The sequence below is a fragment of the Mesorhizobium sp. WSM4829 genome, from assembly GCF_055811475.1.
On the sequence record NZ_JBVVQJ010000012.1, the window covers coordinates 1 to 113,559 of the forward strand.

The following is a 113,559-nucleotide window of genomic DNA, read 5'->3' on the forward strand; positions in this document are numbered from 1 at the left end:
GCGCAAAACTGTTCGCGATGTCCTCGCACACCTGTTCGCGATGTCTCCGGTCCAAACACCCTTGTGGGAGAAGGTGGCCGAGCGAAGCTCGGTCGGATGAGGGGTGTTCCAGCTTGGCACCAACAGCACTCCGGCCAACACCCCTCAACCGTCTCGGCGCTGCGCGCCGATCCACCTTCTCCCACAAGAAGGGGAGAAGGAAGAAGAGGCGCATTGCCGCCAACCACCCGCCGCGTTATCTCAGGCGACCCTGTCTGCCCAGGCGACTTTGTCTGCCTCGGGCGACCTTGTCTGCCTCAACTGACCTTTTGCCGGAGCCTGCCAATGCCCGAAATCGTCACCGCCGCCATGCTCGTCATCGGCGACGAGATTCTGTCCGGTCGCACCAAGGACAAGAATATCGGCCACCTCGCCGATATCATGACGGCGATCGGCATCGACCTGAAGGAGGTGCGCATCGTTGCCGACGAGGAAGACGAGATCGTCGCCGCGGTGAACGCCCTGCGTGCTCGCTATACCTATGTCTTCACCACCGGCGGCATCGGCCCGACGCATGACGACATCACCGCGGATGCCATTGCCAACGCCTTCGGCGTGCCCTGCGACTACGACGCCAAAGCCTATGCCATGCTGGAAGCGAGCTACGCGGCGCGCGGCATCGAATACACCGAGGCGCGCAAGCGCATGGCGCGGATGCCGCGCGGTGCCGACCATATCGACAATCCGGTGTCGATCGCGCCGGGCTTTCGCATCGGCAACGTCCATGTCATGGCCGGCGTGCCGGCGATATTCCAGGCGATGCTCGACAATGTCGTGCCGACGCTAAAGGGCGGCACCAAAATGCTGTCGGCCACGGTGCACTGTCCGTTCGGCGAAGGCCTAGTCGGCGGACCGCTGGGCGACATCCAGAAGGCGCACCCGGACACGATCATCGGCTCCTACCCGAAATATGGCGACGGCAAGTTCTGGACCGAGCTGGTCGTCCGTGCCCGCAGCCAGCAAGCGCTGGACGCCGCCCGCGCCGATGTCGAAGCGATGGTCGCAGGCCTCAGCAGCGCGGCCAGCTGATCTAAAGCGCGTCGCGTCTGAGACGATCCATGCGACGCGCTTTAACTTTCTTGTCTGTATGGCGCGATCCCAAATCCGCTGCGCACCCTCGTGCCCAAAGTATACTTTTGGGGACATGCATTAGCCCGTATCCGGGTTAGCCGGAACCAAGCATAGTGCAGTGACGTTTCATGCGGGCGAGTTTCGATCGCCCGTGAATTGAGGGGTTACCATGCGATTCAAGACCATCGTCGCCATACTGCAGAACGAACAGGACGCGGAGCGCGTGCTCGAATGCGCCATTCCGCTTGCCGACAAGTTCGAGAGCCATCTCATCGGCATCCATGCCGAAGCGCTTCCCGTCCCCTACACTTCGGCCACAGGCTTTCCCGACACCGAGTTCCTGCAGGTTTCGGCCGACATGAACAAGGAACGCGCGGAAAAATTGCGGGCGGTTTTCCTCAGCCATGTCGAAGAGTCCGGCCTGTCCTTCGAGTGGCGCAGCCTTGAGAGCTTTTCCGGAGACAGCGCGCTGACGGGCATCCCGACCGTTCGCACCGCGGACCTGATCATCGCCGCGCAGCGCGAGTCGGGCGGCGATCAAAACGCCGATGTCGACACACTGGTCTATGACGCCGGCCGGCCGGTGCTGGTCGTGCCGCACTCAGGCCCGCTCATCGCCAGCTTCAAGCATGTGCTGCTCGCCTGGAACGGCAGCAAGGAGGCGGCGCGCGCCGCCGTCGACGCCCTGCCCTTCATCATCGAGGCCGAAAAAACCGATATTGTCGTCATCGACCCGCCGGATACGCTCGACGAGGCGCCGGAGGCGGCCGGCGCCGAAATCGCCGCCGCCCTGTCCAGGCATGGCGCCACGGTCAGCGTCTCGGTGCTGCAATCGGCCGGCCACTCGGTCGACGAGGTGATCCAGACCAGGGTTGCCGAAACCGGCGCCGACCTGCTCGTGCTCGGCGCCTACAGCCATTCCTGGCTGCGCCAGCTGCTGTTCGGCGGCGTCACCCGCACGGTGCTGCGCACCCTGCCGGTGGCAGCTTTCCTGTCGCGGTAAATCAAGCGGCAAGTCCACACGCGGCAAGTCCATAGGGATCGCTTGCCGCCGCCCTTGCCAACGCCTAGGCTTTCCAGTTAATTCCGCGCGCATTCCCTCAAATGTCTGCGCGCGGTTTTTCGTGCGCTGCGGAGTGCGCGAAAAATGTCCCTTCCCGAAAAGGCCTTTCCCGTCTCGTGGGATCAGTTCCACCGCGACGCGCGCGCGCTCGCCTGGCGGCTTGCCGGCGCCAACAAAGGCCAATGGAAGGCGATCGTCTGCATCACCCGCGGCGGCCTGGTTCCGGCCGCCATCATCTCGCGTGAACTCGGCATCCGGGTGATCGAGACGGTTTGCGTCGCCTCCTATCACGACTATGCCAGCCAGGGGCAGTTGCAGGTGCTGAAGGAGGTGACGCCGGCACTGCTCGCCGACGACGGCGCCGGCGTATTGATCATCGACGACCTCACCGACACCGGCAAGACCGCGGGCATCGTCCGCGCCATGATGCCGAAGGCGCATTTCGCCACCGTCTACGCCAAGCCGAAAGGCAGGCCGCTGGTCGACACCTTCGTCACCGAGGTCAGCCAGGACACCTGGATCTATTTTCCGTGGGACATGGGCTTCACCTACCAGAAGCCGATCGCCGACGACCACGCCGGCTGATTCGCGGCATCTGCTTTTTCTTCCGGAACGTGCCGGCGGGCACTGCTTGCCGGCGAGCACACCTCTTGCCGGCAAGGCACTTCTTGAAAGAGTGCCGCGGCGCACGATATTCCTGAATCGACGTCTCGTGTGTGGTTAACTCGTGCGTATGAGGTTTTTTACTTTTATTGCTTATGATTAGCCGTAAGATTCACGAGACGACAAGTGATTCTGGAGGCTGGGGCAAGCTTCTCCGATGTTGACGAGGCCAGTAACGCACAACCATTTGGCCGAAAGGGTCCAGCGGCTCTTCGGCGCAGCGCCGTGCCGCCTGCAGGTTGCAGCGTTGCCCTGGCGCGATACCGGCCATGGCGTCGAGATCATGCTGATCACCAGCCGCGATACCGGTCGCTGGGTGCTTCCCAAGGGCTGGCCCGAGGCCAAGGAACTGCTTTGCGAAGCGGCGGCGCGCGAGGCCGGCGAGGAAGCCGGACTGCGCGGCACGGTCTCCCACCACGAAGCCGGCCGCTACTTCTATGCCAAGGCATTGGCTTCCGGCGAGGAAGTGCCTTGCGAAGTCCTGGTGTTTCCGCTGCGGGTCGACAAGATCGCCGACCGGTGGAAGGAAAAGCGGTCGCGCACCCGCAAATGGGTCAGCCCCGCCGAGGCCGTGCGCATGGTCAACGAGCCGGACCTTGGCCAGATCATCGCCTATTTCTGCGCCGACCCGCACCAGTTCTCCTGAGCAAGCATAGACTCACCGGCCAAAGCCGCATCACCGGCGATGTTCTTTGGCAAAGGGAATCGATTTGGCCACTCCAGCTTTGGCATGCGTTGTCCGGCTGATGGCCTGCACGTGGGTAAAATCGAAAATCCTGCGGGCCACTTCTATCCCCGTTATCCACATATGTGACACACAAGATGTTGGGGTCACAAAAGCTACGCAAACGAATCCTTGACGGCGCAAAACGAGTCGCCTTTTATAGGCCATGCGCTCCTGTTGAGAGTGCGACCGGAAAGTTTTGAGCCCGGTCTTTTTTCCCGGATTATGTGCGTTTGGCCGCATTTCCGCCTGGCTAGGGGCCGGCGGAGGCGTCGGGATTGTGGGGTCTTTGGGGGACGAAAAGGGAAAAATGTCGGACTGGAATAAATTGTCTGTTAATACTATATTTAGTGTTTGCAGGTAGGTTCGACGCTAGATAGTGTGAAGTTCCCTCGATTGAGGGAGTCGCAAAAAAGTTTCAGTCTTGAGGGACCCGCAGGGTCCGTCGGCGCGTTGGACGACTACTTCGCAAGGAGTTCGACCAGCAGGGCGGGCGGAGCCTCGTGAAAGGGAGCCGGCCGTTTTGGAACGCCGGCAGACGGCGGACATGCGCGTTTCGCAATGGGGCAGAAATCCCCTGGGAAAGGCGCTATATCTAGACACAAAGGGATAGGACCAATGCGCATCGAGCGTCGTTTCACCAAGCAAGGGCAGTCTGCTTATTCGGAGATCGAATTCCGCAAGGCGCTTTCGGAGATCAAGAATCCGGATGGCTCGGTGGTGTTCCGCTTGGACAATATCGATGTGCCGGCGCAGTTCAGCCAGGTTGCCGCCGACATCCTGGCGCAGAAATATTTCCGCAAGGCCGGCGTGCCGGCACGGCTGAAGAAGGTCGAGGAGAACGACGTTCCCTCCTTCCTGTGGCGCTCCGTCGCCGACGAGGCCGAGCTGGCAAAGCTGCCGGAGGCCGAGCGCTACGGCTCCGAGATCGACGCCCGCCAGGTTTTCGACCGTCTTGCCGGCACCTGGACCTATTGGGGCTGGAAGGGCGGCTACTTCAAGTCGGAGGAAGACGCGCGCGCCTTCCGCGACGAGCTCGCCTATATGCTGGCCACCCAGCGCGTTGCGCCGAACTCGCCGCAATGGTTCAACACCGGCCTGCACTGGGCCTACGGCATCGACGGCCCGAGCCAGGGCCACTTCTATGTCGACCCGTTCAACGGCAAGCTGACCAAGTCGAAGTCTTCCTACGAGCATCCGCAGCCGCATGCCTGCTTCATCCAGGGCGTGCAGGACGATCTCGTCAACGAAGGCGGCATCATGGATTTGTGGGTGCGTGAAGCGCGTCTGTTCAAATACGGCTCCGGCACCGGCTCCAACTTCTCGTTCCTGCGCGGCGAAGGCGAAAAACTGTCCGGCGGCGGCCGCTCGTCCGGCCTGATGAGCTTCCTCAAGATCGGCGACCGCGCGGCGGGCGCCATCAAGTCGGGCGGCACGACGCGCCGCGCTGCAAAGATGGTCATCGTCGACGTCGACCATCCCGATATCGAGGAATTCATCGACTGGAAGGTCAATGAGGAGCAGAAGGTCGCCTCGCTGGTCACCGGCTCGAAGATCGTCAAGAAGCACCTCGAAGCGATCATGAAGGCCTGCATCAACTGCGAAGGCCAGGACGACGATTGCTTCGACCCGGCGATCAACACCGCGCTGAAGCGTGAGATCAAGCTGGCCAAGAAGGACGGGGTGCCGGAGAATTATATCTACCGCGTCATCCAGTTCGCCAGGCAGGGCTACACCTCGATGTCGTTCAAGACCTACGACACCGACTGGGATTCGGACGCCTACCTCACCGTTTCGGGCCAGAACTCCAACAATTCGGTCTCGCTGAAGGACGATTTCCTGCGCGCCGTAGAGCAGGACGGCGACTGGCACCTCACCGCCCGCAAGGACGGCAAGGTGATGAAGACGCTGAAGGCCAGGGATCTGTGGGAGAAGATCGGCTATGCCGCCTGGGCGTCGGCCGATCCGGGCCTGCACTTCAACACGACGATGAACGACTGGCACACCTGCGCCGCGGCCGGTGCGATCCGGGCGTCCAACCCGTGCTCGGAATACATGTTCCTCGACGACACCGCCTGCAACCTGGCCTCGATCAACCTGCTGCCCTATCGCAACGCCGACGGCACCATCGACATCGCTGCCTACGAGCACACGGTTCGGCTGTGGACCATGGTGCTGGAAATTTCCGTGATGATGGCGCAGTTCCCGTCGAAGGAGATCGCCAAGCTCTCCTACGAATACCGCACGCTCGGCCTCGGCTACGCCAATATTGGCGGCCTGCTGATGACCTCGGGCATTCCCTATGATTCCGACGAAGGCCGCGCCATCTGCGCAGCGCTCACCGCAATCATGACCGGCACGGCCTATGCCACCTCGGCCGAAATGGCCGCCGAGCTCGGCGCCTTCCCCGATTACGACCGCAATGCCCAGAACATGCTGCGTGTCATGCGCAACCATCGCCGTGCCGCCTATGGCGACAAGGACGGCTACGAGAAACTCGCCGTCAACCCGGTGCCGCTGGTCGCCTCCGACCTGAAGCAGCCGGAGCTTGCCGCCCATGCCAAGGCTGCCTGGGACCGCGCCATCGAGCTCGGCGAGGAGCATGGCTACCGCAATGCGCAGGCGACCGTGATCGCGCCGACCGGCACGATCGGCCTGGTCATGGATTGCGACACCACCGGCATCGAGCCCGATTTCGCACTGGTGAAATTCAAGAAGCTGGCCGGCGGCGGCTATTTCAAGATCATCAACCGCGCCGTCCCTGAAGCGCTGCGCACGCTCGGCTATTCGGAAAGCCAGATCGCCGAGATCGAGGCCTATGCCGTCGGCCACGGCAACCTCAACCAGGCGCCTGCCATCAACCCCGGCTCGCTCAGGGCAAAGGGTTTTACCGACGACAAGATCGCGGCGCTCAATGCAGCGTTGAAGTCGGCCTTCGACATCAAGTTCGTCTTCAACCAGTGGACGCTGGGTGCCGACTGGGTGAAGGAGACGTTTGGCTTCACCGACGAGCAGCTCAACGATTTCTCGTTCGAGATGCTGCCGGCGCTCGGCTTCTCGAAGAAGGACATCGAGGCCGCCAACATCCATGTCTGCGGTGCGATGACCCTCGAGGGAGCACCATTTCTGAAAGACCAACATCTGCCGGTGTTCGACTGCGCCAGCCCGTGCGGCAAGATCGGCAAGCGTTCACTGTCCATCAACAGCCACATCCAGATGATGGCGGCAGCGCAGCCCTTCATCTCCGGCGCCATTTCCAAGACCATCAACATGCCGAACGACGCGACGGTGGAAGACGCCAAGGGCGCCTACATGCTGTCGTGGAAGCTGGCGCTGAAGGCCAACGCGCTCTATCGCGACGGCTCGAAACTCTCGCAGCCGCTCAACGCCTCGCTGCTTGCCGACGTCGAAGACGACGAGGACGATGCCGTCGAGCAGCTGATCGCAGCACCGGCTTCACAGCGCGCCGTGCAGGTGACCGAAAAGATCGTTGAACGCGTCGTCGAACGCCTCTATCGCGACCGCGAAAAGCTGCCGAACCGCCGCAAGGGCTATACCCAGAAAGCGGTCGTCGGCGGCCACAAGGTCTATCTGCGCACCGGCGAATTCGACGACGGTCGCCTCGGCGAGATCTTCATCGACATGCACAAGGAAGGTGCGGCCTTCCGGGCGATGATGAACAATTTCGCCATCGCCATCTCGCTCGGCCTGCAATATGGCGTGCCGCTCGAGGAATATGTCGAAGCCTTCACCTTCACCAAATTCGAGCCGGCCGGTATGGTGCAGGGCAACGACGCGATCAAGAACGCCACGTCGATCCTCGACTACGTGTTCCGCGAGCTTGCCGTGTCCTATCTTGCCCGCCACGACCTCGCCCATGTCGACCAGTCGGATTTCGACAAGACCGCACTCGGCCGCGGCATCAACGAAGGCAAGGCGACGCCGTTCTCGAAGGGGCTGACCCGCGGCGTCTCGCCGGTCAAGCTGGTGTCGGGCATGGGTGCCGACCCCAAGGGCTTTGGCGGTTCAAGTCCCTCTCCCGCCCCCACTCGCTCGGTGCCGACGGCGTTCTCAGGCTCCAACGTGCTGACGCTGAAGCCGGCCAGCGACGAAGCCATCGCCTATAAGCGAGACTACGAGGAGCGGGCGAAGGAACTGGTCGAGGACATTGCCTACGAGGAGGCAACCGACCCGACTGGGCTGTTCACCGACGAGGCCGCGAAAGAAGCGGCCGAGGCCAAGGCGCTTGCCGCTACAAGGCGTCAGCAATCCCTGATGCAGGGCTACACCGGCAACGAATGCTCCGAATGCCACAATTTCACGATGGTGCGGAACGGCACGTGCGAGAAGTGCGACACCTGCGGCTCGACGAGCGGATGTAGCTGAGGACCGATGCCGCCTCGGCTTACGGTCCGCGAAGTCATTCGCCTGCTGGAAACCGACGGCTGGTATCTGGTTGCAACTAAAGGCAGTCATCGCCAATATAAGCATGAAATCAAAGCCGGCCGCGTCACGGTGGCCGGCAAGCCGTCTGACGAGGTTGCACCGGGAACACTGAATAGCATCCTCAAGCAGTCCGGTTTAAAGGAGTGATGACATGCGTTACGCGGTGGTGATCGAAAAAGCCGGAAACAATTTTTCCGCTTACGTGCCGGACCTGCCTGGCTGCATCGCGACCGGTGCAACGGTACCTGAGGTGGAAACCGAAATTCGCGACGCTATACGCTTTCATATCGAAGGCTTGCGTGCCGATGGGCTGGATGTGCCCAAAGGTGTGAGCCTGGCGGAATATGTAGAGGCGTAACAACCGGGCACTTCCCTTCTCCCCTTGTGGGCCCACGAGGGGAGAAGGGAGAACTGCTCCACCCTCAGTTCACGGCGCTGATGTTGCCCAGGCGTAAAAACAGGGTTTCGCCGGAAGAATCATCGACGCCGTCATTGTCGGTGGCGATGAAGATGTCGCCGTTCTTGTCGATGGTGAACCCTTCGACCTTGTCGATGACATAGCCGTTGGTGGCTGATTTCAGGTCGCCGACGATGTCGCGCACCAGCGTCTTTTCGACCAACGGCAGGTCGCCACCGAGCTTGGCCGGTTTGAAGGCGTCGAGCGCCACCGAATAGATGCGCTTCACCTTGGCCAGGTCGCCGATCTGGTTGTCGCGTTCGAGGATGTAGAGCTTGCCGTCATGCGTGGTGATCTCCGACAGGCCCATCCAGCCAGCTTCGGTCGCTTCGAGCGGGTAGCGCACCGCCGACCATTCCTTGGCCTTGGGCTTGTAGGCCAAGAGCTTGACCTGGCCCTTCGGATCGTCGGCCCATTCGCGCTGGACAGCCATCACCAGCGTCAGGTCGTCGCCTTCGCCGATCGCGGTGATGCCTTCGAGACCGAAGCGGCTCTGGTGGGCGAGCAGCTCCATCGGGAAGCCGATTTCCTGCTTGATGACGCCCTTGTCGTCGACGCGCAGGATGGCGTGCGGGACGAGCTTTGCCGGATCGCCTTCATTGGCCAGCCAGAAGCCGCCTTCACCGTCGGCGACAAGACCCTCGATGTCGAGCTTCTGTGCAGGATGGCCATCACGCGTGACGATGGTCTTGCCGCTGATCAGCGCCGGCGTCTGGGTGGCATCGATCTCGAAGATCGAGGGCGCGTTGGCGTAGAACGAGTCCGAGGCAGCGAACAGCTTGCCGGCAGTGTCGCCGGCCGCGAGCGCCGAAAGCGCGCCCCAGCCGAGCGGCGTGCCGTCTGCCGTGGGCTTTGCCGTGATCATCGGGTAAGTGGCGGGACCCTCGGAGCGCTCGTAGATCATCACGTGCGAGCGGGCGAGCCCGTCCTCGACCAGGTCGGCCTCGTTGGCGGTGACCAGGAGATTGCGCGACGGGATCGCGACCAGGCCTTCCGGGCCGATGCCGGACGGCAGGATCTGGACAAACCGAGGCTCCGCACCCGTGTCCTTGTAGACGCCGACAACGGAGCCACGCTCCGAAGCGACGAACAGCAGACTGTCCTCGCCGAACGTGCCGGTCTCAAGACCTTCCGGCTCGACGCCCTTCTTGTTGCGGTCGTCGGGATAATGGCCGGCATTGGCGACCTGGTACTCGAACGACGAACCGGATTCGTAGAGCACTTCGCCCTTCTTGCTGAAGATCGTGAAACCGCGCGAGCCGCCCTTGTAGTCGCCTTCGTTGGCGACGGCGAGGCGGTCATTGTCGAACCATTTCACGGCGTCGGGCTCGCGCGCGACATTTTCGATCTTGCCATCGAAGGACAAGGCGCCGTTCTTCCTGGTGTCGATCTTGTCCAGAGTGGCCGAACCTGCGGAGAAGTGCGTGACGATCGCGGCGGTTTCGGCGTTGACGATGGCGATGTGGTTATTTTCCTGCAGCGTGACCGCTATCTCGCCGGCCTCGTTGAAGGCGACGAATTCCGGCTCGGGATCTTCCCCAGCGACTTCGGCAATGCCCGCCAGGTTGACGGTCTTCATCGTCGCGCAATCAGGCTGGCCTTCGGCAAGCGTGAAAATCCTGAGGTCGCCGGCCGGCATCTGCGGAATTTCTCCGTCGTTCAGATCCTCGTCGCGCTCGTTCTCGATGGCGATGGCCAAAAACTTGCCGTCCTCGCTGAACGCCAGCGAGTCCGGCTGGCCGCCGAGGTCGCAGGTGCTTTCGATCGCCTTGGAGGCAAGATCGATAACGGTGAGGTTGCCCGAAGGCCTGGCTTTGCTTTCCGACGTGTTGACGCCGGCCAGCACCTTGCCGCCGATGACCACAACCGAGGTCGGCTCGCCTGATATCTTGACGATGCCGCCGGCCTTGGGCGCCTTGGGATCGGCGATGTCGATGAAGCCGACCGCACCGAGCGGGCTATCGGAATAAACCAGCGTCATGCCGTCTTCGCTCGCCGTGATGATCTCGGACGAAGTCGGCGTGGTCTTCTCGACATCCGCCGGGAGGTTTCCGGCCACCGCGAAGCTAGCGACCCGGTTGAACATCATGTCGGCATGGGCCGGCAGCGAAACCGAGGCAGCAAGCGCTGCCGTCAGGACGAAAAGCGCGGAATGGCGGGGCACGGGTGGCGTCTCCTGTTCTAATGGAAGCCACCTGATTTGCGGGAACGACATTTCAAAGCGATGACGAATCGATGACACTTCCGCGACAGGCGGCCAGGTCCGTCAATATTCACCTCATGCTGGCCTGCGAATGGGCGCTTTCCTCGGCCGCCTACTCCGCCTCGGCCACCATCTGCCGCCCGCCAGCCCAGTTCCGCCAGGCTCTCTCGTCGCCGTGGAAGACGTTGAGGTCGATGCGGCCCCTCACCCCATGCGACAGGCCGGAGCCGGAATACTGCCAGAACACCCATTTGCGGCCGGGATAGACCTTTGACGGGTGCTGTGCCACCGCGCGCAGCCAGAATGGATAGTCCAGAAATGCGCCTCTGAGATTGTCGCGGTAGAAATCAGGCGCGGTGTAGATGATGGGCCGCTGGCCGTAGTGGCGCTCGAGCTTGTCCATGAACACCTGCATCTTCTCCAGCACCTTTTGCCGCGACGGCCGCCGCTTGCAGCTGGATTCGCCGTTCCACTCGACATCGATCACCGGCGGCAAGGCGCCCTCGACCCTCGGCACGTTGCGGATGAACCAGTCAGCCTGCTCACTAGCGGTGCGGCACCAGTAGAAGAAGTGATAGGCGCCGCGCTTGAGGCCGGCGGCGTCGGCATTGCGCCAGTTCTTCCTGAACATCGGGTCGAGGTGATCGCCGCCGTCGGTCGCCTTGATGTAGGCGAAGTTCGCGCCCTGCGCGCGCAGCTTCGCCCAGTTCACGTTGCCTTGCCAGCGCGAGACGTCGACGCCGTGAACGGCGAGGTGTCTGGGCGATGCCCTGCCGAAATTGATCGGCTTGGCGTCACGGAAACGATAGCGCTGGACCGGTTCGGCAAGGATCGGTGCTGCCCGTGCCAGCCGCTTCGGCGCCACCAAGGCAATCGGCTCGACGGGTGGCTCGATGCTTTCGGCAGGCTCCGGAGTGGCCATCGCCACAGTCTGCTCCGTCGCCTCCTCCGGCCCGAAGTCGGGTTCGACATCGGCAGCGCCGACCGACGCCACCGGCGCGGGCGGCCGCACAACCGAACTGGTCGTCTCGCTGGACGGCACTTGCAGCGCGTCGACGCCGGACGTGGACGTGCAGCCGGCAAGGCAAAGTGACGCGATCGAGAAGATGACGACGCCTGATAACCGCATCTGGACCTGTACGCAGAACACAACAGACCGAGGGCAAGACAACGCCGCCGGACAAACCAGTCCGGATTACTAACAAGAAATTACCAACAAAGTTTGAATCAAATTGTTAGGGCAGAGGGGCTGGGCAAGGCGCTCGCTCTATCACCGTAGCGGTGAGAGCCTGGAAACGCTGCAGGACCGAGAGGGCGCGAAGGATCGCGACGCCAGCAGGTCGCTGCCTAGCCGCACAACCATAGATTGTGGCAGCTCTCGGCTACCATATGAGCGGGCGGGACGGAGCGGTCGGTGCCAAGGCGATCAGAGTTGGGGCGATCGGTGACGGGATTGACCGGCGCATCATCATCCCGGCGAACCTTTTCTTCGAGCAGCGAGCGAAGCTCGGCCGGCTGCACGCGGTCACGCTCCATCACCAGCTTGACCATCGGATCGCTCAAAAGCTCATCCAGGGTGTTAATTCTGTCGTTCATCCGTCGCCTCCTTCGACTGCCGACCCGCAGGCAATAGATAGGCGGCAATGATGGCTCGCCAATGACGCTTTGCCGACTATCTCGTGTCCCGGACGAAAAAATTTGGGCACGCCTTGTGCTTGATTTCGCCTGCGCTTCGGTTCGCCTGTGCTTCAGTTCGCATGTACTTCAATTCGCCTGTGCTTCAATTCGGCGGTGGGGCGCCTTCATATTGCGGCAGTCCGTCGTCGAGCTGTACCCAGGGCTGCTTCGAGGCAGTCCAGATATGCATCTGCGGCTTGAACATGGAAGGATCGTCGAGCGAGCCGGAGGTGATGCCGATGATGCCGGCGGAGTCGCGCCGGGAAAATATCGTCGTGCCGCAGCCCGGGCAGAAGCCGCGCTTGAGATCGGGCGAGGAATTCACAGTCGCCACCGGCCCGTCAATGGTCACATCGTCGATGCGGAACAGCACGCGGGCGTTGAAGGCCGCGCCCAGCGCCTTCTGGCAAAGCCGGCAATGGCAGACGCGCTCGTTGATCGGCGCGGCCTCGGTGCGGTAGCGCACTGCCCCGCACAGGCAGCCACCCTGATGTTTCGCCATTGCCTTAGCCCTCTTTCTGAAGATTGGCAGGAAGGTAGCTGCCGGGATAGGAGCGTCAATTGAAAAGCATTGATGGCGCCATCTGTTGGCGTGATGCGGCAGGCCGAACGTGCGATCAGGCGCGATGCGCAACGAGCGTCGCCGGCCATCTCGCGGGATATGGGCCGGACAGGCCGTTGTCAGGTGGTTATTCCGTTTCTCTGACGATCTCGTCCCAGGACTTGACCTTGGTCTCGTCATTGAGGAAGGGCAGCGCCGCGGCCACCAGTTCCGGTGCGAAAAACACGTCGTAGTGGGTGCGGTTCGGCAGGATGGCCAGGCGGTTCTGCGACAGGTTCTCGCGCATCCAGCCGGCGTCCTTCAACCCGCCGCCGAGCATCTGGTAGAACTTGATCTCGTGCTCGGGACGATACATGTCGCTGTCGCCGAACACCAGCATGACCGGCATCTTCAGCTTCGCCACGTCGGCGGAGTAGTCGTAGTCCTTGCGCATATGGGTGCCGAGCTGGTCGAGCAGTTTTGGAAAATCCTGCGGGTGCGGCGCGACCGCCACGTAGGATTTGTACATCGGCGTGTCCTTCATCATGTCGGCCATCGCGGCGCCGACCTGCGCCTGTTGAGTACGCCGGCATAGAAGCCGTCCGAGGCATAGCCGGTCGAGACCAGCACCAGCCGGCGCACTGTCTCGGGATGCTGGACGGCCATGCGGAAGGCAACGCCGCCGCCCAGCGAATAACCCATGACGTCGACTTTGTCGTAGCCGAGCGCCTTGACGATCGCCGCCATGTCGTCGCCCATCGCCTCAAGGCTCAACGGCCGATCGCCGAGCGCGGTGCGCCGTGACCATGCAGGTCGACGCCGATGACGGTGCGGCTTTCGGCAAGCTTCGGCAGGATCGGCGCGAACATGTCTGTGGTGCCGAGACCACCATGCAGCAGAAGCAGCGGCTCGCCCCGGCCATAGACGGCATAATAATAATTCAGGCCGTTGATCGGCAGCAGGCCGGATTTCGCCGGCTTGGGCATGGCTTTCGTTTCGCTGGTCATGGACGGCTTTACGTCCTCGGCATTGCTGGCGCCCGGCGCGGCGAAGAGCGCCGCGGCCGAGGCGAAAATGGCGAAAAACATCGATCTGGACATGTCGGTCTCCTTGCGTCCCGCCGATATCAAAGCCGCCTGGCGACTTCTTCGAGCTGGTCGGCGCACTGGCCCCAGCCCTCGTGAAAGCCCATCTTCTCGTGCTCTTCGCGGTCAGTGACCGACCAATGCGCAACCCGGGCGATGTAGCGGGTCTTGCCCTCGCCCTCATCCTCAAAGGTCAGCACGACCGTCATGAACGGCTTTTCGGACGGCGCCCAGGCCTTTGTGTAGGCGTCGGTGAGAACGATCTTTTTGCCCGGCACGACTTCGAGGAAGACCCCGGGGTTCGGGAATTCGTTGCCGTCGGGACCGGCCATCACAACCAGGCTGGAGCCGCCGGTGCGCACGTCCATTTCGGCGCGCGGCGTCGTCCACGGCTTTGGCGCGAACCATTGCGTCACGAGCTTCGGCTCGGTCCAGCAGCGATAGACGTTCTCGCGCGGCGCATCGATGATGCGGGCGAGAACCAGTTCACGGTCGGAGCTGGGGGCGATGTCGAGCTTGGTCGTCATGATGGTCTCCTCACTTGCTTGCTAAAGAGTTGGCTTGAATGCCGGTTTCCGTCTCAAGGACGAGTGGGCAACGCGCAGCCCGACACGGTTTCGCGAAAAACTTCGCCAGGCCGATTCCGGCGGACGCGTAAACCTAGTGGCGCTTGGCTTGCACCAGATAGGCCTCGATCTCGGTCTCGCCGAGCCACTTTGCCGCTTCCAGCCGGTGCAGGCCTTCAACCAGGATATGGCGCTTGCCGTCGTGGCGCACCTGGATCGGCGTCTTCATGCCGTTTTCCAGAATGTCCTCGGCCAGATGCCGAACGGTCTCGGGATGCAGCGTCTTCCTGCGCGCGGTCGGCACGTAGATGTCGTCCACCCTGACCTTTTGCACTCTCAGCATGTCGGCTCCCGCGGCGGAAAAGGCCGCCTTTTGAGAGATAGTCGGTTTGACAGGCAAGGCCAAGGCCGGCTGTCAGCTATCGCTGGCCCGATCGTTTCCGATTGACGCTTGCCGAGCAGATGGCCGAAATGGCGATCTTCGATCATGCCGGTAGCCATGACTGACTTGCCGACCGAGTTCCCCGATTTCGGACTGACGCCCCACCAGCGCCGGCAAGCGGTGCGCGGCCACTACTGGGAGTGGCCGGGCATGGACGGCGAACATGGCGAGATCTGGTGCTACAGCGACCGTTTCTCATACCGCCGGGGCGAGACGGTGGTGCTGCATGTAAGCTCTACAGCCTCCAGCTTCAGCATGGCGATCGTCCGCGACGGCGGCACCGAAACGAAAATGTTCGAGACGTCTGGGATCGCGGCGCGCTGGCAGGATACGCCCGACCAATGTTCGGTCGTGGGCTGCGGCTGGGACGCTTCGTTTGAATTTCGCGTCGGCGACGACTGGCCGTCCGGGGCCTATCGCGTCGCGCTGACGGCGGATGGCCGCGACGGCAAGCCGATCCGCTGCCTCCATCTTTTCATCGTTACCCCGCAGCCCGGCAAGAAACGGGGTGGTGTGCTGCAGGTCGCAGCCACCGGCACCTGGCTTGCCTACAACACCTGGGGCGGCTCCAATCATTACGAAGGCATCACCGGCCCGAACCGCGACCAGTATGCCCCAATCGTGTCGACGCAGCGGCCATGGTGCCGCGGCTTTGTTATCCTGCCGAAGGAGGCGCCGCGCGTGCCGCTCGAAGTCGCCGTGCCGCCCAAAACCGTGCCGCGCTATCCGCATATGGAATGGGCCTTCGCCACCGGCCAGTCGAAGAAATACGCCTCGTCCGGCTGGGCAAGCTATGACAGCCACTTCTTTCGTTTTGCCGAACGCGCCGGCTATGCGGTCGACCTTGCCAGCCAGCACGAATTGCATTTCTCGCCCGAAATCCTCGACGGCTATGACTGCGTCATCTTCGTCGGCCATGACGAATACTGGACCTGGGAGATGCGCGACGCTGTCGACGCCTATGTCGAGCGCGGCGGCCATGCGGCGCGCTTCGCCGGCAATTTCATGTGGCAGACCAGACTGGAGGATGAGGGGCGCCGTCAGGTCTGCTACAAATACCGCGCCCGCGCCGAGGATCCGGTCTATCGCGGCGGCGACGTGACCCGCGCCACCAACTCCTGGGAAGCACCGGAAATCGGCCGGCCGGGTGCGACGACCTTCGGGCTCAATGCGACCAGGGGCATCTACGCCGGCTGGGGCGGTTGCGCACCGCGCGGCGTGCGCGGCTTTCCGGTCTACCGGCCTGAGCATTGGGCATTCGCCGGCACAGGCATCTATTACGGCGACCTGCTCGGCGCCGACAGCCATGTCTATGGCTACGAGGTCGACGGGCTCGACCACGAGATCCACGGCGGCCTGCCCTACCCGACGCCCGACAGCGGCGCGCCGGATGGGCTGGAAATCCTTGCGGTCGGCATGGCTGCGCAAGTCGAGGAGAGCGCCGACATCCCGTTCGAGCACCAGTTTCTCGGCGACGAGGATGGACGCTTCACCGCCGAAGCGCTGTTCGGCGAGGCGAGCGACGCCAATCTCGAAAAGGTCAAGCGCGGCAACGGCATGATCGTCAATTTCCGGCGCGGCAACGGCGAGGTGTTCCACGCCGGAAGCTGCGAATGGGTCGCCGGCCTGCTAAGGCAGGACGCGATGGTCGAGCGTGTCACCAGGAATGTACTCGACCGCTATCTCGGAAAATCCTGACATGCTGAAGTCCCAGACCCCTGCCCCGGATACCGAGACGCGCCTGCCGTCGCATCTGTTCTATCTGTCCAGCCTGCGCCGGCCGCTGGTCGACCGCGCCGAAGGCATCTACATCTGGACGCAGGACGGCCGCCGCTTCATCGACGGGTCGAGCGGACCGATGGTCGCCAATATCGGTCATTCCAACCGCAACGTACTCGATGCGATGAAGCGGCAGATGGATCGCGCCACCTTCGCCTACCGGCTGCATTTCGAGAACGAGCCGGCCGAGGACCTGGCACGGGAGTTGGCCGGAAAGCTGCCCGAAGGCCTGGACCGGATCTTCTTTGTCTCGGGCGGTTCGGAAGCGACGGAATCCTGCGTCAAGCTGGCGCGGCAATGGGCTGTCGCCACCGGACGGGCCAGCCGCTGGAAGGTGATCACGCGCTTTCCATCCTATCATGGCGGCACGCTCGGGGCGCTCGCCGTCACCGGCGACGATGCGCTGGCCGAAACCTTTGCGCCGATGATGCAGGTCATGCCGACCGTGCCGGCGCCGGCCGCCTGGCGCGACCGCGACAATCTCTCGATGGAACAGCGCGGCGTCCGCTACGCCGACATGCTGGAGGAGAAGATCCTCGCCGAGGGGCCGCAAAGCGTGCTCGCCTTCATCATGGAGCCGATCGGCGGCGCTGCCACCGCGGCGCTGGTGGCGCCGGACAGCTATTATCCGCGCATCCGCGAAATCTGCGACCGCTACGGCATCCTGCTCATCCATGACGAAGTGATGAGCGGTGCCGGCCGCACCGGCAAATTCCTCGGCGGCGACCATTTTGACTGCAAGCCCGACATCGTCGCGCTGTCGAAGGGGCTGGGCTCGGGCTATGCGCCGCTCGGCGCGCTGGCGGCATCCATGCGGCTGGTGCAGCCGCTGCTCGCCTCCGGCGGCTTCCAGCATGGCCATACCTATGCCGGCAATCCGCTCGCCTGCGCCGCCGGGCTCGCCGTGCTTGGCGAAATGGACCGTCTCGACCTGATCGCCAATGCGGCTGGCATGGGCGATCTTTTGATGGCTGAGTTGAAGGGCCTGGCCAAGCGGTTTCCGTTCGTCGCCGACGTGCGCGGCAAGGGACTGCTCCTAGGCGCCGAGATGGTCGCCGACCCCGATACGCTGCGGCCGATCGCACCGGCGAAGAAGGCCACCCAGCGCCTGCTCGACCTCGCCTATGAGCGCGGCCTGATCATCTATGGGCGAAAGGTCAAGGGCGGCGTTGATGGCGACAATTTCATGGTGGCGCCGCCGATGATCGTCACGGCCGAGCAGATCGGCGAGATCGTCGCCATCATCGGTGACTCGCTGCAGGTGCTGGCCGGCGAACTCGACCTGCCGGTCGAAGGCTGAGCCATGGCGCCGCGAAAAGTCATCATCACCTGCGCCGTCACCGGGTCGGTGCACACGCCGTCGATGTCGCCGCATCTGCCGGTGACGCCGGACCAGATCGCCGCAGAGGCGATCGCGGCTGCCGAAGCCGGCGCCTCGATCCTGCATCTTCACGCCCGTGACCCGAAGGACGGGCGGCCGACCGCCGATCCTGATGTGTTCATGCAGTTCCTGCCGCGCATCAAGCAGGCGACATCAGCGGTGATCAACATCACCACCGGCGGCTCCTCGCTGATGACGCTCGACCAGCGGCTGGCCGCACCACTCAGGGCCGAGCCCGAAATGTGCTCGCTCAACATGGGCTCGATGAATTTCGCGCTGTTCCCGATGCTCGACCGGTCAAGGGAGTGGCAGCACGAGTGGGAGCCGAAACTGCTGGAAGCGACCCGCGACACGATCTTCAAAAACACCTTTGCCGATATCGAGACCGTGCTCGAAAGACTTGGAAAGGGCTGCGGCACACGCTTCGAATTTGAATGCTACGATGTCGGCCACCTCTATTCACTGGCGCATTTTCGCGATCGAGGTCTGGTGTCGGGACCTCTGTTCATCCAGTTCGTGTTCGGCATTCTCGGCGGTATCGGCGCCGATCCCGACAATCTGGTCCATATGAAGCGCATCGCCGACAAACTGTTCGGCGACAGCTACCAGTTTTCGGTGCTGGCCGCCGGGCGCCACCAGATGCCGATGATTGCGATTGCGGCGGCGATGAGCGGCAATGTCCGCGTCGGGCTGGAGGACAGCCTTTACGACGGCCGCCAGCTGGCAAAGTCTAATGCCGACCAGGTGCGCCGCATCCGCAGCGTGCTCGACGGGCTGTCGCTGGACGTCGCCACGCCCACTGAGGCGCGCGAGATGCTGGCGCTCAAGGGCGGTGACCGGGTGGCTTTTTGAGACGATCTGAGATGTTTGCGTGTCGCACCCCCCTCTGTCCTGCCGGACATCTCCCCCTCAAGGGGGGAGATTGGCAGCGTCAATCTACACGCGCATCCTGCAACGCTCGCGATTGGCGAAAGCGGCAGGGACATCCGATCTCCCCCCTTGAGGGGGAGATGTCCGGCAGGACAGAGGGGGGTGCCTGGGCGCCCTGCCTGTCGTGACTACGCCATCAACAAACGTCCTCATCCGCCCCGGCCGCATCGAGGACGTCGAAACCATCCATGCCGCGATCCTGCGGCTTGGCGCGCATACCGGCGCGCATCAGGAAATCACTTCTACGCCCGAAGACCTTCGCACCCATGGCTTTGGCGAAAAACCTGCCTTCTCGACTCTGATTGCCGAAGTCGGCGGCGAGTTTGCCGGCCTGTGCCTGCATTTCCCGATCTTCTCGACCTGGATGGGGCGGCCCGGCGTCTATGTGCAGGATCTCTATGTCGAAGATCGGTTTCGCGGCCGCAGGATCGGCGAACGCCTGCTGCGGCGTGTCGCCCGGGAATGCCGGAAGGACGGCGGCGCCTATCTCAGACTGTCCGTCGACAGCGACAATGAAACCGCCAAGGCCTTTTATGAAAGGCTGGGGATTGCCTGGTCGAGCTACGAACAGGTGCAAAAAATCGTCGGCGACGCGTTCTTTGCCTTCGCCGATGCACCAGAGGAATGAGGAGCCAAGATGAAAGCCTTTTATGCCGAAGAGCAGAAGCGCCACGATCCCAAGGCGTTCCTCTCCAGCGGCGCCCAAAAGCCCAATCCGGAAAAGCCGGAGCGCGTCGAACGGCTGCTCGCCGGCGCCGAGGCTGCCGGCTGCACGATCGAACGGCCGAGAGATCACGGGCTTGGTCCGGTTGCCGCTGTGCATACGCCCGAATATCTCGATTTTCTCGAGCACATCTTCGCGCGCTGGCAGCGAATCGAAGGCGCGTCGGCCGAAGTCATCCCCAACATTCATCCGATCGCGCGGGGCGGCTCCTATCCGGCCTCGGCGGTCGGCCAGGCCGGCTACCACATGGCCGATACCGCTTGCCCGATCTCCGGCGAGACCTGGCGGAGCGCGCTGTGGAGCGCCTGGAGCGCGGTCGAGGCCGCCGACGCGGTAATGGCGGGCGCGCCGGCTGCCTATGCGCTGTGCCGTCCGCCCGGCCATCACGCCTTCGCCGACGTCGCCGGCGGCTTCTGCTTCATCAACAATTCGGCGGTCGCGACGCAGGTGCTGCGCAGGCAAGCTGCGCGGGTGGCGATCCTCGACGTCGACCTGCATCACGGCAACGGCACGCAAGGCATTTTCTATGCCCGGCCGGACGTGCTCACCGTCTCGCTGCATGCCAATCCGGTGCGCTTCTATCCGTTCTTCTGGGGTCATGCCGACGAACGCGGCGAAGGGCCTGGTCTCGGCTACAATCTTAACCTGCCGCTGGCGCGCAAATCCGGCGATGCCGCGTTCCTGGAAGCACTCGACATGGCGTTCCAGCGCATCCGCGCCTTTGCGCCGGAAGCGCTTGTCGTGGCGCTCGGTCTCGACGCCTTCGAGGGCGATCCGTTCGGCGGACTGACGGTAACGACGCCAGGCTTCTCGCGCATCGGCGAAGCCATCGCCGGTTGTGGCCTGCCGACGGTCATCGTCCAGGAAGGCGGCTATCTCAGCGACGAACTCGGCGACAATCTTACTGCCTTCCTCACCGGGTTCAGCGGCGGCAAGAAACGCTAATATCAGCCGGATGCCGTGTCAGGATCGCTCCTGTCGCAGCATCGCGATAACGCGGTGCACGCTCTCCAGCGTCTCATCGATTTCGGCCGCCGTATTGTAGTGGGCGATGCCGATGCGCACGACCCCCTGCTCGGCCGGAATGCCAAGCTGGTGGACGATCTCCCAGGCGTAGTTGTGGCCGGACCACAGGAAGATGTTTTCCGCATTCATCTGCCGCACGATCGTCTCCGGCACGATGCCGTTGACAGTGAACGAGACCGTCGGCACGCGCTCGCCGACACGCGCCGACTCGGTGATGCCGTGGATGGTCAGGCCTGAAATGGCCGACAGGCCATCGATCAACTTTTGCGTCAGCCTGTTCTCGTAAGCAATTGAAATTTCAAACGCGTTGACTATCCTAGCACGTCGCGAACCATCCTTACCGGCGGCGGCGCCCAGTTCCGCAAAATAATCGACCGCGGCTGCCAGTCCGGCCATCAGCTCGATCTGCGGCGTGCCGAGCTCGAACCGCTCCGGCAGAGCATTGGACGAACAGCGGCATTTGTAGGGTTTCAGCGCGTCGATGACATCCAGCCGGCCCCACACTATGCCCATGTGCGGCCCGAAGAATTTATAGGCCGAGCAGGCCAGGAAATCGCAGCCGAGATCCCTGACGTCGATCAGACCGTGCGGCGCGAACTGCACGGCGTCGACATAGACCAGCGCGCCCGCCTGCCTGGCGATGCGGGTCAGCGCCTTCACCCGGTTGATCGAGCCGGTCAGATTGCTGGCGTAGTTCAAGGCGACAAGCCGCGTCCTGCCGGTGAGCAGCGCAGCAAGCGCCGCCTCCTCGATCTGCCAGCTCTGCTCATTGAAAGCCAGCCAGCGCACGACAAGGCCAAGATCTTCGGCGAGCTGCAGCCACGGCGAAACGTTGCCCTCGTGGTCCATACGGGTGAGGATGATCTCGTCACCGGGTTTCATCGTGCGGCCGAGGGTGCGCGACATGTGGTAGGTCAGCGTCGTCATGTTGGCGCCGATGATGATTTCCTGCGGGCTTGCAGCACCGAGGAAATCGGCCATCGCCGCATGGGCGTCATCGACGATCTGTTGCGCCGCGATCGTGGTTTCGAAGAAGCCGCCGAGATTGGCGTTTGTTGTCAGCAGGCAGCGTGACACCGCGTCTGCGACCGCCTGCGGCACCTGCGTGCCGGCAGGGTTGTCGAGATAGATGCGGCGACGGCCCTTGTCGGTCAGCGACAGTGCCGGAAATTTCTCGCGCACGACCTCAATCGGAAAATTCACTTTTTCCCCCTCCCTACTGAAATCGTTTGGCAATCACACCTAACAGAGCCGGAAAGCAGCTCACGGACACGGGTTGCCGACACGCTGGTGGATTGCATCGACCGCCTTCTGCATGTCCTCGGTCCAGACGACATCGGCGGAAGACAGCGCCATTTCGAGCTGCGGAAGGGTCGTCGCGCCGATGATGCTCGAAGTGACGAAGGGCCGGCTCGTGACATAAGCGTTGGCAAACAATGCCGGCTCCATGCCGAAAGTGCGCGCCAGTTCGTTATACTGGAGCTGCGCCTCCGCGGCATTGGGCGTCTCGTAGCGCTGGCCGCGGTTGAAACGCTGAGAACGCGAGCCTTGCGGCCGCGCGCCATGGTCGTATTTGCCGGTTAGGTAGCCTTGCGCCAGCGGTGAATAGGCGAGCAGGGAAACCTGTTCGCGCTCGCAGACCTCCGCAAGGTTCACCTCGAAGCCGCGGTTGACGAAATTATAGGCGTTCTGCAGCGTCGCCAGGCGCGGGCCGACGCCTTTGTCGGCTTCGCCGACGAACCGCATGACGCCCCACGAACTCTCGTTCGACAGGCCGAAATGGCGGATTTTTCCGGCCTTCACCAATTCGTCGAAGACGGCGAGCGTCTCGGGAATCGGCGTCTCGCCGCCCGGTGCACCGGCGGAGTCGGCCCGCAGCGGCACGGCGCCGACGCGGTTCGGATTGGCGCCCCATGGCACCTCCCGTTCCGGCCAATGGATCTGATAAAGGTCGAGATAATCGGTGTTGAGCCTGGTCAGCGACTTTTCGACGGCATCGAAGATGTCGGCGCGCACCAGCTTCGACGGGCGATCGCCGCGAAACCATGTGTTGGCGGTGCGGCCAACCACTTTTGAGGCGAGGATCACCTGGTCGCGGTTGCCCTTTGCCCTCATCCAGCTGCCGATGATCTTTTCGGTCCAGCCTTGCGTCTCCGCCTTGGGCGGGATCGGGTAGAGCTCGGCAGTATCGATGAAGTTGACGCCGCGCGAAAATGCCAAATCCATCTGGGCGTGGCCATCCGCCTGGGTGTTCTGCTGGCCCCAGGTCATCGATCCCAGGCAAATCTGGGAAACAAGAAGGTCGGTCCGACCAAGGCGGCGTTTTTGCATGGTAGTTTCTCCGGCGGGAACTCTTTTGCGCGGCTGCGCGGGAAGGAAGCCGCAGCATACAGGAATGCGCGGGCTGTCTCCAACCCTGCCGCCAGTGGCCAGCGGCTTTTCCGAGAGGCCGAAGCGGGGCGCTCGGCGACGTCAAAAAATCAGGGCGGCATGGCTGCCATGCTAATGCTGCACTGCACAATTGTCATTGTTTGCCTATATATTGGGGCTTGGGAGGACCAACCAGGGGCTTGAATCATGGGTTTCCTCACTGAAATGTTCGCCCGTCCGCGTCCGCAGGAACGTCTGCGCTACCGCGCGGCTCTGGCGCTGCTTCATTCGATGAGCAATGCCGACCGGGCCGACATCGGCATCAAACCAGCCGATTTTCCGCGTGTCGCCCGCGAAATGTCCTCACGTTAGTCACGGATATCCCGGCTCGACCGGGATATCTCCCTCGCCCGTTCTTCAACGCGATCCCATGAAAATCGCCTTGCTCAGCGGCACGCCATTGTGGCGCAGGATGTCGTAGGCCGTGGTCACGTGGAAATAGAAATTGGGCATGGCGACATGCAGCAGATACTGCATGCCGGCCATCGAGAATTCGCGCTGGCCAAGCTTCAGCTCGATCATTCTGTCATCGGAGCCGTCCATATCGGCAGCCGAGAATGTCGCCAGAAGGTCGACGGTCTTGGCGACGCGCGCCTGGAGATCGGCAAAGCTCGCCTCATTGTCTTCATACTTCGGCACCTCGCGACCGGCAAGCCGCGACGGCGCGCCCTTGGCGTGGTCGGTGGCGATCTGCACCTGCCTGGTCAACGCATACATGTCCGGCGCCAGCCTCGACGCCAAAAACACCTGCGGATCGATCTTGCGTTCGAGCGCATTCTGCTCGGCGATGTTCAGCACGTTGGATAGCGCCTTCAACCTGGCCGAAAACACCGGCACGGACGCTTCGTACATCGATATGGTCACGAGACTCTCCTATCCCGGCGGGAACGCCGACGGCGGCAGCTAGCGCCTCCGCCAGCGATTCTTCAAGCGTCACCGCGTCGCCGCAATCGCTATGATAGGATTTCCCATCCGGTGGAGATTCCCGATGAGAAGCGCCCTTTTTGCAGCGACCGCTTTTTTCTCCCTTGCCGTGACAGGCCAACCGGTGCTCGCCGCCGAAGCGCCTTATGTCGACGACAGGTCGGACGCCGAAGCGGTCATCCGCTCGTTCTACAGCGCCATCAACCGGCAAGAATTCGCGCGCGCCTGGGACTATTTCGGCGATACCAAGCCGGTCCAGGATTTCGACGCCTTCGTCAAGGGCTATGACGGCACCGAAAGGGTCGAGGTCAAAACCGGTGGCGTGTCCGAAGACGGTGCGGCCGGCAGCATCTATTACAATGTTCCGGTCGCCATCCGGGCGACAGCCAAGGACGGCAGCGAAAATGTATTTGCCGGCTGCTACACCCTGCGCCAGGTCAACGCCTCGATCCAGGAACCACCATTCCGCCCGATCTTCATCGACAAGGGCGCGCTGAAACCGTCCAAGGCCGAATTCGAGGACGCCGTGCCGGCAAGCTGCGGCGACGCACCGCCGCCGCCGAAGAAGGATGCGGCGCTGGAGCAGGCCAAGAAGGCGTTTGCGGCCACTTATGGCGACCAGTGCGACAAGGAAATGCCTGGCGGCGAGCCCTTGGCAGAGCCGGACGCCTACTCCCTGCGCTACAAGGACGCCGGCGCCGAGGCCGATCAGCCCGAACGCGAGACGCGGCTGTTTCGTTTCTTCTGCTCGATGGCTGCCTACAATGAGAGTGCCGTCTACTATGTCTACGACGATGTGTCAGGCGTCCGGCAGCTGCAGTTCGCCTCGCCGGAACTCGATATCCACTATGAGAACAACGATAGCGAAGGCAAGGTCGAGGCGATCAACGTCACCGGCTTCCAGACCGACGACCAGCTGGTCAATTCCGAATATGACGACGCCACCAAGACGATCTCGTCGCTCAACAAGTGGCGCGGTGTCGGCGATGCCGCGTCGGCCGGCACGTATCTGTTTCGCAACGGCAATTTCTCGCTGGTGCAGTACGATGTCGACGCCTCCTATGACGGCGAGATCAACCCGCAGACGGTCGTGGACTACAACACACCGCCTTAAGGGGCCTTCGACAGCATCCAGTTGAGCGTGCCGCGCCAGTCGGTCATGCGGATCGGCGTACCGTGCGTGCCGGTCTCGAAGCGGACAAAGTGAGCCGGATAGGTCTTCGATTTGGCCAGGATCGCACGGAAGAAGGCCTCCTGTTTCTCGACTGGAAACACCGGGTCCTTGCTGCCCTGGCCAAAGAAGACCGGAACACGGCGCTTGAAGGCCGGGCTCGAGAAGAAACTTTCATCCCACAGCGAACCGAGCAGCAGCAGCCCGCCGATGCGGCCGCCAGTATCCTTGCGGACGGCCAGCTTCCAGCACAGTGCGCCGCCCATCGAGCCGCAGGCGACGAAGATCTTCGCGCCCGGCGACCGTTCGGCATAGTGGCCGATCAGCGCGGCGATCTGGGCCGCACCTGTGTCGCCGAAATCGGAGAAGTCCGGCGACAGATAGAGGCCACCATTGCCGGCCATCAGGTTCTTGATGCGGTTGAAATTGCCGCCGAAGGTGAAATCGTCGACGCCCTGCTTGCGGCTGCCGCCCTGCCCGTGGAGATAGAGCACGATGACGCCGGCGCCTTGTGTGCGACCGACGGCGACGTGGCGGATATTGCCGGCGTCGGTCTTCAGCAGCAGATCCTGCTGCACCTTGCGCACACCGGTGTCGACATACTGCGCCTGCGCGCGGCGCTCCGGCACTTTGTCGCGGGCGTTGATATCGCGCAGCTCGCGATAGTCGACGACTGTATAGGCACCGTCGGACGAGAGGATGGCCGGATAGGCGAACAGATCGTCTTTGAAGGGCTTGAGAACGTCAGCGTAAGCAGCGCAAGAAAACAGGAAAAATATTGAAGTCAGTAGAGCGCATAGGACAGTTCGAATAGCCATCCCTCAGGCATGCGTTTTTCGGCCCCGGTTTGTCAATCCTGCAGCACGCCGCCGGCGCCTTCCAGCGTCTCGGGGGTGTCGACATCGATGGACGCTGCCCTGCCGATCTCGACATCGATGACATCGAGCCCCTCGCCCTCGACCAGATGGCGCGCGCCGGTATCGCCTTCGAGATGAGCGATCGCCGCAAACAGCGAACGCGGCAGCAACACAGGGTTGCCTCGCTTTCCCTCATGCGAGGCGCGCACGACCGATCGGCCCTCGAATTTGCGGAATGCATCGATCAGCCTGTCGAGGTCGGCTGACGCGATGCCAGGCATGTCGCCAAGCACGATCATGGCGCCGGCAGCATCGCCGCTGACCCGCGCGATACCGGCCTTCAGCGATGACGACAGGCCCTCGGCGAAATCCGGATTATCAGCGAAAGTCACATCCAGTCCCGACAACGCGGCGCGTACACGCTCGCGCTGATGGCCGGTGACGACGACGGTGCCCGAAGCTTTGGAGCCGAGCGCGCGCTCGGCGCTGCGGCGCACCAGCGGCTGGCCGTCGAACAGTGCCAGCAGCTTGTTCGGGCCGCCCATGCGGCTGGAGCGGCCGGCGGCCAGCAGCACGATATCGACCTTCAACTCGGCACTCTCAGACTTTGGCGCCGGCAGCGGCTCGCGCGGCTGTGGCCTAGTCGGGATTTCCATCAACAGACCGCCGACACCCATGCCGGCAATATCCTTGGCCGTCACGTCGAGACCGGCGATCAACCTGTCGAGAACCCAGTCGAAGCCGTTCTCCTTGGGGCTGCGGGCGCAGCCCGGCGCGCCGATGACGCGCTTGCCGGCAAGCGCGCCGAGCACCAGGAGATTTCCGGGATCGACCGGCATGCCGGCGCGAGTGACGGTGCCGCCGGCCTTCTCGATCGCTGCCGGGATGACGTCGCCAAAATCGCTCATCGCCGATGCGCCGAAGATCACCACAATATCGTTGTCACGCGCCAGCGAGCCCGCAGCCTCCGCAACGGCGCCAGCGTCGTGTGGCGTGCGGCGCTCGGTCGTCAGCCGGCCACCCGAGCGCGCCAGACGGGCTTCGGTGACCCGCAACGTCTTGTCGAGCACACTCGGCTTGATGCCGGGCAGAACCGTCTGGATGACGCCGACACGCACCGGCTGATAGGCATTGACGGCAAAGATCTCGCCGCTGGCGCAGATCCTTGCCACCGCATCGACCAGGGCGGAAGCAACGGCGAAGGGAATGATCTTCACGGTTGCGACCATCTGGCCATTTTCGACCGGTGCGTGCTCCGCCAGCGTGGCGATGGTGATGGTCGGATCGACGGCGTTGATGGCGTTGATCATCGCGGCATCGACCGTGAAGATACCGGCCGCCCGGGCGTGCAGATTAACCCGGCCGGTCGCGGCGGGCTTCGCCTCGACATTGCGATGGATCATGCTTTCGGCGATCTTTTCGGCGGCAGCGTCCTCGCTCAAATCATCGGGAGCAAGAACAGCCGCGACAACCTCCGAAATCCCTGCGGCCCTGAGCACCGACACGTCGTCGGCGCTCAGCCTGTGTGCCTTGCGCAAGCGCCGTTCTCCGGCCGTGGTGGCATGCGCCAGCACTGCGCCTTCGGCCGTATCTACGGGGATTGGCCCAAACTTCACGCCACCGCGTCCTTGGATTCGAGGCCACGCGAACGAAACGCCTGGATCGCTTGCGCCAACACCGCCACAGCTATTTCGGCCGGGCTCGCCGCACCGATGTCGAGACCGATCGGCGCGTGGATGCGCGCGATCTGGTCGGCGGTCGCGCCCAATGCCAGCAGGCGTTCGACCCGCTTCGCATGGGTCTTGCGGCTGCCGAGCGCCCCGACATAGAAGCAGTTGGCGTCGAGCGCCGCCTTCAGCGCGAAATCGTCGATCTTCGGATCATGGGTGACGGCGGCCAGCGCCGTAAAGCTGTCGAGCGGCTGGCGCTTCAGGATATCCACCGGCCATTCGGCATGCAGCGCGACATCGGGAAAGCGGTCTGCGGTGGCAAAGGCCGTGCGCGGATCGACGATCTCCACGGGGTAGCCGGCGATCCTGGCCATCGGCGCCAGTGCCTGGCTGATATGGACTGCGCCGATCACCACCAGGCGCGGCTGCGGCAGATGGGCGTTGAGGAAGAAGGTTCGCCCTTCCGCCTCGACCGACCCGGAATTGCCTGATCGAAACGCCTTGGCGATCGCAGCGCCCAATTCACCGGCGACCTGATCGCCCTCCCGCACGATGCGATCGCGGCCATCGCCGAGATCGGTGACCAGGATTACCGCGCGTCGGGCTCGGCGTTCGGCGTTGAGTGTTTTCAGCGCATACGGATCCATAGTGCTGGCCTAACCCAATCGCTCGACATAGACCTTGATGCGACCACCGCAGGATAGGCCGACCTGCCAGGCGGTTTCGTCGGCGACGCCGAACTCCAGCATCTTGGCCTTGCCGCTGTCGATGACGTCGACCGCCTCGGTGACCACCGCGCCTTCGACGCAGCCACCAGAGACGGAGCCGTGGAAATTGCCGTCCGCGTCGATGACAAGGTGGCTGCCGACCGGGCGCGGCGCCGAGCCCCAGGTCTCGACCACGGTGGCAATGGCGACATCCTTGCCGTCTTTCATCCAGCCTTCCGCGATGATCAGCGGATCGCGGGCCTCATCGAGATAAATGCTGTTTTCCATCACCGTTTCTCCCGGAGAAAACATATGACTATGCGGCGTCTCTCGCGCCACCCTCAATCCATCTGCGTGGGTCGACGGAGCGCGCCGAAGTCTTGTCCAGCGACGCGCACAGGTCGGCGAGCGCATCGAGATTGTGCACCGAGCGGAATTCGTCGACATGCGGCAGCATCGCCTTGACGCCGCGGGCGCGCGCTTCGAAGCCGTCGAAGCGCAGCAGCGGGTTCAGCCAGATCAGCCGCCGGCAGGATTTGCGCAGGCGCTCCATTTCCTCCGACAGGCCGGCAACGTCGTCGCGCTCCAGCCCGTCGGTGATCAGGAGAACCACCGCACCCTGCCCCAGCACACGCCGCGACCACAGCCGGTTGAATTCGCCCATCGTATCGCCGATGCGGGTGCCGCCCGACCAGTCCATCACCGCCGCCGAACAGTCGGCGAGTGCTGCGTCTGGATCGCGATGGCGCATCTGCCGCGTCAGATTTGTCAGCCTGGTGCCGAAAACGAAGGCGTGCACGCGCCGGCGCTTTTCGGTCAGCGCATGCAGAAAATGCAGGAAGATGCGCGTGTACTGGCTCATCGAACCGGAAATATCGGCAAGCACGACCAGCGGCGGGTGAACCTCGCGGGCTGAACGGAATTTCGGCAGGATCAATTCGCCGCCGGTGCGCGCAGCGGAACGCATCATGGCGCGCGGATCAATACGGCGACCATGCGCATTAGACTTGAAGCGGCGTGTCCTGACCATGTCGAAGGGCAGCCGCAACTCGGCGATCGCCTTCTTGGCGTCGATCATCTCGGCGGCGTTCATCTGGGCAAAATCCTTGCCCCTCAGCACCTCGTTGCCGGAAAATGTGAAGCGGGCGTCGACCTCGATCTCGGGGATTTCCTGCGCCGGCTGGTTCTTCAGGTGGCCCTCGAACATCGCCTGGCTGACGCGGTTTTCCGCAGCCCGCGGCTTTTGCTTCTCTCTGATATCAGGCGCCACCGGCGAAAACATCGCCAGCATCTTTTCGATCAGCTCGTGCGATTTCCAGAACAGCCGGAAGGTTTCGTCAAAGGTGGGGTGATCTTCGTGCCGCGATACCAGCACGGCATGCAGCGTCCAGTAGAAATCGTCGCGGGAACCGATGCCGGCGGCCAGCACCGCCTCGATGGCATCCTTGACCGAGGCCGGGCCGACCCGCATGCCGGCCTTGCGCAAGGTGCGGGCGAAATAGACGATGTTATCGGCGATCCGCCCGTCCGGCGTGGCCTCTTTCGGTTCGGGACGCAGCGTTGCCATCGCCCTACTCCGCCGCCGAAAGCTCGGCCTTCACCTCGTTGAGGATGCGCCGGCTTTCGCCCTGCTCGATACGGGCAATGTCGTCCTGGTATTTCAGCAGCACGCCGATCGTGTCGGAAACGGTTTCCGGATCGAGCGCCACCTTGTCGAGTTCGGTCAGCGCGCCGGCCCAGTCGATGGTCTCGGCCACACCCGGCACCTTGAACAGTTCGATCTGGCGCAGCTTCTGGATGAACGAAACCACCTCGGCCGACAGCCGGCTGTTGGCCTGCGGCACTTTCCGGCGCACGATTTCCAGCTCGCGCTCGGCATTCGGGTAATCGACCCAGTGATAGAGGCAGCGCCGCTTCAGCGCGTCGTGGATCTCTCTGGTGCGGTTGGTGGTGATGATGACGATCGGCGGCTCCTCCGCCTTGATCGTGCCGAGCTCGGGCACCGTGACCTGGAAGTCGGAGAGGATTTCGAGCAGGAACGCCTCGAAGGCCTCATCGGTGCGGTCGAGCTCGTCGATCAGGAAGACCGGGGCGGCGCCGGCCTTGCCGGTCAGCGCCTCGAGCACCGGGCGGCGGATCAGGTATTTTTCGGAAAAGACGTTGCGCTCCATGTCGGAGCGGTCAACCTTGCCGGCCGCCTCCTCCATGCGGATCTCGATCATCTGCGCGGCGTAATTCCACTCGTAGACGGCCGAAGAGACATCAAGGCCTTCATAGCATTGCAGGCGGATCAGCCTGCGGCCGAGCGCTTGCGCCAGCACCTTGGCGATCTCGGTCTTGCCGACGCCGGCCTCGCCCTCGAGGAACAGCGGCCGTTTCATGCGCAGCGACAAGAACAGCACAGTCGCCAGCGACCGGTCCGCCACATAGTCCGCACCGGTCAGGAGATCGAGCGTCTCATCGATCGTCCGCGGCGTAGGGCGTGGGTTCAACCCGGTCATTCTCTCTCCGTGCGTGCGGCCCATCCAGAGCCTCTACAGAGCGTGATAGCCGCGGTCGTGATAGATCAGCGGCCGCAAATTATCGCCGATACGCAGGCCTGTCACCTTGCCAAAAAGCACACGGTGGGTGGCCAGATCCTTGGTATCGATCAGTTCGCAGTCGAACACGGCAAGCGCGCCCTTCAGTGTCGGCGCACCGGTCGAGATCATATCCCACTCGCCGAGCGCGAAGCGTTCCTCGACAGGCAGGCCGGTGAGGCCGGAAAAGCCGACCGACAGCGCCTCCTGGTCCGAAGCCAGCGCGTTCAAGGCGAACCTGCCATTCTTCACGAACGGCTCGTTCTTGGGATTTTCGCGATTGAGGCAGACCAGAATGGTCGGCGGCGAGTCCGACACCGAACAGGCTGCAATGACAGTCGCACCCCGCCTGCCGGCGGTACCATCGGTGGTGACCACATGGACGTGGCCGGCAAAATGGGCCATCGCGTCGCGATAGGCCTGCGGCCCTATGTCGTTCTTCTTCAGCACCGGCGATTTCCATTGGTTTGAAGCGAGATGAACCCAACCGTTATATATGGCGGCATATTGCATGCCACAAGCGAAGTGGTTGACATGCATCCTGAATTTCGCGTGTTGCGTGAAAGCTGACCAGCCTTTAGGTCTTGGCAGGAAGTGGCGCCGGCAAACACGCGACCGGCGCGGAGGAATTCTTCGCTCGCATGAGACCCCGGACAATAGGCACGACAACGACAATAGCGGTGCTGGCCTGGCTGTCTCTCGCCGGTGATGCGAACGCTGAGACGCTGCTGGTCGGTGTCGCGGCACCACTGTCCGGGCCGTCGGCGACCCTCGGCAAGCAGATCGAGGCGGGCGCCGGCCTGGCAGCAGCGGCGAACAGCGCTCAACTCAAGGTTGTCGACGACGCCTGTACGGCCGATGGCGGGGCTGCCGCAGCGAGGGAATTCGTTGCGGCGAAGGTCGGCGTGGTCGTCGGCTTCCTCTGCACCGAGGCGATCGAGGCGGCACTGCCGATCCTGAAGGACGCCAACATACCGGTCATCACCGTCGGCGTGCGCACCGAAAGCCTGACCGACCGGCGCGCCAAGACCGGCTGGCCGATCTTTCGGCTCGGGCCGCGCGGCGATGACGAGCGGAACGCCGTCGCCTTCAATCTCACCCGTCAATGGCAGAACGAGCTGTTCGCCATCATCGACGACGGCACGATTTACGGCCGCGAAATCGCCGAGACGCTTCGGGCGGCAGCCGAGCAGGCGGCGCTGAAACCGGTGTTCGTCGACACATTCAGGCCGCAGCTCGACAACCAGATCGGGCTGATCGGGCGGCTAAGGAAGGCCGGCGCAACGCATGTCTTTGCCGGCGGCGACGGCGAAGACATCGCCATCATGGGCCGCGACGCCGGCCAGCTCGACGTCGGCATCATTTTTGCCGGCGGCGAAGCGCTGCGCACAGCGCCCGGCGACGTGCCTTATGCCCCGGGCACGCTGATGTTTGCGCCGCCCGAATGGGCCGATGTCGCCGACTCCGAGGTGCTCGAAAGCTTTGCCGCACAAAAGATCGTGCCGGAGGGCTACACGCTGCCGGCCTATGCGGCGGTCGAGATCGCCAAGGCGGCGACGGCCGAAACCTCCGGCAGGCCACTGGCCGATGCGCTCGCCGCGCATGACTTCAGTACCGCGATCGGGCCGATCCGCTTTGACGGCAAGGGCGACTTGACCGAAAACCTTTATCGGGTCTTCCGTTTCAACGGCGCAAATTTCGTGCCGGCGGAGGCCAAATGATGTTTCGCACCGGGCCGCGCAATCTCATCACCGATGTCGCCGGCCTGCGTGTCGGCAACGCTTCCGATGCGAGGCTGAAGTCCGGGGTGACCACCATCGTCTGCGACGAGCCGGCAGTGGCCGGTGTGCAGATCCTGGGCGGTGCGCCGGGCACCCGCGAGACCGACCTGCTCGAGCCGCACAATTCGATCGAGGCGATCCATGCCGTGGTGCTTTCGGGTGGCTCGGCTTACGGCCTCGATGCCGCCTCCGGCGTGCAGGCGGCACTGCGCGAAAACGGCATCGGCGTGGAGGTCGGCGGCTTTCGCGTGCCGATCGTGCCGGCGGCGATCCTGTTCGACCTGCGCAACGGCGGCGACAAGGACTGGGGCCGCTATCCGCCCTACCGTGATCTCGGCTATGAGGCGGCACAGGCAGTCGGCATCGATTTTCCGCTCGGCACGGTCGGCGCGGGCACCGGTGCCCTGAGTTCCGGCCTCAAGGGCGGCCTCGGATCGGCCTCGACGATGCTCGACAGCGGCGTCACCATCGGCGCACTCGTCGCCGTCAATCCGACCGGCTCGGTGACGATCGCCCGAAGCAGGCACTTCTGGGCAGCGCCCTTCGAGATCGGCGACGAGTTCGGCGGGCTTGGTTATCCCGCGCCGATGCCGAAGGACGCGAAAAGGATCCTGCTGAAATTTCGCGACAAGCACGTCGGAGGCAACACGACCATCGCCGTCATCGCCACGGACGCCCTTCTCACCAAGGCCGCCGCAAAACGCCTGGCGATATCAGCGCATGACGGCTTCGTGCGCGCCATTTGGCCGACACATACGCCGGCCGACGGCGATCTGGTTTTCGCGCTGGCGACCGGCAAGAGCGGCATCGAGCTCGCGCCCAACGACGCCATCGAGCTTTACGCCGCGGCCGGCGCCACCATGGCGCGCGCCATCAGCCGCGGCGTCTTTGCCGCGACGCCCGCCGATGGCGACCTGTTTCCGGTCTGGTCGTCGCGTTGAATGCGGGCTGCCGTGGCCCGTCATCAGGTGGGATCGGATTTTTCCTCCTCGAACGTGACCGCGACATCCGAATTTGCCGACAGCCGGACTTTCTGGCCCTCGACTTCGGCTACGAGGCTGAGCGGAATGAAGTGGTGATGCCCTCTGTGGGCGCCCTCGCCGCTGTCGCGCTTGGTCAGCTTGATTCGGTGTCCCTCAACCTTGTCGACAGTGCCGACATGGACGCCGTCGGCGCCGATCACTTCCATATGTTCGCGAATGCTGGCTGCATCGGTCATTGTGGGTTGTTCTCCATTTCAAGCTGCCAACATAAACAAATGACGGCACGATTGGATGCATCGGGTTGCGTCTCAGAGGACACGACGTTTTGACGATGTCGTGATAGTGATCGAAACAACGCTGGCTGCTCAAACGGAAGTCCGATGCGAATTCTCGTCCTGTTTGCTGTGTCCCTCCTTGCCCAGTTTGCAACTTCGCTCGCCGCCGATGCCGGCGATGTTGCCGAGCTTGAAATCCTCGGCTTCACCGGGGATGGCGGCGCCTTCGCCTTCGAGGAGTACGGTGTCCAGGACGGGTCGGGGTTTCCCTATGCCAATCGCTATTACATCAACACCGCCGACGACAGTTTTCTCAAGGGTACGCCGATCAGGGTGCGGCTTGACGACGAGAACGCAACGCTCGACGCGGCGCGCCTTGCAGCCCGGCAGAAAGGTGAAGCTATCATCAAACAGGCGGAATTGACGGCGAATCGCGGCATTACCGCCGGCTCCAACCCGGTAACCGAGCTTTCGGCCGATCCGTTCCGCATGGTGGTCAACCCGCGGCCGATCTTTTCGCCGGTCGATGATCCGCTCGAGTTCCGACTCGACGAGATCGGCATGAACGATACCGAAACCTGCCAAAACCTTGGCGAGATCAACGGCTTTCGGCTTTTGCGCATCGAAGCGAAAGGCGGCGGCAAGACTGAACTCCTGCACGAGGACAAGTCGATCCCCAAAAGCAGAGGCTGCCCGAACGGCTATCGAATCGGCGCGGTGCAGACATTTTCCATGCAGGGCCTCAGCGCCTATGCCGTGCTGATCGCGGTGCGCCAGTACGGCTTCGAAGGGCCTGACTATCGCTGGATCGCGGTGACCGGCCGGCTGTGACGTCGCTCCCCGCCCTACGCAACGGCGTCCTGGATCGCATCCGCAAGGCCTTGCCGTCGCCGTCCGCCGCAGTTTGCGGCGCCCTGCTGTGGGCCGCCGCGATGGGCGCCAGCGCACTTGTCAATCTGCTGCTGGACGACTGGGTGACCCCGGCAAATATCCGCTTCGTCTCGTTGCTCTATGCGGCGGGCGGTGCGCTCGCATTTCCGGTTGGCCTGTTCCTGGCGCGGCTCGTCTCGCTCGGGCGGCATTGGCAAGTAGCCTTGGCGGCCGCGTTTGTCTGCCTTCTTGCCACCACGATCGGCTTCACCGGTGGGCTCTTTGCGCTGCAATACCGTTCCTACTATGCCCAGTGGCATGAACCTGCACTGACCATTGGCTGGTCCATCCAGTTCGTGCACACCATGGCAACGGCGTTCTATCAATTCATCGTGCTGGGCATCCGGCTTTATTTTCCGCTCGGTTTCATCGCGCTTGCTCTCGCCAGCATCTGGTTTGCGCGGCAGCAGCGTTGAGCATTTTGTTTGCCTCTGTTAGGACGCGGGCGAACGCCCTCGCAAGTCAGGACTGACCGATGATCCCTCGCTACTCCCGGCCGGATATGGTGGCCATCTGGTCGCCCGAAACCCGGTTCCGCATCTGGTTCGAGATCGAGGCCTATGCTTGCGACGCGCTGGCCGAGCTCGGCGTGATCCCGAAGGAGGCCGCCAAAACCATCTGGGAAAAAGGCGGGGCCGCCAAGTTCGACGTCGATGCGATCGACGAGATCGAGCGCGTCACCAAGCACGACGTCATCGCCTTCCTCACCCACCTCGGCGAATTCGTCGGTCCGGACGCCCGCTTCATTCATCAGGGCATGACCTCCTCGGACGTTCTCGACACCTGCTTTGCCGTGCAGCTCACCCGCGCCAGCGACATCCTTCTGGCCGACATCGACGGCCTGCTTGCGGCGCTCAAGCGCCGCGCCTTCGAACACAAGGACACCGTCACCATCGGTCGCAGCCACGGCATCCATGCCGAGCCGACCACCTTCGGCGTCAAGCTGGCGCAGGCCTATGCCGAATTCTCGCGCTGCCGCGAGCGGTTGGTGCACGCGCGCGAGGATATTGCGACATGCGCCATATCAGGTGCAGTCGGCACCTTCGCCAATATCGATCCCTATGTCGAAGAGCATGTGGCGAAGCAACTCGGATTGAAGCCGGAGCCGGTGTCGACGCAGGTGATCCCGCGCGACCGCCATGCGATGTTCTTTGCGACGCTCGCTGTCATCGCCTCGTCGATCGAACGGCTGGCGACAGAAATCCGCCATCTGCAGCGCACCGAGGTGCTGGAGGCAGAAGAGTATTTTTCGCCCGGGCAAAAGGGCTCGTCAGCGATGCCGCACAAGCGTAACCCGGTGCTTACCGAAAACCTCACCGGGCTTGCCCGCATGGTGCGTTCGTTCGCGCTGCCGGCGATGGAGAATGTGGCGCTCTGGCACGAGCGCGACATTTCGCATTCGTCGGTCGAGCGCATGATTGGCCCGGATGCGACCGTTACGCTCGATTTCGCGCTATCGCGGCTGACCAGTGTCATCGACAGATTGCTCGTCTATCCCGACAACATGCTGAAGAACATGAACAAGTTCCGCGGCCTCGTGCATTCGCAGCGTGTGCTGCTGGCGCTGACCCAGGCCGGCGTCAGCCGTGAGGACGCCTACCGGCTGGTGCAGCGAAACGCCATGAAGGTATGGGAGCAAGGCGCTGATTTCCTTGAGGAACTTTTGGCCGACAAGGAGGTCACCGCAGCCTTGCCCGAGGCCGAAATTCGTGAAAAATTCGACCTTGGCTATCATACCAAGCATGTCGACACGATCTTCAAGCGGGTGTTCGGAGAAGCGTGAGGCCACGCGGTTTTGACCGGTCCCAGCCGATGGTTTCAAGCTGGAGCACCCCTCATCGGACCGCGGAGCCTGTCCTCGGGCTTGCCGAAGGCAAGACCCGTGGACGGCCACCTTCTCCCACAAACAAGGGGAGAAGGTAAGACGGCATCGACCTCGCCGCACCGTCAGGTTCGAATAATCAAGCCTTGCCTGGAACGGTCCTGATCACCGTTCCCCATGGGTCCTCGCGGGTCGTTGCATCAGTCACATTGTCGGACCGCATTTCGACCCAGGCGAGGCCGCACCGGGAAGGATCGCGACGGCCGGCGCCGGCGCTCTGCCACGAATTGGCGCCGATGTGGTGATGGTAGCCGCCTGATGACAGGAACACCGCCGCGCCACCATATTTCGCCATGGTATCGAAGCCGAATTCCTGGTGCCACCAGGCCTCGGCGTCTTCCGGCCGTCCGACGCGCAGATGGACATGGCCGATGATGCTGTTGTCCGGCATGCCCGGCCAGGCGGCATCGCCGGCCGGCACGTCGGCGACGACCGACGAAATGTTGAGCCGTTCGGTCGCCATCGCTATCTTGTCACCATTCCACTTCCAGTCCTCATGGCGGCGGTCGGCGTAGATCTCGATGCCGTTGCCTTCAGGATCGGTCAGGTAAAGTGCCTCGCTGACCAGATGGTCCGATGCGCCTTCGATGCCGATCTTGTTGGCGATGGCATGGTTGATCCAGCGCCCGAGGTCGGCCCGGCTGGGCAGCAGGAAGGCAGTGTGAAACAGGCCGGCGCTGCGCGGATCGTCGGGCTTCGCCGCTGCATCCGCCTCGATGTCGAGCAAGGGACGATTGGCGGCGCCCAGCGTGATCGTGCCACCGGTGCGGCTCAGTTCCTGCAGCCCGATGACATCGCGATAGTAAGCGGCCAAGCTTTCGGCATCTCGCGCCCGCAGCCCGACGCGGGCAACGCTGACCGGGGTTGTAGCGGCAAAAGGCAATTCGCTCATCAAAGTCTCCGTTTGGCCGGCCTTCACGAGATCCCCAAAACCAGGAGCCCGGCGCCACCTACCATCGTACATCGTGTCAGTTCCAAATCCTGGGTCTCATGTACACGGCTGTATCTTTTCCCGATGACAGATCGTCGTTCTTGATCGTTCACACAAGACGCCAAGAAGCGAACATGGTGTTCACAATTATGAGCAATCGCAAAGTGATCAGACCCAGTTGCGCATGATCTTGTTCAAAAACCGCTTCACACTTTTTGGGATCATGCGCGGTTGCACGAAACCGTGTCCCTCGCTACATGCGCGCCATGAAAGTCAGGGACGCAGACATTCTCATCGTGCCGGGCTACACCAATTCCGGTCCCGACCATTGGCAGAGCCGCTGGCAATCGAAATTGTCGACGGCGCGGCGCGTCGAGCAGGCGGAATGGTCGAAGCCAGTGCGCGAAGACTGGACGGCGAGCGTGGCAAAGGCGGTCAACGAGGCCGAGCGACCGGTCGTCGTCGTCGCGCACTCACTCGGCGTCGCTGCCGTGATTCAGGCAATGCCGCAGTTCCAGCGTCCGGTCGCCGGAGCCTTCTTCGTGGCGCCGCCCGACGTCGCCAACCCAGAGATAAAACCCAGGCACCTGATGACCTTCGGACCATATCCGCGCGAGCCGCTGGCATTTCCCTCGGTGGTGATCGCCAGCCGCAACGACCCGTTCTGCACCTTCGAGGTGGCCGAGGACATTGCCGGCGCCTGGGGCTCGCTGTTCATCGACGCCGGCGAGGCCGGACATCTCAACGCCGATGCCGGCTTCGGCCCGTGGCCGGAAGGCTCGATCACTTTTGCGAAATTCCTGACGGACCTTTAGGGGCCTATCGAGTCCCTCACGCTCTTCAGCAGGGTTTTTGCGCCCAGCCCGATCAACGCGTGCTCGGAGCCCATCGCCAGCAGCCGGTAGCCCATCGACACCACGCGGCCGGCGATGGCCGGCTCGATGACGTAGATCGCGGCATGCTTGCCGGCCTTGCGCGTCCGCTCGGCGATCGAGGCGACTGTTTCCATCATGCTTTCGAGCGTCGAGTTGACGGCGGCGCCGTTCGACCAGGCAATCGAAAAATCCGATGGCCCGAGGAAGATGCCGTCGATACCCGGCGTATCGAGGATGCCGTCGAGTGCATCGAGCGCGGCGCGCGTTTCGACCATGGCGAAGGCCATGGTGCGCGCGTTGCTGTCGCGCAGCCAGTCGGCATAGTCGCCCTTGCCATGACGCGGAAAGGCATAAGTCGGGCCCCAGGAGCGCTCGCCGAGCGGCGGATACTTCATGGCGGCAGCGAACAGCCTGGCGTCCGCCACCGAATTCACCATCGGCGCAATCACCGCCTCGGCGCCGAAATCGAGCGCGCGGCTGGCCATGTCGAAGCGGCCGACCGGAATACGCACCAGCGCCGGTTTGCTGGCGGCCAGCACCGGCGCAAGGCCGCGCAGCACGCTGTCCTCATGATGTCCGCCATGCTGCATGTCGAGGGTGACGGCATCGAAACCCTGTCTGGCAAGAATCTCGACCGTCAGGGCATCAGGCACGCCGGACCATGCGGTGCACAAGGTTTCATCGGCCGCAAGGCGTGACTTGAGGGACATGGGCGCCTTCCTTATTCGACCTCGCATCGGCCCAAAATCGCCGACAAAGTCGGCCCGACGCGAGGAGTCAAAGTTTTAGAGCGTACTTTCCGAATGGATGCACGTCACTCTAATGCAGTTCAGCCGGAAACAGCTGCAAAGGCAAAGAAAAACCGCCCGGAGGGGCGAGGCGGTCGATTGGTCCAGCGTGTCGATTGGCTCAGAGCAAAGGGTCAGGTGTTCTTGATCTGCTCGATTGCCTGCGCCATCAGATCGTCCATGGTGCGGCGAATCTGGTGGTCCGACTGGACGACCCCGGCTTCATCGAAATCCTTGCGGATCTTGCGGAAAACGTCGTGGTCGCCGGCTTCCTCGATATCGGCGAGGACGACCTGGCTGGCATAGGCTTCGGCGTCGGCCCCGGCCTTGCCGAGCTTTTCGGCGGCCCACAGGCCGAGCGCCTTGTTGCGGCGGGCCGCAGCCTTGAACCGGAGTTCCTCGTCGATTACGAACTTGCGCTCGAAGCCCTCCTCGCGATCTTTCATGCTGCTCATGGCATCCCTCCGGTCAAATCCGATTTGGTTGGCAGTCGAAATATGTGTCTTGCCCAGCACAAACCAAAAGGCCGCGGGCCGGTCAATATGCTACATCACTTGCTGCGCTGCGGCATTTCATTCCGGAAAGCGGTGATTGAAAGGATTTGCCGATTGAGCAAACACTGCGATTGGGATAGACACCGGCATTGAACCCCTACCGTTGCCGCACTAATTTAGGCGTACGGACAGGAACTGGTCGCTTGCCGCCTGCCCGGAAATCCAGAGAAAAGATCAGATGAAAAATCGCCGCCGCATTTATGAAGGCAAGGCCAAGATCCTCTATGAGGGCCCTGAGCCGGGAACACTGATCCAGTTCTTCAAGGACGACGCGACCGCTTTCAACAAGAAGAAGCACGAAATCGTCGATGGCAAGGGCGTGCTCAACAACCGCATTTCCGAGCACATCTTCAACCATCTCAACCGGATGGGCATTCCGACCCATTTCATCCGCCGGCTCAACATGCGCGAGCAGCTGATCAAGGAAGTCGAGATCATCCCGCTCGAGGTGGTCGTGCGCAATGTCGCCGCCGGCTCGCTGGCCAAGCGTCTAGGCATCGAGGAGGGCACCGTGCTGCCGCGCTCGATCATCGAATTCTATTACAAGGCCGATGCGCTCGACGACCCAATGGTGTCTGAAGAGCACATCACCGCTTTCGGCTGGGCAAGCCCGCAGGAGATCGACGACGTCATGGCGCTGGCCATCCGCGTCAACGACTTCCTCTCCGGCTTGTTCATGGGCGTCGGCATCCAGCTTGTCGACTTCAAGATCGAATGTGGCCGGCTGTTCGAAGGCGACATGATGCGCATCGTCGTTGCCGACGAGATCTCGCCGGACTCGTGCCGTCTGTGGGACGTGGCGACCCAGGACAAGCTCGACAAGGATCGATTCCGCCGCGACATGGGCGGTCTGGTCGAAGCCTATCAGGAAGTCGCCCGCCGCCTCGGCATCATGAACGAGAACGAGCCGCCGCGTCCCGCCGGGCCGGTGCTCGTCGCCTCGACCGATGGCCTCAAAGGCAAGCCGCACTGAGATTTCTTGCCGCTCAACACGTCGAACAGGAGCATGTCCAGCGTGATCAAGGCCCGCATTACCGTCACTCTCAAGAACGGCGTGCTCGACCCGCAAGGCAAGGCGATCGAACACGCATTGTCCGGGATGGGCTTTGACGGCGTCGGCCAGGTTCGGCAGGGCAAGGTTTTCGACGTCGAGCTTGCTGAGAGCGACAAGGCCAAGGCCGAAGCCGATCTCAAAGCCATGTGCGACAAGCTTCTGGCGAATACGGTGATTGAGAACTATAGTGTGGCCATTACCTGAGGTTGTGCCGGAGGGCAGATGGCCGAGATTGATGGAAGCTTGATATTTGAAGTCCTCAAGTCCATTCAGTCGCGTCTGGACAGGATGGATTTGACGCTCGGGGAGGTAAAGTCCGAGCTTGGCTCTATCCGCGGCCATCTCATCGCCACCGAGGGCGACGTGAAGAACATTTATGGCGTACTGGCTCGCCAGGACGAGCGCCTGGAACATATTGAACGCCGCTTAGACCTGCGCGAGCTTGCCGAAGCCCAGAGGCCTTACGAACCGAAATGAAATCAGCCGTTGTTCTTCTCCCGGGCCTCAACCGTGACCGCGACATGATCGCGGCGCTGACCAAGATTTCGGGAACGCCGCCGGTCACCGTCTGGCAGACCGACACCGAAATCCCCGATGTCGATCTGATCGCCATTCCCGGCGGCTTCTCCTTCGGCGATTACCTGCGCTGCGGCGCCATTGCCGCGCGCATGCCGGTGATGCGGGCGGTCGCCGAAAAGGCGGCCAAGGGCGTGATGGTCATCGGCGTCTGCAACGGCTTCCAGATCCTGGTCGAGGCCGGCCTCTTGCCGGGCGCCTTGATGCGCAACACGTCGCTGAAATTCGTCTGCCGGCAGGTCAAGCTGCAGATCGCCAACGCCAACACGATGTTCACCCGCCGCTATCAGCCGGGCCAGATCATCCGCTCGCCGGTGGCGCATCATGACGGCAATTACTTTGCCAACGCCGAGACGCTGCGCAGGCTCGAAGGCGAAGGCCAGGTCGTGTTCCGCTATGCCGAAGGCACCAATCCCAACGGCTCGATCAACGACATTGCCGGCATCATCAACGGCCAGGGCAATGTGCTCGGCCTGATGCCGCATCCCGAGAACCTGATCGAAGCGGCGCATGGCGGCAGCGACGGCCGGGCGCTGTTCGAAAGTGCGCTTGGCATCGCCGCTTGATATCTTCAGCGTTCATCTTTTTTCCGAATTCGAAATAGGCGCCGCATGAGCCCGAGACAGACGATCGCCCGCCTCGCTCTTGTCGCCGCCGCCGGCCTTGTGCTCGCCTCCTGCCAGTCGAAGCCGAAGAACGCGCCGGCGCCTTCGGGCAAGAGTGCGGCGCTGCTTGCCATGGAACAGGTGGCGATCGCCGCCCACAAATGCTGGATCGCCAGCAAGGATCCCGCTTTCAAGCCCTATCAGATGGCCAACGAGCTGAATTCGTTCACCGGCACGCCGCGCTTCCTGCTGGTTCCGGTCAAGCATTATGGCGGAAAGCCGTTGCTGGTCGTGCAGGCACAGGGCAATTCACGCCGGGTTGACGTGTACGGTCCGCTGATGGCCGAACCGCTCGGCGCACGCATCGGCTCGGATATCGCGCGTTGGCAGACAGGCAACCCGGCCTGCGGTGCGGCTGCATAGGGCGGTGAGCCGCTGCCTGCAGGTCGGCCGCGCCTTGCGTCCGCTTTCCTCCCCCCGGTCATACTCCCGCGCCCACAGATAGGAATAGAGAATGATCTGTCCGTGATCCGGCTCAGTCATCCCGGTCATCGTCGCGGGCGACGGCATCGAGGCCGGCGAGAAGCTCTTCGCGTTCCTCGGCCGACAGGTCCTCGACACGGTGTGCCCGCTGGGCGCTACGGCCGGCGAGATGGTCGAACTGCTCCGCCGTCAGGAGAACGAACTTGCGCTTGCCGCGCTTGGTGATGTCGACAGGGCCGCGGAACGCCGCCTCCACAACCTCGCCGGATTTGTTACCGAGATCTGTGAGGGTGAAACTCGCCATAATGATTTCCCTTCATTACCCCGAAAATAGGCGAATTAGCTGTTTTCAGCAATAGCATATTCATCGGGACTCGCGGGGCGAGAATGCAGTGAAGGTCTGCGAATGCATCGTCTGCTCGCGATACCATCCCGCTATTCGAGACGGGGCACGCGAGACATATTCTCAGTCCCAGAACGGCCTCAGACCCTCACGATGGGCGTCGGCACGCGAGATGCCGATATCCCTGAGCTGATCGTCGGTCATCTCCAGCAAGACCAGCCGGCTGCGCCGGCGATCCAGCAAGTTGCCGATCCGGTTTGCGAGTGAGTTGACCATTCGCACCAGGCGACGGACATAGCCTTGCCGGCCTGACGGGCGGGCTCCGGACGATCCAGCTCTGGTGTAACGGATTGTATCGATTGCAGCCATTTTCTTGCTACCAAAATTCGAGATTGTACCTATTTGTTGCGCGGTCACATATGTATTGACTCTCAAAACGGTGCAATATAGAAAATTGTCACCATGACAAATTGGCTTCCCGACCTTTCCGCCGGCTCCGGGCCGCTCTATCAGCGGCTTGCAGATTCCATCGAAACGGACATTGACCGTGGCTTGATCGCCGCCGGGGCAAAATTGCCGCCGCAGCGCGATCTGGCATACGACATCGGCACGACCGTCGGCACGGTCGGCAGGGCCTACCAATTGTTGCGCGAGCGGGGCCTGGTGAGCGGCGAAGTCGGACGCGGAACCTATGTGCTTGGCCGGCATGACACCAAGACCGATCTGCTGGCGCCCGACCCGCAGGTGGAAGGCACGCGCTATATCGATGCGCCTCGCGGCAAGCTGCGCTTCGACAGCACGGCTGCGCCTGATACCGGCCAGGGCGCCATTGTCGCCGATGTGCTTTCGCGCACGGCGCAGGAGCATCCGTACGAGATTTCAAGCTATACGCGGGATTTTCCCAACCGCTGGGTCGAGGCCGGCTGCAGCTGGCTGTCGCGAAATTCGTTTCGCCCAAGCCCCGATGGCATCGTTCCGACGCTCGGCACCCATGCCGCGGTTATGGCGGCGATTGCCGCGCTGACCACGCCCGGCGACTATATCGTCTTCGAGCACCTCACCTATTCGCAGATTTCTCGCAGCGCCGGCCTGATCGGCCGCCGCACCGCGCTGGTGACGTCGGACGCGGAAGGGCTCGATCCGGAGGATTTCGAGCGCGTCTGCGCGCAAAAACACCCGAAAATGATGTTTTTGATGCCGACGGCCAAGAACCCTACATTGGTGACGCTGTCGGCAACGCGCCGTGAGGCCATCGCCCGCATCGCGCGCGAATACAATGTCATCCTGATCGAGGACGATCTCTATGGCGATCTGACCGACGACCCGACGCCGCTCCTGGCCGAATATGCCCCCGAACGGACCATCGTCGCCGGCGGCCTGTCGAAATCGGTTGCGGCCGGCGTTCGCGGCGGCTGGCTCGCCTGTCCGCCGGCCTATCGTCACCGCATCCGGGTCGCTCACAAGATGCTGACGGGCGGCCTCCCCTTCCTGCTGGCGGAACTGTGCAGCCGGCTGGTTCTGTCCGGCCAGGCCAGCGAGATGCGCAAGCGCAGCATCGTCGAGATCAACGCGCGCGTGGCGATCGTGCGCGAGACACTAGCCGGGTTCGACTTCAACGCACTAGACAATGTGCCCTTCATCTGGCTCACCCTGCCCGATCCATGGCTTTCCGGCACCTTCAAGAACGCCTGTCTCGAACATGGCGTGCTCATCGACGATGAGGACGAGTTCAAGGCCGGCCGTTCCGAGCAGGTTTTTCACGGCGTGCGGTTTGGCGTTTCACAGCCGGAGCGACGAGAGGACATCGCGGGCGGTGTCGGCGTGATCCGGCGGCTGCTGGACGAGGGCCGCGCCGGCTACGACAGTTTCTCCTGAACCGGCTTGAAACCGGCGGGCCGAGTGGCGATCTTTCGCTACTGCATCGTTTTTGTCGCTTGATGGGTGTATCGGCTGCAAAGCTTGCGATAAGACGGGACTCGATCCCAAGGACATAAATTGCCGCCCATGACCATTTCCAATTCCGTGCCGATCACTCCGGAACTCATTGCCGCGCACGGGCTGAAGCCCGACGAATATCAGCGCATCCTCGACCTGGTCGGGCGCGAGCCGAGCTTTACCGAGCTCGGCATCTTTTCGGCGATGTGGAACGAGCACTGCTCGTATAAATCCTCAAAAAAGTGGCTGCGCACGCTGCCCACCACCGGGCCGCAGGTCATCCAGGGCCCGGGCGAGAATGCCGGCGTGGTCGATATCGGCGACGGCGACTGCGTCGTCTTCAAGATGGAGAGCCACAACCACCCCTCCTTCATCGAGCCCTATCAGGGTGCGGCGACCGGCGTCGGCGGCATCCTGCGCGATGTCTTCACCATGGGCGCCCGGCCGATCGCGGCAATGAACGCGCTGCGCTTCGGCGCGCCGAACCATCCCAAGACCAGGCACCTGGTTGCCGGCGTCGTTGCCGGCGTCGGCGGCTACGGCAATTCGTTCGGCGTGCCGACGGTCGGCGGCGAAGTCAATTTCGACGCGCGCTACAATGGCAACATCCTGGTCAACGCCTTTGCGGCGGGGCTGGCCAAGACCGATGCGATCTTCCTGTCGGAAGCCAAGGGCGTCGGTCTGCCGGTCGTCTATCTCGGCGCCAAGACCGGCCGCGACGGTGTCGGCGGCGCCACCATGGCCTCGGCCGAATTCGACGACAGGATCGACGAGAAGCGGCCCACCGTTCAGGTCGGCGACCCGTTCACCGAAAAATGCCTGCTCGAAGCCTGCCTCGAACTGATGGCGTCCGGCGCCGTCATCGCCATCCAGGACATGGGTGCTGCCGGCCTCACCTGCTCGGCGGTCGAGATGGGCGCCAAGGGCGACCTCGGCATCGAGCTCGACCTCGACAAGGTGCCGGTGCGCGAGGAGCGCATGAGCGCCTATGAGATGATGCTGTCGGAGAGCCAGGAGCGCATGCTGATGGTGCTGCGCCCCGAAAAGGAAAAGCAAGCCGAGGCGATCTTCCACAAATGGGGCCTCGACTTCGCCATCGTCGGCAAGACAACCGACGATCTGCGCTTTCGCGTGCTGCACCAGGGCGACGAAGTCGCCAATCTGCCGATCAAGGACCTTGGCGACCAGGCGCCGGAATATGACCGTCCCTGGACCGAGCCGAAGAAGCCGGCGCCGCTGGCGGCCGGCGATGCACCGCAAGCGGATGTCGCCGAGGCGCTGCTGAAACTGCTTGGCGGGCCCGACCTGTCCTCGCGCCGCTGGGTATGGGAACAATACGACACGCTGATCCAGGGCAATTCGCTGCAGCTTCCGGGCGGCGATGCCGGCGTGGTGCGCGTCGAGGGCCATCCGACCAAGGCGCTCGCCTTCTCCTCCGACGTGACGCCGCGCTATTGCGAGGCCGACCCTTACGAGGGCGGCAAGCAGGCGGTGGCCGAATGCTGGCGCAATCTTACCGCCACCGGCGCGCTGCCGCTCGCGGCCACCGACAACCTCAATTTTGGTAATCCGGAACGACCCGAGATCATGGGCCAGTTGGTCGGCGCCGTGAAAGGCATCGGCGACGCCTGCCGCGCGCTCGGCTTTCCGATCGTCTCCGGCAATGTCTCGCTCTACAACGAAACCAACGGGCAAGGCATCTTGCCGACGCCGACCATCGGCGGCGTCGGACTGATCGCCGACTGGTCCCAGATGGCGCGGATCGGCTTTGCCGCCGAGGGCCAGATGATCCTGCTGGTCGGCGCGCCGTCGATGTGGGGAACGCATCTCGCCCAGTCGGCCTATATGCGCGACATCCATCGCCGCACCGATGGCCCGCCGCCGCCGGTCGACCTCGACCACGAAAAGCGCGTCGGCGACCATGTGCGCGCCCTGATCGCCTCCGGCGTCGTCACATCAGCGCATGACGTTTCCGATGGCGGCATTGCCGTCGCGCTGGCCGAGATGGCGATGGCGTCCGGCATCGGCGCAACCGTCCCCGGCCTGGTCGGGACCGACCCGATCCCGGTCTGGTTCGGCGAGGATCAGGGCCGCTATCTCTTGACGCTGTCGATCGATCCGCAAAGCAAGGAATGGGACGCTATTCGCGAACAGCAGAGCAAGCTCGGCATCTTCGCGCCGTGGATCGGCTCGACCGGCGGCCGCGACCTGAAACTTGGCGAGGCGCGGGCGATCCCTGTCGGCGAATTGACCGCTGCCCACGAATCCTGGTTTCCTCGCTTCATGGCAAATGAGGTCGTGGACCCCTGATTTGATCGAGCGGGGTCGTTGCGGTGTGGTTCATCCGCCGTTTCGATCATATCTATGATATCTGAACAAGGAATCCTCGCATGGCAATGGACGCGCACGACATCGAACGGCTGATCAAGGAAGGCATTCCGGACGCCAAGGTGACGATTCGCGACCTGGCCGGCGACGGCGACCATTATGCGGCCGAAGTGGTGGCCGAAAGCTTTCGCGGCAAAAGCCGCGTCCAGCAGCATCAGATGGTCTATGACGCGCTGAAGGGCAATATGGGCGGCGTGCTGCACGCGCTCGCTCTGCAGACCAGCGTGCCGGAGTAAGCTTTTTTGGGGCCTTGCTGGCTTGGGAAAATAGCCGTCCGATGCTCTTGGCCCAGGCCATCCTTTGCGCCATTTGCGTGACGAGGGCGGCAAACGTCTTGTTTCAGGCAACCTATGGGTTTATTTGAAAGGGAATGTTTCGAGCCCGACTCCCGCGGGCATGAAAGGATTTTCTATGAGCGGTATCAACGACTACATCGACAGCGAAGTGAAGGCTAACGACGTCGTTCTCTTCATGAAGGGCACGCCCGGTTTTCCGCAATGCGGATTTTCCGGTCAGGTCGTGCAGATCCTCGACTATATCGGGGCCGACTACAAGGGCGTCGACGTGTTGACCTCGGCCGAGCTGCGGCAAGGTATCAAGGAATACTCCAACTGGCCGACGATCCCTCAGCTCTACGTCAAGGGTGAGTTCGTCGGCGGTTGCGACATCGTCCGCGAGATGTTCCAGGCTGGCGAACTGCAGACGTTCCTCGTCGAAAAGGGCGTCAGCGTCAAAGGCGCCGCCTGACGAACATTTAGGGCACTTCGCCAAGCTGATTATCTCCCCGGTATCGGGGCACAAGACGAATGAATGCGCCGGTGCGCCGGCGCTTTTTCGTTTGAAGATCGGACTTTGCCGTGGATCAGCATGCAGAAGCGCAGCAACAGGCAAGCACCTTGCCTATTCCGCGCTGGGAATTCATCGCGCTGTGCGCGGCGTTGATGGCGCTCAACTCGCTGGCCATCGACATCATGCTGCCGGCGCTGCAGCAGATCGGCGCCTCGCTGGGCGTGGAAAATGAAAACCACCGCCAATATGTGATTGCCGCGTACATTCTCGGCTTTGGCGGCGGACAGCTCTTCTTCGGGCCGATCTCGGACCGCTTCGGACGCCGCGCTCCGCTCGTCGTCGGACTGGTTATCTATGTCGCAGCGGCGAGTGCGGCGGCGATCGCCCCGACATTCGCTACGCTTATCCTGTGCCGGGTGGTGCAAGGCATAGGCGCCGCGGCCACACGTGTCATCGCCGTCTCGATAGTGCGCGATACGTTCGACGGTCGGCGCATGGCCGAGGTGATGTCGCTGATCTTCATGGTGTTCATGGCCATTCCGGTGGTGGCGCCAGGCATCGGCCAGTTCATCATGCTGTTTGCCTCCTGGCACTGGATCTTCATCACAATGGCGGCAGGGGCGCTGATCGTGTCGGCGTGGGCGCTGCTGCGCCTGCCGGAAACGCTGCGTCCCGAATATCGCCGGCCGCTGACGGCATCATCCGTCCTTGGCGGTTTCCGCATCGTGCTGACCAATCGCATCGCGCTATGCTATGCCTTCGCCAGCACTTTTGCCTTCGGTGCGATGTTCGGCTTCATCAACTCGGCGCAGCAGATCTATGTCGACGTCTTCGGCGTCGGCGAGCTGTTCCCGGTGATTTTCGCAGGGATCGCCGGCGTGCTCTCCTTGTCGAGCTATCTGAATTCGCGCCTTGTCGGACGCATCGGCATGCGCCGCCTGTCGCAAAGCGCGCTGCTCTTGTTTCTGGCCATCAGCCTCGCCTGGCTGGTCGTTTCCATCCAGATGAAGATGCCGCTCTGGCTTTTCATCACCTTCTTTGCCGGCACGATGGTCCCGTTCGGCGCACTCGGCGCGAATTTCAACGCACTCGCCATGGAGCCGCTCGGCCAATTGGCCGGGACGGCGTCGTCCATTCTGGGCTTCATGCAGACCTTCCTCGGCGGCGTGCTCGGCACGCTGATCGGCCAAGCCTTCAACGGCACTGTGACGCCCTTGGCCGCCGGATTCTGCAGCGTTTCGCTTGGCGCATTGGTGATGGTGCTGATCGCCGAGCGCGGCAAATTCTTCCAGCCGCAGAACCCGCCGGTTTAAGGCCGGACGCGTTTCAGGATTCATCCCCGCTGGCTGCGGTGAAGCGAGGGAACAGCAAACGCCCTGCGATCGCTCCACCCATCCTGTCCGAAACCGGCAGTGGCAGAGCCTTGTCGAGGGCCTCGAGGACGGAGGCGACGAAAGCCCGGTTGAGGCTGCCATCATCCCCCAGACGGGAGTAGGTGGCGCGAGGCTTGCCGATAAGTGTGCCGTTTCGGCGAATTGAGAACTGCAGCGTCAGGGTCATGCCCGCGGTTCCGGGCGGCGGCTCCCAACAGGCGACGATCGCGGAGAACATCTCGTTTATGGTGTCGATGGGATCGGGATTGCGACAGCCGCGTTCCTGCGATGTTGCCGCGTCAGGACCGGCAACCAGGGCAAGGGTAAGGGCGACAATTGCGGACCGAGGTTTCATCTCGGGTCTCCGGTTTCGCGCGGATAAATGTAATCGAAATTTTCGACGAAAGCTTCCATCGAGTATCAGCGCTGCGGATGGATCCTTTCAGACGTCGGCGCTTTAGTGGCGCACCATGCCGGCGTCGACGTTCAGCGTCTGGCCGGTGATCCAGCGTGCGTCATCCGAGGCCAGGAACGACACCACATCGGCGATATGTTCCGGCTGCCCTTTGCCTTTCATAGCCTGCAGCATCTCGACGAAGCCGAACGCCTCGTTGTGCGGGCTCGCCTTGACCCCATCGCTCTCGATCAGGCCCGGCGTCACCGCGTTGGCGGTGATGTTGTATTTGCCGAGTTCTGTGGCGAGCGCCCTGGTGAAGCCGATGACTCCGCCCTTGGCCGCGACATAGGCCGCCATGTTCGGCGTGCCGGCAAAGAAGCTGTTGGAGGCGATGCTGATCACCCGGCCGGCCTTGCCGGCGGCGCGCATCTGGTCCGTTGCCGCGCGGCTGACGATGAAGGTTCCGGTCAGATTGACGTCGATGATCTTGCGCCAATGGTCGAGGTCGACATCGTCCCAGGCTACGAAGGGCACGATGCTGGCGTTATTGACCAGGATATCGATGCCACCGGTCAGTGCCTGGATCTCGGCGAACAGCGCCTTGACGGATGCCGGATCGGAAATGTCGGCGGCGATCGCCTTCGCTTTTGCGCCGATCGCCGCCGCCGCCGCTTCGGCGCCTTCCGCATTGATGTCGCTGACGATGACGGTCGCGCCATCGACGGCCAAGCGCGCGGCGATCGCCTTGCCGATGCCTTGTGCGGCCCCGGTAACCAGGGCGGTCTTTCCCGCAAGCCGTTCAGTCATTTCCGTGCTCCATGTGATCTGTGACTTCATCTCAGGCGTCGGCGTCGATAACGGCGAGCGCCGCGTCGATGCCTTTGCCGACCGCGAGCTTTTCGCCCAAAGCACTCATCGCGCCACCAAGTGCCGTCAGCGCCGCGATCGCATAGATCGGCTGGGCGGTCGGGCCCATATGGCCGATGCGCGTCAACTTGCCCAATGTCTCGCCCCGGCCCGACGAAAACACCACGCCGTAACGGGCGCGCACAGCCTGGCGAAGCGCCTCCTCGTCGATGCCTTCGGGCGTCCGGACGGCAGTCGTGGTCGGCGATGCGATGATGTCGCTGGCCGCCCAGATCGACAGACCCATCGCGGCGACGCCGGCGCGCATGGCCTTGGCGGTGAGCGCGTGGCGCGCCCACACCGCCGCCGGTCCCTCATTGAGGTAGAGGTCGAGCGCGACGTCGAGCCCGTTCACTTCCGCGACGGACGGCGTGAACGGAAATGGCTTGTCCTTCGACCACGCATGCTCCCAATCGACGATGCTGAGCATCGACGCGCGCGGCGCCAGTGGATTGGCCTTCATTTTCGCCCAGGCCCGCTCGCTGACGCCCATCATCGTCAGCCCGGGAGGCGCGCCGAGGCATTTGTTCGGGCCGGTGACATAAATGTCGGCCTTGCAGTCCTCCGGATGCGTTTTCATGCCGCCGAAGGACGAAACGGCGTCGACGATCAGATAGGCGCCATGCCCCGAAACCAGCGTGCCGATGGCATCGATCGGGTTGATGGTGCCCGACGGCGTGTCGTGATGGCAGACGGAAACGATGCTGATTTCCGGATGCGCTTCCAGCATTGCCGCAACCGCCTGCGGGTCGATCGCCTCGTTATAGGGCACCTCGATTTCGAGCAGATGCGGCGAATAGCGCTTTGCCCAATAGCCAAAACCCTTGCCGTAGACTCCCGAGGCAAGGTTGAGCACGACGTCGTCGGGCGTGATCAGGGAGGCTGCCGCGGCTTCCAGGCCAAGAACCGGCTCGCCATGCAGAATGACCGGCTTGTTGGACAGCCGCATCGCCTTCTGCACCTTGTCGACCACAGCCTCGTAAAAGAGCTGGAACGCCGGGTCGTAATCGTAGAGCACGGTGCGGCCGAGGCCGCGCAGCACGTCGGGATAGGCGTTCACCGGCCCGGCGGTGAGCGTGATGACCGGTTCGGCGTGTTCGAGATAGCGCATGGTCTTTGTCTCTTCGTTGGCGGCGGTCAGCCGTAGAATTGGGTGCCGGTCCGATAGGTCTTGAAGTTTTCCATGTCGTGCGAATACATCAGCTCGGCCCCATAATCCTCGGCGAGCTTCTTCACCTTGCGCATCGAGTTGACACCCGCCACCGGGTCGATGTGGAAGGCCGCCTGGCACAGCGTTTCAAGGCTCTTCTGCGTGTAGGCCGCATCGATGGTGAACATGATCGGCTTGCGCTTGGGAAATTCGACCAGCAAGCTGTAATGGCCGATCGAATGGCCGGGCGTCGAGATCAATTTGACCCCCCTGGCAAGCTCGACGTCGCCGTCGATGCCCTCGAAGGTCGAGTTGGCCCGCGTCGTGCCCTCCAGCAATTGCACGGTCGCGCCACGCGCTTCGGCAGCCTCCGCCGAAAAGCTCAGATCCGAATAGCCAAGGTGCTCGAAAGGCTGAGGATTGCAGGCCTGCGGCACCTCGGTGCGATGACAGATCTTCTTGGCATGCGGAAAATACTTGTTGCCGCCGCAATGGTCGAAGTGGAAATGCGAGTTGACGACGACGTCGATGTCCTTCGGCTCGAGGCCGAGCAGCGCCAGGGCGCCGGGAATGGTCTGCTGCTTTTCCTGGATCGGCTTTTCGAAAGGCAGCACCTTCATGACGTGGTCGTAGTCGTAGCCGGTGTCGATGAGAAACCGGCCATCGGCATGCTCGATCAGGATCGAATAGACGGGAAAGCGCACTTCGCCGCCGGGGCCGCGATTCCAGAACACGTGATAGCCGTCGAGAACGAGCGAGCCACCATCGAGCAGGTAGACCTTGGTATCCGACATTTTGTTCTCTCCTCTGTTGGCGCGGGTCCCGTCCGCGCCTGAACCTGATCAGCGCACGCCGCGCTCGTATGGAATGCCGAGCGCTGCCGGCAGGCTGGCCCGCCGGCCGAACAGAACCAGCATGATCATCACCGCCAGGAACGGCAGCATCTGGATGACGTCGGTTGGTATGTTGATGCCGGCCACCTGCATGGCTGTCGTCAGCGACAGGCACACGCCGAACAACAAGGCACCGAACAGCACCCAGACCGGGCGACCACGCGCCAGCATGGCCAGCACGATTCCGAGAAAGCCCGCGCCATTGGTGATGAAGGGAATGAACAGGCCGGCGCCGACATTGGCGAGAAAGGCGCCGCCAAGCCCTGCCAGCGCTCCAGTCGTCAGCACGGCGATGGTGCGGGTTCGTGCGACGTCGATGCCGGCGACGTCAAGCGCGGCGGCCTTGTCGCCCGCCGCCTGCAGGTTCAGGCCGAGCTGCGTGCGCCGATAGATGTAGCCCATGACGAAAACCAGTGCGACCGCCAGGTAGACGATCAGATGCTGCCTGAACAACGCCGGCCCGATCACCGGAATGCCCGACAGCAACGGAATGACGGTCACATCCACCGCTGGCAGGCGGGGATAGCTGCGCGAAAACTGGAAATGGTGGAGCAGCGCCGTCAGGCCTTCAAGTCCCAATGTCAGCGCTATGCCGATGACGATCTGGTTCAAGCCGATGCGCACGCAAAGCAGCGCCATGACCAGCGCCACGGCGATACCGCCGCCGGCGCCGGTGAGAAAGCCCAGCCACAGCGATCCGGAATAGAAGGCGCCGACGAAGCCGAGATAGGCGCCGGCCAGCATCATGCCTTCGATGCCGATATTGAGCACGCCGGCCTTTTCGGACATCTGTTCGCCGAGGCCAGCCAGCAGCAGCGGGATCGCCGCGGTGACGGCGCCAAACAAAAGCGCGCTGAGAAAGACTTCGCTGAACAGCCCGGTCATAACTTCAGGCCCTCCGCGACTGATTGTAGCGGTGATCGACGTATTCGGCGAGCGCGAGCACGATCAGCACGATGGAGACCAGCACCAGCGTGAAATGATTGGGCACGCCGAGGCGGCGGGCCGCGCTCTCGCCGCCGATCGACAGCACCGAAAGCAGGAACACGAAACCGATGGCGGCAAAGCCGTTCATGCGGGCGAGGAACACGACGGGAATGACCGCCAGCCCATAAGCGGGGTTCCAGTCGGCGCGGACGTTACCCTGGACGCCAAGGATATCGACAGCGCCGGCAAGTCCGGCCAGCCCGGCCGAAATGGCGAAGACGGCAATGGTGAGCTTCGGCACGCCGAGCCCCGCATGGATGGCCGCGCGTGGGTTGGCCCCGACGATCCTCAGCTTCAGGCCGAAGGCCGTGCGCGTCATCAGCAGATGTACGGTGATGATCGCCGCCAGTCCCAGAAGCAGGCCGCTGGTGATGGTCGTGTCGAGCAGACGCGGCAGCCGGTCCTCGACCGGCAAGGTGCGGGTCTGCGGCACGGTCGTGCCCGGATCGCGAAACACCAGCTTGACCAGCACATTGGCGAGCGAGGTGCCCAGGAACGTCATCATCAGCGTGGTGATGATCTCGTTGACGCCCTGATAGGCCCGCAAAAGGGCCGGCACCAGCGACCAGAGCATCGCAACCGCCATGGCGATGACAAACGAGCAGATCAGCGCCAGCCAGGCAGGCATGACTTCCACGAAAACCGGAGCGCTGGCGGCGGCCGTTACTGCGCCGAGCAGGAACTGGCCATCGCCGCCGAGATTCCACATGCCGGCGCGAAAGGCCACGATCAGGCCGGCGGCAAGAAACAGCAGCGGCGCCATGCGCGTCAGCGTCTGCTGGATGCCGAGCGGCGACAAAAGCCCTCTCTCGAGCACAAAGCCATAATAGGCAAGCGGGTCGACGCCGACGGCAAGCAGGATGCAGCCGGCGATGATAAGCGCGGCCAGTATAGGGCCGATGGTCATCAGCAGCCGATGCTGGATATCGCGGCGCGTGACCACAGCAGCCGTGGCATCGAGTGCGGTTGCGCCGGCGGCTGGGACGGTGTCGATGCTCATGCGGCAAGTCCGATCATCAAGCGACCGATCTTGGAGCGGGCATCGCCGACATTCTCGACCGTGCCGACCAGCGAGCCGTTCGAGATGACGGCGATGCGGTCGCACATGCTGAGCAACTCCTCCAGGTCGGTGGAGATGAGCAGCACGGCAAGGCCGCGAGCCGCCGTGTCGCGGATTCGCTGACGCGAAGCCAATGTGTTGGCGAGATCGAGCCCATAGGTCGGTTTGTTGAAGATCACCACTTTTGCGCCTTCGGCGAGTTCGCGCGCCAGCAGCACCTTCTGGATGTTGCCGCCGGAGAGCCAGGCGACCGGCGTTTTCAGGCTGGGCGTGCGCACGTCGTATTCGCGGACGAGCTGAGCGGCGCGCTTGTCGATTTCAGCGCGCTGCTCGACGCCGTTGCGCCAGAAGGGAGCGGCGCCGATCTGCTTGAGGAAGAAGTTGATCGAGACCGGAAAAGTCCCGACCGTGCCCTCGCCGAGCCGATCGTCGGTCAGGTAGCGAAGGCCTCGCTCACGGCGTTCGCCGACGCTCAGCGCCTCGATGGGCGTGCCCTGCAGCCGCACCGAACCGCTCACCGTCGCCCGCTGGCCAGCCAGCGCCTCCGCCAGTTGCTTCTGGCCATTGCCGTCGATACCAGCGATGCCCAGCAGCTCGCCTGGACGGATGTCGAACGAAATCGATAACAGGCCCGGCGCGTCGTCTGTCGGTGCGACTGCGAGTTCATGGACCTGAAGCAGCGGAGCCGCTCCGGCGTGAATGGTGCGAACCGGACGCTCGGACGCTTCCGGGTCGTCCTTCTGCTTGCCGAACATCAATTCGACGATCTCCGAAACGATCGCCTGCTCGCCTAGCGCGCGAAACCGCTCGGGAGGAATTTCGCCGACCTTGCGGCCGAGTTTCAGCACCGAGATTCGATCGCCAAAAGCCGCCGCCTCCTTGAGCTTGTGGGTGATGAAGACGATCGCCAGCCCCTGTTCGACAAGGCGGCGCATCAGCGCGCCCAGCTCATCGATGCCCTTCGGCGTCAGCATCGAGGTCGACTCGTCGAGGATCAGAAGCCGGCTGTTGCGCACCATCGCGCGCAGGATCTCGACCTGCTGCTGTTCGCCGAGCGAGAGTTCCGACACCTTGGCATGCAGCTTGACCGTGATACCGAGCGCCCTGGTGATTTCGGCGACGCGCGCTTCCAGTTCCTCGGTCTTCGGCCGCTGCCACCACGGGCCGCCGAGCAACAGGTTTTGCGCGACCGTCAGCGTCGGCACCAGCATCACGTGCTGGAATACGGTTCCGATGCCGAGCGCCAGCGCATGGCGCGGCGAGGTGATCGCGATAGGCTCGCCGTCGACCAGTAAGCGGCCCTCGTCCGGCTGCTGCAGGCCGGACAGCATGCCGATCAAGGTGGATTTTCCGGCGCCGTTTTCACCGAGCAGCACATGCACTTCACCCGGACGGATCGCCAGATCGACGCTGTCGTTGGCGACGACGCCGGGAAACCGTTTGGTCACGCCTTCAAGCGCGACGATGTCGTGCTTGTCGACCGACAATGAGGACCCACTACTCATGAAAGCCAAGGCCTTGAAAACATGAAATCGGTCCGGCGGGGTGAATTGTCACCCCTCCGGAAGTCTGCATTGAAGCGCCTTACTGGGCGACGCTGGTCATCAGCGCCCTGACGGCTGCTGCATCATAGACCGGATCGACCTTGGTCTTGCCGGAAATGATGTCCTCGCGCAGCGTCTGGATCTCCGCCCATACATTGTCCGGGATCGCAGCGGTTTTCAGAAGCCTGACCGAATCGTCCTTGAGGCCGATCGAGTAGCTCTTGGTGCCGAACGTGTCGGCCTTGAGGTCGGCGATCATCGCCGCATAGACCGGCTCGATGTTCCAAACCACCGACGACAGCAGGAAGCCTTTGTCGATCGGCGTCTTGTCGCCGATGACGTCGATGAAATAGACCTTGCCGCCATCGCCGGCCTTGGTCGTCTCGACCGCCTGCAGCATGCCGAAGCTCGAGCCGTTGCCCTGGCCGAAGATGATGTCGGCGCCCGATGCGATCACGCTTTCGGTAACGCGCTTGCCGCCGGCCGCATCGCTGTAGGCGGCGGGTCCGATCACCGCATAGGTGACCTTGACGTCCGGGTTCTCGGCCTTCACACCTTGCGCGAACGCCGCCGACTGCGAGTTCCACGACGGAGGCTCGCCGGACACGACGATGCCGACCGACTTGGAACGCGACATCTTGGCGGCGAGACGGCCGGCAAGGTACGCACCTTCGTGACCGCTCAGCGTGTAATCTGCGACGAGCCCAGCCTCCAGGCCGGTCGGCGTGTCGACGATCGCCACTGGCACCTTGGTTTCCTTGGCGATTTCGGGAGCCGCGGTGTTGTACCCGCTGGCATGGGCGATCAACAGGCTGGCGCCGTCGGCCGCCAGTTCGCGCAATGTCGGGCGCACGTCGCCATAGCCGAGCCCCTGCGCCGTCACTATCTCGACACCGGCAGCTTTCGCCGCTGCCTTGGCAGCGTCGATGCCTTGCTGGTTCCAGCCATAATCGGTGCCTTCTTCCGGCGTCAGGATGGCAATGGACTTGACTTCGGCGGCAAGTGCATTGCCCAGCAAGAGGCCGCTTAATATAACAGCGCTTACGCTGCCCTTCAGGAACTTAGACATGTTACCCTCTCTGTTCGGTTGACCCAAGATATTCTTATTGTTATTGCGCAAAAGCGAGGTAGACTGCCTGAACAATTCCACACGGAGTTCAGGCAAGGTGGTTGTGCGATACATTCTTCCGATAATTCTGGCGTTCACATCGTTCGCCAACGCGGTTGAATTGCGGCACATCACTGTGCGAACCGGCACCGAAGGGCTCGATCCGGTGCCGCTGACGATCTCGAATGCGGGGCGTGAGGCGCTTTCCTGCAATGCAGACTTCGCCCACTGGTATTCGGCCACGATCGCCACCGCGGCGCCTGGCAAGAGCGCCCGTATCGAGCTGTGGTTCGATCCAGAAACCGGGACATTTGCGATCCTCAACGACAAGCGCGAAAACCTGCCCGTCGAGCGGCTGTGGTGCGGCCTCGCCAGACAGGCATACGCCACGCGCGTGCAAATCGTGCTCGACCGGACCAGTGGAAGAAAGGGGCAAATGGCCGTGACCTGCAGCAGAGCGGACGACAGGCTGGTCTGCCGGTAGACGCTCGCTTTTTGCCAAGTCAGACACCGCCCCCGACCTTCACTCTGCCGCCAGGAATTTGTCGGTGAAGACGTCGTCGGCCGACAGGGCCGTTTTGAGCACGCCCTGATCCGTCAGCGTCTTCAGGGTCTCTTCCCATTGGGTCTTCGTCATCCAGCCGAGGCCGTGTTCCTTCGTTGCCGGGCTGTTGAACGTCGAAGCGATGTCGGCCTTGAGCTGGGCCAGCAGCACATCCTTCTTCTCCGCATAGCCAGGAACGGCCTTGGCGGTGATCTCGGCGGCTTCTTCCGGATGGGCCGCGACATAGTCGAAAGCCTCCCTGTAGGCCTTCACGAAGCGGCGCACGACATCGGCATTGTCCTTGATCATCGCTTCCGAGGTGAACAGTCCCGAGCCATAGGCCTTCCAGCCGTGATCCGCGCCGAGCATGATGCTCAGCGACCCTGGGCCGCCAGCCTTGGCTTCAAGTTCTGGCACTTCGGCGTCGAGATAACCGACGACCGTCTGCACCCGTCCGAGCAGCAGGTAGCTTTCGTACGGCGGCGAGACGCTGTTGAGCGTCATGTCCTTCTCGCTCATGCCGTTGGCAGCCAGGAAGCCCCTGAAGAAAATGTAGGTGGAGCCCGCCGGGTGGATGCCGATGGTCAGGCCCTTGAGGTCTGAAGGCTTGGTCAGCTTGAGCGTCTTGGCGAGCGAAATAATGCCCAGCGGCGACTGCTGGTTGACCGCCGCCAGCGCCACGACGGGAACATTCTGCGACCTTGCCACGGCAAGCGTGGGAAGATCGCCGAAGCCGAATTCAGCGTTGCCGTTGCCCACCAGCCGCATGGCATCCGGCGAGCCGGACCCTTTGCGGACCTCGCTCACATCGATGTCGTTCTTGGCGAAGAAGCCTTTTTCCTTGCCGACAAAGAACATGGCGTGATTGCCGCGCACCACCCAGTCGAGCTGAACGTTGACCGTGTCCGCCGCCAGCGCCGCGTTCGAGAAGCCAAGCGCGCCGACAAACGCCGCAAAGGTGGCTGCCTTGATAAGAGAGCGTCTCAGCATTGTCTGTTCCCTTGTTTGGTTGTTCGAAAGATCCTAGGCCTGGCTGAATTTCGGCGCCCACGGCACCACGACACGTTCAAGAATTTCGGCTGCGTAGTAGAAGGCGATGCCGAGCACTGAAACCAGCAGCAGCGCCGCGAAGACAAGGGCCGTGTCGAGTTGGGTCGACGCGAATTGGATGACGTAGCCGAGCCCGTCCGAGGCTCCGGCAAATTCGCCGACGATGGCGCCGATCACGCTCAGGGTCGCGGCTATCTTGGTCCCGGCCATCAGGCTCGGTAGCGAGTGGGGGACACGGATCCTGAACAGGATCTGGGTCGGGCTGGCGCCGACCGAATTCATCAGCGACAGAAGCGAACGGTCGACCGATTGCATGCCGGCCAGCATCGACAGCGTCACCGGGAAGAAGGCGATGACCAGAATCAGACCGATTTTGGGAGCGAGCCCATAACCGAACCAGAGGATGAAGATCGGCGCCAGCGCGACCTTCGGCACATTCTGGAACAGCACGACGAGCGGGTAGAGCGCGCGGCCCAGCCAATCGAAGCGCACGATGACGAGAGCAAGCGCAATGCCGACTATGACCGAGACAAGAAAGCCAAACAGGATTTCGCCTGCCGTGACCACCGTCGCCTGCATGAGAGTGCCCCACTGCGCGACCAGCGATTTCGCAATCTCGGATGGGGCAGGAACGATAAAGGAAGATATCGAGAATATCCGCACCGCGGCTTCCCACAACACGATCGTCACCAGCAGAAGGATAGCCGCCGGAAGCCAGCTGCTTGTTGCCGCGTCCCAGCCGGAAACCGGTTGCGGCGATGAGAGATTCATGAGGGGTTGCCTGCTCACGTCGCGCCTCCCGGCTGGTGACTGGAGCGCAGCATCGTTCGAAGCTGAAGCACCAGCCTGACGAATTCGGGGACTTCGGTCACGGAAGCGTCGCGCGGATAAGGCAGCGGAATGTCCAGGCTCTGGGTAATGCGTCCCGGTTTGATTCCCAGCACATGGACCTGGCGCGACAACTGAATGGCTTCGTCGATCGAATGCGTCACGAAGACGATCGTCTTGCCGGTCCGCTGCCAGATCTCCAGCAGCGACTGGCCCATCGAGTCGCGGGTGATCGCATCAAGGGCGCCAAACGGCTCGTCCATCAGCAAGACCGCCGGATCGAGCGCCAAAGCCCGGGCGATGGCAACCCGCTGCCGCATGCCGCCAGACAGTTCGTTTGGGCGCTTGTGGGCGGCATCGCCAAGTCCCACTAGGTCCAGCATTTCCTGTCCACGTGCCCGCAGCGCCGAGCGCGACATCGATTTGTCGGCGATGCCGAGCAGCATCGAGGCATTGTCGACGGCGTTTTTCCACGGCAGCAGATTGGCATCCTGAAAGACCAGACCGATCATCCGCTTGCGCGCCGCTTCGCCTGGCGAAACGCCGGCAACCGAGACACTGCCGCTGCTCGGATTTACCAACCCAGCCAGCACTTTGAGCAGCGTACTCTTGCCGCAACCCGAAGGGCCGATCAGGGAAACGAACGAGCCTTGCGGAACTGCAAGGTCTATATCCCTGAGGATCAGCTGGCGGTTCCGATCCGTGCCCATGACCACCGAAACGCCTTTGGCGGAAATGAGGTCGTCGTGGCGCATGTGGGTCGGTCGGCCGCCGGCGGGTCGAATGGTTTCAACCTGCATGGTCGATCACCCCATGCATCGTGATTGGCCGCAGCTGCGCTGTCTTGATGGCACAGTCCGCATGAACGGCCAACCGGGTGAAGTCCCCGGCATGGCCAGCCTCATGCCTAACTCGTGCCATCGGCTACTCCCGGCCCTCGAGGATGCGGCGCACCGCGACCAGCTTGCGCGCCCGTTCGCCTTGCAGCGCCCTTATCTGTTCGGGCGTGTAGGAGAACATGCCCTCGCCCGACTTGATGCCGAACTTCGATGCACCGGTCTTCTCCAGCACCATCGGCGCCACATCATCCCGATTGGAGAGATCGGCGTTCAGGAACGAAGAGACGGATTTGTAGATATCGAGGCCGGCCATATCGAGCAGCGCCATTGGCCCGATGACGGCGATCTTGTAGCCGATGCCCCAGGATACGCAGGTGTCGAGATCCTCCGGTTCGATGACGCCGCGCTCGACCAGATCCACCGCTTCACGCAGCAGTGCGTAAAGCACGCGATTTTCGACGAAGCCGGGAACGTCTTTCTTCACGACCACCGGCAACAGCCCGATCGAGCGGATCAGGTCGCGTATCGTCGCCACCGTTTCGGGCGCGGTCTTCTCGCCGCCGATCACCTCGATCATCGGGATGATGTGGGGCGGGTTCGACCAGTGCATGCCGACCATCCTGTCGGGGTGCGAGATATGGGCCTGCAGCTTGGTGATCGGAATACCCGACGTGTCCGAGGCGACGATCACCGAAGAGCCGATCAGCGGGTCGATGGCGCGATAGGTTTCGGCCTTGGTGTCGATATTCTCAGGCACATTCTCGATGACCAGTTCCGCCCCATCGACGGCCTCGGCGACGGTGCGGGCGAAGCGCACCGTGCCGGCGCCCGTTGCCGGCACCTTGATGTCGAGACGGTCCAGAACCCCGCCGGCGATGTCGAGCATGCCGCGGGCACGTTCGACCGCGACTTCGGAAACATCGTACGCCGCCACATCGAGCCCGCCGCGCGAAAGCCGCGCGGCGATGCCCGGACCCATCGTTCCCAGTCCGATGAGGGCGGCGCGCTTGATCATCATGCGGCCCTTGCGGGAGCCGCAGCGGTTGCCGTTTTGAAGGCCGGGCGCGCGGCGATTGCGGCGACCCAGCGCTCGAGATTGGGCAGCGACGGCCGATCAATCTTGAAGTCGATGCAGCGTTTCAGGATCGGTGCGCAGGCGATGTCGGCAATGGTCAGCTTTCCCAGCGCCAGGAATTCCTTGCCGGCCAGATGCCCGTCGATGATCTTGAGCTGCGCCACCAGGTCCTTGACCTGTTCCTTGTATTCGGCGGTCTGTTCCTCTGGCGTCAGCTTGGCGCCCTTGAAGGCAGCCATATAGCCGGGATTGACCGCCGCCAGCAGAAAATCCATCCAGCGCTCGACCTCGGTCTTTTCCGCAGCGGTGGCGCCGTTCAGCCGCTCGCCGCCGGATGCCGCGAGATAGCGCAGGATGGTGTTGGACTCCCAGATCACGGTGTCGCCGTCGACCAGCGTCGGGACTTTCGACGTCGGATTAAGCGCCTTGTATTCGGCCGTCTGGGTGTTTTCGAACTGGCGGCCGTAATCTTCGCGCTTGTATGGCGCGCCAAGCTCTTCGAGCATGAAGAGCACCTTTTGAACGTTGCCCGATGTCTGGCGGCCTAAGAGCTTGTACATATCATCTCCTCGATTGTGGCCTACTTGCCGGCCGGCAGCGGCTTGTAGACGATAGCGTCCATTTCGATCTTGGTGTTGATGACGGCCTTTGCCTCCACCGTCGTGCGCGCCAGCACCGCGTCGCCGATCCCTTCGAGAAACGCCTTGTTGTAGCGGCCGAAGTCGCGCGTATCCTCGAGATAGGTGGTGATCCGCACGACATCGGAGAGCGTTGCGCCCTCATCGGCAATGACGCGCGCGATGGTCCTCAGCGTCGCCAGTGTCTCTTCCTCGATCGTGCCGCTGATCATGTTGTTGTTCTCGTCCTTCGGCACCTGGCCGGAGACGAAAATGAAATCGCCGGCACGCACCGCCGGATGAAACGGCAGGTTCGGATTCTTCTTGCCGATGGCGTAGTGGCTGGCGGATTTTCGCGTGCTGTCGCTCAACCTATCCCCCTAGAGAACGCTGGTTTCGATGATATCGACGCCACGGACGCGGTCGATGAGGTAGACGATGCCGCGATCGTCGATGGTGACGTCGTTGGAAGACGATCGCTCGGCGCCCTCAGGCGCATCGGGCACGAAATGGCCGACCTCCTTGGGTGCGAACGGGTCGGCGATGTCGACCAGCCGCAGCCCCTGGGCGAACCATGCAAACGGAATGATGGTGCCCTTGAACCGCTCGGAAGGCTGATGGCAGCCGGTCATTGGCGGTTGTGGTTCGCCATCCGGGTCGAGGCCAGGCACCTGGAAGGTCGAGATCGGCAGCGGGTTCGTTTCGTCGGTGATGTCGTAGATCCAGGTGAAGGCCGGCGGCGAAGCTCGGAGCTTGGCGACATCCTCGTCCGCCACCACCATGATGTTGCGGCCCTTGAGCGGCTGCGGGATCGGCAGGCATGTGTGCGTGGGATGCGGGAAGCTCGGGCTCGAATTGACATGCGAGACAAGCTTCGGCTTCGAAATGTCGGAAATGTCGAGGATGAAAAGGCCGTGATGCCAGTAGCTGACATAGAGCCGGTCGCCCATGCGTAACGGATGGTGGCAGCGCGGCGTGACGTAATCATGCCACGGATACTCTTCGCCGCCGCCGGTCCATTGCCCCGGTATCCACCAGCGGCCGATTTCGACCGGATTTACCGGATCGATCAGGTCGAGGATCATCACGATGTTGCCGACATAGCCGTCGGCAGTCGGCGAGATATAGGCATAGCGGCCGTCATAGTCGTAGCGATGCACGCCATGGCCGCCGGTTATCCACTTCGAGATCAGCCTCGGCTCCGCCGGTCGGGTCGTGTCGTAGAGCGCCAGGCCACCGCCGAAATCGGCCGGGCCCGCATTGCCGAAGCGCTCGTGGTTGATGATCATCAGACCGTCCTGGGCGCGCACCTTGTGCGAGTGCCAGCCGGGCGGAACGTCGATCGTCGCGACCTTCCTGGGATTGCGCGGATCGGAAATGTCGACAAGCGTCGTGCCGCTCGGCGGACGCATGTGGCCGATATAGAGAATGTTGCCGTCGACCCAGACCTGACCACCGCCCGGACAGTCGACATGGCCGATCTGCTTTGTGTTGAACGCCGAAACCAAATGCATCCGCCCTTGCTGCTGAACCGTCTCGTTCGATGTCCGCGCCACTATGGCGGCGCGGACGGTTTCCGCTGCAAACTAGACGATGCGGAGCAGATCGCCGGCCTGGTTGCGGCCCCAGCGCTTGTAGAGCAGCAGCGCCTTCTGTGTCGGCGCATCGGTCGCGCCGAAGAAGATGACCGGCTCGGTCGAGGAGCCATTGATATGCTCGACCCAGCAACCGCCCGGTATGGCGATCGTATCGAACTGGTTCCAGTCGTAGCGCTTGCCATCGATCATCGAATGGCCATTGCCGCGGAACGGCGCCAACAGCAGGCTGGCGGTCTCGCGTTGCGGCAGCGTCTTTTCGCCCGGCCGCAACATCTGCACGTAGAAGTTGATCGTGCGGAAGACCGGGCCGCCGGTGGTGGGGTCGACATAGTCGATGACGATGCCTTCATGCGGATCGCCGTCCCAATCCTTGTGCGCGTCGAGGATCGCTTCCATCTTTTCCCAGCGATAGACATACATCGGCGACGACAGGCCGCCGCCGCGCTTGTGGTCGACGAAGCGCGGCATCAGGCCGCCCTCGCCATAGATTCGCTGCGAATAATCGCTCGGAAAACGCGCGGTCTGCACCTTCTTCTCGACTTCCTTGCCGTCGACCATCTCGGTGTATTTGTGATCGAAATGCACGGCGTGCAGCGTCTCGACCAGCGGCAGGTCGAGGACAGAAAGGTTGACCGCCTGTTCGCCGCCGACCGTGCCGTGATTGTGCCAGGCGTCGTTCGGCGTCAGCACCATGTCGCCGGGGCCGAAAACCACGTCCTCGCCCTCGACGCCGGTAAAATTACCCTTGCCGGTCAGGCCAAAACGTATGGCGCTCGGCGAATGCTTGTGCGGCGGCATGATCTCGTCCGGATCATTCAGGCGGTAGGCGGTGTACATGGTGCTGACCGAGGCGCGCTTGGGCGCGAGCCCCGGATTGACCAGGATCAGCGACCGGCGCTCGCTGTCGTCCATGGTCACCAGTTCGGCGGCGCGCTGCAGCAGCGGCTCGATATCGGCATAGGACCAGACGAAGGGGATCGCCTTCGAGGTCGCCATGAGCTGCTTGATCTCGTCGTGATCGACGCCTTCCGACGTCGCCCAGAACGGGAACATATTCTTTTCGTAGAGGGCGTCATAAAGGCCCTTCAGCGCTGCCTTCTTGTTGGTGACGGTAAGGTCTGCCGGTTGCGCCAAGGACATCTCTGACACCTCTCTTCACGAAGAAAATGCGTTTAACCAACTCAACCGTATTCGGATTGGTTTTTCTGGACAATCCCAAAACTGAGAATTTTAAAAATTTTTGGTTGAGTGCTTCTATGGAGGCCGAATGGCCCCAAAAGAGGCAAGAAAGTCGAAAAGATGCGAGAAAATGGCCGGCGGATCGTACCATTGCGGCCGTGGCAATCGCTCGGCAGCCCAAACCAACTCGAATTTTGTTTTCAACCAAAGGAACTTGGTTGAACCCGGGCGACAGCAATCAGGCGGCCATGCTTTGTTCAGCACGGCCGCGGATCAGGTCCGAGGCCTTTTCGGCGATCATGATGACCGCCGCATTGATGTTGCCGCAAACGAGATCCGGCATCACGGAAGCATCCACCGCGCGAAGGCCGGCAACGCCGCGCACCCGTAGTTGCGGGTCGACCACCGACTCCGCGTCGACACCCATGCGGCAGGTGCCGGCCGGATGATGCACAGTGATCGAGGTGTTGCGAATATGCTCATCGATCTCATCGTCGCTCTGGCATTGTGAGCCCGGAAAGAACTCCGAGGCGATGAACGGCGTCATCGACGGTTGTGCAGCGAGGTTGCGCGCGACGCGGAAGCCGGCGCGAAGCGACTGCCAGTCGTGCGGCGATGACAGGAAATTCTGGTGGATCAGCGGCGCAGCCAACGGGTCGTTCGACGCCAGTTCCACGCTCCCCCTGCTCTTCGGCTGGACGGCGACGATGCGGGTCGCAAAGCCATCGGCGAAGGGCGCCTTGAATGGCGGCATGTAAGGCCATGCGGCAAGCGGCGCAGCCGTGAAAAGCAGCTGAACATCCGGCAACGGCCGGCTTGCATCGCTCTTCAGAAACGCCACGACCCCGCCGGGCACATCTCCCGAAAAGCCCTTTCCGGTAAAATAGGTCTTGACGAAATCCAGCCCGATACGATCGGCCCGCATCATCTTGTGGAACGGCCCCGGCTGCTTGCGCCGATACATCAGAATGACCGAGACATGGTCCTGCAGGTTCTTGCCGACCTGCGGACGGTCTACTTTCGTCTCGATACCATGCGCGGCGAGCTCGCCGCTATCGCCGATCCCCGACAGCATCAGCAACTGCGGCGTGTTGATGACGCCGCCGGCAAGCACGACCTCATGCCGCGCCAGCACCTGGTGGGTCGCGCCGCCCCTGGTATAGGCGATGCCGGTCGCTCGCCCATCCTTCAGCACGATCCGCGTCGCCATCGCGCCGGTCAGCACCTTGACATTGCTGCGGCGCATGACGGGACGCAGATAGGCCGACGCGGTCGAGCAGCGGCGACCGTTTGCGATCGTCATCTGCAGGCGGCCAAAGCCTTCCTGCACCGGGCCATTGTAATCGTCGGTCTGGGGGTATCCGGCATCCCGGCTCGCCGTAGCGAAGGCATCGATCAGTTCGTCCTTGTAGCGGCAGAACTGCGTGTTCAACGGCCCGCTGCCGCCGCGATAGTCGCTCTCGCCCTTTTCCCAGCGCTCCTGCTTCTTGAAATAGGGCAGCACCTTGTCGAATGACCAATCGGTGAGACCGCTGGCCGCCCAGCGATCGTAATCGCCGCGATTGCCGCGCACATAGGCCATGGCGTTGGTGGAGGAGGAGCCGCCGATGACCTTGCCGCGCGCACATTCGACCTTGCGTCCGCCGACATTGGCCTCGGGCTCGCAGAAATACATCCAGTCGTGACGGCGTTCGGTCAGGATCTTACCCCAGCCGAGCGGGATGTGGATCATCGGATCGCGATCCCAGTCGCCAGCTTCCAGGAGCAGCACGGAAACATCAGGATCTTCGCTCAGGCGGTTTGCAAGCACGCAGCCGGCCGACCCGGCTCCGACAATGACATAGTCGAATGTTTCCCCAAACGGCATGCACTGTCCTCAGGAGAAGACGGCCCCGCCGAGATATGAGCCGTCAAAGAAACAACTGCGGTACTCAACCATCGCGCAACTGGTGTTGTCAACCACCGGGCGCAGATGTAGATTGGTTGAGTTGGTTGAGTGCCGTTCTCATCGATTCCGTGTCACAACTTGATATCGGGACGTCGAGTCGACCGCTGCCGATCAGACAGGAGATTTGGTTTTGAGCGCATTCGAGCCGCAGGTCGTATCTTCGGACCTCGACGACATCATCGCAGCGGTCCGCCAGTTGCAGCAGGGCGGCGGCAAGCTTCCTTCCGAGCGTGACCTTGCCGAACATCTCAACGTGAAACGTCATCAGCTTCGCAAGGCGCTCGAGATGCTGCGCCAATCAGGTGATTTGAAACCGACGCGCGCCAGGCGTGCGCCGACCGCCCTGCCCCGATATGGCGAAGAACTTGTCAGGGTAACCAACCCCATCGAGGTTCTGGAGTTGCGCCTGCTCATGGAACCGGGCCTCGCCCGGCTGGCATCGCTGCGCGCCTCCTCGTTCGAGACGGCCCGGATCATCGATGCGGCAACCACGCCGGAGAATGCCTCGTCTGGCGCGGTCGATTTCGCTTTTCATTCCGCCATCGTCGCTGCCGCCCGCAACCATCTTGCCGCCGAATTCTACAAGATGCTGCGCCAGGTCGGGGTCGATGCGCGGGTCAAGGTCGCACGGGCCGCAGCACCCACCTGCCCTAAGCGGATCGCCGAGCGCGACGGCGAACATCGTCTGATCGCCGAAGCGATCTCGAAACGCGACCCCGAAGCAGCCGAAGCGGCCATGCGCGCGCATTTGCTATCCGTGCAAAGACGAATCACGGAACGGTCGAATGCCGGCGCTTTTGCGGCATGAGCGTCTCGCTTTCTAGCCAGACAGCCTGCTCGCGGGAACTTTCAAATTGATGCGTCATTTCGACGTGCTGGTCGTCGGCGCCGGATCTGCCGGCTCGGTGGTGGCTAGCCGGCTAAGCGAGGACAGCGCGTGCCAGGTCGGCCTGATCGAAGCCGGGGTCATGCCGTCCGATCCCGATATCGCCGACCCGTTGAAATGGACGATGCTGCAGGGCCGCGCCTATGACTGGGCTTATCGGACGGTGCCGCAACCCTTTACCGCAAACCGCGTCCACGAATGGCCGCGCGGAAAGATCGTCGGCGGTTCTAGCTGCCTGCATGCCATGGCCTATGTGCGTGGCCATCCCGATGATTTCCAGCCCTGGGCAGTAGCAGGCGGCGAGCGCTGGTCCTTTTCTGGCTTGTTGCCGGGCTTCGTCCGCAGCGAAGCTTTCACCGCGTTCGATGCGCCGTCGCGCGGCCGCTGCGGACCGTTGGACGTCTATCTGCCGGATGCGGAGGTCAGCCCCGTCGTCCGCGCCTATATCGCCGCTGGACAGGCCATGGGGATCCCCGCCCTGACCGACCACAATAGCGGCGAGCTCGCCGGCACGAGCCCTAATTCGCTGAACATCCGCGCCGGCAAGCGCCTGAGCGTCGCCGACGCCTACCTGCCGCCGGAGGTCATGGTGCGACCGAACCTCGCTCTGCTCCCCGCTCACGAGGTCGATCACCTCGTGCTGGAAGGCCAGCGGGCCACGGATGTGGCTGTCGTGTGCGATGGGGGGAGCATGACGATCTCCGCCGACAGGATCGTTCTTTGTGCAGGCGCGGTGTCGTCGCCGCTCATCCTCATGCGATCGGGCATCGGCGATCCGGATACGCTGAAGCGGGCGGGGATTCGCTGTCGTGCCGACCGGCGCGATGTCGGCCGCAATCTGCAGGACCATCTGCTGGCCCTTGGGAACGTCTACATCACGAAAAAGCCGCTGCCCCCGTCGCGCCTGCAGCACTCGGAATCGCTGATGTATCTGCACGGCAGCGACCCGACCCGTTCGACGGGAAGCCCCGATATCGTACTCGCCTGCGTCGTTGCTCCATCGGCCGCAGTGGGCTTGAATGCACCACCCTACGGCTCGGCTTTCACGATACTATGCGGCGTCACCCAGCCGACCAGTCGTGGGCGCATCGCACCGGGCGGGCCGGGCCGAAACGATGCACCGATCATCGATCCGCATTATCTCGAAACCGAACATGACCGGGCCGTTTTCCGGATAGCGCTGAAGACGGCGCGCGCGATTGGCCATCATCGAGCGCTCGACGAGTGGCGCGATGTGGAAGTCCTGCCGGGATCACAGGTGCAGTCGGACGACGAGCTTGATGCTTTCATCGCCAGCGCTGCCTCCACACATCATCATCCTGCCGGCACGTGCAGGATGGGCGGTGATGCCGACGCAGTCGTCGACCCGGATTTGCGGCTGAACGGCTTCGACAACGTCTTCATCGTCGACGCGTCGGTGATGCCGACGATCCCGAGCGGACCCATCAATGCCGCGGTAGTCGCCATAGCGGAAACCTGGGCGTCAGCTCCGCCTAAAGCGCGTCGCGTTTGACCGCCGCATTAGCGCATGATCCCAAAAATCGGATCGGCCGGGCATGGCCCGAATCGGATCGATCCCAAACGGCCTATTCCGCCCAGAGTTCCCGGCGCAGTTCGCGCCAGCTTGCTTCGTCCGGTGCGACAAGAAGGCCACCGCCGACATGCGACGGCCGATAGGTGCTGCCGTCGAAACGCGCGGCGTAACCACCGGCCTCGGCATGGATCAGCACACCGGCCAGATGATCCCACGGCATCAGCTTGTTGTAGACGACGAAGTGGGCGTGGCCGCTCGCCAGCAGGCGGTATTCGTGGGCCGCGCAGCGATAGCCGAATTGCGACAAGCATTTCGTCTGGTTGCGCGCCAGCCGTGACCGTTCCGGCTCGGGCATGTATTGCCAGGAAACCGCGCCGGTCATTTGCGAGATCGGCGCAGGCTCGGCGACATGCACCTTCTCCAAAGTGCCATGCGCATGCCGTATGTGGCTGCCAGCACCGCTGGCGCCGATCAGCCAGTCCTTGCCGATGGGATCGTGAATGATGCCGGCGACGGTCTCGCCCTTCACGACGACGCCGAGCATGACGCCGAACAGCGGCACGCCTGAGGCGAAATTGAAAGTGCCGTCGACGGGATCGATGACGAAGGCGAGATCGGCTTCGCCGAGGCCCTGGAGCAGCGCCGGGTCGTCGGAGCAGGCTTCCTCGCCGACGATCATCGCCTGCGGGTAGCGCTCACGCAGCCTGACGGTGATGAGCCGCTCGGCACTCACATCGGCCTCCGTCACCAGATCGGCTGCCGAGGTCTTCTGGCGGACGTCGCCCTCATCCAGCCGGCGAAAGCGCGGCATGATCTCGGCAATGGCAGCGTCGGACAGAAGCGTGGCGAGCCAGTCGATCGCGGTATCGTCAAATGTCATCGGGAATGTCTTGCCTTGCGGTCAGGGTTTCGTTGAGTGCGGCGAAATCGAACAGCTTTCTGTCGAGCAGATGCGAGGGCCGCACATTGGTCATGGCGTGGATCATCGTGTCCTTGCGGCCGGGCATGCGCTTTTCCAGGTCGTCGAGCATCGCCTTCATCGCATTGCGCTGCAAGCCGTCCTGGCTGCCGCACAAATCGCACGGGATGATCGGGAACTTCATGGCGCCGGCGAATTTTTCGAGATCGGCCTCGGCGCAATAGGCAAGCGGCCGCAGCACCATGACGTCGCCGTCGTCGTTGAGCAGTTTTGGCGGCATGGCGGCGAGGCGCCCGCCATGCAACAGGTTCATGAAAAAGGTTTCGAGAATGTCTTCGCGGTGGTGGCCGAGCACCAAAGCCGAGCAGCCCTCCTCGCGCGCGATGCGGTAGAGATGGCCGCGCCTGAGCCGCGAGCACAGCGAACAATAGGTGCTGCCCTGGGGAAGCTTGTCGGTCACCACCGAATAGGTGTCCTGATATTCGATGCGGTGCGCAATGGCGTATGTGTTGAGATAATCGGGCAGAATGTGCTTTGGAAAGTTCGGCTGGCCCTGGTCGAGATTGCAGGCCAGCAGGTCGACCGGCAGCAGCCCGCGCCATTTGAGGTCGAGCAGCAACGCAAGCAGGCCGTAGGAATCCTTGCCGCCGGACAAGGCGACCAGCCAGCGATCGCCGGGCCTGACCATCGAAAAATCGTCGATCGCCTGACGGGCGAGACGCAGCAGCCGCTTGCGCAGCTTGTTGAATTCGACGGAGGACGGCACATCGGCAAACAGCGGATGAAAGCCGCCTGCGGCGTCAGTGATCGGTTCGATTGTTTCTGGCAGCATGTTCATGGCGCGGCGGCCCCAAAAATCCTTGTTGCTGCCCGGAGTAGCGCATCGGCCCGAAAATCGAAATCGATTTTCGGAGCCCCAAAGAAAAGGCCGCCTCGAGGGCGGCCTTCGATGATGTCGCAGATGAAAAAAATCGATCAGCGCGAATAGAATTCGACGACCAGGTTCGGTTCCATCTGCACGGCGAAGGGAACATCCGACAGCCCGGGGATGCGCCCGAAGGACGCCGTCATCTTGTTATGATCGACCTCGATGTAATCAGGCACGTCGCGCTCAGCCAGGCCTACCGATTCCAGGACGATCACCAGCTGCTTCGACTTTTCGCGCACTTCGATGACATCGCCCGGCTTGCAGCGGTACGAGCCGATGTTGACGCGCTTGCCGTTGACATTGATGTGGCCGTGATTGACGAACTGGCGAGCGGCAAAAATGGTCGGCACGAACTTGGCGCGGTAGACGACCGCGTCGAGACGAGACTCGAGCAGGCCGATCAGGTTCTCCGAGGTGTCGCCCTTGCGGCGGTTCGCCTCTTCATAGACCTTGCGGAACTGCTTTTCCGACACGTCGCCGTAGTGACCCTTCAGCTTCTGCTTGGCACGCAGCTGGAGGCCGAAATCGGAAAGCTTGCCCTTGCGGCGCTGGCCGTGCTGGCCGGGACCGTATTCGCGCTTGTTGACCGGGGATTTTGGGCGACCCCAGATGTTTTCGCCGAGACGACGGTCGATCTTGTATTTCGCGGATTCGCGCTTGCTCATCGCATTCCCTTTCAAAAAGACACACCCGGCACCTCATGGTCCGGGTGAAGGAAACGCGCCCTCCTCTGGCCCCCGTTTTCGAGACCTGACAGGGTTCTCCCACGCAACGCGGCGGAAAACCCACGGGACACGTCATTCTAGACAAGACTCCGGGAGGAATAGAGCGGCTTCCCAAATGTCCTGCGCACATAAAGAAACCACCGGACATTGCGGCCCGGTGTTGGTGGGCTGATTAGACGGAGATTCAACTGGTGTCAAGCTCGCCACTGGCGTCGGTGATGGCAGCCGCAGTTCCCGCGCGCGGACGTGCTGACCGCGGCTATCCAACCATGGGACCGGACCTTGGGTGCGGACCAGCGGCTAGTGTTTCGATTTCTTCTCCGGCAGGCCCTTGCGCTTGGTCTCGGCGAACTCCTCGAGCTGCTTTTCGCTCATCGACTTGTACATTCCCTTCGAAGCGCCTTTCAGCTCGCTCTTCTTGGTCTCGCCACGCTTGGCGGACAATGCCGCGCCGGCGGCTTTCTGCTGGGCTTTTGAAGTGGCTGGCATGATCGTTTCTCCCGTCTTGCGATGCGGGAAAAACGCACCGGTCGGGGTGATGTTCCCAGATATCAGGAAATCGCCAGCCCAAACCCCTGCATCAGGCGGCGAGTCGGGAAATCGACCCGCTTCGAGGTGAAGACAGCGAGGTCGGCGCCTTCCGGCAACGCCTCGCCGCGGTGGCTGGCCTCGGCATGCGCGAGCAGCGAGAGCGCCCGCCGTGCGATCGCCTCGGCGGGATCGAGCCAATCGACCGGCCAGGGTGCCGTCTTGCGCATGCGATTGGCCAGAAAGGGATAGTGGGTGCAGGCAAGCACGACGATGTCGGTCCGCAGTTCGTCATGTTCGATGAAGCACGGCGCGATCTCGGCACGCACCGCCTCTTCATCGACAAAGCCATCGCGCATATAGACTTCGGCCAGTCCCGCCAGACTATCGCTGCCAACCAGGCGGACATGGCATTTCTGTGCCCATTTGCCGATCAGGTCGCGGGTATACTGGCGCTTGACGGTGCCGGGCGTCGCCAGCACCGAAACCAGCCCGGAGCGCGTGCGTTCCGCCGCCGGCTTGATCGCCGGCACCGTGCCGACGAAAGGATGACCGGGAAATCTTTCGCGCAACGCATCGATGACCAGCGTCGAGGCGGTGTTGCAGGCGATGACCGAAATGGCCGGCGAAAAACGATCAAGCAGCTTGCCGAACAGCTCCAGCACATGTGCCCTCAGTGCCGCTTCCTCCCAAGCCCCGTAAGGGAAAGCCGCGTCGTCGGCGACATAGACGAAGCGGCGGTCGGGCATCAGCACCCGCGCTTCGCGCAGCACCGTCAGGCCGCCGATGCCGGAATCGAACATCAGGATCGGGCGGGCGCTTGAAGGATCGGTCATTGCCATCGTCTACAGGAGAAGGCGGAGAAGGCTGCGGGCCCGCGGCGGGAAGATGGTCACAAATCCTGATCCATCATTCTTGGGATGATGGACCACAGCAAATAACATTCGGTTACGGCTAAAGCCCTGTCTCTCAGGCCTGGTCCTTGTCTGCCGCCTTGGCGGCGCGGGCCGCTGCCGGAAGCCGCCTTGGATCATCGCCCGGCGATCCGTCGCCGCGCGGCATGGCCGGCGAAAACCTGTCCAGCGATGATATTATGCCGCGCAGCACCTTGAGTTCCGGCTCGGCGAAGCCGGCGCGCGTCAGCACCGCGCGCAGGTTGTCGACCATTTTCGGCTTCTTCGCCGCCGGGCGGAAATAGCCGCGCGCTTCGAGCGCGCCTTCCAGATTGGCGAACAGGCCGTGCAACTGTTCCTTGGTCGCCGGCATCATGTCGGGACTGGAAAAATTGGTTTTGGTCTCGTCTTCCAGGCCCGACTTCATCCACTCATAGGACATCAGCAAGGCGGCCTGGGCGATGTTGAGCGAGGAGAAGGCGGGATCGACCGGGAAGGTGACGATCTCGTCGGCGAGGCCGACCTCGTCATTGTAGAGCCCGAACCGCTCGCGGCCGAACAGGATGCCGGTGCGCTGTCCGGATCGCTGCCGCGCTCTCAGCGCCCTGCCCGCCTCGACCGGTCCGCGCACCGGTTTGAAATTATCGCGCGCGCGCGCCGTGGTGGCGAAGACGAAGTTCAGGTCGGCGACCGCCGAGGCCAGATCGTCATATACTCCAGCGGCATCGATGACGTGGTCGGCGCGGCTCGCGGCAGCGCGCGCCTTTTCGCTCGGCCAGCCGTCGCGCGGATTGACGAGGCGCAGTTCGGACAGACCGAAATTCGCCATGGCGCGCGCGACCATGCCGATATTCTCGCCGAGCTGCGGCTCGACCAGGATGATCGCCGGGCCGGTGGCAGGAGGGATGTCGTTGCTGGCTTGCATTGTCTCAATGAACTGCTGTTTGCGGCATTTCAGCGTCCCCTGCCATATCCGGCCGCGAAAATGAAGCTTTGGCAGGCAACGCCCGATGCCAGGGGCGAGCCCGCTGGGACGGATCGCCGTTTGCGCGGCCAAAAATGCTTTGATATACGGGCCGCATCCCCGGCCAAAGCCATGCGGGCAAGGCCGTTCCGATCCCCAACAATGAGGCATTCTTTCCATGGCGAAGATCAAGGTGGCGAACCCGGTCGTCGAACTCGACGGCGACGAGATGACCCGCATCATCTGGCAGTTCATCAAGGACAAGCTGATCCACCCCTATCTCGACCTCAAGCTTGAATATTACGACCTCAGCGTTGAGCACCGCGACGCCACCAACGACCAGGTGACCATCGATTCGGCCAATGCCATCAAGAAGCATGGCGTCGGCGTGAAATGCGCGACGATCACCCCCGACGAGCAGCGTGTCGAGGAATTCGGGCTGAAGAAGATGTGGAAGTCGCCGAACGGCACCATCCGCAACATCCTCGGCGGCACCATCTTTCGCGAGCCGATCATCATGAAGAACGTGCCGCGGCTGGTGCCCGGCTGGACCAAGCCGATCATCGTCGGCCGTCATGCTTTCGGCGACCAGTACCGCGCCACCGACTTCCGCTTCCCCGGCAAGGGCAAGCTGACGATCAAGTTCGTCGGCGAGGACGGCAAGGTGATCGAGCATGACGTGTTCGATGCGCCGGCCGCCGGCGTCGCCATGGCCATGTACAATCTCGACGACTCGATCCGCGAATTCGCCCGCGCCTCGCTCAATTACGGCCTGCTGCGCAACTACCCGGTCTACCTCTCGACCAAGAACACCATCCTCAAGGCCTATGACGGCCGCTTCAAGGACATTTTCCAGGAAGTCTACGAGGCAGAGTTCGAAGCCGAGTTCAAAGCCAAGAAGCTCTGGTACGAGCACCGGCTGATCGACGACATGGTCGCCTCCAGCCTGAAATGGTCGGGCGGCTATATCTGGGCCTGCAAGAACTATGATGGCGACGTGCAGTCGGACACCGTGGCGCAAGGTTTTGGGTCGCTCGGCCTAATGACCTCGGTGCTGATGACGCCGGACGGCAAGACGGTGGAGGCGGAGGCGGCGCACGGCACCGTCACCCGTCATTATCGGCAGCACCAGAAGGGCGAGGAAACCTCGACCAATTCGATCGCCTCGATCTTCGCCTGGACGCGCGGCCTGGCGCACCGCGCCAAACTCGACGACAATGCCGAGCTGATGCGTTTTGCCGAGACGCTGGAAAAAGTCTGCATCCAGACCGTCGAAGCCGGCTTCATGACCAAGGATCTGTCGCTGCTGATCGGTCCCGACCAGCCATGGCTTTCGACCACCGGCTTCCTCGACAAGATCGACGAGAATCTGCAGAAGGCGATGGCCTGACCAGCGTTGTGAGCAGGCCCGTCGTCTACGGGGCGGACTACAGCGTCTATGTGCGCATCGTCCGCCTCGCACTCGAGGAAAAAGGCATCGGCTACGAACTCGTGCCGGTCGACATCTTTGCGGCGGACGGCATTCCGGGCTGGTATCTCGACCATCAGCCGTTCGGCCGCATCCCGGCCTTCGAGCATGACGGGTTCCGCCTCCACGAGACCGGCGCGATCGCCCGCTATGTCGACGAAGCGTTCGACGGCCCGGCGTTGCAACCGATCGAAGCCCGGCCTCGCGCACGTATGAACCAGATCATCGGCATGCTCGACGCCTATGCCTATCGAGCCATGGTCTGGGATGTCGCCGTCGAGCGACTGGAGAAAACGGCGCCTGACGAGGCTTTGATCGCCAATGGGCTTCTGCAGGCGGCGACAGTGCTTCGCGCACTCACCTCACTGAAAGCCGCCGGGCCGTGGCTGCTGGGCGAGCAACTGACGCTGGCCGACCTGCATGCAGCACCCATCATCGGCTATTTCGTCAAGGTCACTGAGGGGCAAAACCTGCTGGCGGAGTTTGCCGATATTCGGGACTGGTGGGCTCGCATCGCCGGACGGGAGAGTTTTGCGAAGACCGAAAAGGCTGGGTGACAGCAGGGGCCCGTGCCTGCCCGCTGGTGCGGCGCTCCCCTTCTCCCCCTTGTGGGAGAAGGTGGCCTCGCGAAGCGAGGTCGGATGAGGGGTGTTCCAGCTTGGCACCAACAGCACTCCGGCCAGCACCCCTCATCCGTCTTGGCGCTGCGCGCCAATCCACCTTCTCCCACAAGGGGAGAAGGCAAGACCCGATCAGGCCGCCTCCAGAGCCGCCTTCACCGCAGCGATCGCGTCTTCGGCCCTTGAGGCGTCCGGGCCGCCGGCCTGGGCCATGTCAGGCCGACCGCCGCCGCCCTGCCCGCCCAATGCCGCGGACGCTACGCGCACCAGATCGACAGCGCTGAAGCGGCCGGTCAGGTCGTCGGTGACGCCGACCACGACGCTGGCCTTGTTGTCCTCGCCGGCGCCGACGAAGACGACGACGCCGGAGCCGAGCGACTTCTTGCCGGCATCGGCCAACGGCTTCAAATCCTTCGGCGCGACGCCCGATACCGCCTTGCCGAGGAAGCCGACACCGGCAATGGTCTCGTTCTCGGCAGGCACGCCGGCTGGCGAGCGGTCGCCCAGCGCCAGTTTCTTGCGCGCTTCGGTCAGTTCTTTCTCGAGCTTCTTGCGCTCGTCGAGCAGCGCCTCGACGCGCGCCGGCACGTCGGCCGGCGAAATCTTCAGCGCCGCCGCAGTGGCCTTCAACCGTTTGTCCTGCTCGTCGAGATGCTTTCTGGCCGCCTCTCCGGTCAGCGCCTCGATGCGGCGCACGCCGGCGGCGACTGCGCTGTCCGACACGATGCGCACCAGACCGATATCGCCGGTCGCCCTGACATGGGTGCCGCCGCATAGCTCGACCGAATAGGGCCGGTTGGCCTTGGCGCCATGCAAGCCCGTGCCCATCGAAACGACGCGCACCTCATCGCCATACTTTTCGCCGAACAGCGCCATGGCGCCTTCGGCAATGGCATCGTCGACCGACATCAGCCGCGTGGTGACCGGGCTGTTCTGGACGACGATCTCGTTCGCCATCCGCTCGACCTCTTCGATCTCGTCCGGCGAGATCGGCTTGTTGTGCGAGATGTCGAAGCGCAGACGCTCGGGCGCGACCAGTGAGCCCTTCTGCGCGACATGGGTGCCGAGCACCTCGCGCAGCGCTTCGTGGATCAGATGCGTCGCGGAATGGTTCGCGCGCAGCCTGGAGCGGCGCGCATGGTCGACCTTCAGTTCGACGGTCGCGCCCGTGTCGACCGTGCCGTCGGCCACCTTGCCGAGATGCACGAAAAGCCCGTCGGCCTTCTTCTGCGTATCGGAGATCTCGATTGAGAACCCTTCGCCTGAAATGACGCCGGTATCACCCACCTGGCCGCCGGATTCGCCATAGAACGGCGTCTGGTTGACGACCACGGCAACCGCCTCGCCGTTGGCGGCGCTGTCGACGATCTTGCCGTCCCTGACCAGCGCCTGGATGAGGCCTTCCGCCTGCTCGGTCTCGTAGCCGAGGAACTCAGTGGCGCCATGCTTCTCGCGCACCGGGAACCACACTGTTTCGGTCGCCGCCTCGCCGGAACCAGCCCAGCTCTTGCGCGCCTCGGCCTTCTGCTGCTCCATCGCATTGGTGAAGCCGGCAAGATCGACCGAGATGTTGCGCTGACGCAGCGCGTCTTGCGTCAGATCGAGCGGAAAGCCATAGGTGTCGTAGAGCTTGAAGGCGGTCTCGCCATCCAGCATGTCGCCGGCACCCAGCTTTTCCGTCGCCTCCGAAAGCAGGCCCAAGCCGCGCACCAGCGTCTTGCGGAAACGGGTTTCTTCAAGCTTAAGCGTCTCGGTGATCATCTGTTCGCCGCGCACCAGTTCCGGATAGGCCTGGCCCATCTCGCGCACCAGCGCCGGCACCAACTGCCACATCAGCGGATCACCGGCGCCCAAAAGCTGCGCGTGGCGCATGGCGCGGCGCATGATGCGACGCAGCACGTAGCCGCGGCCCTCATTGGACGGCAGCACGCCGTCGGCGACCAGAAAGCAGGACGAACGCAGATGGTCGGCGATAACGCGGAACGATCCGACGGTGTCGGCATCCGGACCGCGGCCGAGCGCGGATGACGCGGCCTCGATCAGGTGACGGAACAGGTCGGTCTCGAAGACGCTCTCGACCCCTTGCAGAATGGAGGCCATGCGCTCCAGGCCCATGCCGGTGTCGATCGACGGGCGCGGCAGGTCGATGCGCTCATCCTTCGTCACCTGTTCATACTGCATGAACACCAGGTTCCAGAATTCGAGGAAACGGTCGCCATCCTCCTCGGGGCTGCCGGGAGGGCCGCCCCAGATGTGCTCGCCACGGTCGATGAAGATCTCCGAGCACGGACCGCAAGGTCCGGTGTCGCCCATCGCCCAGAAATTGTCCGAGGTCGGAATGCGGATGATGCGATCGTCGGAAAAGCCGGCGATCTTCTTCCAGTAGCCGGCAGCCTCGTCGTCGGTATGATAGACCGTGACCAGCAGCTTGTCCTTCTTCAGCCCGAACTCCCTGGTGATCAGGTTCCAGGCAAGCTCGATGGCGCGCTCCTTGAAATAGTCGCCGAACGAGAAATTACCGAGCATCTCGAAGAAGGTCAGGTGGCGCGCGGTGTAGCCGACATTGTCGAGGTCGTTGTGCTTGCCGCCGGCGCGAACACTCTTCTGAGCCGTCGTGGCACGCGAATAAGGTCGCTTTTCCAGGCCGGTGAAAACGTTCTTGAACTGCACCATGCCGGCATTGGTGAACATCAGTGTCGGGTCATTGCGCGGCACCAGCGGGCTCGACGCGACGACCTCGTGACCCTCCTTGCGGAAATAGTCGAGGAATGTCGACCGGATCTCGTTCACGCCACTCATGAATACTGCCTTTTAGCTTTTAGAGAGAGCCGCCGGCGCGGCCGACGGCAAATGGACATGGCCTTTTAGCCGCCGCGTTGCACCCTGTCCAGAAACACGGAATTGGGCCAATTTGCGGGGCCTGCCGGTCATCTCGTTGCCGGCTTGCCGGTCATCTCGGCGCCACCGCTGAAACGCAAACCGCCGGCGCTAGGCCGGCGGTTCGAACGCAACAATACAGGACTCGATTACACAGGCTGGAGCTGATGCGCGGGAATCATGGCCAAACTCCGGCCACTGCCGAAGCCTACATGGCGCCGGCTTCGTCCTCGAAACCATCGTCTCCGCCTTCGGAACCACCATTCTCGAGGAACTTTTCCGCAATCAGCCCGGCATTCTGCCGTAGTGCCAATTCGATTTCGCGCGCCGTGTCGGGATTGTCGCGCAGGAACAGTTTTGCATTCTCGCGGCCCTGGCCGAGACGCTGCGAATTGTAGGAGAACCAGGCGCCCGACTTTTCGACCACGCCGGCCTTGACGCCGAGGTCGACCAGCTCGCCGGTCTTGGACACGCCCTCGCCATACATGATATCGAACTCGACCACCTTGAAGGGCGGCGCCAGCTTGTTCTTGACCACCTTGACGCGAGTCTGGTTGCCGACGACCTCGTCGCGGTCCTTGACCGAGCCGATGCGGCGAATGTCGAGGCGCACCGAAGCGTAGAATTTCAGCGCGTTGCCGCCGGTCGTGGTCTCGGGCGAACCGAACATGACGCCGATCTTCATGCGGATCTGGTTGATGAAGATGACCATGGTGTTGGAGCGCGAGATCGAGGCGGTCAGCTTGCGCAGCGCCTGGCTCATCAGCCGGGCCTGCAGGCCGGGCAGCGAATCGCCCATCTCGCCTTCGATTTCGGCGCGCGGCGTCAGCGCCGCGACCGAATCGACCACCAGCACGTCGATGGCGCCGGAACGCACCAGCGTGTCGCAGATCTCCAGCGCCTGCTCGCCGGTATCGGGCTGCGAGATCAAGAGGTTTTCGAGGTCGACGCCGAGCTTGCGGGCATAGACCGGGTCGAGCGCGTGCTCGGCATCGACGAAGGCGCAGATGCCGCCCTTCTTCTGGGCCTCCGCCACAGTGTGCAGCGCCAGCGTCGTCTTGCCTGAGCTTTCCGGCCCGTAGATCTCGATGATGCGGCCGCGCGGCAGGCCGCCGACGCCGAGCGCGATGTCGAGGCCAAGCGAACCGGTCGGCACCGTTTCGATCTCGACGACCTGCTCGTTTGCGCCGAGCCGCATGATCGAGCCCTTGCCGAAAGCACGCTCGATTTGCGACAGCGCCGCATCCAGAGCCTTTGATTTGTCCACCGTTTTGTCCTCTACAAGCCGCAAAGAATTCTGAGCCATGATACATCACCCCTTGGTCGTCAATGAAGGCCGGACAATCCGTAATCCCTATCAATTTGTACCTTTTTTGTTCTCGATTGGCAAGGGGATACAACCGATTGAAAAACCAACAATATCCGGATTTGTTCTTTTTTTGTTTCGTGTTTTCACCCAGGATGCATCCCGGGTTCACCCGCAGGATTCTGCAAGGCATCTTCCGAATCGCGCCTCCGGTTGCCGGGTTCCGCCGGACAACCTAGTCTCCTCCCGGCAGCAGCAAAGGTCATCTCACTGGGCATGATGAAGTCGCCGACGATCCTGGCAGTAGGCGGCGCCTATATCGAGCGGCGCGGCCAGGTTTCGGGCGCCTTCGTGCCGGCGGCGTCGAACCCCGGCACGATGCGCGAGGAAGTCGGCGGCGCCGTCTTCAATGCGCTGCGCTGCGCCGTGCGCCGCGGCGTCTCCGGCTCGCTGCTTTCGGTTCGCGGCGGCGATGTTCTGGCCGAGACGGTTTCACGCGCCATTGCTGTGGCGGGGATTGCCGATCTGTCGGTGGTGTTCCTAGATCGCACGACGCCGAGCAACACGACGATATTCGACGGCGACGGCGCGCTGATCGTCGGTCTTGCCGACATGGCGCTCTACGACCTGGCGCTTGCCAAGCAGATCCGCCGTGCCAAGGTGCGCGAGGCAATCAGCACCGCCGATGCAGTCCTTTGCGACGCAAACCTGCCGTCGGCGGCGCTCGAGCGGCTGGTGACGCTTGCAGCCGACAAGCCGGTGTTTGCACTTGCCGTTTCGCCCAGCAAGGCGGCGCGGCTGACGCTGGTGCTTGAGTTTCTGGCGATGGCCTTCATGAACCGGCACGAGGCCGGCGCGCTTACCGGCGCCGACGTCGATGCCGACGAGCGTGGCATTGTCGACGGCCTAAGACGCGCCGGCCTGAAAAGCGGCGTGGTCACCGCTGGTGACGGTCCGGTGCTGGGTTTCGACGCGGCCGGCGCCTTCTCGATCCTGCCACCGAAAAAAGTCACGGTCGGCGCCGCCGATGCGCTGGCGGGCGCGACGATGGCCGCCCTGCTGCGCGGCCTGACGCTGCGCGCAGCGTTGCGCGAAGGCGTTGCCGCAGCAATGCTCGCCGTCGAGAGCGCCACCTTCGCCAGCGCTATCTTTGCCGAGGCGCTGACATTCGTATCCGAGGCGCGCGACCTGGCATGAACCCCGGATGTTGGCGCCGCCCCTCAACCCCCTGCCGGGACCTTCTCCCCGTCAAGGACGGGGAGAAGGGGCTTGGCCGCAACGCCGGCGGCCCCCTCTCCCCGTCCTTCACGGGGGAGAGGGTAAGGGTGAGGGGCAGCGCCGACCTGAAACGATTATCTTAAACTGAGCGGCTAGCGGACACAGCTATTTGCCGGCCCGCAGCCCCGCTTCATAGGCCCGCCGCGCCCAGACCGCCATCTCATCCGGATCGTCGAAGGCGCTGTCGGGAACGCTCCAATACGGCATCGACACCAGCTTGCCGTGCCGCGACCCCGTATAGGTCCATTGCCGGCAGCCGGCCGCCTCGAATTCGGGCGCGCTTTCCGCATCGGCTTTCAGCATCAATTCGTCACGAATGACGATGGCGACGATCACGCCGTCGAAATAGATGCCCTTGCCGCCGAACATCTTGCGAATGCTGACCGGTCCGAGGCCTTCGAAAAGTTCGGCAATGCGTTCATTGTCCATGCCGCGATCATGTCACCCGGATTTCCCCTTGTCATCGCCGCAGCCGGCACCATCCTGACAAGTTGAAAGCCAATTTCGTCGGAGTTTTTCATGCCGCTTCTGCTCAAAGGGTCCTGCCGGTGCAATGCCGTCCGCTTCGAGGTGGAAAGCCACACGCCGGTGCCGTTCATGCTGTGCTACTGCTCGATCTGCCGCAAGCAGCAGGGCGGCGGTGGCTTTGCCATCAATCTCGGTGCCGATTTCGAGACGCTGAAAATCAAGGGCAGGCGCCATCTTGGCGTCTACCAGGCCGAGATCGAGGACGACGAGCATCCGCAATGCGAGATCTCGTCAGGCGAGCGGAATTTCTGCAAAAAATGTGGTTCGGCACTGTGGCTCTATGACCGGACCTGGCCGGAACTGGTCCACCCCTTCGCCTCGGCGATCGACACAGACCTGCCGAAACCGCCTGAAAAGGTGCACCTCATGCTGAAATACAAGGCGAACTGGGTCGAGCCCGTGATCGGCAAGGGCGACAAGGTCTTCGACGTCTATCCCGAGGAATCGATCGCAGGCTGGCACAAGCGGACGGGAATGTGGGTGGATTAGCATTTCTTCGCCCGTTTACGGCAGGGCAATCGCACGTGGGTAAGTGCCCCCTCACCCGGATTGCCAACCGAATTGCGAAGGGCAATTCGGGGCAATCCGACCTCTCCCCGAGGGGAGAGGAGGTCGCCAGCGGTGATGCCAACCTCTTCTCCCCAGCGGGGAGAAGGTGGCCCGAAGGGCCGGATGAGGGGGACACGGGGAGAAGGGAAGATCAGGCCGACGCGCGCGCTTCGGCCAGGGCCTTCAGATCGGCCGGCTTGAGCTCCACCGATTCGCCGCAGCCGCAGGCCGAGCTCTGGTTCGGGTTGCGGAAGGTGAAGCCGGTGCGCAGCGTCGTCTGCTCGAAATCCATCTCGGTGCCGAACAGGAAAAGCGCTGCCTCAGGCGCGACATAGACATGGGCGCCGTCGCGCTCGATATGATCGTCCTTGGTGTTGGGCTCGGTCACCAGATCGACCGTATATTCCATGCCGGCGCAGCCGCCCTTCTTGATGCCAAGGCGAATGCCATGCGCATTCTCACGGGTCGCGACGATCTCGCGCACCCGATCGGCAGCCTTTTCGGTCATCGTGATGACGGCGAAGCGTCCCATTCTTTTTCTCCGCGTTCGCGCAGGTTCAAGGCCTGCGGAATGAGTCTTCACCTAAAATGGTGAAGTTTTCTGCCTGGCGCAAGTGCGCCTCAATACCAGCCCACCGCGACCTGCGCCTCTTCCGACATGCGATCGGGCGACCAGGGCGGATCGAAGGTCATGTTGACCTCGACGCCGGACACGCCTTCGACGGCGCCGACGGCATTTTCCACCCAGCCCGGCATTTCGCCGGCCACCGGGCAGCCGGGCGCGGTCAGCGTCATGTCGATCTTGACCGAACGGTCGTCCTCGATGTCAATCTTGTAGATCAGGCCGAGCTCGTAGATGTCGGCCGGGATTTCCGGATCATAGACCGTCTTCAGCGCCGAGACGATGTCGTCGGTCAGCCGCGCCAGTTCGTCGACGGGAATGGCCGAGGCGGAAACCAGACCGTTGGCAGTCGTCTCCGAAGAGGTCTCAGCGGTGCGGCCTGCATCATCCATGATCGTCACCCAAAAAACTTTCGCGCCTTTTCGAGCGCATCGGCCAAAGCGTCGACTTCGGCCCTGGTATTATACATGCCGAACGATGCCCTGCATGTGGAGGTTACGCCGAAACGTTTCAACAGCGGCTGGGCGCAATGGGTGCCGGCACGGACGGCGACGCCTTGCCTGTCGATCACCATCGACACGTCGTGGGCATGAATGCCCTGCAGCTCGAAGGAGATGATGGCGCCCTTGTCCGGCGCGTCGCCGAAGATGCGCAGCGAATTGATAGCGCGCAGCCGCTGATGGGCATAATCCTTCAGATCGGCCTCGTGGGCGGCGATGCGCTCGCGGCCGATCTTTTCCATGTATTCGAGTGCCGCGCCCAGCCCGATCGCCTGGACGATCGGCGGCGTGCCGGCCTCGAAGCGGTGCGGCGGATCGTTGTAGGTGACGATGTCTTGCGTCACCTCCTCGATCATCTCGCCGCCGCCCATGAACGGGCGCATGCACTCCAGCATGTCCTTCTTGCCATAGAGCACGCCGATGCCCGAGGGCCCATAGACCTTGTGGCCGGTGAAGACGAAGAAATCGCAGTCGAGATCCTGCACGTCGATCGGCATGTGCACGGCGCTCTGGCTGCCGTCGACCAGCACCGGTATGCCGCGCGCATGCGCGATGCGGACGATCTCCTTGATCGGCGTCACCGTGCCCAGCGCATTCGACATGTGCGTGATGGCGACCAGTTTTGTGCGGTCGCTCAGCCGTTTCTCGAACTCCTCGATGTGGAAGATGCCGAGATCGTCGACCGGCACCCAGACCAGCTTCGCGCCCTGGCGCTCGCGGATGAAATGCCACGGCACGATGTTGGAATGGTGCTCCATGATCGACAGGACTATTTCATCGCCCTCGCCGATATTGGGCATGCCATAACCATAGGCAACGGTGTTGATCGCCGCGGTCGTGTTCGAGGTGAAGACGATGTTGTCGGTGCTTGGCGCGTTGAGGAATCTTTGCACTATCTTGCGCGCGTTCTCAAAGGCGTCGGTCGAGGCATTCGACAGGAAATGCAGCCCGCGATGGACATTGGCATATTCCTGGGCGTAGGCGTGCTGGATGGCGTCGAGCACGGCCTGCGGCTTCTGCGCCGAGGCGCCATTGTCGAGATAGACCAGCGGTTTGCCGTAGACTTGCCGCGACAGGATCGGAAAGTCGCGGCGGATCGCCTCGACGTCGTAGGGGATGTTTTCGACTTTCTGGTCCATCACCAATTCATCGCCTCATTCTGTCGCCCACCCCTCATCCGACCGAGCTTCGCTCGGCCACCTTCTCCCACAAGGGGAGAAGGAAGATCGCCTAACCTTCTCCCCTTGTGGGAGAAGGTGGATTGGCGCGCAGCGCCAAGACGGATGAGGGGTGTTCGCCGAAGCGAACCCAATTGCCTCAACCGTGCGCCGCGAACCAGCCGTCGAGCCTCGTTTCCAGCGCCTCGACGATCGCCTCGTCGTCGAGTTCCTCGATCACCTCGGCGACGAACGCCTTGACCAGCAGGCCACGGGCCGACTTCTCGTCGATGCCGCGCGCCATCAGGTAGAACAAATGGCTATGGTCGATCTCGGTGACGGTGGCGCCGTGGCCGCAGACGACGTCGTCGGCGAAGATTTCGAGCTCAGGCTTGGTCGAGAACTCGCCGTCATCCGACAAGAGCAGCGTGTTGCAGGCCATCTTGGCGTTGGTCTTCTGCGCGTATTGGTGGACGTTGATGCGCCCCTGGAAGACGCCGCGCGCTCTTCCCGTCACCACGTTGCGGATCACTTCCGTCGAAGCCGTGTGCGGCACCGCATGGTCGAGCACCATGGTCACGTCGGTATGGGTGTCACCGGCAAGCAGGTTGATGCCGCGCAGCGTGAAATCGGCACCTTCGCCGGTCGTTCTGACCACGATCTCCTGGCGCACCAGCTTGCCGCCGGCATTCATCACGAACAGCGTCAGCTTCGCATTCTTGCCGAGATGCGCCTTGAACTGGGCAAGATGCGTCGCCGTATCCGGCTGCTCCTGCACGATCAGCCAGGTCACCTCGGCGCCCTCGTCAAGCAGAAGCTGGCTGACCGAACTGACGAGTGCGGCGCCCTCGCCCGCCTGGCGCTCGACGATCACGGCCTTGGCGCCAGCGCCGACGCGGACGCTGAGGCGCACATGCGTCTGGCCGCCGGCCTGCAGGTTCTGCAGTTCGATCGGCTTGTCCAACTCGGTGCCGTCGGCAATGTCGACAAAATAACCGTCGGCAACGAAAGCGGTGTTCAGCGCGCCGATGGCATCGTCGGCGCCATAGAGATCGAGGCCCGGTGCGATGCTGCCGTCGGTCAGCTTCTCCGACAGGCGCTGCACGGCGATGCCCTCGATTTCAGGCATTTTCGCACTCGACACGCCGTTGAGCACCGGCAGGACAGCGGATCCTTCGACGACAGGCGCAATGGCTTTTGGGGCGGCTGCGGGATCGAAATCCGGAACCGAAGTCAACAGGCGGCGCAGGTCGGTGTAGTGCCAGGATTCGATGCGCCGCGTCGGCAGGCCGCTCTTGATCGCCTCGATGGCGTCGTCGCGCTTCAGCATCACCGTGCCGTCGCCGGGCAGCAACGACAGCCGGTCGCTGAAGGCGTCGATCAGCGCCGTTTCGGCCGGCGTTCGCTGGGGTGTCGTATGTATATTCATCGGTCTCGCCTTGTTTGGCTTGCCTTCTTGGCCTTCTGGCATCTCACGCAGCTTGGCCGATCACGCCGGCATAGCCGTTGGCCTCGAGGTCGAGCGCCAGCGACTTGTCGCCCGACTTGACCACCTGGCCTCTGTACAGCACGTGCACACTATCCGGCACGATGTACTGAAGCAGGCGCTGGTAGTGGGTGATGATGACGATGGCGCGGTCCGGCGCGCGCAACGCGTTGACGCCTTCCGAAACGATCTTCAGCGCATCGATGTCGAGGCCGGAATCGGTCTCGTCGAGCACACAGAGTTTTGGCGCCAGAAGCTTCATCTGCAGGATCTCGGCGCGCTTCTTCTCGCCGCCGGAAAAGCCGACATTGAGCGGCCGCTTCAGCATCGCCATGTCCATGTCAAGCAAGGCAGCGGCGTCCTTCACGCGCTTCAGGAATTCCGGGATCTTCAGCGGCTCCTCGCCGCGCGCCTTGCGCTGCTCGTTCATCGCCACTTTCAGGAATTCCATCGTCGCCACACCCGGTATCTCCATCGGATACTGGAAGGCGAGAAAAATGCCTGATGTGGCGCGCTCGGCCGGGTCCATCTCGAGGATCGACTGGCCGTTGTAGAGGATGTCGCCTTCGGTCACCTCATAATCCTCGCGCCCGGCGAGGATGTAGGACAGCGTCGATTTTCCCGAGCCGTTCGGCCCCATGATGGCGGCGACCTCGCCGGCTTTCACCATCAGGTTCAGGCCGCGGATGATCTCGGTGCCGTCATCGACGATGCGAGCATGCAAATTTCTGATTTCAAGCATTTTCTCTTTTCCTGAAAATTTTCGGTCCGGTCAGCCGACCGAGCCCTCGAGGCTGATCCCAATCAGCTTCTGCGCCTCGACCGCGAATTCCATCGGCAGTTGCTGGATGACGTCCTTGACGAAGCCGTTGACGATCAGCGCGATCGCCTCTTCTTCGGGAATGCCGCGCTGCATGACGTAGAATTTCTGGTCCTCGGAAATCTTCGACGTCGTCGCCTCATGCTCGAACTGCGCCGTTGCGTTCTTGGCTTCCATGTAGGGCACGGTGTGCGCGCCGCACTGGTCGCCGATCAGCAGCGAGTCGCAGTTGGTGAAGTTGCGGGCGTTGGTCGCCTTGCGGTGCGCCGAGACCTGGCCGCGATAGGTGTTCTGCGAGAAGCCGGCGGCGATGCCCTTGGAGATGATGCGGCTCGACGTGTTCTTGCCGAGATGGATCATCTTGGTGCCGCTGTCGACCTGCTGAAAACCGTTCGACACGGCGATCGAATAGAACTCGCCGCTGGAATCGTCGCCGCGCAGGATGCAGCTCGGATATTTCCAGGTGATCGCCGAGCCGGTCTCGACCTGCGTCCACGAAATCTTCGAGCGGTGGCCGCGGCAGTCGCCACGCTTGGTGACGAAATTGTAGATGCCGCCCTTGCCCTCGGCGTCGCCGGGGTACCAGTTCTGCACCGTCGAGTATTTGATCTCGGCATCGTCGAGCGCGATCAGTTCGACAACCGCAGCGTGAAGCTGGTTCTCGTCGCGCTGCGGCGCCGTGCAGCCTTCGAGATAGGAGACGTAGGCCCCTTCCTCGGCGATGATCAGCGTGCGCTCGAACTGGCCGGTGTTCTTCTCGTTCATGCGGAAATAGGTCGACAGCTCCATCGGGCAGCGCACGCCCTTGGGCACGAAGACGAAAGAACCGTCGGTGAACACCGCCGAATTCAGCGTGGCGTAGAAATTGTCCGAGGTCGGCACGACCGAGCCGAGATATTTTTTTACCAGTTCCGGGTGCTCGCGGATGGCTTCCGAGATCGAGCAGAAGATGACGCCGGCCTGCGCCAGCTCCTTCTTGAAGGTGGTAACGACGGACACGGAATCGAACACGGCGTCGACGGCGACGCGGCCCGACTTGTAGACATTGTCGCTGGCTTCCTCGAGTTCCGACGCGTCGGTCTTCTGCACACCGGCGAGGATCTCCTGTTCCCTCAGCGGGATGCCGAGCTTTTCATAGACCCTCAACAGTTCGGGGTCGACGTCGCTCAGCGATGTCGGTCCTGGCGTGCTCTTGGGCGCCGCATAATAGTAGAGGTCCTGGAAATCGATCTTTGGATAGTGGACGCGCGCCCATTTCGGCTCGTCCAGCGTCACCCAGCGCCGATACGCTTCCAGACGCCATTCCAGCATCCAGGACGGCTCGTCCTTCTTCGCCGAAATGAAGCGGATAATGTCTTCACTCAGGCCCTTTGGGGCCTTGTCCATCGCGATTTCGGTCTGGAATCCGTATTTGTATTGGTCGACGTCGATCTTTCGAACCCGATCGATCGTGTCCTGCACAGCAGGCATCAGCGTTCTCCATCCACGCCGGGGTCAAGGCCCGGCAGTTTTCAAACTATGGCACCGCGAAACGAGCGCCTTAAGGCAACCGACGCAGCGTAAGTTCCATATAGTGCGTCCCTGCCGGGAATTCACCCGGCCACCATGAAACGCACGGCTCTACCAGGCCAAAAAGCCTGCGTTTGTTTGCCGCGCTCAGGCGGCCTCTTCCCTGCCTGCGCGGCGTGAGGCAATGCCTGCCAGCGCAGTGCGGAACAGTTCGATGTCCTGCGCGCTCGTTGCGTGGCCGATGGACACGCGCAAAGCGCCAAGGCTGTCATTGTATCCCATGGCTTTCAGCACATGGCTCGGGCCGACCTTGCCCGACGAACAGGCGGAACCGGCCGACAGCGCCACGCCGGCGAGGTCGAAGGCGATCTGCGCCGTCTCGGCCTTGATGCCCGCAATAGCGAAGAATGTCGTGTTGGCAAGCCTCGGCGCGCCGGTTCCCAAGATTTCAGCATCCGGCACCAGCGTTTTCACGATGGCCTCGATCTCGTCGCGGCGGCTGCCGACGTCGTCGATGCGCTTCAATCCGATCAGGGCTTCGCGCGCCGCTGCGCCAAAACCGGCGATCGCGGCTAGGTTTTCAGTGCCGCCGCGATGACCCTTTTCCTGGCCACCGCCTGATATCAAGGGCCTGGGCATCATCAGGTCCGAGGCGGCGATAATGGCGCCAACGCCCTTGGGACCGCCGATCTTGTGCGAAGACAGAATCAAGTAATCGGCATAACCCGCTGACATGTCGAGCGGAATGCGACCGGCAGCCTGCACGGCGTCGACGACCAGGATGCCGCCCGCCGCCTTGACGATTTCGGCGATGCGCCCGACCGGCTGGATGACGCCGGTCTCGTTGTTGGCGGCATGGATCGCCACCAGCGGCAGGCCGTCCGCCTTGTCGTGACGGCCAAGTGCCGCCGCCAGCGCGTCCAGCCTGACAATGCCGTCGGCGTCGACGCCGATGCGTGTTACCCGGGCTGCCGGAAAACGCCCGCCATTCAGCACACAAGGATGATCGGCTTCGCAGACATAGAGCCGGCTCACGCGGACAGCGCCGCGCCCCATCTGCCAATCCGGCGTCAGCAGCGTCGAGGCGGCTTCCGTCGCACCGGAGGTGAACACGACATGCTCGGCGCCGGCGTTGACCAGCAGCGCCACATCGCGCCTTGCATTCTCGATCAGCCGTCGTGCGGCACGACCTTCGGCATGGACCGATGACGGGTTGGCGGCAGTATCGAGCGCGGCAATCATTGCCGTGCGCGCCGCGGCAAGCAGCGGCGCGCTGGCATTGTAGTCGAGATAGGCGCGTCTTCCGGCCATTTTCGTTTCGATCGGTCCCTTCAAGAGCCATTCCGCGAGGATAGCGCGTTATTTCCTTGAAATTGCAAGGCAAGCCGTCCTATTTACGCGACTTGCGGCGTGGATGGCCGAACCACGACGTTTTGGCCACCCAGTTTTGAACAATTCTAAACTAGCTTCTAAGAAGACGCTCGCCCTGCGTCAAGGCCATAGGAAGAGTTGTTCCGGGCGCCGCGCACTTATGCCATGTGGAGTATTTTATGCCTGAGGTCATTTTCACCGGTCCGGCCGGCCGCCTGGAGGGTCGCTACCAGCCTTCCAAGGAAAAGAGCGCGCCGATCGCCATCATCCTGCACCCGCACCCACAGTTCGGCGGCACGATGAACAACAAGATCGTCTACGACCTCTTCTACATGTTCCAGAAGCGGGATTTCACCACGCTGCGCTTCAATTTCCGCGGCATCGGCCGCAGCCAGGGCGAATTCGACCACGGCACCGGCGAATTGTCGGATGCGGCGGCGGCACTTGACTGGGTGCAGTCGCTGCATCCGGATTCCAAGAGCTGCTGGGTCGCCGGCTATTCGTTCGGCTCGTGGATCGGCATGCAGCTTCTGATGCGCCGGCCGGAGATCGAAGGCTTCATCTCGATCGCGCCGCAGCCCAACACCTATGATTTCTCGTTCCTGGCGCCCTGCCCGTCGTCCGGCCTCATCATCCATGGCGACGCCGACAAGGTCGCGCCGCCAAAGGACGTGCAAGGGCTGGTCGACAAGCTGCACACGCAAAAGGGCATCACCATCACCCAAAAGACCTTGCCCGGCGCCAACCATTTCTTCTCCAACGATGCGGACCTCCTGCTCCAGGAATGCGCCGACTATCTCGATCGCCGTCTGGCAGGCGAGTTGTCCGACCCGCGGCCGAAACGGTTGAGATAGGCCGAACAGCGAAGATATCTCCGGCATCTCGCGTCGGGCTCTGTCGCAGGATATGGCATTCGATTCGAAGCCGTGCGGCGCCGTTACAGCGGTCAGGTGGAAAAACCGGATTCCCCTTTTGCTGACCGCGCTTGGATGCTAAACGCCCGCGTTCACGCATGCCACGCCCGATCCGCTTCGGTTGGGCGCTTTCGGGAAAGAAAAAATGTCCGCCTTCAAATCCGATTTCCTGCGCGTAATGAGCGAGCGTGGTTTCATCCACCAGATTTCGGATGATGCCGGCCTCGACCAGCTTTTCGCCAGGGAAACGGTGACCGCCTATGTCGGCTACGATGCCACCGCGACCAGCCTGCATATCGGCAATCTGATTTCCGCGACCATGCTCTACTGGCTGCAGGAGACCGGCCACCGGCCGATCGCACTGATGGGCGGCGGCACTTCGATGATCGGCGATCCTTCCTTCCGCGACGACCAGCGCAAGCTTTTGACGCCTGAGGCCATCGCCACTAACATCGAGGGCATCAAGCGCATCTTCGGCCGCATCCTGCGTTTCGGCGACGGTCCAAACGACGCGATCATGGTTAACAATGCCGACTGGCTGATGAAGCTCAACTATGTCGAGTTCCTGCGCGATGTCGGCCGGCATTTTTCGGTCAACCGCATGCTGACCTTCGACAGCGTCAAGCTGAGGCTCGAGCGCGAGCAATCGCTCTCCTTCCTCGAATTCAACTACATGATCCTGCAGGGCTATGATTTCGTCGAGCTCAGCCGTCGCTATGGCTGCCGCCTGCAGATGGGCGGATCGGACCAGTGGGGCAATATCATCAACGGCGTCGATCTCGGACACCGCATGGGCACGCCGCAGCTTTATGCCCTGACCACACCGCTGCTGACGACGTCGTCAGGCGCCAAGATGGGCAAATCGGCGAAGGGCGCGGTCTGGCTGAACGGCGACCTCTACTCGCCCTATGATTTCTGGCAGTACTGGCGCAACACCGAGGACGCCGACGTCACGCGCTTCCTCAAGATTTTCACCCGCCTGCCGCTCGGCGAGATCGCGCGGCTCGCGGCGCTTGGCGGCTCCGAGATCAACGAGGCCAAAAAGGTCCTGGCCACTGAAACGACGGCTATCGTGCATGGCCGCGCGGTGGCCGAGCAAGCCGAGGAAACCGCGCGCAAGACGTTTGAAGAAGGCGCGCTGGCCGAAACGCTGCCGACCGTCGAGGTCGGCAAGGCCGATCTGGAAAGCGGCGTCGGCATATTGTCGCTGTTCGTCACCGCCGGGCTTGCCGCGTCCAACGGCGAGGCGCGGCGACACGTCCAGGGCGGCGCGGTGCGGTTGAACGACCAGTCCGTGTCCGACGATCGCCGGCTGGTGACACTTGAGGATCTAGGTCCGGAACAGGTCGTAAAGCTGTCGCTCGGCAAGAAAAAACACGTTCTGGTGCGGCCGGTCTGACCGGCCGGCTCGGACGCGCCATGTGTGGACGTTCCTGGACAGCGCGCGTATCGAACCCGCATCTTGCTACCAAAAGTTGCGCGGAACAAACCGCGCAACTTTGTTGCTTTCGGAGTTCACGCCGGCTGCGTCGGGACCGCGGGAGCAGCCTCCAATTCGTTAAACCGCCCATGGACTTCGATATCATCAAGAAGTCCCATCCACAGCGACACACATAACCCAACCATCACGAGGAGGAACGGCGCGGCCGCGACAATGGATGCAGTCTGGAGTCCAGCCAAGCCGCCCATCACCAGCAAGACACAAGCAGAGGCTCCGGCCAAAATGCCCCACAGAACCACGATCCCGGATCTTGGGTGAAGGGTTCCGCGCGAAGAGAGCATTCCCATGACAACGGAAGCCGCGTCAGCTCCCGAAACGAAGAATATTGCAACCAGGAACATCGCAAGGGTCGATGTCAGCGTGGTGGCCGGATATTGGGCAAGAAGCGCGAACAGCGATACTGGAGCGCCTTTTTCGTTGACGGCTTCGACAAGACCGCCCAATCCCATCAGTTCCGAGTGAAGCGCAGTTCCGCCCATGACGGTGAACCAAAAGAAGGTAACAGCGCTGGGGATGAGCAGCACGCCAACGATAAACTCGCGGATCGTGCGGCCCCGAGAGATTCGAGCTATGAAAACGCCGACAAAGGGAGCCCAGGATATCCACCAGGCCCAATAGAAGATGGTCCAGCTGCCAAGCCACTTTCCGTCGCTGAATGCTGCCGTGCGGAACGACATCGAGACCAGGTCGCTGAGGTAATAGCCAAGCGATTCGATCAGCGTGTCGAATATGAACACGGTCGGTCCAATGATCGCCAGAAAGAGCAGGAGCAGCAGAGCAATGACCATGTTCAGGTTGCTCAGGAATTGCACGCCCTTGCCGACACCGGAAACCGCCGACAGGATGAACAGAACGGTCAATGCCGCGATAATCGTCAGTGCGATTGTTGCGGACTCGCCGGTATTCCAGAGGAAGTTCATTCCGCTGTTGATCTGCTGAGCGCCAAGTCCCAACGAAGTGGCCGTTCCAAACAGTGTCGCGATGATTGCGAGGACGTCGATCGCCCGGCCGATCGGGCCGTGGATGCGGCTGCCGAGCAGAGGCTGGAAGGCACTCGACATCAAAGTCGGCAGGTTGCGCCTGTAGCTGAAGTACGCAAGCGCCAATCCAACAACCGCGTAGATCGCCCACGGGTGCAGCGCCCAATGGAAATAGGCGTATTGCATTGCCACGACCGCGGCCTCCCTCGACTGCGGCTCCGCCATTCCGTGCGGTGGCGCGCCAAAATGGAAGACCGGTTCGGCCACGCCCCAAAACATCAGGCCGATGCCCATGCCGACGCTGAACATCATGCAGACCCATGACACGGTCGAAAATTCAGGCTTTTCGTCATCTCGCCCGAGCTTGATCTTGCCGAACCTGCCAACCGCCAGGAAAACAGCGAACATCAGGAAGAAAGCCGTCGAAACGACAAACATCCAGCCGAATGTCTTGATGATTGTATTCAAAGTCGCTGTCGCCACTGTGGCGAGACTGTCAGGAGCGAGGCCGCCCCAAAGCACAAAGCCGCCAGCTATGATGACAGCCGGCCAAAATACGCCGGAGTCTACACTCCGGGTGCCTGTTACGGACATCCGCTCACTCCCATTTTTGCGTGGAACATCGTGCGCGGCCGGCTTTTCAAGCATTTTCTGGCTGGAACGACAGAGCGGTTCGCGTGGTAAAACTGATTGAATGACGCTGCGTTAGCTGGCTCAATCGCGACTTCGTTGCGACCCAGTTCCGACACATTCGAAAGGTTGTCAAAGGTGGTGCCGATGCGCGGGCCGCGCAGCACGCCATTAGCCCGCTTCAGATAGCCGGCGCCCTTGATCAGCCACATGCCCAAATTGCTGGATTTGGCAGCCCAGGAAGGATAGGCTTGGTTTTTGGTTCAGGCGATGGAACAGAGACTAGCCGCAATTCTGGCTGCCGATATGGCGGGCTACAGTCGGCTAATGGAGGCCGACGAATCCGGCACGCTCGCACGCCTTCGGACCCATCGCATAGAACTGGTCGATCCCGCCATCGCGAAGAACAAGGGCCGGATCATCAAGACCACCGGAGACGGCATGCTCGTTGAGTTCCAGAGCGTGACCGATGCCGTGAAATGCGCCGTGGAAATCCAACAACGCATGAAACGGCGCAATTCGGATGTGCCGCAAGAACGGCGTATCGAATTCAGGATCGGCATAAATCTCGGCGACATCATTTTCGACGATGACGACATTTTCGGCGACGGCGTCAATATTGCCTCGCGCATCGAGCAACTCGCCGACGTCGGCGGTATCTGCGTGACCGCAGCGGTGGCGACCCAAATTGCCGACCGTCTCGAAATTGCCATGGAGGATTTGGGCGAGAAGACGTTAAAGAACATCAGCCGCCCGGTTCGCCTCTATCGCATTGGGCTTGACAGTCCTGTCCTGCCAGAAGTCGAGGCAAAGCGATCCATCTCGAAACCTTCGATAGTGGTGCTGCCATTCACCAACATGAGCGGCGACCCCGAGCAGGAATTTTTCGCGGACGGACTGACCGAGGACATCATCACCGAACTATCCCGCCACCATGAGCTGTTCGTCATCTCGCGCAATTCCAGCTTCGTCTACAAGAACCGCGCCGTGAATGTGCGCGAGTTGGCCGAGAAACTAGACGTCCAATACCTGGTGGAGGGAAGCGTTCGCAAGATCGGCGACAGGGTGCGGGTGACGGTTCAGCTCATCGACACGGCGAATGACGCTCATATTTGGGCAGACAAATATGACCGGAAGCTGGACGACATCTTCGCGATTCAGGATGAGGTGACCGCGGCGATCGCAGCCACGCTGCCCGGTCGTGTCGAGGCGGCTCAGCGGGACCAGCTCGCGCGGGCGAAACCCGCAAACATGGCCGCGTATGAATGTGTGCTTGCCGCCAAGGTGCTGCATCACAAAAGCACGATTGCGGATAATGAACGCGCGCAAACCTTGATAAACAGGGCCGTCGCGCTCGACCCCGATTATGCCCATGCCCATGCCTGGCGCGCCTGCATTCTTGGCCAGGCTTGGGTCTATAACTGGTGCAAAGACCGGGATGCCGTTTGGAACGACATCATGGCAGCGCTGGACAGGGCGCTGGCGCTGGACGACAACGATGCCGATGTCCACCGCATCCTCGCCGCAGTGAACGTCAACAACAATGAGCTGACCACAGCGCGCTACCATCAAGAGCGGGCGCTGGCCCTCAATCCCAATTACGACCTCGTGGTGGTGCAGCAAGGCGAGTTGTTGACGTGGCTGGGGAGGCCGGAAGAGGGAATTGAATGGATCCGCAAGGCAATGCAGTTGAATCCGCACCACCCGGAGAGGTTCTGGAGCCATCTGGGAAAGGCGCGTTTCGCCGCGCGCCAGTATGGCGAGGCGATCGAAGCTTTCATGCATCTGTCAACCATGGACTCGGTTCAGCATGCTTTCGCCGCTGCCTGCTACGGCTGGCTCGGCGACGAAATCGCCGCCGCGGCGCATCTACGCAAGGTCAAGACGCTCGATCCCCAATTCGACCTCGATTCATTTATCGCCACCCTGCACTATGCCCAAGAGTCTGATGTGCAGCACGTCCGCGAGGGACTGCTGAAAGCCGGTATTGCCCACCTGTAGCCAGCCCGTAACTACGAACCAGATCCAATCGGGGCTCGAAGTGATTGAGCTTTCACCTTACCGATACTCGAAGATCGACCTGAAAATTCCGGGCGCGATCACCGACAGCGGATTGACGTCCAGTTTGGGCTTGTTGGCATTGCCCCTGAGCCGGTAGGTCACGCCGATGAGGCCGCGATCGCGGCCATTGCCGAGCAGCGCGCCGAACAGCGGCAGTTCGCCAAAGATGCGGTTGATGCCGTAGACCGGCATGAAGGTGCCGGTCATGTCCATGTTGTTGTTCTTGTCATAGAGCGTGCCCTGGAAGGTGGTGCCGATCCGCGGGCCGCGCAGCACGCCATTGGCCAGCTTCAGATAGCCGGCGCCCTTTTCGATCTCGGAAAAGCCGCGCTCGAATTTTACTCTCGACGTGTCGATATTGGCTTTGACGGCTTCGTTGAGGCTGCGGCTGTCACCCGCCGGCGTCGTCGATACCAGCGAGGCGAGTTTCGGCTCGTTGACCACGAAGAAATCACGCGAGTCGACCTGGCCCTTCATCGGCCCATCGCTTGCCCCGGCGAGTGCCAGGGTGATCGAGCCGCCCTCCATATGCTCGTAGATGTTGAGGAACCGCAGGATGGCGCCGGCATCGGCCGACCGGACGTTGAGGGCGCGCTTGCCGGCGCCGGTCGTATTGCTGATGCTGATGGCAGCACCCGAACTTGCCGTGGCGCTCACCTTGAGCCCATTCACCCTCGAGCCGGCGGCGCTGTAGTCGAGCTTCAGGTTCGACAGCGTCTCGTTGTGGAAGCCGGTCAGCGAATTGACGTCGGCGCTGACCGAAATCGCGTCGGAACCTGTGGCCTTGGTCGCGGTGTCGACATCGGACGTGAATTGCTTGATCAGCGAGCGCGCGTCCAGCGCGCTGCCGCTGATGTCGATCGCGTAGCCTTTGCCCGATCGTTTCACCGAAACGGCAACGTTGTCTCCCCGGTTCAACTTGACGTTGCTGAACCGCGCCGATGACAGGGCGCCGTTGACCAGCACCACGCCGCCATCGATCGAAAAAGTCTTTCCATTCAGGTCGAAGTCGGACAGCGTCGTGGTGTCGCCGGATTTGGCCATGGCAAATGTGACATTGGCTGGAATGCCGGGGCCCTTGCTCCAGCCTGCCCAGGGAATGTCCAGCCTGGCATTGGTCAGGTCCGCCGAGACAGTCTGGTTGCCCGTGTTGCCCGTGCCACCCTTGTCGATCTCAACCTTGACGGTTCCGGAAAGCAGCTCCGACAGGCCAGGCATGGCGGCGGCACGTATCTTGTCGTCGAGCGTCAGCGCCACTTTTCGGCTGCGTGGCGGTCCGCCATCCCTGAGCGGTTCGATCAGGTCGAGTTCGGCTGGAATGCCATTGAGCAGCGCCTTGGCTGATATCACCGCCTTCTCGGGTTCGACCGTGATCGAACCGTCCGCGTCGGTCACCGTCTGGTCTTCGAATGGCTTGCCCAGCGACAGGTCCTTGTAATCGAGCGTCACCAGCCAATCGAGTTTCGAGCTGTCGACGCCGCGCTGCAGCGGAATGTCCGCCTTGACGTGGCCGGTCACCGTGCCGGACAGGTCTTCCGGCAGCAGCCCGACACGGCGCATGCCGTTGATCGGCTCGTAGGAAGCGAGCTCGGCGATCGCGGACGCCTCCCCGGCAACATCGATATCGAGCGCGCCGATCACCGGCGGGCGGTTCGCCGCCTTGACCGTCATCGTGCCGTTGCTTGCCGCGACAGTGCGGCCGCTGGCCATATAGACGTTGCCCGAGGACAAGGCGATGTCGACGTCATTGCCGTGGAATTCGACGACGCCGACGGCATCGCGTATCGGCGGGATGTGACCGGCTGTATCGAAGCGCGATCCCTCGACCTGGAAACGGCCGAATACCTCATCTGATGAAAGCGGGATGCCGTTGCCAAGGCGCCCGGGCACGACCTGGAACTGCAGGCTGGCGTCGACGACACGGCCGCCGAACAGGTTTTTCAACACCCACAGGCGAGCGTTTCGCGCCGCAAACCAGGGCCACAACTGCTTGACATGCGAGACCGGCATGTCGTGGACGTTGAAGGCTACAGATATGCCCGGCACCTTTCCCTCGGGGAATTCGACCGAAGCCGTGCCCAGCGCCTCGCTGTCGGACCCGGACCGGATCCCGATTTGCTCGGCCACCAGCTTGCGGCTGCGGGTCTGGTAGACGCCGGCCACCCGGGCGATGAAATCGAGCGCGGGTTCGGAGGATTCCGAGGGCGCCAGTGTCGAGCCGTCGCTGGTCAGGTCGTAGCGATAGGACGGCTCCTCGCCTGCTGTTCCGGTCGCCGGCTTCGGCCCGATCGAACCGGCGAACTCGAATGTCGAGCGACCGGTCCTCACTTGCAGCCGGTCCACCTGGACCTTGTTGGCGCCGGCGACAAGCGTCGCAGCGAGATCGACATCGGCTGGAAGCGAGCCACGCGTGCCAAGATCGAGCACGGCACCGGCGAACGACAACGAGGCCGTCAGCCGCGACGCGTTGTCGCCGGATCCTTCCGATCCCGCCAGCTTCAAGGCAATCGCGCCAAGCGTCCCGCCCGGCGCTGTCGCAGCCTGGTCAAGCTGCGCTATCTCGACGCTGGCATCCAACGCCGTCACGCGCCGCGTCGTCGCATCACGGCTGGCCGAGGCGGCGATGGTGAGTGCCCTGCCGTCGACAGAAGCGTCGGATGAAAACTCCATGCCGCCCGGCCCCGACTGCGCAACGGTAGCATCCGCGATCCTGACCAGTTTGACCAACCCGGCCTCGGGCGGAACGAGGTCGACATTGCGCAGCTCGATCCGGCGCATCTGCTCCTCGCGCACCGCATCGAGCGCGTGACCGATGCTGGCAAAGACCGTGCCGGCCAGCTTGTCCGGGTCGATGAGGCCGTCGTCATTGCGCAGCGCCGCCGTCCAGTCGCCACCCGACGGCAGCGCCGACATCACGATGCGCGCGTCGGAAATCCTGGCACTGGTAAGCCGCACCTCGCCCGAAAGCAGCGGTATCAGCCTTACGCCGAAGCGGACACGCCCGGCATCGGCCATCGGCATGCCGTCGGCGGTCTTGAGGCTGACGTCGCTGACCTGCAGCGCAATGAAGCTCGATCCGTCGAGCGTGAGACGGGCCGGCCCGACCGCAACGTCGAGGTCGACGCCGGCCAATTTCTCGATGGCCGTTTCCGCCTCGGCCCGCAGCCGCTCGGTGCCGAAGCCGGACATGCCGATCGCATAGACAGCGGCGGTGGCCAGCAGCACAAGGGCCAAAAGGCCGGCAAACAGCCGCGCAAGAATACCAACGCCGCGGCCCTGGCCGAGCGGCGGTATGCGGCACGCGGACGGGAAGGCCCCCAGGTCGGTGATTTCATCACGCCTGAATCTGATCTTCTCGTGCTGCGGCTGCTCCTGATTCACACAATTTTCCGTTGAACGAACTCGACCGTGGACGAATCCCGCTGCGACAATATATCGATGAGGCCTCGCGCGTAACCACAAACAAGGGCACCGATATGGCTGATCTCGACGTCGGCGACGTTGCGCCGCAGTTCGACCTTCCCCGCGACGGCGGCGGATCGCTCAGCCTCGCGTCATTGCGGGGAAAGCCGGTCGTGCTTTACTTCTATCCGCAGGACGACACCACCGGCTGCACCAACGAGGCGATCGGCTTTTCGCAGTTGAAGCCGGAATTCGAAACGCTCGGCGCTGTCGTGATCGGCCTGTCGCCGGACAGCGTCCGAAAACACGACAAATTCAAGTCGAAATACGATCTGACCGTCGACCTCGTCGCCGACGAGGAGCGCAAGGTGATCGAAGCCTATCATCTGTGGGTCGAGAAGCAACTCTATGGTCGCCACTATATGGGCGTCGAGCGCGCAACGTTCCTGATCGGCAGCGACGGACGGATCGCCCGGATCTGGCGAAACGTTCGCGTCAAGGGCCATGCCGAGGCGGTGCTGGAGGCCGTGCGCGCGCTTTGACGTCGATTTCTGGGACATCAATTTCGGCTGTGGCCTGAACCCGTCTGAAGCACGGGGCGCCGAAGCAATCCGGCTTGCAACCCATGGGCTGCAAGCTGGGCGCCAGCAACCGACCGTTAACCTTAATGATGTGTAATCGGGCTTGTCGTTGGTGTCGTAACGAAAGCTTGGTCCTGTGAACGTAGCCAGTCAGTCAACGGTCTTTGGCAGGCGCAATGAGCCCCACACGGTCATTATCGCCCGGGGCAACGAGATCAGGCATTTCACCATACGGCCATGGCTTGCCGCATTTTGCGGCTCGGCGCTGGCGGCGATGGCGATAGGCTATCTGCTGGCGACCTCCTATCTCGTGCTGCGCGACGACCTGATCGGCGCGACCACGGCACGGCAGGCGCGCATGCAGCAGGCCTATGAGGACCGCATCTCCGCACTGCGCGCCCAGGTCGACCGGATCACCAGCCGTCAGCTGCTCGACCAGCAGCTCATGGAAACCAAAGTTGGCGAGTTGCTGGAACGACAGACCCAGCTCAGCCTGCGCCACGGCCGCATCGGCCCGCTCCTCGAACGCGCCGAGAGCGACGTCGGAACGCCGCCCGCCGCAGGCACAGCTGTGTCCGCAAAGTCGGATAAACGCGCCGAGGTGACCGACGCCCAGCCGCCGGCCTATGCGGTTGCCAGCCTCGGCGCCAACCTTGGCGCTGGCGACACCAGGCCGTTCTCGCTATGGTCGACCCGCTCCGATCCGCTGCCGAGCGACACGGCGGCCGATCGTGCCGACAGGCTGTTCGTGTCGATCAATGCCGCGCTCAAGGCCATAGAGAGCCAGCAGCTCACCCGCATCGCCACGCTTGCCGACAACGCCTACAAAAACGCCGATGCGATTTCTCAGGCGCTCGAGGCGGCTGGCCTGCCGGTCGACGGCGATTTCGGCAAGAGCGATGCCGGCGGTCCGCTGATACCACTCGACAGTTCGATGACGTTCGACAGCAAGGTAAGGGAACTCGACGAGGCGCTGGACGCGCTCGACCGGCTGAAGACGGAGGCGCGACGGCTGCCGCTCGCCAACCCCGCGCCCGGCCGCTCGGTCACCAGCCCGTTCGGCGTGCGCCCCGATCCGCTGCTCGGCACCGCCGCGCTGCATTCGGGGATGGATTTCAGGGCGCCGACCGGAATGCCTGCCAAGGTCACGGCGCCCGGCGTCGTCGTCAAGGCCGGCTGGAACGGCGGCTACGGCCGCATGGTCGAGGTCGACCATGGCAATGGCTTTGCGACGCGCTATGGGCATCTCAGCAAAATCGACGTGACCGTCGGCAAGCGGCTCAACGCCGGCGACGTCATCGGCAAGACCGGCAGCAGCGGCCGCTCGACCGGCCCGCATCTGCATTACGAAATCCGCCACCACGGCGAGGCCATCGACCCGCTGCGCTTCCTGAGGGTCGGCAAGAAGGTCGCGCGGTATCTTTAGTGGCTGCAGCCATCGCCCAGGCTGCAAAAGAGTGCCGTCGGAAAAACTGCCGATCTCCCCCCTTGCTGGGGAGATGTCCGGCAGGACAGAGGGGGGTGCTGTCCCGCCGGCTGTCAACCAATAGCAGCCGCGTTCTTGAATTGGCTTGGCGGTTAGGGCGACTAACTCGAAAGTTGGCGATCCTTCCCCCCCCTGGCCTGCCGGCCATCTCCCCCGCAAGGGGGGAGATCCGCAGCTTCGCCGTTCCGCCCCGCACTTCACACCAGTCATTTCTTTTTGAATTCCATTTGACTGAATAAATGTTTGGTGCGAACCTCTTGTCTCCCAGGGATGCAAGACATGGCACTGCGGGGGACCAATCAGGAGTTTGGGCGGCCTTACAACAGGCGCATCGTCCTCGAATCCATCCGCCTTCACGGTCCGATCGCCCGCGGCGACATTGCCAAGCGGGTCGGGCTCACCGTTCAAACGGTCTCGACCATCGTTCGCGAGTTGGAAGAACACGGCTACGTCCTGTCGATGCGCGAAGAGCCGCGGGGGCGCGGGCTGCCTCCGGCGACCCTGCGGATCAACCCGGAGGGCGGCTATGCCGTCGGCATCCACGTCACTCCGCTGGGTATCAATGCGGCGCTGATCAACTTGAGCGGAGACGTGATCGAGAGCGCCACCCGCGAGGCCCCCAACGCGACGCCCGACCATGCCTTCGATCTGATCGGCGCGATGGTGCTTGAATTGACCGGACTGCGGCCGGGCGGTCGCGTTCTCGGCATCGGCATGGCGCTGCCCGGCCCTTTCGGCGTTGAGTCGATGAGCTTTATCGGCCCGACGACGATGACCGGCTGGAAGGACGTGGCGCTTCGGGAACGGCTGGAGGCCTCGACCGGGCTGCCCGCGTTTTTTGAGACCGATATGGCGGCCGCGGCAATGGGCGAGCGCCTCTATGGCCTCGGGACGGGATATTCCGAATACTACTATCTCTATTTCGGTGTCGGTCTTGGCGGCGTCATGGTCCATGACGGAAGCGCGTTGCGCGGGGCCTGGGGAAACGCCGGCGAGATCGGACACATCCCTGTCGTGCCGGGTGGCGAGCCGTGCCCCTGCGGCAATCGCGGCTGCCTCGAACGATACCTCTCGCTCGAGGCGCTGCGGCGCCGGAACATCAGCGACGCCGATTGGGTTGATGAAGTCGGGCCGATCTTCCGCAACGCCATCACCATCGTCGAGAACCTGTTCGATCCCGAAACCATCATCCTCGGCGGACTGGCGTCCACCGATCTGCTTGAACGGCTGGCCGGTTCGGTTGCCAGGCTTCCCAACTCGATCTCGGCGCGAAACGACCGCACGGCGCCGCGTGTCACCGTCGCACGCGGCGGCCAGCATGCTGTGCTGCGCGGGGCCGCCGCACTTGCCGTCTCAGGCGTGCTTTCGCCGCGCTTCGGCCAGATATTCACCGCCGAGCGCGAACGCGGGCGAGATATACTGCAAGGCAAGGGGATCGCGGCATGAGCGGAGCTCAGCCCGGCATGAGCGGAGCTCAGCCTGGCATGAGCCAACTCCTGCTGGTGCTCGACAATGTCACCAAGAATTTTGGCGCGATCGAAGCGCTCAAGGGCATCAGCTTCTCGATCGGCAAGGGTGAGGTGGTGGCGCTTCTGGGCGACAATGGCGCCGGCAAATCGACGCTGGTCAAGATCATCGCCGGCGGCCTGGAGCCGACCTCCGGCCGCATGCTGTTCGAGGGCAAGGAATTCCTCGCCAAATCTCCCGCCGAGGCCAAGGCGGCTGGAATCGAGACCGTCTACCAGGACCTCTCGCTTTGCACCAATGTCGACGTGGTGGCCAATTTCTTCATGGGCCGCGAGATCACCAGGAAATTCCTTGGCGTTCCCGTGCTCGACGAACCGGCCATGGAGCAGGTGGTCGAAAAGGCCTTGGCCAGCGCCGGCACCCGCATCCCTTCGCTCAGAACCAATGTCGAGCATCTCTCGGGCGGCCAGCGGCAGGCCATCGAACTCAATCGATTCGTGCATTTTGGCGGCAAGCTCGTGCTTCTCGACGAGCCGTTCGCAGCACTCGGTGTCGAGCAGACGCGGCGCGGCCTCGACATGATCCGCCAGGTGGCGAGGCAAGGCATCGGCGTCGTCATCATCACCCATATCATGCAGCAGGCCTTCCAGGTCGCCGACCGGATCGTGGTGATCCGGCAAGGCGTCGTGGCCGGCGATGTCGCGCGCAACAAGACAAGTCCCGACGCGGTGATCGACATGATCACCGGAGAGACGCTCGCCGGTGCCGGACCGGCAGGCTGAGGGACAAAATGAGGGGTCCGGCGCAAGAGGAGCGAACGACATGAAGAAAATACTTCTTTCCGTCTTCGGTATCCTGGCACTGGCCTTTGCCACGCTCACGCCGGCATTCGCCCAGTCCAAGGGCACCGTCTACTACCTGGTGCCGACATTGCTCGATGAATTCCAGACCGGCTCGGTGAGCGCTCTGGAGATGTTCCTGAAGCAGGTCGGCTACGAGATGAAGACGCTGAACGCCGACAACAAGACCGACGCTCAGCAATCGCAGATGAACGACGTGATTGCGCTCAAGCCGTCGGCGATCATTCTCGCCGCCGTCGATTTCAATGCGTTGAAGCCGTCGATCGAGGCCGCCCGCGCCGCCGGCATCCCGGTTGTCGAGTTCGATCGCCAGATCACCTCGACGCCATCCGATTTCACCTCGGTGGCGGGAACGGTCGAGATCGGCCAGATTGCCGCCGACCAGGCCGAAAAACTCTTGAAGGCGAAGCACGGATCGGTGAAAGGCAAGATCCTCCAGGTGCTCGGCGATCCTGGCGACCCCTACACGCTCGATATCCAGAAGGGTTTCGAGGAGAAGATGAAGGCGTTCCCGGACGTCAAGATCATCTCGGTGCCTGCCATGCAATGGGCGGCGGATGCAGCCGGAACCATCGTCAACGACCAGATGCTCGCCAACCCTGATATCGACCTGATCTTCAGCCACGCCGCCCATCTCTCGGTCGCTGCCGTCGCCTCGCTCGAGGCCGCCGGCAAGAAGCCGGGCGACGTCATGCTGATGAGCTCGAACGGTGCGCCGGTCGGCCTCGACCTGATCCGCAAGGGCTGGCTCAACGTCGAAGTCGAGCAGCCGCTCTACGCTCAGGCCGCCGCCGTCGCCATGTTCATGGACAAGGTCGTCAACAAGCAGGAGATCAAGCCGGGCGAGTACGATGTGCTCGGCCTGAAGTCGGCCGTGACGATTGAAGCCTGGGGACCGAACATCAAGATCCCCGGCGCTGCGATCACCAAGGAAAACGTCGACAACCCGGCCTTCTGGGGCAACATGAAGCCGCCCTCGGGCACCGTGAAGCCGGTCGAATAGCAAAGTCGCCCAAGGCTTCGGGCCGCGCTGGCCCGGAGCCCTGGGCGTTCGAACGGACGCGCAGAGCAAGCTGCAGCAATTTTTCCAATCCGCGCGTGATCCTTTCCGAGAATCGATGCGCCAGCCGGATCAGCACATGTCACCCCGCACGCGCCACGCCCTCGAATTCGTCCTCGACAACCTCGTCTGGTTCATGCTGGTCGTCGTGCTGGTGGTCTTCTCCATCTCCATTCCGAACTATTTCCAGCTCGGCATCTTCGCCAACATCATCGAGGCGTCGAGCGTGCTTGGCGTCATGTCGATCGGCCTGGCGCTGGTCATCATCACCGGTCACATGGACCTGTCGGTCGAATCCGTGGCGGCGCTCAGTGCCATGGCGGTCGGCATCCTGTTCTGCTCGGCGGGTATCGGCCTTGGCGTTCAATTGCACCCGGAATGGCTGATGGTTCCGGTTTCGCTGCTGATCGCCCTTGCTGTCGGCAGCATCATCGGCGCCGTCAACGGCTACCTGGTCGTCAAGGTGAAGATGAGCGCCTTCATCATCACGCTGGCGTCCTACATCTGGGTGCGCGGCCTCGTGCTGGTCATTTCCGGCGGCCGCTCGGCACAAGACCTTGCGCCGGCAATCCGCTGGTTCGGCATTCAGCGCCTGCTTGGCCTGCCGCTCACCGCCTGGATCGCGATTGCGTGTTTCGTGGTCTTCTCGCTGATCATGGCCAAGACCCCCTTCGGCAGGCACCTGATCATGATCGGCGGCAACGAGACCGCAACCTTCCGCGCCGGCATCCGCGTCAACCGCAACCTCGTCATCGCCTTCGTTCTCGCCGGCGCCATCGCCGGCCTTGCCGGCTGGGTGCTGGCAATCCGCACCTCCGGCGCCACCGCCAATCTCGGCGTCGGCCTGCTGTTCAACGCCTTCGCCGCCGTCGTCATCGGCGGTGTCAGCCTGAAGGGCGGCGTCGGCACCCTGCCCGGCGTCTATGCCGGCGTGCTGTTGCTGTCGGCCATCAACACCGCAATCAACCTCATGGGCCTGCCGGCCAACTTCACCCAGGTGATCCACGGCCTGCTGGTGCTTGCCGCCGTGCTGCTCGACGCGTTCAAGCAAACGATCCGCCAAAGACTGGCATGAGAGGGGGGCTGGCATGACCGGGCGTCCACAGATCGGAAGACTTTCGGACAAGGTCGCGCTGATCGTCGGCGGCGCCCGCGGCATCGGCAAGGGCATCGCACAGCGCTTTGCCGAAGAAGGCGCCAAGCTGGTGCTGGCGGATACCGAGGTCGAGGCCGGGCAAGCGGCCGCGGACGAAGTCGGCGCTGCCTTCATCCGCACCGATATCTCGCAGATGGCCGATGCCGAGGCCGCTGTTGCGCTGGCGCTCGACCATCACGGCCGTCTCGACATCATGGTTCAGAATGCCGGCATCTATCCCTGGCAGTTGCTGGAAAACACCAGCCCGGAGGACTGGGACCGTGTCATGGCGGTCAATTTGCGCGGCAGCTTCAATGCCGCCCGTGCCGCGCTCGCTCCGATGAAGGCGCAGCACTTTGGCCGCATGCTGTTCACTTCCTCGATCACCGGCCCGCACGTCACCAGCCCCGGTCACGGCCACTATTCGGCGACCAAGGCCGGCATCAACGGCCTGATCCGTTCGGCCGCTCTCGAATTCTCGGGCTACGGCATCGCCGTCAACGGCGTCGAGCCCGGCAACATCCTCACCGAAGCCATCCAGCTGCATCGCGGCGCCGCCTATATCAAGAACATGGAGGACTCCATCCCGCTCGGCCGCCTCGGCAGCCCGCGCGACGTGGCCAATGCCTTCCTGTTCCTGGCTTCGGACGACGCCAGCTACATTACCGGCACCACCATCATCGTCGATGGCGGGCAGTTGCTGCCCGAAGGCAAGGACTTCCGCCTGCTTCCGCCATGATCCGCGCCCGATAAACTCGATTCGCCGTCCAATACTTCAACATCGGTTTACCCGAAGCTGGTAACAGCAACGACGCTCGTTTCATGATCAAGCAAAGGGTCTGCCTTGCCGCCGCGTTACAGCTCTCCTTTCGACCACCACCGGAGCGAGTGCAATTGTAGATTGCATAGCTGCGGGCAGTTGCCGTTCGCGGCGATGGCCAATGGGGAGCCGGGCCTTGCCATGGTCTGGAAACGCGGGGACTCCGGTGCCGGGAGCCGGGCTTGAGCGTCATTCGCGCCCTGGAAAGTGCCGATGTTCCGGCAGTCGCAGGCATGTTTCAACGCGTGCTGCGCAAGGAGCGGACCGAAGCGCCGGCCGCGCTCATCGACTATATGAGACGGTTTTATCTGGAGGCGCCCGGTTGCGGAGGCGATCTCCGCTCGCTTGTCCATGTCAACGACGCCGGCGACGTCTCCGGGTTCGTCGGCGTTCACGTGTTGCCGATGCAATTCAACGGCCGGCAATTACGCGCCGCCATCTGCAGCTCGCTGATGGTCGAGGATCATGAGCGCGACCCGATGGCCGGCGCCCGCTTGTTGAAGGCTTATCTGGATGGCCCGCAGGATATCTCGTTCAGCGAGACCGCCAATGATATTTCCGCAAAATTGTGGACCCGGCTGCGCGGCGTTGTCCTGCCGCAATATAGTCTCGACTGGGTGCGCGTGATGCGGCCGTCGAGCTTTGTGCTCAGCCTTTCCGCCAGTCGCATGAAATCTGTCCGAATGCTCAATCCGTTTGCGCATGCAATCGACCGGTTTTATTGCAGGCGAATGAAGTCCAGCGAACGACGCTGGTCCGGTGTGGCGGCGGACGGGGCAGGTCATGGGGCTTTTCGGACATCGCAAATCGACAGCGACGCATTTGCCAGGCTCGTCGAACCGTTGACCGCCCAGTTCGCCCTGCGCCCGAGTTGGGCGGAAGGCCAGCTTGATCATATACTGACCGATGCGGCACAAAGGCCGGATCTAGGCGAGCTTGTCTACGTTTCCGTGGCATCGCCGGTCGGCACCAATGTCGGCGCATTCGCCTATCACGCGCGGGCGGGCGGAATCGGCCGCGTGCTGCAGATCCTCGCCCTCCCCGGCCAGGCGGGTTCGGTGATCGACTGCCTGATCGATGATGCCGCCGTACGCGGCGTCAGCGGCCTGCGCGGACGCATTCAACCTGCACTTCTGGAAGCAATGCTTGGGCGACGCATCGCTTTCCTGACCGTTGCCTCGACCGTGGTGCATTCACGCGATCCAGAGCTTCTGGATGCCATGAAGAACTCGCAAGCTTTTCTGAATGGGCTTGCGGGCGAGCAGTGGAGCCGGCTGGGTCACTTCACCTGAAGCGCTTCGCGTGACCTGGATCGAGAGCCAGCTCAGGCACTGACTTCCTCGACCTCATCAACGAGTTGCGGGCGCAGGTGCAGGTAGCGCGTCGCCTTGCGTTTGGCGGCGATGTCGGCCCAGACGCGTTCCACCTGCGAGGCTTCCAGTCCTGCCGCCTGCCCCACCACTTCGGCCACCACGCCGTTGTTGAGGCCGCAAAGGCAAAGATCCATGCGGTCATAGGGAAGCGAGAAGTAGAACTCCTCCTGCGTCTGCGCCAGCGAGTAGGTATCGGTGGTCGGCGGCCGATTGCGGATTTCCTCGGGCACGCCGAGATGGGCCGCGAGCGCATAGACCTGCGTTTTATAGAGGTGCGCGATCGGCTTGACGTCCGCCGCGCCGTCACCGTTCTTGACGAAGAAGCCCTGATCGTATTCCAGCCGGTTGGGCGTTCCTAGAACGGCGAAGTTCAGGCGGTCGGCATGAAAATATTCGATCTGCTTGCGGGTGCGCTGTTTCATGTTGGTGGCGGCGACGATGCCGAGATAGACCGGCAGCGGCATTCTTATTTTGGTCTGCTTCCCCTTGGGATCCTGCACCACCAGCGACGAAATATTGTAGCCCTCATGCTCGAGGGCGTTCGCAATCACGATCTTCGAGGCCCAGCCTTCGCCGTAGTCCGGGACCAGTTCGCGGATGAAGGCGTCGCGACGCTGATAGCAGCCCATGGCGCGCAGGATCGGCCCAATATCCTCCACAATAGAATCGACACCGAAAGTGCCGGCGACAAGGCGGCCGAGCCGCAGACTTTCCGGATCGGAATCGTTTTCCGGCATGAACAGGCACAGTACATTCTGAGGCCCGACGGCGCGCGCCGCCAACGCCACCGAAACGCTGGAATCGATCCCGCCGGAAAGACCGAGCACGAGGCCGCGCTTGCGAATGCCGCGCAACTGCTGGCGCAAGGCGGTCACGATCCTGTCCGTTTCGGCGCCGGGGTCGATCGCCAGGGCCTGCGCCAGAATGGTCGGCGCGTCATCGCCGGGGCGAACGCTCATTGCGCGGCCTCCATCATCTCCGACGCAAGCCGGCGGCTGACCTTGCCCGTATCCGTCTTCGGCAATTCCAGGCGGAACTCTATGATTTTGGGCACCATGAAATCCTCGAGATGACGGGCGCAGTGGCGCATGACTTCCTTTTCGCTGAGCGTCGGGTCCGAGCGTATGACGAGCGCGCCGATCGCATGCCCGAGCAGCGGATCCGGCACACCGACGACAACGGCCTCGGCGATGCCCGGATGGCCGTGAAGCACGGCTTCCACTTCCTTCGGCGCCACCTTCTCTCCCCGCGTCTTTATGATGTCGTCCTTGCGGCCGACGAAGTAGAGAAAGCCGTCCTCATCGGTCCTGAACAGGTCGCCGGTGTAGAGGACCTTCTCCCAAGGGTTCGGGCCCGGTCGCAGCGCTCGTTCGGTCGCAGCTTCGTTGCGCCAATACCCCTGCATGACGTGCGGTCCGCGAATGACCAGCTCACCCGCCACACCTGGTGGCACGCGTTGCCCGTGGTCGTCGACGACAAACACTTCGGTGTTCGGAATGGCTATGCCGACTGATCCCGGCCGGCGGTCGAGTTCCTCGGGCGGCAGATAGGTGCAGCGCTTGCATTCGGTCTGGCCATACATCGAATACAGCCTGACACCGGGGAAAAGGCAGCGCAGGCGTTCGATATGGGCCGGCGGCAAGGCCGCCGCCGTGTTGGAAATATAGCGAACGCTGGGCAGGAAGCCCGGCTCCAGGTCACGCATCTGCAGGATCATCGCTGCCATCGTCGGCACCAGCGGAAGACCGGTGACGCCCTCCTCGCGGATACGCTCAAAGATCGCCTGAGGAAAGGCGAAGGACTTTTCGAGCACGAGCGTGGCGCCGAGCCTGACGGCCATCAGCAACTGATAAAGGCCATAGTCGAAGGCGAGCGGAAGCACATTCAAAATGATGTCGTCGGACGTGTTGCGCAGATAGGTGGTGATGGAGTCCGAGGCCGCGTCGCAATTGCGGTGCGTCATCATCACGCCCTTGGGCCGGCCGGTTGAGCCCGACGTGTAGATCAACATCGCCAGATCGACGTCGATGCCGCGGTGGTCGATCTCTCCGGCTTCAAGCGTCAGACAGTCGGCCAGCGATGCAGCCCCCACCGGGCATTGGCCATCGGCGCCTACTGTAGAAGCCACGAAGATGCCGGTGTTGCCGCCGCAGGCTTCAGTGACCACGGGCATCAGTTTTGCCTGGGTGAGGATCGCCGCAGCGTCGCAGTCGGCAAGGATGTAGGCAAGCTTGTCGGCCTTGGTCGATGGGTTGACCGGGATGAAGGTCGCCCCTGCCTTGAGCACGGCGAAAATCGAAACCGCGATCTCCCAGCAATTGTCCATGAAAACGACGACCCGGTCGTTGCGCCTGACGCCGTTCGCGAAAAGCGCAGCGGCAAGGCGGCTCGAGAGATCGTAAAATTCTTCGTAGCTCAGCCTTTTATGCCCGGTGATCAATGCCGTCTTGGCAGGTTGGGCAGCGGCATTCGCGGCCAGAAAATGTTCGATCCGCACGGACGCTCCTCGCCGATCGCGCCTAGACTGCCGGCGCTTTCGCCTTGATGAAGGACGAAATACGGTCAATCGAATCCAGATTAGCCGGCACGATGTCGGAATCGACCATCGCAATGCCGAAGGTATCCTCGATGAACGCCACGAGTTCGACCACGGCGGTCGAGTCGATGATGTCGTTCTCGATCAGCGAGGCTGTATCTGCAAGTTCGTAAGACGTGTCGCCGAACAAGAAATTGTCGACGATAAAGGCTCTGACCTTGTCCTTGATTGTTATCATCATTTTTCCCTTCCCTGGATTCCTCAAGCTGCTCTTGCTGCACTGGCTTCTTGGCCGGTGAAATTCTTCTGCCACAGCTGCGTCGACAGGATGCCGACGAAGGCAGCGTTGTCGCGGAATCCCGACGCTGGCTGCGTGCGGCATTTCTCATGAAGGCTGGCCACCGCCTTGGCGTTGAACAGTCCGCCGGCAGCGATGTTCGCTTCACTTAAGCAATCACGCACATAGTCCAGTTCGCCGGCTCCAACGAAGGAGCGGGCTTCCGGCGCCCGGTAGGGCTGCTTGGCACGCTCCCCGATCGCGCTGGGAAGCAGATGCCCCGCCGCTTTGCGCAATATGTGCTTTTCGACCAGTCCCTTCAGCTTCATGTCAGGCGGAAGTTTTCCGGCAAATTCCACCAGGCGATGGTCGAGATAGGGAAACCGTCCTTCGATCCCATGCGCCATGGCCATCCGATCGCCTTGGCTGGACAGGATATAGCCCGGCAGCAGGAAGCGGCTTTCGAGATATTGCGCCTGATGCAGCGGGTGCCATAGCGAAAAAGCCTGGGGCAACCGGCTGACCAGTTCCTCGGCCGCATCATAGCCCTTCAACATCGCGCGCAGGTCGCCGGAAAAGAAAATCTTCGCCGCCGCCGTGGTCTTGAAGCGCGGCCGATGCGAGAACAGCGGATCGTCGAGTGCAGCGTTGCCGGCGCCGAAGAACGCCGCCAAATACTCCACGGACTGCTGCTGCAGGCCTGGCAGATAGGGATAAAGCCTGCGGAACAGCTGCGGCCTGATGCGCGATGCCGGCTGCCGTGCGCAGAACCGACGCACACGCGCTTCCCTAAAAATATCGTAGCCGGCAAAAACCTCGTCGGCGCCCTCGCCGGTCAGCACCACTTTCAGGCCAGCCTGGCGAACGAGGCCGGACAACTGGTAGAGCGGGGCCGGTGCGGTGCGGATGATCGGCCGCTCGGCAAAGCGGATGACTTCGGGGAAGACGCCGGCGATATCGCCGGCCTGGCAGGCAATGGTTCGGTGCCGGGAGCCAATTGCTGACGCCATCTCGATCTGGAAAGCGCTTTCGTCGTGTTCGGCGCTGTCGAACGTCACCGAAAATGTCTGCAGCTGGAGAGGGGTCATGCCGGCAGCAAGCGTCGAGACCAGGGATGAATCGAGCCCGCCCGAAAGATAAGAGCCGACCGGCACGTCGGCGCGCATGCGAAGCCTCACCGCATCGCTCAACAGCGCCTGCAGTTCCTCGGCCGCATCGTCCTCGTTGGTGAGCTTCGAGGGCGCGTCCCGATGCGGATAGTCGAGGTGCCAATAGCGCTTGATCGTGACTTGCTCCGGTGTCGCGATCATCACGCTTGCCGGCTCCAGCTCGTGGATATTGCGGAAAGCCGTGCGGGGAGCAATCGGCGCCCACAGCGTAAAGACCTGGTCGAGTGCGATCGGATCGATCTCGGCCGAGACGCCAGGAACCTTCAGCAGCGCCTTGATCTCCGACGCGAAGTACAGCACGCCGTCCCTGTTCGTGTAGAAAAGCGGCCGGACACCCATCCGGTCTCGGGCAAGCACCATGCGTCGGCGCCTGTTATCCCATATCGCGAAGGCGAAATCGCCGTTCAGAAGCGACA

110 protein-coding genes and 1 pseudogene (1 of these 111 only partly in view) are annotated in these 113,559 nt (G+C 62.7%); 48 read left to right on the forward strand and 63 right to left on the reverse strand.

Annotation, left to right across the window (positions count from 1 at the left end; all coding sequences use genetic code 11):
• Positions 1-324 precede the first annotated feature (324 nt).
• The 7 genes from AC0L17_RS13780 (at position 325) to AC0L17_RS13810 (ending at position 8,364) form a co-directional block, all read left to right on the forward strand.
• Positions 325-1,068 carry a competence/damage-inducible protein A gene (locus AC0L17_RS13780; RefSeq protein ID WP_473516230.1) on the forward strand — a complete coding sequence of 248 codons (744 nt, stop codon included), beginning with the start codon at positions 325-327 and terminating at the stop codon, positions 1,066-1,068.
• A 211-nt stretch (positions 1,069-1,279) separates the two neighbouring features.
• Positions 1,280-2,113 carry a universal stress protein gene (locus AC0L17_RS13785; protein ID WP_473516231.1) on the forward strand — a complete coding sequence of 278 codons (834 nt, stop codon included), beginning with the start codon at positions 1,280-1,282 and terminating at the stop codon, positions 2,111-2,113.
• A 144-nt stretch (positions 2,114-2,257) separates the two neighbouring features.
• Positions 2,258-2,758, forward strand: a complete 501-nt coding sequence (gene gpt / locus AC0L17_RS13790; RefSeq protein WP_023798205.1) for a xanthine phosphoribosyltransferase — start codon at positions 2,258-2,260, stop codon at positions 2,756-2,758.
• A gap of 235 nt (positions 2,759-2,993) precedes the next feature.
• The gene (locus AC0L17_RS13795; RefSeq protein WP_419696901.1) at positions 2,994-3,482 is read left to right on the forward strand and encodes an NUDIX hydrolase; all 489 of its coding nucleotides are present in this window, start codon (positions 2,994-2,996) and stop codon (positions 3,480-3,482) included.
• A gap of 696 nt (positions 3,483-4,178) precedes the next feature.
• Positions 4,179-7,946, forward strand: coding sequence for a vitamin B12-dependent ribonucleotide reductase (locus tag AC0L17_RS13800; protein ID WP_473516232.1), 3,768 nt, complete (start codon positions 4,179-4,181; stop codon positions 7,944-7,946).
• A gap of 6 nt (positions 7,947-7,952) precedes the next feature.
• Positions 7,953-8,153, forward strand: coding sequence for a type II toxin-antitoxin system HicA family toxin (locus AC0L17_RS13805; RefSeq protein WP_473516233.1), 201 nt, complete (start codon positions 7,953-7,955; stop codon positions 8,151-8,153).
• A gap of 4 nt (positions 8,154-8,157) precedes the next feature.
• Positions 8,158-8,364, forward strand: coding sequence for a type II toxin-antitoxin system HicB family antitoxin (locus AC0L17_RS13810; RefSeq protein ID WP_024504399.1), 207 nt, complete (start codon positions 8,158-8,160; stop codon positions 8,362-8,364).
• A 64-nt stretch (positions 8,365-8,428) separates the two neighbouring features.
• On the opposite strand, the gene AC0L17_RS13815 is transcribed toward AC0L17_RS13810, so the two are convergent.
• From AC0L17_RS13815 to AC0L17_RS13845, 7 genes and pseudogenes are all read right to left on the reverse strand, one after another.
• On the reverse strand, positions 8,429-10,627 hold the full coding sequence (locus tag AC0L17_RS13815; RefSeq protein WP_473516234.1) for an esterase-like activity of phytase family protein: 2,199 nt from the start codon (positions 10,625-10,627) through the stop codon (positions 8,429-8,431).
• Positions 10,628-10,778: 151 nt separating this feature from the next.
• Positions 10,779-11,795, reverse strand: coding sequence for a glycoside hydrolase family 25 protein (locus AC0L17_RS13820; protein ID WP_473516235.1), 1,017 nt, complete (start codon positions 11,793-11,795; stop codon positions 10,779-10,781).
• A gap of 218 nt (positions 11,796-12,013) precedes the next feature.
• Positions 12,014-12,262 carry a hypothetical protein gene (locus AC0L17_RS13825; RefSeq protein ID WP_091591341.1) on the reverse strand — a complete coding sequence of 83 codons (249 nt, stop codon included), beginning with the start codon at positions 12,260-12,262 and terminating at the stop codon, positions 12,014-12,016.
• Positions 12,263-12,446: 184 nt separating this feature from the next.
• Entirely contained in the window at positions 12,447-12,845 is a 399-nt protein-coding gene (locus AC0L17_RS13830) for a GFA family protein (protein WP_091591343.1), read from the reverse strand.
• Positions 12,846-13,032: 187 nt separating this feature from the next.
• Positions 13,033-13,984 (reverse strand): annotated as a pseudogene (locus AC0L17_RS13835) (alpha/beta fold hydrolase).
• A gap of 26 nt (positions 13,985-14,010) precedes the next feature.
• Positions 14,011-14,496, reverse strand: a complete 486-nt coding sequence (locus AC0L17_RS13840) for an SRPBCC family protein (RefSeq protein WP_473516236.1) — start codon at positions 14,494-14,496, stop codon at positions 14,011-14,013.
• Positions 14,497-14,629: 133 nt separating this feature from the next.
• Positions 14,630-14,878, reverse strand: a complete 249-nt coding sequence (locus tag AC0L17_RS13845) for a ParB N-terminal domain-containing protein (RefSeq protein ID WP_023798216.1) — start codon at positions 14,876-14,878, stop codon at positions 14,630-14,632.
• 156 nt (positions 14,879-15,034) lie between these two features.
• On the opposite strand from AC0L17_RS13845, the gene AC0L17_RS13850 reads away from it, so the two are divergent.
• The 5 genes from AC0L17_RS13850 (at position 15,035) to AC0L17_RS13870 (ending at position 20,736) form a co-directional block, all read left to right on the forward strand.
• A complete protein-coding gene (locus tag AC0L17_RS13850; RefSeq protein ID WP_473516237.1) occupies positions 15,035-16,675 on the forward strand; it encodes a N,N-dimethylformamidase beta subunit family domain-containing protein in 1,641 nt (546 codons plus the stop codon).
• 1 nt (position 16,676) lies between these two features.
• Positions 16,677-18,056: an aminotransferase family protein gene (locus AC0L17_RS13855; RefSeq protein WP_473516238.1), complete on the forward strand. Its 1,380-nt coding sequence runs from the start codon at positions 16,677-16,679 to the stop codon at positions 18,054-18,056.
• A 3-nt stretch (positions 18,057-18,059) separates the two neighbouring features.
• A complete protein-coding gene (gene kce, locus AC0L17_RS13860) occupies positions 18,060-18,989 on the forward strand; it encodes a 3,5-dioxohexanoate:acetyl-CoA acetone transferase (protein WP_473516239.1) in 930 nt (309 codons plus the stop codon).
• A gap of 202 nt (positions 18,990-19,191) precedes the next feature.
• The gene (locus tag AC0L17_RS13865) at positions 19,192-19,695 is read left to right on the forward strand and encodes a GNAT family N-acetyltransferase (RefSeq protein ID WP_473516240.1); all 504 of its coding nucleotides are present in this window, start codon (positions 19,192-19,194) and stop codon (positions 19,693-19,695) included.
• A 9-nt stretch (positions 19,696-19,704) separates the two neighbouring features.
• Entirely contained in the window at positions 19,705-20,736 is a 1,032-nt protein-coding gene (locus AC0L17_RS13870) for a histone deacetylase family protein (protein ID WP_473516241.1), read from the forward strand.
• Between the two features lie 18 nt (positions 20,737-20,754).
• On the opposite strand, the gene AC0L17_RS13875 is transcribed toward AC0L17_RS13870, so the two are convergent.
• Both AC0L17_RS13875 and AC0L17_RS13880 read right to left on the reverse strand, forming a co-directional pair.
• The gene (locus AC0L17_RS13875; protein ID WP_473516242.1) at positions 20,755-22,020 is read right to left on the reverse strand and encodes a cysteine desulfurase-like protein; all 1,266 of its coding nucleotides are present in this window, start codon (positions 22,018-22,020) and stop codon (positions 20,755-20,757) included.
• 60 nt (positions 22,021-22,080) lie between these two features.
• The gene (locus AC0L17_RS13880) at positions 22,081-23,148 is read right to left on the reverse strand and encodes an aldo/keto reductase (RefSeq protein WP_473516243.1); all 1,068 of its coding nucleotides are present in this window, start codon (positions 23,146-23,148) and stop codon (positions 22,081-22,083) included.
• Positions 23,149-23,394: 246 nt separating this feature from the next.
• Between AC0L17_RS13880 and AC0L17_RS13885 the strand changes: the two genes are divergently transcribed.
• On the forward strand, positions 23,395-23,559 hold the full coding sequence (locus tag AC0L17_RS13885) for a hypothetical protein (RefSeq protein ID WP_095489547.1): 165 nt from the start codon (positions 23,395-23,397) through the stop codon (positions 23,557-23,559).
• 45 nt (positions 23,560-23,604) lie between these two features.
• On the opposite strand, the gene AC0L17_RS13890 is transcribed toward AC0L17_RS13885, so the two are convergent.
• Positions 23,605-24,111, reverse strand: a complete 507-nt coding sequence (locus AC0L17_RS13890) for a DUF1993 domain-containing protein (protein WP_473516244.1) — start codon at positions 24,109-24,111, stop codon at positions 23,605-23,607.
• Positions 24,112-24,235: 124 nt separating this feature from the next.
• Here AC0L17_RS13890 and AC0L17_RS13895 point away from each other — a divergent pair, with 124 nt between their 5' ends.
• Positions 24,236-25,285, forward strand: coding sequence for a DUF1176 domain-containing protein (locus tag AC0L17_RS13895; protein ID WP_473516245.1), 1,050 nt, complete (start codon positions 24,236-24,238; stop codon positions 25,283-25,285).
• Here the strand turns inward: AC0L17_RS13895 and AC0L17_RS13900 are convergent.
• From AC0L17_RS13900 to AC0L17_RS13930, 7 genes are read right to left on the reverse strand one after another with little or no spacing between them, the layout of a single operon-like run.
• Positions 25,282-26,160, reverse strand: a complete 879-nt coding sequence (locus AC0L17_RS13900) for an alpha/beta hydrolase family protein (RefSeq protein WP_473516246.1) — start codon at positions 26,158-26,160, stop codon at positions 25,282-25,284. The two genes, AC0L17_RS13895 and AC0L17_RS13900, sit on opposite strands and share 4 nt — an antisense overlap.
• 32 nt (positions 26,161-26,192) lie before the next feature.
• Complete coding sequence (locus tag AC0L17_RS13905; RefSeq protein ID WP_473516247.1) at positions 26,193-27,815, reverse strand: NTP transferase domain-containing protein; 1,623 nt, start codon at positions 27,813-27,815, stop codon at positions 26,193-26,195.
• Positions 27,812-28,516: an XdhC family protein gene (locus AC0L17_RS13910; RefSeq protein WP_473516248.1), complete on the reverse strand. Its 705-nt coding sequence runs from the start codon at positions 28,514-28,516 to the stop codon at positions 27,812-27,814. Before AC0L17_RS13910 ends, AC0L17_RS13905 begins: the two co-directional genes overlap by 4 nt.
• 9 nt (positions 28,517-28,525) lie before the next feature.
• Positions 28,526-28,864, reverse strand: coding sequence for an XdhC family protein (locus AC0L17_RS13915; protein ID WP_027154201.1), 339 nt, complete (start codon positions 28,862-28,864; stop codon positions 28,526-28,528).
• Between the two features lie 28 nt (positions 28,865-28,892).
• Positions 28,893-30,143 (reverse strand): vWA domain-containing protein, encoded by a 1,251-nt coding sequence (locus AC0L17_RS13920; protein WP_473516249.1) that lies wholly within the window; start codon positions 30,141-30,143, stop codon positions 28,893-28,895.
• Between the two features lie 4 nt (positions 30,144-30,147).
• Positions 30,148-31,077: an AAA family ATPase gene (locus tag AC0L17_RS13925; RefSeq protein ID WP_473516250.1), complete on the reverse strand. Its 930-nt coding sequence runs from the start codon at positions 31,075-31,077 to the stop codon at positions 30,148-30,150.
• Between the two features lie 33 nt (positions 31,078-31,110).
• Complete coding sequence (locus AC0L17_RS13930) at positions 31,111-31,605, reverse strand: flavin reductase (RefSeq protein WP_473516251.1); 495 nt, start codon at positions 31,603-31,605, stop codon at positions 31,111-31,113.
• Between the two features lie 191 nt (positions 31,606-31,796).
• Here AC0L17_RS13930 and AC0L17_RS13935 point away from each other — a divergent pair, with 191 nt between their 5' ends.
• Entirely contained in the window at positions 31,797-32,876 is a 1,080-nt protein-coding gene (locus AC0L17_RS13935) for a branched-chain amino acid ABC transporter substrate-binding protein (RefSeq protein ID WP_473516252.1), read from the forward strand.
• Positions 32,876-33,877: a P1 family peptidase gene (locus AC0L17_RS13940; RefSeq protein ID WP_473516338.1), complete on the forward strand. Its 1,002-nt coding sequence runs from the start codon at positions 32,876-32,878 to the stop codon at positions 33,875-33,877. The genes AC0L17_RS13935 and AC0L17_RS13940 overlap by 1 nt, the downstream gene beginning before the upstream one ends.
• 23 nt (positions 33,878-33,900) lie before the next feature.
• On the opposite strand, the gene AC0L17_RS13945 is transcribed toward AC0L17_RS13940, so the two are convergent.
• Positions 33,901-34,155, reverse strand: coding sequence for a DUF2171 domain-containing protein (locus tag AC0L17_RS13945; protein WP_128246624.1), 255 nt, complete (start codon positions 34,153-34,155; stop codon positions 33,901-33,903).
• 144 nt (positions 34,156-34,299) lie between these two features.
• On the opposite strand from AC0L17_RS13945, the gene AC0L17_RS13950 reads away from it, so the two are divergent.
• Genes AC0L17_RS13950 through purB form a run of 3 tightly spaced genes read left to right on the forward strand, consistent with a single transcriptional unit; the run spans position 34,300 to position 36,907 of the window.
• Positions 34,300-35,025 (forward strand): DUF2259 domain-containing protein, encoded by a 726-nt coding sequence (locus tag AC0L17_RS13950; protein ID WP_473516253.1) that lies wholly within the window; start codon positions 34,300-34,302, stop codon positions 35,023-35,025.
• The gene (locus AC0L17_RS13955; RefSeq protein ID WP_473516254.1) at positions 35,022-35,540 is read left to right on the forward strand and encodes a hypothetical protein; all 519 of its coding nucleotides are present in this window, start codon (positions 35,022-35,024) and stop codon (positions 35,538-35,540) included. Before AC0L17_RS13950 ends, AC0L17_RS13955 begins: the two co-directional genes overlap by 4 nt.
• Positions 35,541-35,599: 59 nt before the next feature.
• The gene (gene purB / locus AC0L17_RS13960; protein ID WP_473516255.1) at positions 35,600-36,907 is read left to right on the forward strand and encodes an adenylosuccinate lyase; all 1,308 of its coding nucleotides are present in this window, start codon (positions 35,600-35,602) and stop codon (positions 36,905-36,907) included.
• Positions 36,908-37,085: 178 nt separating this feature from the next.
• Here purB and AC0L17_RS13965 read toward each other — a convergent pair whose 3' ends face one another.
• Positions 37,086-37,898, reverse strand: a complete 813-nt coding sequence (locus AC0L17_RS13965) for a VOC family protein (RefSeq protein ID WP_473516256.1) — start codon at positions 37,896-37,898, stop codon at positions 37,086-37,088.
• A gap of 305 nt (positions 37,899-38,203) precedes the next feature.
• Here AC0L17_RS13965 and AC0L17_RS13970 point away from each other — a divergent pair, with 305 nt between their 5' ends.
• The gene (locus AC0L17_RS13970; protein ID WP_473516257.1) at positions 38,204-38,752 is read left to right on the forward strand and encodes an RBBP9/YdeN family alpha/beta hydrolase; all 549 of its coding nucleotides are present in this window, start codon (positions 38,204-38,206) and stop codon (positions 38,750-38,752) included.
• Here the strand turns inward: AC0L17_RS13970 and AC0L17_RS13975 are convergent.
• The gene (locus tag AC0L17_RS13975; protein WP_473516258.1) at positions 38,749-39,522 is read right to left on the reverse strand and encodes an HpcH/HpaI aldolase family protein; all 774 of its coding nucleotides are present in this window, start codon (positions 39,520-39,522) and stop codon (positions 38,749-38,751) included. The two genes, AC0L17_RS13970 and AC0L17_RS13975, sit on opposite strands and share 4 nt — an antisense overlap.
• A gap of 212 nt (positions 39,523-39,734) precedes the next feature.
• A complete protein-coding gene (locus AC0L17_RS13980) occupies positions 39,735-40,055 on the reverse strand; it encodes a DUF1476 domain-containing protein (protein WP_091591813.1) in 321 nt (106 codons plus the stop codon).
• Positions 40,056-40,332: 277 nt separating this feature from the next.
• Between AC0L17_RS13980 and purC the strand changes: the two genes are divergently transcribed.
• Genes purC through AC0L17_RS14005 form a run of 5 tightly spaced genes read left to right on the forward strand, consistent with a single transcriptional unit; the run spans position 40,333 to position 42,812 of the window.
• Complete coding sequence (gene purC / locus AC0L17_RS13985) at positions 40,333-41,127, forward strand: phosphoribosylaminoimidazolesuccinocarboxamide synthase (protein ID WP_023798245.1); 795 nt, start codon at positions 40,333-40,335, stop codon at positions 41,125-41,127.
• A gap of 42 nt (positions 41,128-41,169) precedes the next feature.
• Positions 41,170-41,412 carry a phosphoribosylformylglycinamidine synthase subunit PurS gene (gene purS, locus AC0L17_RS13990; RefSeq protein WP_023798246.1) on the forward strand — a complete coding sequence of 81 codons (243 nt, stop codon included), beginning with the start codon at positions 41,170-41,172 and terminating at the stop codon, positions 41,410-41,412.
• Between the two features lie 18 nt (positions 41,413-41,430).
• Positions 41,431-41,685 carry a hypothetical protein gene (locus tag AC0L17_RS13995; protein WP_091591367.1) on the forward strand — a complete coding sequence of 85 codons (255 nt, stop codon included), beginning with the start codon at positions 41,431-41,433 and terminating at the stop codon, positions 41,683-41,685.
• Positions 41,682-42,350 (forward strand): phosphoribosylformylglycinamidine synthase subunit PurQ, encoded by a 669-nt coding sequence (purQ, locus tag AC0L17_RS14000; RefSeq protein WP_473516259.1) that lies wholly within the window; start codon positions 41,682-41,684, stop codon positions 42,348-42,350. Before AC0L17_RS13995 ends, purQ begins: the two co-directional genes overlap by 4 nt.
• A 45-nt stretch (positions 42,351-42,395) precedes the next feature.
• Positions 42,396-42,812 (forward strand): hypothetical protein, encoded by a 417-nt coding sequence (locus tag AC0L17_RS14005; RefSeq protein ID WP_473516260.1) that lies wholly within the window; start codon positions 42,396-42,398, stop codon positions 42,810-42,812.
• Between the two features lie 112 nt (positions 42,813-42,924).
• Here AC0L17_RS14005 and AC0L17_RS14010 read toward each other — a convergent pair whose 3' ends face one another.
• Positions 42,925-43,176, reverse strand: coding sequence for a type II toxin-antitoxin system prevent-host-death family antitoxin (locus AC0L17_RS14010; protein ID WP_473516261.1), 252 nt, complete (start codon positions 43,174-43,176; stop codon positions 42,925-42,927).
• Between the two features lie 162 nt (positions 43,177-43,338).
• Positions 43,339-43,584 (reverse strand): DUF1127 domain-containing protein, encoded by a 246-nt coding sequence (locus AC0L17_RS14015; protein ID WP_473516262.1) that lies wholly within the window; start codon positions 43,582-43,584, stop codon positions 43,339-43,341.
• Positions 43,585-43,677: 93 nt separating this feature from the next.
• Here AC0L17_RS14015 and AC0L17_RS14020 point away from each other — a divergent pair, with 93 nt between their 5' ends.
• The 5 genes from AC0L17_RS14020 (at position 43,678) to AC0L17_RS14040 (ending at position 49,640) form a co-directional block, all read left to right on the forward strand.
• Positions 43,678-45,090 (forward strand): aminotransferase-like domain-containing protein, encoded by a 1,413-nt coding sequence (locus tag AC0L17_RS14020; RefSeq protein ID WP_473481737.1) that lies wholly within the window; start codon positions 43,678-43,680, stop codon positions 45,088-45,090.
• A 129-nt stretch (positions 45,091-45,219) separates the two neighbouring features.
• Complete coding sequence (purL, locus tag AC0L17_RS14025; protein WP_473516263.1) at positions 45,220-47,460, forward strand: phosphoribosylformylglycinamidine synthase subunit PurL; 2,241 nt, start codon at positions 45,220-45,222, stop codon at positions 47,458-47,460.
• A gap of 80 nt (positions 47,461-47,540) precedes the next feature.
• A complete protein-coding gene (locus AC0L17_RS14030; RefSeq protein WP_023798252.1) occupies positions 47,541-47,774 on the forward strand; it encodes a BolA/IbaG family iron-sulfur metabolism protein in 234 nt (77 codons plus the stop codon).
• A 175-nt stretch (positions 47,775-47,949) separates the two neighbouring features.
• On the forward strand, positions 47,950-48,285 hold the full coding sequence (gene grxD, locus AC0L17_RS14035; RefSeq protein ID WP_023798253.1) for a Grx4 family monothiol glutaredoxin: 336 nt from the start codon (positions 47,950-47,952) through the stop codon (positions 48,283-48,285).
• A 110-nt stretch (positions 48,286-48,395) separates the two neighbouring features.
• Positions 48,396-49,640 carry a multidrug effflux MFS transporter gene (locus AC0L17_RS14040; RefSeq protein ID WP_473516264.1) on the forward strand — a complete coding sequence of 415 codons (1,245 nt, stop codon included), beginning with the start codon at positions 48,396-48,398 and terminating at the stop codon, positions 49,638-49,640.
• A gap of 13 nt (positions 49,641-49,653) precedes the next feature.
• On the opposite strand, the gene AC0L17_RS14045 is transcribed toward AC0L17_RS14040, so the two are convergent.
• From AC0L17_RS14045 to AC0L17_RS14080, 8 genes are all read right to left on the reverse strand, one after another.
• The gene (locus AC0L17_RS14045; RefSeq protein WP_473516265.1) at positions 49,654-50,055 is read right to left on the reverse strand and encodes a hypothetical protein; all 402 of its coding nucleotides are present in this window, start codon (positions 50,053-50,055) and stop codon (positions 49,654-49,656) included.
• A 102-nt stretch (positions 50,056-50,157) separates the two neighbouring features.
• Positions 50,158-50,904, reverse strand: coding sequence for a pyridoxal 4-dehydrogenase, SDR-type (gene pldH, locus AC0L17_RS14050; protein ID WP_128168461.1), 747 nt, complete (start codon positions 50,902-50,904; stop codon positions 50,158-50,160).
• Between the two features lie 31 nt (positions 50,905-50,935).
• Complete coding sequence (gene ppaT / locus AC0L17_RS14055) at positions 50,936-52,114, reverse strand: pyridoxamine--pyruvate transaminase (RefSeq protein WP_473516266.1); 1,179 nt, start codon at positions 52,112-52,114, stop codon at positions 50,936-50,938.
• A gap of 26 nt (positions 52,115-52,140) precedes the next feature.
• Complete coding sequence (gene pldA, locus AC0L17_RS14060; RefSeq protein WP_473516267.1) at positions 52,141-52,947, reverse strand: 4-pyridoxolactonase; 807 nt, start codon at positions 52,945-52,947, stop codon at positions 52,141-52,143.
• A gap of 48 nt (positions 52,948-52,995) precedes the next feature.
• Positions 52,996-53,931 (reverse strand): putative B6 ABC transporter permease subunit 1, encoded by a 936-nt coding sequence (locus AC0L17_RS14065; protein WP_473516268.1) that lies wholly within the window; start codon positions 53,929-53,931, stop codon positions 52,996-52,998.
• 4 nt (positions 53,932-53,935) lie between these two features.
• On the reverse strand, positions 53,936-55,033 hold the full coding sequence (locus tag AC0L17_RS14070) for a putative B6 ABC transporter permease subunit 2 (RefSeq protein WP_473516269.1): 1,098 nt from the start codon (positions 55,031-55,033) through the stop codon (positions 53,936-53,938).
• Positions 55,030-56,598: a putative B6 ABC transporter ATP-binding protein gene (locus AC0L17_RS14075; protein ID WP_473516270.1), complete on the reverse strand. Its 1,569-nt coding sequence runs from the start codon at positions 56,596-56,598 to the stop codon at positions 55,030-55,032. The genes AC0L17_RS14070 and AC0L17_RS14075 overlap by 4 nt, the downstream gene beginning before the upstream one ends.
• A gap of 79 nt (positions 56,599-56,677) precedes the next feature.
• Entirely contained in the window at positions 56,678-57,706 is a 1,029-nt protein-coding gene (locus tag AC0L17_RS14080; protein ID WP_473516271.1) for a putative B6 ABC transporter substrate-binding protein, read from the reverse strand.
• A gap of 103 nt (positions 57,707-57,809) precedes the next feature.
• On the opposite strand from AC0L17_RS14080, the gene AC0L17_RS14085 reads away from it, so the two are divergent.
• On the forward strand, positions 57,810-58,229 hold the full coding sequence (locus tag AC0L17_RS14085) for a hypothetical protein (protein WP_473516272.1): 420 nt from the start codon (positions 57,810-57,812) through the stop codon (positions 58,227-58,229).
• Between the two features lie 39 nt (positions 58,230-58,268).
• Here AC0L17_RS14085 and AC0L17_RS14090 read toward each other — a convergent pair whose 3' ends face one another.
• The 9 genes from AC0L17_RS14090 to AC0L17_RS14130 form a co-directional block, all read right to left on the reverse strand.
• Positions 58,269-59,279 carry an ABC transporter substrate-binding protein gene (locus AC0L17_RS14090; RefSeq protein WP_128168455.1) on the reverse strand — a complete coding sequence of 337 codons (1,011 nt, stop codon included), beginning with the start codon at positions 59,277-59,279 and terminating at the stop codon, positions 58,269-58,271.
• A 33-nt stretch (positions 59,280-59,312) separates the two neighbouring features.
• Entirely contained in the window at positions 59,313-60,128 is an 816-nt protein-coding gene (locus AC0L17_RS14095) for an ABC transporter permease (protein WP_473516273.1), read from the reverse strand.
• Positions 60,125-60,967 (reverse strand): ABC transporter ATP-binding protein, encoded by an 843-nt coding sequence (locus AC0L17_RS14100; protein WP_027154171.1) that lies wholly within the window; start codon positions 60,965-60,967, stop codon positions 60,125-60,127. Before AC0L17_RS14100 ends, AC0L17_RS14095 begins: the two co-directional genes overlap by 4 nt.
• Before the next feature lie 124 nt (positions 60,968-61,091).
• Complete coding sequence (gene fhmpcd1 / locus AC0L17_RS14105) at positions 61,092-62,021, reverse strand: 5-formyl-3-hydroxy-2-methylpyridine 4-carboxylate 5-dehydrogenase (RefSeq protein ID WP_473516339.1); 930 nt, start codon at positions 62,019-62,021, stop codon at positions 61,092-61,094.
• Entirely contained in the window at positions 62,021-62,641 is a 621-nt protein-coding gene (locus tag AC0L17_RS14110) for a glutathione S-transferase family protein (RefSeq protein WP_473516274.1), read from the reverse strand. The genes fhmpcd1 and AC0L17_RS14110 overlap by 1 nt, the downstream gene beginning before the upstream one ends.
• Before the next feature lie 20 nt (positions 62,642-62,661).
• The gene (locus AC0L17_RS14115; protein ID WP_027154168.1) at positions 62,662-63,069 is read right to left on the reverse strand and encodes a RidA family protein; all 408 of its coding nucleotides are present in this window, start codon (positions 63,067-63,069) and stop codon (positions 62,662-62,664) included.
• 9 nt (positions 63,070-63,078) lie between these two features.
• The gene (locus AC0L17_RS14120) at positions 63,079-64,212 is read right to left on the reverse strand and encodes an LVIVD repeat-containing protein (protein WP_287259645.1); all 1,134 of its coding nucleotides are present in this window, start codon (positions 64,210-64,212) and stop codon (positions 63,079-63,081) included.
• Positions 64,213-64,284: 72 nt separating this feature from the next.
• Entirely contained in the window at positions 64,285-65,436 is a 1,152-nt protein-coding gene (locus tag AC0L17_RS14125; RefSeq protein ID WP_128168452.1) for a cupin domain-containing protein, read from the reverse strand.
• 277 nt (positions 65,437-65,713) lie between these two features.
• Positions 65,714-67,342 (reverse strand): GMC family oxidoreductase, encoded by a 1,629-nt coding sequence (locus tag AC0L17_RS14130; RefSeq protein ID WP_473516275.1) that lies wholly within the window; start codon positions 67,340-67,342, stop codon positions 65,714-65,716.
• A 211-nt stretch (positions 67,343-67,553) separates the two neighbouring features.
• On the opposite strand from AC0L17_RS14130, the gene AC0L17_RS14135 reads away from it, so the two are divergent.
• Both AC0L17_RS14135 and AC0L17_RS14140 read left to right on the forward strand, forming a co-directional pair.
• Positions 67,554-68,231 (forward strand): FadR/GntR family transcriptional regulator, encoded by a 678-nt coding sequence (locus AC0L17_RS14135; protein WP_473516276.1) that lies wholly within the window; start codon positions 67,554-67,556, stop codon positions 68,229-68,231.
• Between the two features lie 46 nt (positions 68,232-68,277).
• The gene (locus AC0L17_RS14140; RefSeq protein ID WP_473516277.1) at positions 68,278-69,822 is read left to right on the forward strand and encodes a GMC family oxidoreductase; all 1,545 of its coding nucleotides are present in this window, start codon (positions 68,278-68,280) and stop codon (positions 69,820-69,822) included.
• Positions 69,823-69,895: 73 nt separating this feature from the next.
• Here the strand turns inward: AC0L17_RS14140 and AC0L17_RS14145 are convergent, their stop codons facing one another.
• The 6 genes from AC0L17_RS14145 to AC0L17_RS14170 all read right to left on the reverse strand — a co-directional run bounded on the left by AC0L17_RS14145 (position 69,896) and on the right by AC0L17_RS14170 (position 74,761).
• Positions 69,896-70,723, reverse strand: a complete 828-nt coding sequence (locus AC0L17_RS14145; RefSeq protein WP_287138000.1) for an inositol monophosphatase family protein — start codon at positions 70,721-70,723, stop codon at positions 69,896-69,898.
• Complete coding sequence (gene ttcA, locus AC0L17_RS14150; RefSeq protein WP_287057627.1) at positions 70,713-71,600, reverse strand: tRNA 2-thiocytidine(32) synthetase TtcA; 888 nt, start codon at positions 71,598-71,600, stop codon at positions 70,713-70,715. Before ttcA ends, AC0L17_RS14145 begins: the two co-directional genes overlap by 11 nt.
• Positions 71,601-71,737: 137 nt before the next feature.
• Positions 71,738-72,355 carry a 30S ribosomal protein S4 gene (gene rpsD / locus AC0L17_RS14155; protein ID WP_023798277.1) on the reverse strand — a complete coding sequence of 206 codons (618 nt, stop codon included), beginning with the start codon at positions 72,353-72,355 and terminating at the stop codon, positions 71,738-71,740.
• Positions 72,356-72,715: 360 nt separating this feature from the next.
• On the reverse strand, positions 72,716-72,904 hold the full coding sequence (locus AC0L17_RS14160) for a DUF3008 family protein (RefSeq protein ID WP_023717374.1): 189 nt from the start codon (positions 72,902-72,904) through the stop codon (positions 72,716-72,718).
• A 62-nt stretch (positions 72,905-72,966) separates the two neighbouring features.
• A complete protein-coding gene (gene murI, locus AC0L17_RS14165) occupies positions 72,967-73,779 on the reverse strand; it encodes a glutamate racemase (protein ID WP_091591408.1) in 813 nt (270 codons plus the stop codon).
• Between the two features lie 133 nt (positions 73,780-73,912).
• Positions 73,913-74,761: an RNA methyltransferase gene (locus tag AC0L17_RS14170; RefSeq protein WP_473516278.1), complete on the reverse strand. Its 849-nt coding sequence runs from the start codon at positions 74,759-74,761 to the stop codon at positions 73,913-73,915.
• A 217-nt stretch (positions 74,762-74,978) separates the two neighbouring features.
• Between AC0L17_RS14170 and AC0L17_RS14175 the strand changes: the two genes are divergently transcribed.
• Entirely contained in the window at positions 74,979-76,190 is a 1,212-nt protein-coding gene (locus tag AC0L17_RS14175) for an NADP-dependent isocitrate dehydrogenase (RefSeq protein ID WP_023798280.1), read from the forward strand.
• Between the two features lie 8 nt (positions 76,191-76,198).
• Positions 76,199-76,825, forward strand: coding sequence for a glutathione S-transferase family protein (locus AC0L17_RS14180; RefSeq protein ID WP_473516279.1), 627 nt, complete (start codon positions 76,199-76,201; stop codon positions 76,823-76,825).
• 195 nt (positions 76,826-77,020) lie between these two features.
• Here AC0L17_RS14180 and alaS read toward each other — a convergent pair whose 3' ends face one another.
• A complete protein-coding gene (gene alaS, locus AC0L17_RS14185; protein ID WP_473516280.1) occupies positions 77,021-79,687 on the reverse strand; it encodes an alanine--tRNA ligase in 2,667 nt (888 codons plus the stop codon).
• 286 nt (positions 79,688-79,973) lie between these two features.
• Positions 79,974-81,071: a recombinase RecA gene (gene recA / locus AC0L17_RS14190; RefSeq protein ID WP_023798282.1), complete on the reverse strand. Its 1,098-nt coding sequence runs from the start codon at positions 81,069-81,071 to the stop codon at positions 79,974-79,976.
• Between the two features lie 276 nt (positions 81,072-81,347).
• Here recA and AC0L17_RS14195 point away from each other — a divergent pair, with 276 nt between their 5' ends.
• Positions 81,348-82,268, forward strand: a complete 921-nt coding sequence (locus AC0L17_RS14195; protein ID WP_473516281.1) for a carbohydrate kinase family protein — start codon at positions 81,348-81,350, stop codon at positions 82,266-82,268.
• Positions 82,269-82,454: 186 nt separating this feature from the next.
• On the opposite strand, the gene AC0L17_RS14200 is transcribed toward AC0L17_RS14195, so the two are convergent.
• On the reverse strand, positions 82,455-82,778 hold the full coding sequence (locus AC0L17_RS14200; protein ID WP_023798284.1) for a TfoX/Sxy family protein: 324 nt from the start codon (positions 82,776-82,778) through the stop codon (positions 82,455-82,457).
• A gap of 90 nt (positions 82,779-82,868) precedes the next feature.
• Between AC0L17_RS14200 and AC0L17_RS14205 the strand changes: the two genes are divergently transcribed.
• A complete protein-coding gene (locus AC0L17_RS14205; protein WP_473516282.1) occupies positions 82,869-83,366 on the forward strand; it encodes a GFA family protein in 498 nt (165 codons plus the stop codon).
• 211 nt (positions 83,367-83,577) lie between these two features.
• Here the strand turns inward: AC0L17_RS14205 and sufA are convergent, their stop codons facing one another.
• The 7 genes from sufA to AC0L17_RS14240 all read right to left on the reverse strand — a co-directional run bounded on the left by sufA (position 83,578) and on the right by AC0L17_RS14240 (position 90,831).
• Positions 83,578-83,958, reverse strand: a complete 381-nt coding sequence (gene sufA, locus AC0L17_RS14210) for a Fe-S cluster assembly scaffold SufA (RefSeq protein ID WP_006206001.1) — start codon at positions 83,956-83,958, stop codon at positions 83,578-83,580.
• Between the two features lie 89 nt (positions 83,959-84,047).
• On the reverse strand, positions 84,048-84,440 hold the full coding sequence (locus AC0L17_RS14215) for an SUF system Fe-S cluster assembly protein (protein WP_292550630.1): 393 nt from the start codon (positions 84,438-84,440) through the stop codon (positions 84,048-84,050).
• A gap of 5 nt (positions 84,441-84,445) precedes the next feature.
• On the reverse strand, positions 84,446-85,687 hold the full coding sequence (locus AC0L17_RS14220; RefSeq protein ID WP_473516283.1) for a cysteine desulfurase: 1,242 nt from the start codon (positions 85,685-85,687) through the stop codon (positions 84,446-84,448).
• Between the two features lie 178 nt (positions 85,688-85,865).
• On the reverse strand, positions 85,866-87,134 hold the full coding sequence (sufD, locus tag AC0L17_RS14225) for a Fe-S cluster assembly protein SufD (protein ID WP_473516284.1): 1,269 nt from the start codon (positions 87,132-87,134) through the stop codon (positions 85,866-85,868).
• Between the two features lie 43 nt (positions 87,135-87,177).
• A complete protein-coding gene (sufC, locus tag AC0L17_RS14230) occupies positions 87,178-87,933 on the reverse strand; it encodes a Fe-S cluster assembly ATPase SufC (RefSeq protein ID WP_473516285.1) in 756 nt (251 codons plus the stop codon).
• A gap of 30 nt (positions 87,934-87,963) precedes the next feature.
• Complete coding sequence (gene sufB / locus AC0L17_RS14235) at positions 87,964-89,481, reverse strand: Fe-S cluster assembly protein SufB (protein WP_473516286.1); 1,518 nt, start codon at positions 89,479-89,481, stop codon at positions 87,964-87,966.
• Positions 89,482-89,667: 186 nt separating this feature from the next.
• On the reverse strand, positions 89,668-90,831 hold the full coding sequence (locus AC0L17_RS14240) for a cysteine desulfurase family protein (protein WP_473516287.1): 1,164 nt from the start codon (positions 90,829-90,831) through the stop codon (positions 89,668-89,670).
• A gap of 239 nt (positions 90,832-91,070) precedes the next feature.
• On the opposite strand from AC0L17_RS14240, the gene AC0L17_RS14245 reads away from it, so the two are divergent.
• Positions 91,071-91,745, forward strand: a complete 675-nt coding sequence (locus AC0L17_RS14245; RefSeq protein WP_027154148.1) for an alpha/beta hydrolase — start codon at positions 91,071-91,073, stop codon at positions 91,743-91,745.
• Between the two features lie 205 nt (positions 91,746-91,950).
• Positions 91,951-93,204 (forward strand): tyrosine--tRNA ligase, encoded by a 1,254-nt coding sequence (gene tyrS, locus AC0L17_RS14250; protein WP_473516288.1) that lies wholly within the window; start codon positions 91,951-91,953, stop codon positions 93,202-93,204.
• 116 nt (positions 93,205-93,320) lie between these two features.
• On the opposite strand, the gene AC0L17_RS14255 is transcribed toward tyrS, so the two are convergent.
• Complete coding sequence (locus AC0L17_RS14255) at positions 93,321-94,880, reverse strand: BCCT family transporter (protein WP_473516340.1); 1,560 nt, start codon at positions 94,878-94,880, stop codon at positions 93,321-93,323.
• Positions 94,871-95,128, reverse strand: a complete 258-nt coding sequence (locus AC0L17_RS14260) for a hypothetical protein (RefSeq protein WP_473516289.1) — start codon at positions 95,126-95,128, stop codon at positions 94,871-94,873. The genes AC0L17_RS14255 and AC0L17_RS14260 overlap by 10 nt, the downstream gene beginning before the upstream one ends.
• Before the next feature lie 58 nt (positions 95,129-95,186).
• Here AC0L17_RS14260 and AC0L17_RS14265 point away from each other — a divergent pair, with 58 nt between their 5' ends.
• Positions 95,187-96,917: an adenylate/guanylate cyclase domain-containing protein gene (locus AC0L17_RS14265; RefSeq protein ID WP_473516341.1), complete on the forward strand. Its 1,731-nt coding sequence runs from the start codon at positions 95,187-95,189 to the stop codon at positions 96,915-96,917.
• A 57-nt stretch (positions 96,918-96,974) separates the two neighbouring features.
• Here AC0L17_RS14265 and AC0L17_RS14270 read toward each other — a convergent pair whose 3' ends face one another.
• Complete coding sequence (locus tag AC0L17_RS14270) at positions 96,975-100,358, reverse strand: hypothetical protein (protein WP_473516290.1); 3,384 nt, start codon at positions 100,356-100,358, stop codon at positions 96,975-96,977.
• A gap of 95 nt (positions 100,359-100,453) precedes the next feature.
• On the opposite strand from AC0L17_RS14270, the gene AC0L17_RS14275 reads away from it, so the two are divergent.
• The 8 genes from AC0L17_RS14275 (at position 100,454) to AC0L17_RS14310 (ending at position 109,080) form a co-directional block, all read left to right on the forward strand.
• A complete protein-coding gene (locus tag AC0L17_RS14275) occupies positions 100,454-100,921 on the forward strand; it encodes a peroxiredoxin (RefSeq protein ID WP_473516291.1) in 468 nt (155 codons plus the stop codon).
• A 175-nt stretch (positions 100,922-101,096) separates the two neighbouring features.
• Positions 101,097-102,386 carry a M23 family metallopeptidase gene (locus AC0L17_RS14280; RefSeq protein WP_473516292.1) on the forward strand — a complete coding sequence of 430 codons (1,290 nt, stop codon included), beginning with the start codon at positions 101,097-101,099 and terminating at the stop codon, positions 102,384-102,386.
• A 339-nt stretch (positions 102,387-102,725) separates the two neighbouring features.
• Positions 102,726-103,892: an ROK family transcriptional regulator gene (locus tag AC0L17_RS14285; RefSeq protein WP_473516293.1), complete on the forward strand. Its 1,167-nt coding sequence runs from the start codon at positions 102,726-102,728 to the stop codon at positions 103,890-103,892.
• Between the two features lie 38 nt (positions 103,893-103,930).
• Positions 103,931-104,695, forward strand: a complete 765-nt coding sequence (locus AC0L17_RS14290) for an ATP-binding cassette domain-containing protein (RefSeq protein ID WP_473516294.1) — start codon at positions 103,931-103,933, stop codon at positions 104,693-104,695.
• Between the two features lie 40 nt (positions 104,696-104,735).
• Positions 104,736-105,776 carry a sugar ABC transporter substrate-binding protein gene (locus AC0L17_RS14295; RefSeq protein ID WP_023798316.1) on the forward strand — a complete coding sequence of 347 codons (1,041 nt, stop codon included), beginning with the start codon at positions 104,736-104,738 and terminating at the stop codon, positions 105,774-105,776.
• A gap of 136 nt (positions 105,777-105,912) precedes the next feature.
• Positions 105,913-106,908 carry an ABC transporter permease gene (locus AC0L17_RS14300; protein ID WP_473516295.1) on the forward strand — a complete coding sequence of 332 codons (996 nt, stop codon included), beginning with the start codon at positions 105,913-105,915 and terminating at the stop codon, positions 106,906-106,908.
• Between the two features lie 13 nt (positions 106,909-106,921).
• The gene (locus tag AC0L17_RS14305; RefSeq protein WP_473516296.1) at positions 106,922-107,707 is read left to right on the forward strand and encodes an SDR family NAD(P)-dependent oxidoreductase; all 786 of its coding nucleotides are present in this window, start codon (positions 106,922-106,924) and stop codon (positions 107,705-107,707) included.
• A 263-nt stretch (positions 107,708-107,970) separates the two neighbouring features.
• On the forward strand, positions 107,971-109,080 hold the full coding sequence (locus AC0L17_RS14310; RefSeq protein WP_473516297.1) for a hypothetical protein: 1,110 nt from the start codon (positions 107,971-107,973) through the stop codon (positions 109,078-109,080).
• Between the two features lie 32 nt (positions 109,081-109,112).
• On the opposite strand, the gene nadE is transcribed toward AC0L17_RS14310, so the two are convergent.
• The 4 genes in view from nadE to asnB are tightly spaced (at most 22 nt apart) and all read right to left on the reverse strand, a layout consistent with a single transcriptional unit that may run on beyond the window.
• Entirely contained in the window at positions 109,113-110,120 is a 1,008-nt protein-coding gene (gene nadE / locus AC0L17_RS14315) for an NAD(+) synthase (protein WP_473516298.1), read from the reverse strand.
• Positions 110,117-111,658, reverse strand: coding sequence for a class I adenylate-forming enzyme family protein (locus tag AC0L17_RS14320; protein ID WP_473516299.1), 1,542 nt, complete (start codon positions 111,656-111,658; stop codon positions 110,117-110,119). Before AC0L17_RS14320 ends, nadE begins: the two co-directional genes overlap by 4 nt.
• 22 nt (positions 111,659-111,680) lie before the next feature.
• The gene (locus tag AC0L17_RS14325) at positions 111,681-111,938 is read right to left on the reverse strand and encodes an acyl carrier protein (protein WP_091591461.1); all 258 of its coding nucleotides are present in this window, start codon (positions 111,936-111,938) and stop codon (positions 111,681-111,683) included.
• A 20-nt stretch (positions 111,939-111,958) separates the two neighbouring features.
• Positions 111,959-113,559, reverse strand: the 3' portion of a protein-coding gene (asnB, locus tag AC0L17_RS14330) for an asparagine synthase (glutamine-hydrolyzing) (RefSeq protein ID WP_473516300.1). It continues 337 nt past the right edge of the window; only the last 1,601 of its 1,938 coding nucleotides appear in the window; the start codon falls outside the window, past its right edge; it ends in the stop codon at positions 111,959-111,961.

Coding starts and splice junctions, on each gene's coding strand:
- AC0L17_RS13825 (WP_091591341.1), bottom strand. CDS start 12,262: ATGAACGACAGAATTAACACCCTGGATGAGCTTTTGAGCGATCCGATG.
- AC0L17_RS14215 (WP_292550630.1), bottom strand. CDS start 84,440: ATGGATGATGCAGGCCGCACCGCTGAGACCTCTTCGGAGACGACTGCC.
- AC0L17_RS14145 (WP_287138000.1), bottom strand. CDS start 70,723: ATGACATTTGACGATACCGCGATCGACTGGCTCGCCACGCTTCTGTCC.
- AC0L17_RS13995 (WP_091591367.1), top strand. CDS start 41,431: ATGGCCGAGATTGATGGAAGCTTGATATTTGAAGTCCTCAAGTCCATT.
- AC0L17_RS14255 (WP_473516340.1), bottom strand. CDS start 94,880: ATGTCCGTAACAGGCACCCGGAGTGTAGACTCCGGCGTATTTTGGCCG.
- AC0L17_RS13950 (WP_473516253.1), top strand. CDS start 34,300: ATGCGAATTCTCGTCCTGTTTGCTGTGTCCCTCCTTGCCCAGTTTGCA.
- purQ (WP_473516259.1), top strand. CDS start 41,682: ATGAAATCAGCCGTTGTTCTTCTCCCGGGCCTCAACCGTGACCGCGAC.
- purL (WP_473516263.1), top strand. CDS start 45,220: ATGACCATTTCCAATTCCGTGCCGATCACTCCGGAACTCATTGCCGCG.
- AC0L17_RS14170 (WP_473516278.1), bottom strand. CDS start 74,761: ATGCAAGCCAGCAACGACATCCCTCCTGCCACCGGCCCGGCGATCATC.
- AC0L17_RS14010 (WP_473516261.1), bottom strand. CDS start 43,176: ATGGCGAGTTTCACCCTCACAGATCTCGGTAACAAATCCGGCGAGGTT.
- pldH (WP_128168461.1), bottom strand. CDS start 50,904: ATGACTGAACGGCTTGCGGGAAAGACCGCCCTGGTTACCGGGGCCGCA.
- AC0L17_RS14065 (WP_473516268.1), bottom strand. CDS start 53,931: ATGACCGGGCTGTTCAGCGAAGTCTTTCTCAGCGCGCTTTTGTTTGGC.
- gpt (WP_023798205.1), top strand. CDS start 2,258: ATGTCCCTTCCCGAAAAGGCCTTTCCCGTCTCGTGGGATCAGTTCCAC.
- AC0L17_RS13800 (WP_473516232.1), top strand. CDS start 4,179: ATGCGCATCGAGCGTCGTTTCACCAAGCAAGGGCAGTCTGCTTATTCG.
- AC0L17_RS14090 (WP_128168455.1), bottom strand. CDS start 59,279: ATGCTGAGACGCTCTCTTATCAAGGCAGCCACCTTTGCGGCGTTTGTC.
- sufA (WP_006206001.1), bottom strand. CDS start 83,958: ATGGGACGCTTCGCCGTCATCACGATGACCGAAAAGGCTGCCGATCGG.
- ppaT (WP_473516266.1), bottom strand. CDS start 52,114: ATGCGCTATCTCGAACACGCCGAACCGGTCATCACGCTCACCGCCGGG.
- AC0L17_RS14300 (WP_473516295.1), top strand. CDS start 105,913: ATGTCACCCCGCACGCGCCACGCCCTCGAATTCGTCCTCGACAACCTC.
- AC0L17_RS14015 (WP_473516262.1), bottom strand. CDS start 43,584: ATGGCTGCAATCGATACAATCCGTTACACCAGAGCTGGATCGTCCGGA.
- AC0L17_RS13805 (WP_473516233.1), top strand. CDS start 7,953: ATGCCGCCTCGGCTTACGGTCCGCGAAGTCATTCGCCTGCTGGAAACC.
- AC0L17_RS14240 (WP_473516287.1), bottom strand. CDS start 90,831: ATGGCCGGAAGACGCGCCTATCTCGACTACAATGCCAGCGCGCCGCTG.
- AC0L17_RS13935 (WP_473516252.1), top strand. CDS start 31,797: ATGAGACCCCGGACAATAGGCACGACAACGACAATAGCGGTGCTGGCC.
- AC0L17_RS13925 (WP_473516250.1), bottom strand. CDS start 31,077: ATGACCGGGTTGAACCCACGCCCTACGCCGCGGACGATCGATGAGACG.
- AC0L17_RS14070 (WP_473516269.1), bottom strand. CDS start 55,033: ATGAGCATCGACACCGTCCCAGCCGCCGGCGCAACCGCACTCGATGCC.
- murI (WP_091591408.1), bottom strand. CDS start 73,779: ATGACCGATCCTTCAAGCGCCCGCCCGATCCTGATGTTCGATTCCGGC.
- AC0L17_RS13855 (WP_473516238.1), top strand. CDS start 16,677: ATGCTGAAGTCCCAGACCCCTGCCCCGGATACCGAGACGCGCCTGCCG.
- kce (WP_473516239.1), top strand. CDS start 18,060: ATGGCGCCGCGAAAAGTCATCATCACCTGCGCCGTCACCGGGTCGGTG.
- AC0L17_RS13980 (WP_091591813.1), bottom strand. CDS start 40,055: ATGAGCAGCATGAAAGATCGCGAGGAGGGCTTCGAGCGCAAGTTCGTA.
- AC0L17_RS13830 (WP_091591343.1), bottom strand. CDS start 12,845: ATGGCGAAACATCAGGGTGGCTGCCTGTGCGGGGCAGTGCGCTACCGC.
- AC0L17_RS13965 (WP_473516256.1), bottom strand. CDS start 37,898: ATGAGCGAATTGCCTTTTGCCGCTACAACCCCGGTCAGCGTTGCCCGC.
- AC0L17_RS14130 (WP_473516275.1), bottom strand. CDS start 67,342: ATGCCGTTTGGGGAAACATTCGACTATGTCATTGTCGGAGCCGGGTCG.
- AC0L17_RS14290 (WP_473516294.1), top strand. CDS start 103,931: ATGAGCCAACTCCTGCTGGTGCTCGACAATGTCACCAAGAATTTTGGC.
- AC0L17_RS13885 (WP_095489547.1), top strand. CDS start 23,395: ATGGGTTTCCTCACTGAAATGTTCGCCCGTCCGCGTCCGCAGGAACGT.
- AC0L17_RS14260 (WP_473516289.1), bottom strand. CDS start 95,128: ATGTGGCTGATCAAGGGCGCCGGCTATCTGAAGCGGGCTAATGGCGTG.
- AC0L17_RS14120 (WP_287259645.1), bottom strand. CDS start 64,212: ATGCATTTGGTTTCGGCGTTCAACACAAAGCAGATCGGCCATGTCGAC.
- AC0L17_RS14075 (WP_473516270.1), bottom strand. CDS start 56,598: ATGAGTAGTGGGTCCTCATTGTCGGTCGACAAGCACGACATCGTCGCG.
- AC0L17_RS13780 (WP_473516230.1), top strand. CDS start 325: ATGCCCGAAATCGTCACCGCCGCCATGCTCGTCATCGGCGACGAGATT.
- AC0L17_RS14195 (WP_473516281.1), top strand. CDS start 81,348: ATGATGAAGTCGCCGACGATCCTGGCAGTAGGCGGCGCCTATATCGAG.
- AC0L17_RS14160 (WP_023717374.1), bottom strand. CDS start 72,904: ATGCCAGCCACTTCAAAAGCCCAGCAGAAAGCCGCCGGCGCGGCATTG.
- AC0L17_RS14275 (WP_473516291.1), top strand. CDS start 100,454: ATGGCTGATCTCGACGTCGGCGACGTTGCGCCGCAGTTCGACCTTCCC.
- AC0L17_RS14045 (WP_473516265.1), bottom strand. CDS start 50,055: ATGAAACCTCGGTCCGCAATTGTCGCCCTTACCCTTGCCCTGGTTGCC.
- AC0L17_RS13910 (WP_473516248.1), bottom strand. CDS start 28,516: ATGGATCCGTATGCGCTGAAAACACTCAACGCCGAACGCCGAGCCCGA.
- AC0L17_RS13880 (WP_473516243.1), bottom strand. CDS start 23,148: ATGCAAAAACGCCGCCTTGGTCGGACCGACCTTCTTGTTTCCCAGATT.
- AC0L17_RS13915 (WP_027154201.1), bottom strand. CDS start 28,864: ATGGAAAACAGCATTTATCTCGATGAGGCCCGCGATCCGCTGATCATC.
- AC0L17_RS14285 (WP_473516293.1), top strand. CDS start 102,726: ATGGCACTGCGGGGGACCAATCAGGAGTTTGGGCGGCCTTACAACAGG.
- AC0L17_RS13870 (WP_473516241.1), top strand. CDS start 19,705: ATGAAAGCCTTTTATGCCGAAGAGCAGAAGCGCCACGATCCCAAGGCG.
- nadE (WP_473516298.1), bottom strand. CDS start 110,120: ATGAGCGTTCGCCCCGGCGATGACGCGCCGACCATTCTGGCGCAGGCC.
- AC0L17_RS14005 (WP_473516260.1), top strand. CDS start 42,396: ATGAGCCCGAGACAGACGATCGCCCGCCTCGCTCTTGTCGCCGCCGCC.
- AC0L17_RS13940 (WP_473516338.1), top strand. CDS start 32,876: ATGTTTCGCACCGGGCCGCGCAATCTCATCACCGATGTCGCCGGCCTG.
- AC0L17_RS14265 (WP_473516341.1), top strand. CDS start 95,187: ATGGAACAGAGACTAGCCGCAATTCTGGCTGCCGATATGGCGGGCTAC.
- AC0L17_RS14205 (WP_473516282.1), top strand. CDS start 82,869: ATGCCGCTTCTGCTCAAAGGGTCCTGCCGGTGCAATGCCGTCCGCTTC.
- AC0L17_RS13945 (WP_128246624.1), bottom strand. CDS start 34,155: ATGACCGATGCAGCCAGCATTCGCGAACATATGGAAGTGATCGGCGCC.
- AC0L17_RS13975 (WP_473516258.1), bottom strand. CDS start 39,522: ATGTCCCTCAAGTCACGCCTTGCGGCCGATGAAACCTTGTGCACCGCA.
- AC0L17_RS13795 (WP_419696901.1), top strand. CDS start 2,994: ATGTTGACGAGGCCAGTAACGCACAACCATTTGGCCGAAAGGGTCCAG.
- AC0L17_RS14100 (WP_027154171.1), bottom strand. CDS start 60,967: ATGCAGGTTGAAACCATTCGACCCGCCGGCGGCCGACCGACCCACATG.
- rpsD (WP_023798277.1), bottom strand. CDS start 72,355: ATGAGCAAGCGCGAATCCGCGAAATACAAGATCGACCGTCGTCTCGGC.
- sufC (WP_473516285.1), bottom strand. CDS start 87,933: ATGCTTGAAATCAGAAATTTGCATGCTCGCATCGTCGATGACGGCACC.
- AC0L17_RS14080 (WP_473516271.1), bottom strand. CDS start 57,706: ATGTCTAAGTTCCTGAAGGGCAGCGTAAGCGCTGTTATATTAAGCGGC.
- AC0L17_RS14030 (WP_023798252.1), top strand. CDS start 47,541: ATGGCAATGGACGCGCACGACATCGAACGGCTGATCAAGGAAGGCATT.
- AC0L17_RS14220 (WP_473516283.1), bottom strand. CDS start 85,687: ATGGACCAGAAAGTCGAAAACATCCCCTACGACGTCGAGGCGATCCGC.
- AC0L17_RS13785 (WP_473516231.1), top strand. CDS start 1,280: ATGCGATTCAAGACCATCGTCGCCATACTGCAGAACGAACAGGACGCG.
- AC0L17_RS13840 (WP_473516236.1), bottom strand. CDS start 14,496: ATGACGACCAAGCTCGACATCGCCCCCAGCTCCGACCGTGAACTGGTT.
- AC0L17_RS14175 (WP_023798280.1), top strand. CDS start 74,979: ATGGCGAAGATCAAGGTGGCGAACCCGGTCGTCGAACTCGACGGCGAC.
- AC0L17_RS13900 (WP_473516246.1), bottom strand. CDS start 26,160: ATGGCTATTCGAACTGTCCTATGCGCTCTACTGACTTCAATATTTTTC.
- sufB (WP_473516286.1), bottom strand. CDS start 89,481: ATGCCTGCTGTGCAGGACACGATCGATCGGGTTCGAAAGATCGACGTC.
- sufD (WP_473516284.1), bottom strand. CDS start 87,134: ATGAATATACATACGACACCCCAGCGAACGCCGGCCGAAACGGCGCTG.
- AC0L17_RS13920 (WP_473516249.1), bottom strand. CDS start 30,143: ATGGCAACGCTGCGTCCCGAACCGAAAGAGGCCACGCCGGACGGGCGG.
- AC0L17_RS13845 (WP_023798216.1), bottom strand. CDS start 14,878: ATGCTGAGAGTGCAAAAGGTCAGGGTGGACGACATCTACGTGCCGACC.
- alaS (WP_473516280.1), bottom strand. CDS start 79,687: ATGAGTGGCGTGAACGAGATCCGGTCGACATTCCTCGACTATTTCCGC.
- grxD (WP_023798253.1), top strand. CDS start 47,950: ATGAGCGGTATCAACGACTACATCGACAGCGAAGTGAAGGCTAACGAC.
- tyrS (WP_473516288.1), top strand. CDS start 91,951: ATGTCCGCCTTCAAATCCGATTTCCTGCGCGTAATGAGCGAGCGTGGT.
- AC0L17_RS13850 (WP_473516237.1), top strand. CDS start 15,035: ATGACTGACTTGCCGACCGAGTTCCCCGATTTCGGACTGACGCCCCAC.
- AC0L17_RS14325 (WP_091591461.1), bottom strand. CDS start 111,938: ATGATGATAACAATCAAGGACAAGGTCAGAGCCTTTATCGTCGACAAT.
- AC0L17_RS14305 (WP_473516296.1), top strand. CDS start 106,922: ATGACCGGGCGTCCACAGATCGGAAGACTTTCGGACAAGGTCGCGCTG.
- AC0L17_RS14110 (WP_473516274.1), bottom strand. CDS start 62,641: ATGTACAAGCTCTTAGGCCGCCAGACATCGGGCAACGTTCAAAAGGTG.
- AC0L17_RS14125 (WP_128168452.1), bottom strand. CDS start 65,436: ATGTCCTTGGCGCAACCGGCAGACCTTACCGTCACCAACAAGAAGGCA.
- AC0L17_RS13895 (WP_473516245.1), top strand. CDS start 24,236: ATGAGAAGCGCCCTTTTTGCAGCGACCGCTTTTTTCTCCCTTGCCGTG.
- AC0L17_RS13820 (WP_473516235.1), bottom strand. CDS start 11,795: ATGCGGTTATCAGGCGTCGTCATCTTCTCGATCGCGTCACTTTGCCTT.
- AC0L17_RS14200 (WP_023798284.1), bottom strand. CDS start 82,778: ATGGACAATGAACGCATTGCCGAACTTTTCGAAGGCCTCGGACCGGTC.
- fhmpcd1 (WP_473516339.1), bottom strand. CDS start 62,021: ATGATCAAGCGCGCCGCCCTCATCGGACTGGGAACGATGGGTCCGGGC.
- AC0L17_RS14245 (WP_027154148.1), top strand. CDS start 91,071: ATGCCTGAGGTCATTTTCACCGGTCCGGCCGGCCGCCTGGAGGGTCGC.
- purB (WP_473516255.1), top strand. CDS start 35,600: ATGATCCCTCGCTACTCCCGGCCGGATATGGTGGCCATCTGGTCGCCC.
- AC0L17_RS13810 (WP_024504399.1), top strand. CDS start 8,158: ATGCGTTACGCGGTGGTGATCGAAAAAGCCGGAAACAATTTTTCCGCT.
- AC0L17_RS14020 (WP_473481737.1), top strand. CDS start 43,678: ATGACAAATTGGCTTCCCGACCTTTCCGCCGGCTCCGGGCCGCTCTAT.
- pldA (WP_473516267.1), bottom strand. CDS start 52,947: ATGTCGGATACCAAGGTCTACCTGCTCGATGGTGGCTCGCTCGTTCTC.
- AC0L17_RS14295 (WP_023798316.1), top strand. CDS start 104,736: ATGAAGAAAATACTTCTTTCCGTCTTCGGTATCCTGGCACTGGCCTTT.
- ttcA (WP_287057627.1), bottom strand. CDS start 71,600: ATGAACATGCTGCCAGAAACAATCGAACCGATCACTGACGCCGCAGGC.
- AC0L17_RS13970 (WP_473516257.1), top strand. CDS start 38,204: ATGAAAGTCAGGGACGCAGACATTCTCATCGTGCCGGGCTACACCAAT.
- recA (WP_023798282.1), bottom strand. CDS start 81,071: ATGGCTCAGAATTCTTTGCGGCTTGTAGAGGACAAAACGGTGGACAAA.
- purC (WP_023798245.1), top strand. CDS start 40,333: ATGAAAAATCGCCGCCGCATTTATGAAGGCAAGGCCAAGATCCTCTAT.